Genomic DNA, 115343 nt, shown 5'->3' on the forward strand with positions numbered 1-115343 from the left:
TTCCAAATCATGTCCAATTGATTTAAGATACTTAGTATCAGGTAAAGTTTCATGTTTCTCAATATAGCCAACACAAATATAAGCCTTCATAAACCTCTCAAATCCTTGTGATAAGAGTTGAAGGGGAAGAAAGTAAAAATCATTATCAAGATTTATGTTTTGTAGTTCTCCAAATCCTAATCTTATTAATTTATTTGCTATCTCAAATTCTTCAATTAATAATGCAATTTTTTGTATCTCAATTTTTGCCATATCCCAATACTTTCACATCTAAACATGTTATCTATCCTTGTAATTCAAAAGATTTTACAAAATTAAATATTCTCCCAAATATTCCTATCTATTCAGATAAATAATAAATAAGTCCATTACCTACTATTAGTACAGACACATCTTCCCTACATCTTCCTTCCAATGTAGCACCCCAATAAACCAAACAGGAAACCCAAGCAACTCCACTCAGCTGCCCACTCCAAAGCTTTCCCCTATCCTCATCCCTACATCTCAAATATTTACTACCTTTGCCGCCAATTGTAAATCATAAAACGAAACGTCATGAGTAAATATCCATTTATGCTGATTATGTGCCTGTTTATTGCACAATCTGCTTTTGCGCAATCATATTCCAAATACTTTCGCCTGGAAAATCAGGATACCGTCAACTTTACTTTTACTGTAAGGAAACCTGATATTAAGGCAATAGACTGTTATCCTCAACAAATTACTCAAATATCGAAAAACGGAGATAACTACGAAATATCACTCACCACTATCAACCCCTACCTGGATGGAAGCAAACTGGCTAAAATGAAAGAAGCCAAGTATGATAAATCACGGGAATACGACAGAGAGATCGCTAGATTTTTGCAATCTACTCCGTTGATAGATGCAGAAAATGAACACGTTAGACAAATTGCCGATACACTGTTCAAAGACGATACACAAACCTTTGTTATAATAGAGAAAGCCCTTAAATTTGTCTATACCTATCTGTCACCTTCTGACTCCATTGCCAAACAGATCGATGCAGGGATTTGCAGAACCGTAGATGTCAATACAGTTATCCAGACAAGAAAAGGTACTTGTAGCGAATATACCAATTTATTTACCGCATTGATGCGCTATATGAATATACCGACCCGTTTTGCTGTAGGATATTTTTATATTCCCGAATATAAAGCCGAAAGCACCCATGCCTGGCCCGAATGCTATATAGAAGGTGCCGGTTGGTGTTCTGTCGATCCGACTTTTCCTTCATATATCTCCCCTCATTTTGGTATGGTCAGGATGCGTTACGGAATAGATTACGAAGATTGCGACATCAGAACCCTAAATTATGACATCGAGCCGATCGAGTTTACAAAGAAATAACCCCATGACGACAGAAGATAAAATAAAGTATTTTGAAAATAGGGAAGATTGGAGAAAGTGGTTGACAGACAACTTTGAAACCAAAGACGAAATTTGGTTTGTCTTCCCTTGTAAGTCGTCAGGCAAAAAAAGTATTACATACAACGACGCTGTTGAAGAAGCCCTTTGTTTCGAATGGATTGACAGTACGATAAAAGCGCTTGATAAAGAACATAAAATTCAACGTTTCACGCCTAGAAATCCTAAAAGTACATACTCGCAAGCCAACAAAGAAAGACTTAAATGGCTATTGGAAAATAAAATGATACACCCAAAATTTGAAGACAAAATACGAAATGTTCTGTCTGACCCTTTTATTTTCCCAAACGATATAATTGACAGACTAAAAGAAGATAAAATAGTATGGAATAACTATCAACATTTTTCCGATCCATATAAACGTATCCGAATCGCATACGTTGAAGCAGCAAGAAAACGACCAGAAGAATTTGAAAAGCGATTAAACAACTTTATCAATAAAACGAGAGAGAATAAAATAATAACCGGATTCGGTGGCATCGGAAAATACTATAACACTTAACAAACATCCGAGTTTTACAGAACTTTATTCAATACACCCCACAAAATTCTACCAGCGTCATCTTACCGATCAACACTAACGCCTCTTCATAGGCAATCTCATCCTTGCCGATATGTCCAGCAAGTGTACCGACCTTGCCGCAAATCTGAAAACAGATCAGGACAGACATTGCAATATGATTTATAGAGGTTTGTGCAGTCCGTTCAACGACTTCTGTTAAGTGAAGCATCCGGATAAACAAGACAGGATACCGGAGCGGACAGCGGAGACAGGACATGACGGTTCTTTGTTGTATGAAATCGATGTATGACTGACGGTCATGGATGATTACTTCCCGGATGAATTTTTGGTGCTTTTTAGGTAAGGTAGACCATATCGTGAAGGCTAACTTATAAATCTTTTCACGTAAATGGTTGCGACCTTCTTTCGACATTTTGTCGAGGCTTCGGTTAAAAACTCTCACATCGGGCACCTTACCACTAGGGAATAATGCTTCTAATTTGTTCAGCTTCTTCATGGTATATTCTGATAGGCATTGAATAATTAATAGGGAAAATCACATAACAGATGTATTGGGAAACAGATTTAAAATCCATCAGATTAAAAATCTGCACCCCAAATACAATCTATTTTCAGGGATTCAACTCTTCGAGTAAATACTTTCCGGGTTTAAACTTAACACTTGTACGTGCCGGGATCATATAAGAAACACCCGTTCGGGGATTTCGCCCCTCCCGCTCATTTTGCTTCCAGGGCATGAAACTGCCAAACCCCTGCAACACAACAGAAGTATTCTGTTTGATCGCTTCCGTCAATACTACCTGAAAGGTATTTACAAATTTACGCGACTGTTCTTGCGTGACATGCATCTGTACAGCCAATTCGTTTACTAAATCTGCTTTGTTCATAATCTGTTATATATATATTATTTTTTAATTTTAAAGACCGATCACTTGACTTCACGGACACAGCGAACATACCGTGAATAAGCAGCGTTACCGTTATCAAACGTACCTCTGACAATGTTTATCATGCATCGGGCATAAGATTTAGTTGAATATACCGAGCTACTCCAATACATATAATCCTCAAATGCACCATCAAAAGCATTAGAGTCGTTTTTATACTTATTTCTAATTGCATACAATTCTATTAAAGTAGGTATCCGCCAACCATCCTTTTTTTTCGTACAGTATACTGTTGCATTAGTATTGTAACCATAATAAGCCTGAGTCGTATCCACCTCAATAATATAGGTTTCTTCCAGAGTGTAATTTTGGGAGTTCCCTTTATAATCAACATATTCCGCCGATGACACATTTCCTTGATCATAAGCAAAGGGAAGATAACCAACATCTGGTACTTCAGTCTTCTCATAAAAAGGTCGATCTGCAACAAAAGCATCTACCAGATTTTGATCAATCACAGCAGTATTTTTTATACCTTTTTCTTGTTTTACTGTAACCGTTTTTGAATGGTTTCCCCCTGTCACAGCGATAATAAACCTTGCAGAACGAGCTTCACCCCCAATATTAGCCTCTGCATTAAACGTCAAAGTTTGATCACTCCCTATCGCTACAGAATTTTCAATATCTGATGATATTGCAATACTACTACCATCCTCACGAGTCACAGTCCACGGTAAACCTTCTGTTCCATCCACAGTTACAAAATCGGCACTCTCCGTATTCGGCAAATCTATCTCACCTTTAGATACAGTAAAAGTTGAACCAGACTGCTTAATAGCCACATCCTTTGTTATATTTCCGGCTTTTACCGATATATTACCGGTATTCTCTGTGCTATTCAAATTGAGTTCGCTCGTTTTATATCCAAAATCCTGTTCGTTACCATCGGTAGTACCGGAAGTTGTACCCGTCAATACCAACCAATCAGGTGAGGTTACAGAATATAATAATCCGGGAGTCCCCTTAAATGTTAATGTGCCGCTGGCATCTGCTGTAGCTGCCAATGTGATCGGATCACCGGAAGCAGTCAACTCTGAAGCTTTTTGAGTTACTTTGATATCCTTCGTCAAGCCGGCATCTGTTCCGCTGACCGCATTACCGACCTTTACAGTGATTGCCCCCTCACGAGTAGAGGCATTCGGATTTACAGCAGCATCAAAAGTAATCTTCTGGGCTGTACCGGTTGTTGGAGTTCCTGAAGTCCCACCCGTTAATGAAATCCAGTCGTCGGTTGTTACACTGGCCGCCCAGTCTAAACCGGCGGTTGCCGTAAACGAGGACTCGCCACTTCCTCCTTTGGCTGCTATATCGCTCAGCGTAGAACCCGTTACAGTAGCTCCCGACTGTTCTACGGTTATTTCCTGTTTCAGATTAGTATAAGCAGGATCACCCACGGATGCCCCAGCTTTCACTATTATCTTTCCGCTGCGCACCTGGGACGATGGATTGACAGCCGTTGCTTTTACTTTCAGCATTTGTTCACCGCCCGGAGCCTCACTACCCGATATAGCCGAATTAGAGACAGCCCAATCCAGCCAGCCGTCACCGTTTAAAGCAGCCAGCCATTGCAAGCCTTCAGTTGCAGTAAAAGTCGATTCCCCCTCCGAATCCGTCACTGCCGCCAACAAAATATCCTTTCCTTTTGTCAGGGTCGAACCGCTTTGAATGATTGTTATTTCCTGATCCTCTCCATTTACATCTATCTTAAAAGAGACTGATCTCTCTTCCGCTTTCGGATTGGCCTCCACAGCCTTAAAGACGACATTGGCAGGCCCCTGATGTGTTATGGTTGCCCCCGGCTTGATCTCACTGCTGTCCAGCAAGGCTGACAACCAGAAAGGCATATCGAATACCCACTGCTGTCCCGGACGGGCCGTGATCTGTATCTCTTTTTCACCGCCTTTCTTAGCGGGCATTCTGGTCGGATCTACCTCGATAGGAGGTATCTCACCGACAGTAATACGTTCGTCGGAAACGTCTATACCTATCAAAGTCACATTCATGGTATAGTGGGAATTGCGTACGATATCATAATTGTTCTTGTCGCTACCGGGATAAAACCGGAACGTAACATCTTTATACGATACTCCACCCTGCACAGCCTCTCCGGTCAGTTCGATACAGGTTGCATTCGTCACCCCCGTTCCAATCTTCTTTTTTTCAGCATCGACAGCATCAGCCCCGCTGACAGTACCCGCCATATTCTCAGGCAAATACCAGTAAACAGTCGCACCGGAACCACTCGCCGTACCCGTATGTGTGGTATAACCGATACCATCCGTTGTCAACTGCGCTTTAGGAACTTCAATCTGCGACAGGGTCGGTGCGTTCTTTAAAACGACGGAAGCCGGTTCAAATGTAAAATCACTACCTACCGAATAGGTAAACGTGATCTTGGCAATGAGACGGGTCAGTTCCACCGTAATATCTTTTATACCTTCAGCCTGAACCACGCCCTCCCATTTCCCCATCATCTTACATAAGTTATTATCCGGCAATCCCTCAGCGGTTGAAGCATAAGCCAATGTATGCTTTTTTAAAGTCGTTTCATCGGCTATCGCACCCAGATCACCGGCATTCGACACGAAATAAACACGGCTCTTACTGCCATCCTGGCTCTGTTTCAGTTTCAGGTTGAGAGTAGTACCGGTCATAGAAGGAAGATACTCATTCAGTAAACGCTTACCCGTCACCGCATCGTACTGTCCGACCCACAGGCTGGCTATCTGATTTTCCTGCACTTCCGATAACGGAGCAACAGCTTTGGTTTGTACCGAGTCCCTTGCTCCTACAGCCAGCGTATCCGAGTCGATCGTGCCGTCAGGTGTAAAAGTAATGCTACGGGTAACGGGAGTCCGGGTAGCCAACACATTCAGGTTAAAGCTGGCATCTACTTCTGCCAATGTATGCGGAGTAATTCCCCCTTCTTCTACTTCCGTCCGTGTACAACCGCCTGCAACCAACAGAAACAACAATACAAACAACCTTATTTTACTTACTCGTTTCATTGTATTTCGATTATATATATTCGTCTACTATCTCCCTCCGACATTACCATTTCCAGTCCACATTATTTCCTTCCACGTCACAACCGTTACAGTCGTACCGATCCCTTCATTGATATCGGGATCAGGATAAGGGGTGTCGGGACTTCCCACATTATCGTCTGTGAAAACGACTGCATTCCAGTCCAGCACCTTCATCAGCAAGCTACTTTCGTTATTCTTCACCTCAAGGGTAAAAATATAGCGTTTGCCTTCATCAAAAGTGATATTCTTGTCGATAGTCGCTTTCAGGGTTGCCGTTTCATCGTTCCTCACCACTTCAATCTCTACCTCGAAAGGCTGGCTGTCTTTGGGAAGGATAACTCCTTTCGTCTTGTTCAGCCCCGAATTGTCCGGATCGGATTCCGGTTCCACCGGTTCGAACTCCCCTTCAACGAATGCGACCTGTGCATCCGTCCCGCTACCGCCTCCCGTAGGAAGGATACCTGTATCGCTGCCCGCTATCAGATCGGCTCCCGAAGAGGATATCTTTTTTATCACCAGCCCCGTTCCGTACAGTTTCTCAAAAGAGGAGGCATTGTCGGGGGAAGGGGCAACATTGAATACCAACATCGCACATTTCCGCCGGAAAGTTCCGAGCGTAACCTGTTGTGAATCTTTCGTCACCGCCACCCCGCGAACAAAGCCTGTCATCACATCTTCCTTATGGGGGACACCTGTTATCTTATAATAGCCATCCTCCCCTTTTTGTAGCGGACGAGCCGGAGAAACGGCATAGAAATCGTAAACGCCTCCCCGTACGATCAACCCCTTGCCCTCTCCTTCCACCCGCTTTCCTTCGGAATCTACCAAGCAGGGTGACAAAGAACCGTCCGCTTTTACCACATAGGTGGCCTCAAACGTAGGTGCCTCCGTAGAGAAGGAAGCCTCTTGCAGTTCACCGCCTACCTTACCGGTAAGCCACGCCCCGACACGTACGGTCGTCCCTACAGGTAAAAGGGTCGGTGACGGAGAAACAGTTTCCCCCGCACGGGTCAGGAGCTCCGGAACACCCAGGTCTGGCTTACCGAAACTGACCGCCACCAGCCGCGCTGTATCCGGCATCTCCTCTACCGGACCGGCTGTGCAACCGGCCAGTAATCCTATCAGATATATCAAATACCGTTTCATCATTATAATGCTTTTATATAGTAACTGATAGTTCCTTTATTCCATCGGAATATCATACTCCCCGCCATCATTCCAGCCTGCCACCCGGATATCTGTCAATTCAATCCCCTGCGCCTGCATGCGGATATTATAGATATAATTATATCCCTTCTCCCACTTGGCCGTAAATGTGCCCGGATCAGTTCCGCTACTCCCGGACGGCTTCATCGCAAAGACACGGCCGTCATGCAGCGTCAGTTCCAATGTGGCACTCACATCTGTCACCGGAATAACCAACCCGAAAGCCTGGACAGGCGTTTGACCGATTTCATCCGCTGTCTGTACACTTCCGATACCGCGCATATCCCCATCTGCCGTAAACATCAGTTGATCGACTGCCGTCAGCGTACCTTCCAAACCGCCTGTCGAAAGGTTCAGTTTGGCGGAGGTAGACTTTTTAAATCCTCCGCTACTTTTCAGTACTACCTTCTTTATCAGGCAACCGTCAAAAGCCTCTCCCTCCTCCGATACGCGGAAGCTCACCTTTGCCAGCGCATGTTGCATCAGAAGCGACACCTCCGGATGCCAACGGTCTACCTGCCCTGTCGCCTTACAGTAGAGATAATCATCCTGATCGGTTTCCCATTGAACATCGGTCGTAGCATCCACCGGATTACCACCGTCATTAAAGTAGAACTTCTGCTTATCCAGCACCTTGACACCACTCATCAACGGTACTTTCGGAGTTCCCGAAAGCGACACACTTTTCTCGGACGGAGTATAACCATAGACTGTCCCTTTCTCCGTATACAGGCAAAGGGGATCCTCTCCTTCCGCCAACTCCCAAGCCGGTACGGCAGCAACGGCATTGTAAGTAAACGACTGGCTTTTGATGCCGCTCGCATAGAAACCCACTGTACCGCTACTACTCTCTTTGGTGACGCATACGCCTACGGATGTGAGCGGATTAGGGTTAGGTTCCTTATCGCCGGGACCTCCCGTTACAACGCTTCTCGATTCCACCTCCAACGACAAGCCCAGGCTCTTTATACTCAGAGGAACACCCTCTTCCGCATCACCGCCACCGGGCCCGGGCGGAACAATTTCCGCCTCGGTACAAGCTGCACACAGCAATAGAAACACAGTCGGTAATAGGTATAAGAACTTTTTCATGGGCTGTACTTTTTATGGAGTTATTATAATGGGATTTCGTCCTGTTCGTTATCGACCCAGGCTTCTACCGCTACATCCACAACAGTCAGCTTGTTACGACCAGCCGAGAACGTATAGATATAATTGTTACCAGCTTCCCAGGTGTTTCCCTGCAGAGTGATCGGATAAACGACTGCTGTATTTGAACCTTCCTGCAACGTGATTTCCACATCTATCTCATTATCGTCGAAAGTCGCTATCGGGTAAATTACCGCACTGACTGTCCGGGATACATTCTTTCCGTTTATCGAAGAGGTAGAAGTTCCTGTTGAAATAAAAGCATGTTCACCTTCTGTTCCTTCCTCGTCTATCTGTCTCATCAATATATAGTTTGTTACCGTACGGGACATACCGGTAGTAGTCGATGTTCCTGTGATCGCTCCGTCTGTCAATGCCATCATTCCATCTCCTGTCTTAAACTGATTTGAACCGCCGGTATGATTTTTAACTTCGAATTTGGTGAAGTTCACGTCCTTATCGCTCAGATGTCCCCCATCATACACACGAAACGAAATCATTGCCATAGCATGTTTCATATCCAAATTGATCTTATAACCCGGATTATTTTCGTTTGTATTATCCGGATCTGCATCCGGCGCAACGGGAGTCTGTCCACTGGCACGTCCGTTATTGACATTACGGCCCGCCTCTCCGGCAAAATACAGGTAGTCTTTTTCTGTTGAGAGTGAAAGGTTAACCAGATCGGCCTTAGCTGTCGCCGCCCATGCATTGGTTTTCCAATATTTTTTTGCATTGTTTGCTGTGGCATCGATTTCACCGCTAGCGAGAACTTTTACCGGAATTTTAAGGTCGGATTCTCTGCTTATAGATAGTGAAATACTTGAATTATAGGGATAATAAGCATACACCTTGCCGACCTCTTTTGTCAGATAATAAGGAACTTCTTTTGTTGATTCATAAGTATCTTTCTTTTCCTTAATCGAAATCCAGTTCTTTCCTGTATCATCACCCATATACCAGACATGGTGACCTGTATATTCTGTTCCGTCGGGCATGTACCAGCCGGTTGCTCCGCTGTTTGTTACCAATACACCCAATCCCGGAGCATAATCAGAACTGGTGAATTGTTTTACAGGATAAGTGATTGTTTCACCGCTTACTACCGATTTCGTTGCTGCTTTGGTTCCCGCATCCACTTTCAGGTTGGGAGTGATACCTAAAGATACCTGACCGTCGTTACCCGGTTCAGGGTCTATTCCTGTTTCTGTCTCCGAGCAGCTTGTCGCTGTCAGAAGGGCTATCAACATAACCCACATTGTCTTAGTTGTTTTCATTTTCCTTTGTTTTAAAGTGTTTCTATTTAATATTTTATATCGGCATATCATCCTGTTCATGATCCGTCCAGGCTTCCACACCGACAGATGTGGTCTGTATCTGGCTTTTATCTGTAAAGAAGAGGGTTACGACATGGCTTTTACCTGTCTGGAAACCGTCTTCGATATGGAAAGAGACTTCCGAAACTGTTTCATCTTCAGTTCCCCTGCCGTCTTTCGTCGTTGTTATCCGAAGGTGCAACGGGTGTTCTACTGTTCCGTCCACCGGAGAAACCGGGAGCAAGAGATATCCTTGCGGTTCGGGAAGATCTTCGCCGGCTGTTACCTCCGGGACCGGCAAGTTTGTTATATCCTGTACCGGGATATTTTTTATTCCATCATCTGACGATATATCATCCAAATGGGGAATCTCCTGTTCCAGATCCAGTTCCTGACGTGCATGTACGTCTACCGCTTCAATCATTTTTATTATTCCCCACCCATCAGCACGGTCACTGTAACAAACCAAACGCACCTGTGTCAGTAAATGATGGAACGTACAGGTTTGTATCGGGGCATACCCACTACCCGTCAGGATTCCCGTTGACATAATATCGGTTGTACCATCCACTATAAAGGTCACTTTGCCCGTTCCTGCAACGACTCCCGACTCACCCTTTACCGGACAATAGCCGTGCAGGCGGATATGACGACCATCCTCCGGGTATGACTGGGACTCGACAAACACGATCGGACGGTTCCCCTTACCTCCTGTTCGTACCGCCTCATATCTGTTCCACATGCCATAACTTTCTGTCGAAACGATCGTTTCATCCTGCCGGGCAAAGCAAACCTCTAAATCCTTTTCATAGCCGGAGCCAATCACTCCGCGCGTTGATTGTCCGATCGCCCCTTCCAGGCAGACCGCAGTTTCCGGGACTGGCTCCGGAGTAGGATTGCTGTCTGAACAGGCGGTGAGACCCGGAAGGATAGCGATGGATATGAATGCTGTTACTATGAAGTTGTTCATGACTTTACGGTTACTTTCCGGGAGTTATTATTGTACTGCCATTATTACCCGGTTGCCATTCGGCGATACCGGTTTCTACCGCTATTTTACCATCCTCCGTAAAGGTGAGTGTGATAAGGTGGGAATAACCCGCTTTCACACCTTCGCTGATATTGGAGACGGTAACATCCAATATTTTAGGACTCCCGTCATAAGTTCCTTTCACCTCTAAACCGATAGGTAAATCTTCTGTTCCCAGATTGACTGTTGGGTAAAGCAACAGATAGCCGGTCGAAGGTTTTTCAGCATCCGGGGCAGAAACTGTAGAAGGACAGTTTTTAACCGTTAGCGTTTGGTTGGCTGTTCCTGTTGCCGTCAGTTGAGCACCCTTGGTTTTATCGAGTGATAGTTTCAATCCCGTTGCTACATTCTTTACTTTGATGGAAGTTATCGCCGTCCATTTATCTATCGCTCCTGCAGAACCTGTACACCTGAACTGCAATTGGGTTAACAGATGGCTGAAGGTGAAAGTCTCGAACTTATTCACCAGCGAACCGGTCTGAACTCCTGTTGCCATTATATCCTCCTCACCCGTGATAGTGTAAGTGACACTGACCGGGTTAGTAGTTCCGCTGTTCAACGTCTTGCGGGGATAGTAACCGATCAGGACAGACTCACCATCTTCCGTCAAATAGGTTTGCTCCGGTTCAAATGTAAGAACCGTGTTACCTGTACCTCCTGTACGGACTGCATCGATAGATGGGGTATTCCACACCGAACCTGTGGTACCCGGGTTATCCAGGCGGGCGAACGAGACTTCCAGGTCATTCACATAACCGCCGCTGATCACTGCACGGGTAGCCTCCGCTATTCCCGCATTCACTTCTATTGCTTGCGCCGTTCCATCCGTTACCGGCTCTTCCGTATTGGTACAACCGCCTAAGAAAGTAGTTCCCAACAGACTCATGATCAATAATTTTCCTGTTTTCATTTTATACCAGTGTTTTATATTGTTATTAAGGAGTAACTACACCCGAACCGTCACTGCCCGGTTTCCAGTCCGTCAGCGTAATCGTCAAACCACTTATTTCATCATAGCGGACAACCAGGTCTAGTATCACATGTGTCGTGACAGTTGCAGTGAATGCATCTTTCACCTCTTCCGTTATATCCGTAGATGAAGCAACCTCGCTCCCATCCGCCAGCGTCATCATCAAACTAAGGTCGACAGATTCTTTGCCTTCCTCTTCTTCCTCACCCGGGGATAAACCGAACAGACTCAGCGAAGAGGCATACACACCCGGACTGACCTCTTCCGGTTCAAACGTCATAAAAGCAGGCGTATCGAACAGCGGCTTGCCGGAAGGTATATGAACCCGTGAAGAAACACCGGTCAACCTTCCCGACAAGACCGCAGGAACGACATCATCCTTATCTCCTCCTGTGACCTTTATATTCATTTCCAATGTACGGACAAGGTTTGCAGGAGTTAATTCTTTCGCTACCGTTTCACCCCCGACTACCTCGATCTGTTCCAGACCTGTGCCGTACAAGCTACCCGGACAGGCAATCTGTACGGAACTTGATTTTAACGAAGAAAGTTGTTGTGCTCTGCCGCAGGCTTCCTCATACCCCTTCTCCATTTCAAGCGTGACACCTGTACAACCTGTATTACAGACTGCAACCCGGTAACGCCCCAAAGGCAACGTGCCCTCATATCCCGAAGCATCCCCCGTACGCATTAGCGGACTTTCTGAATCTTCCGGATAGAAATACCAGGTCATATTATCCGGGCAACTATTGTCTGACCTTCGAAGCAGCAAACGTACTTTTCCGTTCTTTTCCCAATCCTCGTCAGTCATACGGTAGGCACAGGACGATACCGCCATAATCCATGCGGCACTGATCAGCCAAACGGCTACCTGTATCATTACATATCTTTTATTTCTTTTATCTCTTTCCATAAAATACCTCCTATCTGATTTGAAAACGATATGATAAGCTGATCTTTAAACCGACCATAAACCCCGTCGATGCAAAACGGGTTTCCAGATAATTACGGTTATCAAGCGGATCATACCGGTATTTCTTTCCACTGAAAACGGAGCGGTAACCGGCACAGACACGCATACCTACTCCAAAACCACCGACCAGAGAGAAGCGATAACCCATCGACAGTCCTGCCGACCAGAAACAACCTGTCCGCCCGTACAGCATATCTTCCGACAGGTCGATCGCGCTTCCACGCACATCAAAATCTCCGTATTCGGCAAACAAGCCGGTATTCAATCCGGTAAATCTCCCTAAAGAAGATAGCCAGATAGTAGGTTCGAGAGATATTTCGGACACAGCCCAACAGTCACGCGTCTTGTCTTTATAGGCAAAGTCGGAATATATGCCGGACAAAGCAACCGACCAACGACCGGAGAAACAACACTCCACTTCCAGGTTCGGCATGAATGCACCCGTTTCTATTTTGGTATCACCGGTTCCTAAACGGATCGATGGGACTACACCGCACCAGGAAAGAAGGTTCGTTTTCACAGCCAGATATACAGGGCTTTGCTTCACCGGAGTTTCTTCCATCCTCACAGATTCGGTTGACCGTTTTTGTCCCTCGGGAATAACTTCTTTGCCGACTGTATTTTTCTGTTTTGTCACCACCCGCACTGTTTCCCTGGTTGTTACGGTAGTGGCTAAAGCAATGTCCGGCTCTTCTGTCCGTTTACTATGATGTACCGTATCTGTTACAGAAGCCAAATGGTAATCTTCCAGTTCCGTACGATCGAAAAGGGGATCGTCAATACGGTACACTTCACGGTCATAACCTCCTGTCTCACCACGACGGTACAGGTCTACATAAGGAACTGCACCATATTCACCGATGGCGGCCGCTACCGCTACCGGATAACGGCTTTCACTGTAATGGATCGAGATATTTGCAAACCAAGGAAGTGGTTTATATACCTTATAGACATGTACCTGATCGCGATAGTTTCCGCTACGGTCGATATAAAAGGCAACACAATCATGAGGAATATCGAAACGGGTTTTCAGGTAGGCACGGATACGACCCGCACGCAATGAGGCTTCGTTCACAACCTCTTTATCTTCGTATTCATAGGCATTCACATGCGAGACGATCAAAAGGTGGCAATCGCCTTTCAGGATTTGGTCGCGGGATGCGTCGAGTAAACCGCCCATCCGTTCCAGTTGATAAGCGTTGTCTCCGTAGTCGGCAAGGAACAGGTCATTATCCTGGCGGAAAGAGAAAAGGAACGATTCTGCCTTATAATAGGTCGTAGTCTGGGCATCCGCTCCTATCCCCAAAAGGAAGTTGAGCAGTAACAGGAAGATTGTTCTTACCTGTATTTTCCGGTGTGGACCTTTTATCCTATACATATTAATATATAATACCAGTTTGTTCAATATTGAACAGTGACTATGATTATCAATAACTCTCTGCAAATGTTCACCTTATTTATATAATAAGGGTAGAGGGTGAAAAAAGCCCTTTCCCGAAGAACCTCCTTAGGGAGTTTTTAGGGTAAAAAATGAAGGATTGATGTCTTTTTGAGTCTTTTTGGAGGAAGAAACGGAACTGTGGAAATAGCAGTTTTCTCTTAACAGATTAAAAAACGATAGCAGTCCCAGCCCGTCTTATGCCACCTTGTAATGAAAATCATATTCTATGGCTAAAAAATAGGTTAACTTGTGAAATTTAGTAAAATAAATATGCTTTTTTTAAGAAAACACCCTACACTCCTTGTTTTTTCATTTTTTTCTTCTTACGTTTGCCACGTACTTCATTACAATTCAGGATTTTTCTTATTTATAAGACACTGATTGTAAGATAGAAAGAGGATGTTCTCCCTTATTATATAAATAAGGTTTACCCCACCCGCAAATAGCAGCCGATCGTCTCAGAAACCTGCCTATTTGCTTTGGCAACTTCCGATACGTCAAACTCCTTTAAATAGATACGGGTTGTCCTTTCCGACGTATGTCCCAGTGCCTGGCTAATCACACCGATAGGTACATGCAGGTGATACGCCTCCGAAGCCCAGGCATGACGGAACGAATAGGTCGTCAACGTCTCCGGTAAATCCAGCATCACACTGATATCTTTCAGGTACCGGTTTTCCGTTGCCAGACAGGCTTTATACTGTTCGTGGGTCATATCTTCCGACAATACCGGAAAAAGATAGTGCCGCTCTGCACTGCGGTAGCGGTCGATAAGCATCTGCATCTCCGCCGACACTTCCATTCGGATCAGCACCCCCGTCTTCTGACGACGGTATTCCAGCACCGTACCGTTCTCCACCAGGTTCTCGCCTGTCAGATGCACGATATCCACAAAAGGGATACCGCAAGCAAGGAAAGTAAACAGTGCCAGATCGGCTGCCAGTTGCTTGGCCGGTTCCTTTTTCAGATCGAGCGAAGCGATCTTCTTTATCACTTCCACCGGCACAGCCCGTTTACGTGTCTCCTCCCGTTTCAGCCTCAGCCCGGCAAAAGGTGATCTCTCCTGCCGTCCCTTGCCGAACGGCAAAGCACGGTTATACATCGCCCGAAGGCAACTAAGGTAGCTGTTCACCGTATTGACACGCAACCCTTTCCTCTGCAGCCACAACTGGAAGTCCTGCACGAGTTCCGCCGTCACATCCTTATGTGCCGGCCCCACATCTGTGATAAAGCATTCGAAATGGTTCCGCACAGCTCTATACAGATCGGCGGTACTCTCATCTCCCCGCCTACGTTTATCCTGTTCCTGCGTCGCCATCAGCCCGCAAAAATCTTTTCTCTTCATAACTCTTCCTCCATTCATTTTCAGATTGATCAAAAAGATAAAGATAAACATTCCCCCCTTTCAAAATGTTCGTTTTTCACCTCCCCGGCTAACAGCACTCCCCACTCAAATCCTTGTTCCATAGGAACAAACCTACCTCACCGCCCCGTTTCCCTCCCTTCATCCCCGTTCTTTCCGGAGATCATTGCAATGATTCTCCCCCATCATCACAATCTCCCCACGAAGTCATCACAATGACTCCGCACACTCATCACAATGAAGGGGGGTAATCATTGTGATGAAAAATTTAACACTGCTAAATATCGGGGAATTTCCTTCGGGGTTGTACTCTGAAGCCGAGTTGATAGGACTTTTATAAAGCCAGATACTCTTTTGAATGATTCGTTTTCATTTGACAGATTGCAGCAGGTTTGATCTTATCTCTGTCACCTGTTCTAAAAACATTGCAATGATTGCATTTCCACCAACCCAAACATCTCCGCCAAAAAGAAAATCCCCTCAATCCGTCATCACTAAACTCCGGATCAAGGGGATAAATGCTTTTGAATAGTCCTTCGCCTTGGTAGATGCCAAAGAAAAGGTATATGAATTAACAGAATGTCAATTCGTCAATATCGGGTGGAATACTGAACCCAAGTATTGTAATATTCATAATTGAATGATTTAACGATCTATTATTACTTTTCTATAGTCTCCGTCGCTTTTCTTCTGAAAGCCATTTCTCAGTAATACCTTTATAGAAATGATATTTTCCTCCACTGGATCTGCTGCAATTTCTTTGCCTCCGATTTCAACAAGTTTTTCCTCCAACATCTGAATAATCCTTTTGCCAAGACCTTTATTCAAATATTCCTCCTCACCGATCAGATAACCAATTTCAAATGTATGATTTTCCTCTACTACATCTCCATACAGTGCATTAAAATCATGCCCGTCTTCTTCCAAATCTTTCAAGAAAAAGCAATCAGTATAAAGACAATACCCAATCCTCTGATCCTCATGGCAAACAATAAAGTGCTTTAAGAAATCATATTTCCCGTCTCTTTCCCTTATCTCATCCAGCCAATCCTCTTTATCACCAAACCATTTCCATATATACTCCTTATCCAACCATTTATTAAAATATGGAATATCTTCATCCATCAGAGGTTTTAATACAAGTTCTTTCTTATTTATCATGAATTTTTCGTTATAGTATTTTATTTGATAACATCCATTCCTTTGCACTCAAACAAAAGCCATTCAGTCCTAGCTGGCATCAAAATATGAAAGCTCCTTACAAACTTAAAAGCCATTTCCATACAGGAAGGACTTCAATTGTTTTTCCGCCCATCTCTATCGTCCGTTCCGTATCGCGGGTAATAATCAATAGTTTCTTACATTCTAAGACTTCGGTAATTTTCAGCAAGGCTTTTACTTCCCGGTCAAATGTTCCATCGCTATTGTCAAGATTGTAACAAACTTGAATAACTGTGTAATCATCAGGAATGTAGAAGTCTACCTCAATACTTTGATTATAAAAATAAACAGCATCATTTCGCCCGTATTTACGCAATAAATTCACGGCTACCATATTCTCCAATAAAGAAGTATTCCCATCCAATAAAAAAAGATTCAGAATACCGTTATCCGTGAAATAATACTTAGGTGAAGTTTCTTTATCGACCAATTTCCCAGCAATATTTTGTATAGGATTAATAAGCCATGCATCTCTAGCGTATTCCATGTAGTTTATAACTGTCTGCGTTCCAACCTTTGCTCCGGTAGATGATACAATATTTGCAATCCGGGTAAATGACAAAGGTTGCTTGACGCTTTCGGCCAGTTTCTTGAACATGATACGTAAAGCGAATGTGTTATCTACCGTATGACGGGCTGCTATATCTCCCAGATAGATTTTTTGATAAACACTGGTCAGATAATCCCGTTTAACCAATAAATCAGCTCCTTCCGGGAATCCGCCAAAATAGAAATAGTCATTGAATTTTCGCAATACTTCGGCTTTGCCTTCCGTTGATAACAGGTGATTGGAAGTAACAGAAACATCGTTTGCTGTCAAAAACTCTTTGAAAGAATACGGATAAACATCAATAGGAATATAACGTCCACCTAAAGTTGTCTGAATGTCCTGGCTTAACATTTTAGCATTACTTCCCGTAATGTAAACTCGATGTTTCGTATCAGCCATACGACGAGCAAATTTTTCCCATCCGGAAACGTTTTGTACCTCATCTAAAAACAAAAGAGGTTTCTTTCCATACATTTCTAAATGAACTTCCAATAACAGATTTAAATCTTCTGCTTTCATTCCGGTAAGACGTTCATCTTCAAAATTGATATAAAGCATTTCATCCCACTGTACACCTTGTGCTAGTAGTTGCTGCATCCGTTGATATAACAGGTAAGACTTTCCCGCTCGCCGAATACCCACAAAAACATAATTTCCAAACTCCTCAAAAGTGAAACTTCGTGGAATCACCTTATATTTGGGGACTTCCACTTGATTGTCTGCGATAACCGTTTTCAGAATATTTTTATCCATATCTTTCTATATTTATTCTCCAAACAATACAAATATAGTCCATTTTTATTTTATACACAAAACAAAAATACACATTTATCGTTTTGCAGACAAAACAAAAATACACATTTATCGTTTTGCAGACAAAACAAAAATCATTCTACCCTAAAGTTTGTATGTCTAAAAAATAATACAATACAGTGCAGGAATCCAAAGAAACCTGCACCATATAAATAAAAATCAGGAATCAGCTTTGCGCTTCTTCACTTCTTCCACGAGCTTTGTAAAAGATTTATCCCTTTTACGTTTCTCATGTTCGGAGGCGGAGAAATGCCAGGCTTCCCGCTTTAGTTTCAGATAGCTTTCATACACTTTTGTATCTAACAGGCCCTTGTCGACCGCTTCCAGCACAGCACAACCAGGTTCATTGGTATGTGTACAATCCTTGAAGCGACACGATTCTGCATAGTTGGAAATTTCCAACATTTCAGCAAGTGAATCAGGATTATCTACAGCCAATCCAAATTCACGGATCCCCGGAGTGTCTATTAAAACACCTGAACCGTCCATCAAGACCATCTCCCGGCAGGTGGAAGTATGCCTTCCTTTTCCTGTGGACTGGCTTATATCCGATGTCAGCAGCACTGATCTTTCACAAAGTGCATTAACAAGAGAACTCTTCCCCACACCCGACGAACCGACAAACACCACTGTTTCGCCTTCCGATATGGATTCCCTTAATCGGGAAACTGTCTCAGGATGATGGATACTGGTGAAAAACACCGGCATCCTGCTAGCAAGATGTTTGATCGCCTCTTCTACCACCTGTCTATCAAAAGACAGATCGGATTTATTGAGTATCAATACAGGATCGATATTTTCTTCCAGTATCTGAACCATGAAACGTTCGACCCTGCGGATATTGAAATTATCATCGAGGCTCTGCACAATAAACGCCTTATCCACATACGATGCAATCGCCTGTTTCTCGGCTACTGTCCCACTTTTCTTACGGTACAATGTCCGTTCACGGGGCAGCATATCGACTATAATCCCTTTACTGTCATCGAAAGGTTGAAACAGGACCCAATCGCCCGTACAGGGCAACTCAAAGTCAGATCTTCCATACATCATATTTCCCGTCAACTCGCATTGAAACAATCCGTTTTCGGAAATAACTTCATAACAGGTGCGATGCACGACGGCTATCCGTCCGTGAGATAACGTATTATATGCCGATTCTTGTTTCAGTTGGTTCAACCTGTCATTCCAACCATACATATCCAAGCAGATCATAGCGTTATCTTTTTAGCGATATAAAACACATAGCCGTAGAATCCTTTGTGCTTACGGTATAATTCCTCTTCATGATGTGACATCGCGACAAGTTCTTCGGCAGTTTTATTTCCCGGATATTTGGCTAGAAACTTTTCCCGTGCTTTAACCAAAGGCGCAAAATAATGCTCTGTCCAGCAAGTTTCAGGCAAAACAAAGGAAGCGACAGGAAGATACCCTGCCTTTTGTATCAGAGCTACCTGATTGGGAATGGTATCTATTTCCGGATAAGCCTCCATCCAAAAATCATGGATCTCTGCGGGACGTTCTTCGGTAAACCATGTGCTTTCGGAAACAGCGATATATCCTCCTGTTTTCAGATATTTACGCCATTCGTTTAATCCACGTTCAAAGCCGATATTATAAATGGCTCCTTCCGACCAGATCAGGTCTAATTCACCTTCTCCAAAAGGAAGGTTATCCATTGAACCGACGATTCCTTCCACTCTATCCTGAAGATTCAGTTTCCTGGCATTGTCGTTGAACCGGTCGATGAATCCCGGAAAAAAGTCGAGACCTGTAATATGTCCCGGAGCATGCTGCGCCAATGTCACTGTCTGCCCGCCTGTACCACAACCCAAATCGGCAATAAGAGACCGGTCGGTCAGGTTGTCTATAAAGCTCAATGCTTTAAGGGTCACTTCGGGACTTCCGGGTCCCTGACGTTCCGTGTTTAAAAAATATTCGCAGATTAAATTAAAATCGAATTCGTGAATTGTTTTATTTTCGTTACTCATTTTCTTTATGTATATAGCATACCCGTGAAAGCATAACAATGCCGTCATCATTGTACACTGGTTAAAATTGAATTAATACAATAGAAATTACACCCGAGCAGAATTACCCGAGAATAAACGAAAGGACAACCTGTACAAGGAATACAGATTGTTTACTACACCAAATCCGATTTAAATAGGTTGTTTAACATGTGGCAAAGGTACATAATATTTTGTATTATGCTAATTATATATGCAGAAACTCCACCACAAACACAGTCCCTTCACCCGGATAAGAATGAACGTAGATATTTCCTTTGTGGAGGAAAACGATCTTTTGAACCAACGCCATCCCTATTCCATTGCCGACAGCATAGTTACGGTTACTGCCACGGTGAAAAGCGGTAAAGAGATGTTCCATATCCTCTGCGGGGATTCCAATGCCTGAATCGGAAAAGCGGAGGATGGATTTTTCTTCATAGAAAGATATCTGCACCGAGGAAGTTTTATCGTCGGAGAATTTACAGTTATTCTCCATCAGGTTGACAAAGGCAGTTTTCAATAGATAAGCATTCCCGGAAACGGTGATCATAGCATCGTCGTCAGTCTCTTCTTCAAAAAGCAGATTGACCTTATACTCCTTATTGGCTTTTAAAACCAGTTCGCGGGCATCGAGCAACAGCTCATCCAGGCGTACCTCTTCCATACAGATCTGCTCCGGCTGATAACTGGCACGAGCCAGATTAAGTAAGCCCTCAGATAATTTCACAACCTTATCCGCATCCGTCAAAGCCTCTTCCACCGCTTTCCGATAGGCTTCACCGGAACGCTCCTTGAGAAGCGTAACCTCCAGACCACCGATCAAGGCAGCCATAGGCGTACGAAGTTCGTGGGAGACATTACTGACAAACATTTTCTGCGCATCAAACGACTGCTCCAACCGGTCGAGCGTATGGTTGAAGGTCACAGCCAACTCTCCCAACTCGTCTTTTTCGTCCGCTACCGGAACTCTTTCGTCCAGATTGGATGCCGTTATCTTCTCCACCTTCCTGACGATATTCGAGACGGGCGACAAAGCACTTCGCGACAGAAAATACCCCACAACAGCCAGTACCGCAAGCCCGACACCCCATAATATCAACAGGATATTCCGTAAAGCATCGAGCTTCGCATAGCCATAACCGTCAAATGCAGCAGCCGTGATAACATAGTCTTTCCCCTCAAACGGATACAAAAGTCCGACCACCTGATAATCTCCTTCAAAGAATTCGATGGATTTCTTTTCGACAATACGCCGAATCATTTCCGGAGTTTCTTTCACCCGATCTATCTCTTTGGCATCATGATAGAGTAGATTGAAATCCGGTTCGTAGACAGCCACCTCCACCTCATCAATAAACTCCCGGTTATTCATGTAAATGGATTGCATGGTAACGGCATCGACCTTATGTTGCAGGAATAGATTAGCTTTCGTAATCCCCTCCTTTTTCAGGTCACGATAGAAAACACTTTTCCGGTTACTTTCCGACAAGAACCAGATCATGCCCATCAGGAACAGGAAGACAGTAGCTGTGACTGCCGTATAACGGATCGTCAGTTTAGTCCTGATTTTCATCGGTACGCAGTATAAAACCCATACCTGGCTTAGTATGGATCAGTTTAACAGGAAAATCACGGTCGACTTTCTTTCGGAGATAATTGATATAGACATCGATAAAATTAGTCCCCGTATCGAAATGAGTGTTCCAAACCTTATCGGCTATCTCCGCACGCGACAGGACACGTTCCGGATTCTCCATCATATAAGCCAGCAAATTAAACTCTTTAGGTGTCAGTTTTATCTCACGTCCATCGCGAAAGACAGACTTACCGGACAGATCGATACGAAGATCGGCATAGTTTAACTCCTGGGGTTGTGCAGTTTGCGAAGCGACAACTTTTCTTTTCAGCAGCACCCTGATACGGGCATCCAGTTCGCGGAAATCGAAAGGTTTGACCATATAATCGTCTGCCCCGGCATCGAAGCCGTCCAGCTTGTCGTCGGTTGTACCCAAAGCTGTAAGCATCAGAACGGGGATATCCGGATTCAGTTGCCGCACCTCTTTCGTCAGCTCAAAGCCATTCATCTTCGGTAGGATAATATCAGAGATCACCAGATCGAACCCCGAAGCCCGAAAAAGACGCAACCCCATCTCCCCGTCAAAAGCCACCGATACCTGATAGCCGGAATCTTCCAGACCGACCTTCAGGAGCTCCGCTACACGCTGTTCATCTTCTACTACCAGTATTCTTGTCATGGGAAAAGGCTTTTACAAATTACAGTGAATGATATCTGCAAATATAATCATTAATTATAAATCAGGCATCACCCCTCTCAGGTATGCATCTATCCCATACAAAGATGAAAACATTATTCTTCCGACAAACTGAACTCCTTATTAGAAAATAATTCGGCCAATCCCGATATCTGCTTCAAACGCAATATTTCATCTTTATCCATTCCTATATTACGTTGTATCCAGGCATCGGACATACCACATTTGGAAAGTTCGGAGACTATATGACTCATCAACTCGATATTATGGGTGCCGCGTGCCCTGTTATGGCGAATCGTCGATGCCATTCTATTGGACAGATCTTTTTCTATGACAGTAACGGGAAGCATTCCGTGTTCACGTTCATATATACGTTTCGACGTTTTCATGACCATATAACGGTGATAACCGTCAACCAATTCATACATATCTTTCTCCGGTACGTAATAGCATACGCAAGGTGAGGTGAAGCCATCTTCCCAGATGGAGACTTCCAGTAATTGCATTTCCGGGGGAGCAACCACATTGGGGTTATAGCTGTTAGCCATTACTTTTTCAACCGGAACAGGTCTTACTTTGTAGACAGGGCTAGTATATTCCTCCATATAATTCAGAGTTATAAAGTTGTAAAATATTTTCCTTTTGCTTTCTCTCATGAATATTCAATGAGAATCCCATATATTTACAATAGTAATCGTTTTTCAGAATACAGATACAAACCCGTTTATAGGTCGGCAGTTCCTTAAATTCCGGAATATCGATATCATCCAGATATTCCATACGGACCGGTTTCTTTTTTGTCTTATAATTCGTGCTGTCTTCCACCCGGATAGGGATCCCGATCTGTTGCAGTTTCTCGATCGTTTCCTCTGCAAGGCATCCTCCTTTATCCCGCCAGAATTTTATGCTGACAGACAACTTCTGTAAATAACCGTTACGCGTCTTATCTGGCAATGTTTTTAACAGGAATTCCATATAAGACTTCCAGGTCATTCCTTTAGGCAACTTGACCGATTGCCATCCCAAAGCGGAAGTGCCGCCATATAATCCGGCAAAACCGACACCGTTGACCCGTCCGATCATCTTTCCCCACATATCGGGATCTATCGCCCGGTATAGTTTCAGGCTAGCCAGCGCCTGGGAAATAAAAGGACTTGCTACCCGCTGTTTTTCAAGAGGCACTCCGGCTTGATAATACAGGTCGTACAAATGATTATAATCCCATTGAAACTTACCGTTGGCAATCCATATATCTTTCGTTTTCCAATCAAAGATAGGATAAGCGTTATAGACACGAGGCATTACCTGATGAACCCATTTCAAACGCCGATAGGTCTGTACCTTACTTTTTATATGGATAGCCCTCCATCTGTTGAAGCTCTCCTGAGTACGTATCCCGATCAAACAGCAAGTTCTTCCAGCCTGCTTTTTCTCATGCAGCCATCCTGCAAACAACAACTGAAACTGATAATCCCACATATCTTCATTATAGAATGGAAAATCTTCAGCTTTCAAAGAGTTTTCAGGCATTTTGTTTACCCAGATATTTTGCTGTAGCTTATCCCAGGGACGCCAATAGTTCTGGAACATCGAGGTACAGGTCGGTACTTTGAAGGGAACACAAACTCTATATATTTCCAAAATATCCGCATTAGAAGCCAGTGTCCGGTCTACATAAGATGTCGTTTCCTGGTACTGCACCTCATAATCCATATGAAATACACCCAGTTTTCGCTTCAACCGGTGTTCACGTATATAGTCGATACACAAATTCAACAGCACACCGCTGTCTTTACCACCGGAAAAGGACACATATATATTATCGAAGTCGGAAAATATCTTATCCAACCGCGCTTGTACTGCTTCGTAAACATTTATCTTTTCTCTCATCATCGCATCTATATTCCATTTTAATATATAGTTTCCACTTTTGAGTTACAAAAAAATGATTTGAAGCAAAAATATCTTCATGCCGGGTATGAACGACGGCCCGTATGATTGAAGTGCTTTTGAAATGCTCCAGAACAGCATCGATCAGGGATGACATCGTTTTATTGTCCTCTCCTCTCACATAATAGTTATTGATAACTACGCAGGTACTTTTGATCTCAACAGGTATAAAGCCTGTAACCATGTCTCCTTCAATGGCGACGAACCATAAATAGTGTTTAGAAGTTTTGAATGGGTAATTATTATTTTGCCGCAGCACACTACAGTTCATCACCAGTGGAGCGACCAGTTCGTATAGCCTCGGGGCAATTCCGGATAATACTTCTATACTCATATTCCAAAGAGACTAGGACAACAAAAATCTTTTGAAATACAAAATTAAACAAAATACTGTTCCAGGTTCATTATTTGCAAATGTTTTAACTTTAAATAGCGAGCTTCACCCTTTAATTTTCAAAAGTAGCAGAAAATAAAACATATTATCATCCCAACAAGATACGTCACAAAAAGTTTGTCATTCGGGACAACAAGATCATCCTACCTTTTGTTATTCAATTAGAAAAACGAAAGATCATGAGAAAAGCATTGAATATTATTATCCCTATCCTGATTTGTTTCCTGGTAGGACTTTCCGCCAGTTATTTTCAAGCTGACGCAATAAAGAACTGGTATCCGACTCTTATAAAACCGGTATTAACTCCTCCAAACATCACCTTTCCTATTGCCTGGAGTATTATTTATCTATGTATGGGATTATCTATCGGATCAATGATCAATTCAGGGAGTGAACGAACAAGGTTTTTCATTAAAGCTTTTATCTTCCAACTTTTCTTCAATTTCACATGGAGCATCGGTTTCTTCTATTTTCAGAATCCGCTTATCGGCTTCCTGAATATCATATTGCTCGATATCTTCGTGATTAATTACACCTTAAAAAGTTATCCTGTCAACAAAGTTAGTTCACTACTCTTCATTCCCTATCTAATATGGCTACTGTTTGCAACTTATTTGAATGGGTATATTTTGATGTATAATTGATTAGCAAGAACCCAGATAAAAGGACCCTTATTTATATTGTTCTTCGATCAACTTCTTCAAAGTCTCTTTACTTGGCAATATAGTCTGATATTTACTTGCAAAAATTTGATTATTTTCTTTTGGAAGAGTAATTTCGACCATCGCATCACTTTTATCAGCACACAAAAGAATGCCAATAGTAGGACTTTCATCTTCTAATTTGACAAAACGATCATAATAATTGACATACATCTGCATTTGTCCCAAATCCTGATGTTTCAGCATTCCTCGTTTTAGGTCAATTAAAACAAAAGCGCGAAGTAAACGATTATAAAAGACAAGATCCACCCGGAAATGTTGTTCATCAAAAGTGAAACGAACTTGCCTTCCAACAAAAGTAAAACCTTTTCCCAATTCCAACAAAAATATTTGCAAATTATCAATAAGTCGTTGTTCCAATTCACTTTCATTATATTGGGGAAGTTCCGGTAATCCAATAAACTCTAAAACATACGGATCTTTTATAACATCTTGCGGATTCTCTATAAGTTGTCCTTTCTCAGACAAGGATTGCACGGCCTCTTTATCACGACTCAAAACCAAACGTTCATAAAGAGAAGAATCATATTGCCGCTCTAGTTCACGCAGGCTCCAATTATTATTTATTGCTTCTATTTCATAGAAATTACGTTCTTCCGGATTAGTTATACGCATTAGTTTTAGATAATGAGACCAACTAAGTGAAAAATTAAACTCATGAGTTACAATCTGATTATTTTCAGATTTTCTAGACAGTGTCTGGAAAATTCGAGAAGAGTACATCTTGTAAAGTTGTCTCATATTTGCAAGGTTCTGTGGAGAAAATCCTTTTCCAAATCTGGCTGTCAGATGAATAGATAGATTTTCTAATAGTTTTTTACCATATTCAGCTCTTTCCTCTCCGTTCTGCTCTTCTTCTACGATCACTCTTCCTATCTCAAAATAGGTATAGACCATAGTCGTATTAACAGCAGAAACCACCCGCTTACGAGCTTCCGTTATCAATGCTTCTATGCGTTCAACCAATGAATTATTACCTGAAAGCTCTTGAATAAAATAAGTGTCGGTTTTCATGCTAAGATTTTTTAATTAAATATATATTACCCTATCAATCCAAATTATAAAGTTTCAACTTATTATACAACGTTTTCCGATCGATTCCCAATAGTTGGGCGGCACGGGTTTTATTGTTGCCGGATTCCTGGAGGGCACGTTTGATCAATTCGCTTTCGTGAGCTTCGTCTTTCAAGAGGATGCGGGTGTCTTTTGCAGGGGCATCCGTTAGTTCTTCAGGAAGTTCATGACGCGTAATATAACGTCCTGTGGCCAGAAGTGTTGCATATTTGATGACATTCTTCATCTGACGCAGGTTTCCCGGCCATGAATAAGACTGGAAAAGTCGGATCGTCTCGTTATCGAAACCGATAATATCTTTCTGTAATTCCGCATTTGCCTGGTCAAGGAAATTATTAGCAAAAAGCAATAAGTCCTCTTTACGTTCTTTCAGGTCCGGAATACGAACCGTAAATTCGTTGATACGGTGATAAAGGTCTTCGCGAAAATCACCTTTCTCTATTGCAGTACGCAGATTCTCATTCGTTGCCGAAATTAACCGTACATTAATAGCTATTTCATCGTTCGTTCCAATCGGTTTTATTTTACGCTCCTGCAGGGCACGAAGCAACTGTACTTGTACCTCATAAGTCAGGTTACCTATTTCATCCAGAAAAATCGTACCGCCTTGTGCCGCCACAAATGCACCGGTTTTATTATCTATCGCCCCGGTAAACGAACCTTTCACATGGCCGAAAAACTCGGATGCAGCCAAATCTTTCGGGATAGCACCGCAATCTACAGCGATAAACGGCGCTTTACTACGGTTACTCTGCTCGTGAATACGACGGGCAATATATTCTTTTCCAGTACCACTCGCCCCCGTTATCAACACGGACATATCCGTCGGAGCCACCAGACGAACATGGTCGAATAACTGTCGGGCAGCAGGACTTTGACCTTCAATATAAGTATTACTCTCCAATGATTTTGCAGCCGGACGATGTTCTGCCGGTACCGTTTTTATCAATTCACGTATCTTTCCCAATAATTCTTCCGGATTCAACGGTTTGGCTATATAGTCAGAAGCACCCAGCTTGATTGCCTGAACAGCCGTTTGTATTTCTGCATAGCTTGTCATCATGATCAGCGGCAAAGAGGTCTGTTTCTCTTTTACCCATTTCAACAGATCGATCCCGTCGCCATCCGGTAAACGCAAATCGGACAGGATAAGATCGTAACCTCCGTTTTCTATCTGACGCTTTGCATCTGAAACAGAGCTAAATGTTTTTACTTCGAAGCCCTTTTTACCCAACCAGGTCTTTAGCATCAAAGAAAAAGTTATATCATCTTCTACTATAAGAATCGACGGCATACATTATTAGATTAAAACCTCTGACAAAGATATATATTTTAACGGAAAATCAGGAACAAATCCAAGTCGCTTTACGCCATGCTCCTTCGAACGGCCCCTGTTTATGATTCTTTAACCACCAATGACAGAAGCCTAACTGAAGGATGAACAACAACACTCCTACTCCGAAACTGGCAGTGACACCCAGGTATTTATACAATCCCAGACCATAACCGAAATAGATAAACGAACCTATGATCGACTGGCTCAGATAATTAGTCAAGCTCATCTTTCCATAAGGAACTAATCCATATAAAATTTTATGGGAAGTTGCCTGTTGCCACAGAAAAACAAAGACAGAAACCAGAACACACATGAATGAAAAGTTACGGAAAGAGGATACAATCGTATTCATCGGAGTAAGCATGCTCCTGTTCGTCAATAAATCCGGCAACGACAAAGACAAATAATACAGAGGGATGAAACAAATAAGACCGATCAAAAAGGTTCGTTGCCAAAAAGTACGGTGTTCCGCAAGATTCACAAACAACTGTTTACGTCCGATCAACATACCCAACATGAACAAAGATGCAGTCTGGAAAAAGCGTCCGTAGCTCCAGCCCCATAGAATGCTGAACAGTTGGCCATCCCATAAATTCGATTTGACCATCTCCCAAAAATCAGGCTGGCTGAGGAATGGATACATTTTTCTGTGATGCACCAGCCATTGCTCGGCCGAAGCCATATAATCAGGATGCAGCATTGCATAAAAGAATTTACCCCATTCCACAGGCTGAAGCATCAGGATAACGGCAACAATTAATACAGCACGATCACTCCAGCGGCAAACAAGAATGAGTACGACACCGATTATTGCATAAAGGACAAGTATATCTCCCGGAAAGAAAGCCCCGTTGAAGCAACCTATAACAAACAATAAACAGAGCCGCCACAGAAAACGCAAACGGAAATCCTTGCCTTTCCTGGCCTGGTTATTATACTGAATAAAAAAGCTGAACCCGAACAATAAAGAGAAGATCGCATAGGCCTTCCCTCCAAAAAGGAAAAACAGTGTGTCCCAGACTCCTTTATCCAGGCTTTTCATAAAATCAGAAGTGACTTCCGGAAATTCGTAGAAATTAAAATGTTCGATATTATGTAAAAACATAATCGCCATAACGGCGAATCCTCTTAATGCGTCAACAACTTCAATGCGTGGTGACTTGAGTGGCATTTCGTGCTCCATGGTAAAATAGGTCTTTTTTAATATTGGGCACGAATTTAACAAATAAACCTAACCAAACAAAAAAAGCATCCCCAACAGATGCCTTTTTTGTTTCGCAGACTTAAATAGAATACTCAGAAATAATCTTTCTTTGTTTTAAACGGCTTAAATGTAGAAACGTCCACTTACGATTCTGTAAATATGAATGCGAATACCGTGCCAGAATCCGTAAAAGGTCTTCGTCTATTTCATAAACTCTTATAACTTAACAGAAAAGAGAGATAAAATGTTTTAGCTAACAAAAATATAACAAGGAAGACACTGGGGAACATAATACACAATTGGGGATTTTTTCTACAAACCTGTTCCACAAAAAGGCTGTTATCAACTAACAACTGCCGACTAGGCTCGCTGCCTGATCAATAATCTTTTTCACTTCGGCAATTACCTCTGAAAGCAACGATTTCCATTCTTCTTCAGGCAATGTGGCAGCATTCTTCTCTATAGTTCGTAGCTTTTCAACCAGAGATGTTACACCCAGCATTGTGAACAAGGGAACCATTTTATGAGATGTTTTTGCAGATAGTTCCCGATCGTTATCACGTAAAGAGTCTTCAAGCAGAGCATTACTCTTACCTGTTTCTTCAATAAATGTTTTCAGGATAGATACGGAAGCATCCCTGTCTTCACCGGCAAAAGCCGTCAGCGAATCAAAGTTGAAATCGGAAGTTACCACCAATTCCGTCGACAACAGTTTATTCAATAAAGAAATTAACTGGCGGGCAGTAAAAGGCTTATTCAGAAAACCGGTAAAACCGGATTCCAGATAATGGTCATGCTCATTCTCCACACTGGCGGAAAGTGCAATAACCGGGATCGAATCACTACCCGGAATGCCGGATTTACGTATGCTTTCCAACAACTGATAACCATCCATTCCCGGCATCTGAATGTCCGTAATGACAGCATCGAAAGCGGTGTTCTGCAATAAAGAAACTACCGAGAGCGGATCGGTACAACAAGTTACTTCCACATGATTCTGCCGCAGATATTCTTCTGTAAGAGCCAACTGTAGCGGATCATCATCGACCAGCAGGCAATAAACTTCACGCCCGGCAAAAGACGGTCCGGACGGCTCCACCGCAATTTCTTCCTCCAGTGCAGGAAGAACCTGAACATCGGCCACAGTAAGCGGCAACTCGATGGTAAAGTCGCAACCCTGTCCGACTACACTCTTCAATGAAAGTTCTCCTCCCATCAATGCCGTCATCTTCCGGGTGATAGATAAGCCCAATCCAAACCCTTCGGCTTTTTCAGTGGCAGAAAGACGGGTAAATTCTCCGAATATACGTTCCTGCTCTTCGGGAGGGATTCCCGGACCGGAATCACTTACCAGCACATTCAGCCGAGCACTGTTATCTGTTAAAGCAGTGATGGATATCACCATGACAACCCGTCCCTCACGTGTAAACTTAAGGGCATTCGACAACAAATTACCCACCACCTGGCGGATACGGATCGGATCTCCGATATATAACTTATCCGTCCCTTCTTCTTTCAGATTCAAGACAAATGTAAGATCCTTCGATTCGGCAATCGGCCGGAAACTGGTAAATATCTCATTGAACAAGGCCGACACGCTGAATGGAACTCGCTGTATCTCCATTTTCCCCGATTCAAGCCGGTGAAAATCCAGCAGGTCATTGACCAGTGACAAGATATGACTGGAAGAACCGGACATATTTTCCAGATAATACTGCTGCCGTTCGTCCGGATGCCTTTTCAGCAAAAGATCTATATATCCGATGATGGAAGAGAGCGGAGCCCTGATATCATGGCTGATCGTCAACATCATCTTTTCCCGGCTATGCAACAGGTCTTCGGCATACTGCTTCGCCTTCTCCAATTGCATTCTGTAATATTTACTTTTCGAGACATCACGGGTGATCATAAAGATAAAGATGATCACAATAATGACAGAGACGACGGCAATACCGGCAATCAGCAAAGATGTTTCACGCAAAATCAACTGTTTGTTCTGCATACGTTCCAGCGAAGCGTTCACCTCTTCTTCTTCGATATCACGTAATATCTGGTTGATCTTACGGGTAACTATACTATTATTATACCTCAGATTGGCAGCGCGTTCCAGTAACTGATCCGCCAACAGTTTACGTTGTCCCGCAACACTATCCTGCAGGCTTTTCAGCACACTGGCAATCGTATCCGAAGGATTATAAGCGTTCACCAGGGTATCCGTCACGATCTGGCGGGTTGTATTGACGATAATACTCGTATCTTCACGGCTGGGAGAGAAAGCATCTGCCAGACGGCGGAAAAAACCGCGCGGCTTCTTTTGGGAAAAGATGGTATCCTGCTTGACTACCACATGTTCTTTTATCTCCTTTTGCTCGATGAATGTATCCTGTTCGGCTATCACCTTTTCGATATTGATCGTATAAAGATGTTCCGTATTCGTTTCTTTCCAGGTTTCCAGCAAACGTCGGGTATTCAACCGTTTCTGCCTTAACAGCATATCGATCGTATCGATCTTCAATAATTGAACTGAGTCGGTGATCAGGACACGCAGTGAATCCATATTGCTGTGAGCCTTATTCAATGTCCGGTTAAAGTGATTTACATCATTCTGAGGCATACCGACCAACTGCCCCAATGCCTCACTTTCATAAAGCAGTGATAACGTATTTGTTACAAGGTAAACTTTCTGGCGGGCTTTTCCGTCCGGTTCTTCTTCACCGGCCACCTGTTCGATGATCCGATAGATATATACGACAGAGCAGATCGCTATTGCAATCAACAACAAATATCCCAGAATAACCTTAAGGGTAATATGTCCACTTTGTTCTGCCATAAAACAAAGGTAGAAGTTTATCTCAAAAAATCAATCCTTGTCGTAAACAATTCCCCATTTGTCCAACATATCGAAGTCGGTTTTCTTCAGTCCGACTTTCCAGAAAGGTACGGGATCATCATGATCTCCAAGGTACATACGATCACGGACCGTAAAAGACGGATTGGACACCGCCAATGTAGAATCGGAAACATCCGTATGTATTCCGGCAAGATCCAGCACTGTATGGAACACGCTGTTCGTGCTGACCGGCAGAGCCTGATGTGCTTCTGCCATCTGATATTTTTCCGGATAAGCTTCGCGGTATGTATCCGAGAACCAGATCACATAGGGTATATGCAACTGATAATAAGTAGGGATCGGAGATGCATGCAGATAACGCGCACGGGCATCATCGAAAATATCTTCACCATGGTCGCTCAGATAAAGCATGGAAGCACAGGCATTCGTTTTTGCCAGCATACCGGCAATTTCGCTCAGTACGTAATCTGTATAAAGGATTGAATTATCATAAGCATTGCGCAATTCCTTTTTATAGGAGGCACGAATTCCTTCCGCTTTATCCGGCTTAAACAGAGAAAAATCTTTCGGATAACGTTCGTGATAATTAAAATGCGATCCGTAAGTATGAATCACAAAAAACAGGTTTCCTTCTGTCTTATCCAGTTCTTTTTGCAGATAAGGGAGCAATTCTCCGTCATGTAGCGAAGTAAGATAAGCTGATTTCGGTTTGAATGTACTCATATCGATGAAAGCATCCGCCTCTCGGTAAAACGAACCGATCATCGAAGTACTCAGATTTTGATTGGCTATCACCACCGTATGAAAACCGGCTTCCCTAAAAGCGGTAACGATACTTTTTTCATCATATATCACTCCGTAATTTTCCGCACTGGCTGCCGACAGAATGATGGGGACACTCTTATGCGTATTATTGGATTGTGTCACCACATCGGTAAAATGAACCAGTCCATCCAGTTTTTCCATCCGGGGAGTCGTTTCACGCTCATAGCCATACAAGCTCCATTCCATAGCACGTGAAGTCTCTCCGACTACCAGCACATAAATTTCACGCTTCCCGCTGGCCTGTTCCGGCTTCATTGCATTGAATCTGAAATCAGCGGATGTGATATGATAGTTGCTGTTTTTCTCCGCTTTATTGATCGCGAAGTAAAGATTATAAAGGGCATTTCCCGGATAAAAATCATCTTTCAGAGAGACCTGATGTCCCTGGATCGGAGCCAACAAACAAAGAATAATCCCCAAAATGAAAACACCAAAACTCCGTATGGCCCATTTCTTACGGAAAGGCCCTGTCAATTTCGCTTTCATCCGGACAGACCAGGTAGCCAGCAATAAAGTCGGCAACGTATAAAAGAAAAAGACACCTATAATCACCAGAAAGATATTTCCAAGCAATTCACTGGCTTCGGAGGCTGTCGAGCTGGTCAGATTCAGGAACATATCCACAGCAATGACCGATTCGCCGAAAAGGTGAAGCAGCACCAATTGCCCTCCGTCCAGTATGACTTTCGGCAACAGACACCAGACTATGATTCCCGGCTTACGTGCCAGTAAAAGGAGGCCGACCCAAAAAGCATAAGGTAATATCAAAGAAGCAATCCCAACTGTGACAGGCAACGGTTCCGTAAAGAACAAGACACAATTAGGAACAATAAACAGCAACGCAAACAGGAACAGTAAATGTTCCTGGGATGTGAACCAATCCCTCAACTTTATAAAATAACTCATCGATATACCGTAATATTCCTAAAAAAACAACTATTCTTTTCTCTTCTCCCGCATTCATTTACGGGCGAACTGCAAAAGTAGGTGTTATTCAGCATATACTCATACTCAGCACATACAAAAAAAGTTATTTCATGATTATTAAAAATGCAAGTCCTTTTGATTAAGAACTTGCATTCTGCTATTTATGACAAATAAACATTACTGAACAGTAACCTCATCCAGGAAGAACCAGGCCGGATAACCTACTCCATAATGCCAGGACGGACAGGTTTTAACACCTTCAATCTCCACTTTTATATAGCGGGCCGTTACAGGAGAAGGAACATCGCACTTGACTCCTACAAATTTCACCTGTACGGAACGGTCTTCCTCCAGGCTCTTTTCGCCGAACGGCTGCCAGGTCTTATTATCTGAAGAGATAGAATAAGTTACTTTTCGGGGAAGTAATATCCATGCCCCCAGCTGGTGAAGGAAGTCACTTTCAACCGAACGGACAGGCATGTCTTTTCCCAGATCGAGAATAAAGGAACCATCGATTCCCTCCCATCCTATCCAGCTTTCCACGAAAGTGGTTCCACCGAACAGTTCATCGGTCAGGGCTGCCTCACCTAAAGTTTTATATTTACCGGACGGTTCCTGCAACCAGATAATCTTCGCACCCTTTGCCAGGTTCTTTGCCTTGCCGGGCAGATAACGCTCAGTATATAGTTTACAATATTCAGCCGGCGGATTGTTTCGTTCATTCAGGGTCGGAATATTGAACTCGCACGTACGTTCTTCAAACAGAGCCAGATTGGCTTTTACCTCTTCCAGGTCGTGATTTCCTTCAGCACGTGCTATTTCCAGTCCGGCATATTGCAACGGCAAACGCGATAACCGTACCCGTTTCAACAGAACGGGATCATCAGCAACCGCTTGCTCTGCCTGGTCGAACAATTCGTTATAACGCTTACGGCAATTCGTATTCAGCATACCATCCTTATGCGTAACCGGAGAATCATAGATCCAGAGACGTTGTTTACTGGCGAGCAAACCGCCTTCCAATAGTTTCTCATATTGATAGATATAGGGAGATGCTGCCCCATAATAACCATCCATAAATGCCCGCATCAGTGAATCGGCATTCTGATAAGGGTTCCACATCAGCTTACTGACCATATAAGCGCGCATCTCCGGGAAATCTCCGCCCTTCGATCCTCCGATCTGCGAAAAATGCATGGTAGCATGGTGATCTTTAAATAACTGAATATTCTTTTGCAGAATCGGGAAATTCGGGAAAGGGGAAACGTAATTATCAAAATTGATTCCGTAATCCCATACAAATATATTATTACTGATAGCAGACCAGCCTTCCATCGCTTTCATAAAATCCTGCCCGGAAGCATTGTCTGTTAACGGCACTTCGCGATCACAGTCAATATCACAAAGCATGATGTTGACATTCGGCAGCGGCTTGACATGTTTGGGCGGATGCATGGTATATAAATAAGCCAACGTCGAAAATTCCTTATCCGGAAAACGGGCCGCCAGTTTATTCAGGAAATGGATCAGACTACCGGACGGACCTCCCTCCTGTTCATCGAGTGCCTTACATGACGGACAACTGCAATTGGTAAAATTACCATCGTTCTGGCTGACGGAGATCATATTCTTTCCGGGATTGGCCTTAAAGATCGAATCGATCTTCTGCGCAGCCATCTCGAATACTTCCGGGTTGGTCAGACACCACTGGCTGGCTTTCCCGGGGCGGCGTTCGCCATTGATGAACGAATAATATTCGGGATGCGATTCTCCATATACGTCCGAAGGAAGAATACGATCGAACGTATGCACCCACATTCCTCCGGCAAAGACTTCGGATGGTTCTTCAAAACGGAACCATAATTTATAGACAGGGTCTTCCCGCAAGGCATAGCACTGGCTTTGGCGGTAACGGAAGGCTGGATTCTCCGCACGGTCCAGCTCCGGAATAACCACAGTAGAACATTTCTCCAACCTATAAGCATCTGCACTATAATAGGCTACTCCGAGATAATCTTCCAGCAAAGTTACGGCTCCATAGATATTCCCTTTATCGCCGCCACTGCTGATATAAACAATTCCATTATCTGTTTTCAGGCGAAATCCGTCTTCAGTCAGACCGGAGGTATCTTTTCCTCCAATCACGATATCTCCTTTACGGGGGGATTTATCCGTCAGTACAGGCAAAGAAGCTCCGCTTATCCGTTGCACAAAATCCTGCAGAAGAAGTGCCGCCTGATTATCTACGGAATTATCCTTTTCTATCAGAATACGGGATGCAGGTTTACCCTCTTTCACTACAGTCACCTGGGCTTGCAGGCAGGTGGCTACAGATAAAAGGAATGCAGTACATAGGTTTAGTGTTCTCATGTTCATAAGTGTTTAGTAGCTGTTTTTACAGCTTTTGTATGATTCCTATAAATTCTTCATTCGTTATATCCAGTTCCGGCTCTTTGTAATTCACATAATCTTCAAAATAATCACTGGCGATATCGGCAACGATCTCTTTCCCTTCCAGACCATAGGAAGAAACCAAATCTTCCACCTTACTTCTTATCTGCCGGATCACCTGCAAACGATCTTCATATCGATCCGGTTTTTCCATATCTGTAACATGTTCATTACGGGCAATCAGATATACGACTGTGTAAAATTTATCTACATTACCAAACACTGGGATAAACAACGCTTTTTTATCTTCCGGCAGAGCAGCCAGAAATTCTTGTATCTTAGTCATAATTCTCTTTCAATTAAATTCTGTAGGACAAATCTACACAAAATATCCCTGACTCACGAAAACACACCGACACATTTTTGAGAATCCGTAAATTAGGTAAATATATCCTTGATTCTGGTACAAAGCCGCTTGTTGTAATCCGGTAATTTTGTAATGTGAAATTAATAGAGAATGACATTACCTAATTAAACATTAAAAGTATGGCAAGAAATTCATTCCGGAAACTACGTATTATAATGGTCGCATGCTTTTGCATCATGGGAAGCTTATTCGTTGCAAGCTCCACTAAAAATGTTGTTACAACGACAGACATATCCGAAGCGACAAGTACTCATTTAAAAACTGATATAACAATGAACGAAAATCAGAATTTAACGCAGGTGTGGGACAAAGTGTTCCCACAAAGCGACAAGGTTGATCACAGTAAAGTGACCTTCCGTAACCGCTACGGTATTACGCTCGTAGCAGATTTGTATATACCTAAGAATGTCACCGGCAAACTGGCTGCCATCGCTGTCTCCGGTCCGTTCGGTGCCGTAAAGGAACAGTCGTCGGGCCTCTATGCCCAGACACTTGCCGAGCGCGGATTCCTGACTATTGCATTCGATCCTTCGTATACGGGCGAGAGTAGCGGTGAACCCCGATATGTAGCATCACCTGACATCAATACAGAGGATTTCAGTGCAGCAGTCGATTACCTCTCGACGCGCGATGACGTCGATCCCGAACGTATCGGTATCCTCGGTATTTGTGGTTGGGGTGGCATGGCACTCAACGCAGCAGCTATCGACACCCGCATCAAGGCAACGGTAACTTCGACGATGTACGACATGAGCCGCGTCAATGCCAACGGCTATTTCGACTCGATGGATGCCAATGCCCGTTACGAACTCCGGAAACAACTCAACGCCCAGCGGACGGAGGATGCGAAGAACGGTACGTATGCGCTTGCCGGTGGTGTAGTCGATCCGCTGCCTTCCGATGCTCCGCAATTCGTGAAAGACTATTATGACTATTACAAGACCGAACGCGGTTACCATCCCCGTTCACTCAACTCGAATAATGGTTGGAACAAGACCTCGTCCTTGCCGTTCATCAACATGCCGCTGCTCTCTTATAGCGACGAGATCCGTAGTGCCGTACTCGTAATGCACGGAGAGAAAGCTCACTCCCGCTATTTCAGTGAAGATGCTTTCAAAAAACTAAAAGGAGATAATAAGGAGCTGATGATTATCCCGGGAGCGAACCACGTAGATTTATACGATCGGATGGACGTAATACCTTTTGATAAGTTGGAAATATTTTTCAATAAGAATCTATCCAACTGAACCACGGATGAAAAAATCTATTAACTTTAGGGCCTATAAACGAATTAAAATCTGATATTCCGACTAAAATTAACGCATTATGATTAAAAGAGAGAAAAGTATTGAACTGCTGAACAGAGCAGTAGCTGATGAAATGACAGCAGTCAACCAGTACATGTATTTCCACTTCCGTCTGGATGATATGGGATATGACTTGTTATCAAGCCTTTTCAAACGTACTGCCATTACTGAAATGATGCACGTAGAACGCCTTGCCGAACGTATCCTGTTTCTGAAAGGTGAAGTAGAAATGAAATGCTCCGGCCCGGTAGAAAAAATCCACGATGTAAAAGCAATGCTCGAAAAAGCGGCAGAAATGGAAACCGGAAGTGTAGACGATTACAATGCATGGGCTAACGAATGTGCCCAACATGCAGATTCTGCTACCAAGAAGGTATTTGAAGGTTTGGTTATCGAAGAAGAAGGTCATCTCGACCAGTTCGAAACAGAAATCGAAAACATGGAAAACTTCGGTGCAAACTATCTGGCATTACAATCTATCGAACGTAGTAAAATTATTTCTTCGGGTGGCACTCCGGCAGAATAATATAAAAAGTTGTTATAAAAGACCACTATATACAGTGGTCTTTTATAACAACAATCTTTTCAAAAATATTGAACATCAATTTATTATCATTCTAACGGTCTCAACTAGCCTCAACGGAGCTAATGTAGTATCGACTTGTCTTAAAAACCATTTTTCATTGTACGTCAATTGTTCCCCAAGTTGTAACACGGTATATGGTCCATGATTTTCCAATTCTATATAAGTCCCTTCCTTCTGAGCAAAAATCTCAATCTCACCTTGACCCGGAGAAAGTTCCGTAATTGATATATCTGGATATTTTTTGATAAATAACAAGTTATCTATCAAATGGGCCAGCCATCCTTCTTTAGCTGTAGAAAATAACTTTTGAGGTTCCGGAACAGAGTCTTTGTTAAAATGATACCAAAGTATGTCATCATTAACAAATACCCCTTTCAAAGAAGATGCTGGTAAATCCGTATTTTTATCAATAGGGAAAAAACTAACTCCGCCTTTTGTACGACAAACATCCCATGCCGCCACTTTTTTCTCTTCTCGCGAAATATTAAAAATAGAATATGCAATCCTTACAGAAGAATCTCTCATATCAATACTGAATTTTTTCTGAAAACGAAAACCACTGACAGTATCAGGTTTACTATCCAATACTAAAGTATCCTGATCCATCCTAACGACATAAGACTCTGTATCTAATACTGGATATGGAGGCCATCCCCAATCACGCTGGGGAGACGGCCAAAGAGTCGAACCATAATTCAACTGATGCACTGAAGCAGGACTCAGTATTTCTCTTCCATTATAAGTATAAGAAAGTATACGTCCACCTTCGCTGGATGAAACAGAAAACGTATTGTTCCCTACAGATAATGTATGTACTCCTTCATTATTGTATTTGGTCATGGAAGGTGGAACACTACCCATCGAAATACCAAATGTAGAAGAAGGACGAGGCCCCATTACAAACACCAACGTTCCTCCCGCCATGATATCCTGATGACGGAGATACAACTTATTATAATCCATCCCATTTAACGAGGCTGATTGAATATAAATATTTTCCGAAGTTAAATTCTTGACTTGCACTTCAAAAGGCTTGTTGCCGACATTCAAAGTGGCCTGATCGATCATTGGTTTACCAAAAACATATAATCCTTCCGCCGGATTAACAGGATAAAAACCTAAAGCACTAAAAACATACCAGGCAGACATCTGCCCACAATCCTCATTACCACAAAGTCCATCAGGCAAGGTTGTATAAAGTGTAGTCATAATCTCATGTAGCTTTTCCTGACTTTTCCAAGGCACTCCTGCATAATTATATAAATAAGCAACCTGATGGCTTGGTTCGTTACCATGAACATACTGTCCTATAAAACCAGAAATATCTAAAGGGACATCTTCTCCTGAGACATTTGAGTGCAAACTAAATAAGGAATCCAAAGCATTAATAAATTCATTATCCGAACCAAATAAATTTATCAATCCCTGAACATCATGGGGAACAAAAAAAGAATATTGCCAAGAGTTTCCTTCCACCCAATCACATTCGCCATACGAAGAATAGAAAGGATCAAAAGGACGGCGTGGTTTCCCTATAGAAGAAACACCATTCATCAATTTATATTCTTTATCAAAATAGACGGAATAAGATGCCGCTCTTTTCATAAAATAAGCAAAATCATCCGTTTTCCCCAGTTCTTTAGCTAATTGTGCAATGCACCAGTCATCATAACAATATTCTAAAGCAGTTGCTACTGATTTATTATATTTATCATAAGGGATATAGCCATACTCTTTCAGATATTTCACACCAAAATCATTTTGCATAGCCGACGTGACCATTGCTTGATATGCTTTTTCCACGTCATACCCACGAATACCCTTAAAATAAGCATCAACAATAACAGGAATAGCATGATAGCCAATCATACAATTGGTTTCACTTGCCCATAAAGGCCAAACCGGCAATAAACCGTACTCATCATACTGACGAAGCATAGAATTTATGATATCATTAACCGTATTCGGAGCTATAAGAGTAAACAAAGGATTAGCAGACCGGAAAGTATCCCATAAAGACATTACTGTATAATTATTAGAACCATCTGTTTTATGAACCTTTTTATCGAAACCCCAATAATCATTATTGACATCAGAAAACAGATAGGGGGCCAATAAGGAATGATACAAAGCTGTATAAAATTTTTTCATCTCTGCCCTATCAGCTTTCACTGCGATTTTTGATAATTCTTTTTCCCAGCTATCACAAGCCCGTTTATGAACACCATCAAAATCCCAACCGGGGATTTCCGTATCCAGATTCCGTAATGCATTCTCGATACTTACCGCAGAAAGACCAACCTTAACAAAGATGACTTCTCCTTTTTCCGTATCATAATTAATCAACGCTTTTAGATTTTTCCCTACCGCCTGCTTCAAACCACCAGAGACGACCTGATCGTCTATAACCAGATTACAAGATTTAAAAGGTTTTGAAAAACGAGCAACAAAAAACAACTGCTGGTTACTCCAGTATTTCTCACCTGGTTCACCCCAACCTTTCGACAAACGCTTCCCTGCCAATGTCTGATCATCCACGATCTGCAAAGAAGTCTCTTTTACACTATCTGTCGAATAATGATGAAACAGATCCAATAAAATATGCGCATCATCCGTTGCCGGATAAGTATATTTATGGAAACCACAACGAGGAGAGACAGTGAGTTCCACCATAATATCATAATCCAGTAGTTTCACTTTATAATATCCAGGCGACGCAGACTCCTCTTGATGAGAGAAACGGGAACGGTATCCGGTATCTGGATTTTCGCGTGTTCCGGGTACCACATTAACCGCTCCAACAGTCGGCATCAGTAAAACATCCATCAAATCACTACGTCCTGTACCGGATAAATGCGTATGGCTAAAACCGATTATAGAGCTATCTGTATAATGATAACCAGAACACCAGTCCCATCCTTCTAAATGCGTATCAGGACTTAATTGAACCATTCCAAAAGGAACAGCTGCACCAGGAAATGTATGTCCGTGTCCATCTGTCCCAATAAAAGGGTCAACATAACTTAGAAATTCACTATTCTCAATGTTCGTTACTTTACCTGAGCTACATGCTATCAACAGAGTGAACAATATAAAAATAGAATAATAGTATTTCATAAACAATTAGTTATATTAAAAAGATCTCTGTTCAATTCCAAAATATGTTTGGCAAGACAAAGCTACATTCTATTAAATTCATAATCTTCTATTTAGCAAATGAAAACTCCAATTCATTTGCCCAATGTTCTTTCCAATCTGGATGAAAAGCACGACTGTTTTTCTTGGAAACACTTCGTTTACGTGCCAGTTCCATACAAGCTCCGCGAGCACCATCATCATTTACCCGACAGGAGAATTTTATCTTTTCTCCGTTATCCAACGATTTTTTAACATCCGGTATTTCACTCCATGGAATAGCACATTCCGTATATAATGTATTACCTTCACGACGTGTTACTAATTTTCCATCCTTCACCGCACCATCATAAGGTGATTTAGGTTGGCGAGGATAGAAATGTTTACGGGGCATTCCCGGAACCAACATACGCCATATCTCAAAGCCTCCTCCATATTCGGGTGCTACAGTATTCAAGGCATATTCATAATCTGTACATTTATAACCTACGTAGCGAGGTATCGTTCCCTTTGGATGTGACTCCATTCCATCTTCACCAATTGGCAAAACATTGAATGCTATCAAAATATTATCGGTAGGTTTATCCATAGAGGCATCAGGCAATACGGGGTCTTTCCGGTATGAAAAACGACGAACACCTTCCGGCCATTTCAGTTCAACAAGATCATCATAATCAACGGTTTCGCAAGAAACTCCAACTGGTAATTCCGGAGTAAATCCAACCAGATAATAACCGTTTTGACCATAGATAGATTTCCAGTTTCCTAATGTATCAAAGTCTTTTTTTACCATAGTAGCAGCAGTTTTCCCCGTAACGTTCTGTCCAGCTACATCAAAAAACAGACCGCCGAGTTTAACTGTATACCACCAACCTTCTGCTGTGCAACGAATTCTTACTTTCCCAGATAGATCCAATATCAAATAAGTACCATCCCAGACTTTAGGAATACGTTGAGTCATCAACTCTTTTCCTGTTTCCTGATCGTACACAACAACCTCGATATTATATTGGTCTATATCCGGAAAATAGAGAGCTGTACGAATAAATTTATCAGCTGGTAAATCCAAATCCACACCTATGGAACGGGTTGTTTCCGTATTTTCAATATAATTCATGATACGGGATTGACCATCCGGAGCTTGAAGAGCTCTTTGGTCTCCGTTATCAGCACTCTGCTTCCTCTCCTCGGAGTGCATAGCCCAAACTGTTTGCATACGAGCCACATCCGGATAAAAGAAATCATCGTCATTACGAGTTTCAAAACGATAAGTCCCTTTATTGGGTGTTTGATCTGCTACTTTTGCCGCAAAATAAAAATATTGATCATCGTAAGCTAAATAAGCTGTGGCCATACCATCTGCATTCGTTTCAAACTCCTTGAACGGATACCAGGCTGCTTCTGTCAACGAAACACTTGCACTGGAAGAACCTTTTATGGTTTGGGGAATCACATTTGCCCAATCGTCTAATTTTCCATCTACTTGAATAGTTTTTCTAGAAATGTAGTTAACATGCATATCTTCCCAATGTGCAGCTACCCCATCCTTGCCTCCATCAAAATAGACATCCAATGGATATGTATTATCTGCAGTTGCTTCTCCTCCGGCTATATTTACAGAAATAGTCCTTGTCTCATTAGGTCCTAATGAGACTTTTTCCGGATAATTCAGTTGTAAATTTCCTAATTTCACTTGGAGTCTACCACTAACTTTCCTATTCAATATATTCGTCAGAACAAGATCCATTGATGAATGATCCGATACCGGTACAGTCATATCCTTTGCCATTATTTCCAAAGGTTCATATCCCTCAATACGAGCATTTTTCAACGCATACAAAAGCTGTGAAAATGAGCCTTTACGACCATCAGTTCGCATATAATACCCCCTATAGTTAAGTGGAATTTCATACTTGCCATGATGAGGTTGTATCACATTCCCGTAAAAATCATATAAGATAAAAGAAGATTGTGCGTTCAAAATAAGACTTCCATCTTCCATTGCTTTATAACTGTTTAGGGCATCTTCTGCCTTAGCACGTTCTACCGAGCCTTGCGGCATAGTTACTATTTTTTTCCGGAGTGCAATCTTTTCCGCAATTTCCTTCTGGCTTCTTACATTACGGAACAAGATGTTTTCCGCACCGAAAGCTTCCCCCAAATCTCCGGTAATAACAACAGTCCCGTCATCTACATTTTTTTCATACCCATCGAAAACCATTACCCAAGGTAATCCGTTCTTAAATAATAATTCTTTAAAGTCTCTCTCTCCGATCAGAGCCTGTACAGCCCCCATGGCAGCTGCTGGTGACCAAGAACTATGAATGGATGGTATTATCTCCACTCCGTTCGTCGTACGAACTTCCATATTCGGAACTGTATTATGAGGATCGCCAGAATACATATATCCGCCATAAATTCCCATCGAACGATCATATCCTGCAGAACGATTGGCTGCCACAACCAGCCCTATACGGTCATCCGTATTTCCAACCCAACTTTCAGTATCCCAAATCAAAACCCTTCCTTTATGATCTTTACGGTTATTCCATTCGGGATATAGAACCGGGGATTCCATTCCCTGATAATGAATAGACAAAAAATCAAAAAACGGTAACATATCCATTGTTCCGTCACTGAACAATTTATCCCAAGCATTAGAATTCGAGTCACAGCCACCTATCAATACGTCCACTCCCTCCTTACGTGCTTCCATTACACCTTCGGCCATCGCTTTATAGATTTCACGATAACGTAGCATGTCGGCCTGCCAACCGGAAATAGAAATACCCTCCCAGGGTTCGTTCCAAAGGGAAACTGCTGTAACCGGCCCATTCGGCCATCCATGTTTCAGACACAATTCTTTTACATATTTCTTAAAATCTTCATCCAGTGAAGGAAGCCAGGAATAATCCTGTTTTGTCCGTTTATAAACTCCATTTTCATCCAGAAAAGAACGCTGAGTACCCAGAGGTGTCTGTGACTGTCCTTCACCAAACATCAATAGGACAGTTATATTATTGTCTTTATAACGTTTCATCTCTGCATCCATCCGACGCATTTCATTTTGATAATTACTCATAGTAGTCGGACAGTAAGATGCTCCGTATCGGATAGCTTGTACACCAATCCTGCTTAAAAAATCGACACCCAAATCATCCAATGATTGTTTCGGATACTGCATCTTGACAGGTGATGGTTTCATACTACGTACAAAACTGGTAGCCAAACGCCTACCATATTTTCCTAAATCGAACACAATAGCATAACCTCCGAAGATATCCGGAATTTCCGGTAAAATTTCCATATCAATATATCCATTCGGAGATATTTTGACAGGAGTAGAAATCGTCTGAAGCTCTTCAATCTTATACATCTCCGGTAACCAAATATCATTAGGTACACCCCTTGCTCCATAATGTATCACATATATAGATGCATTTACATCAATAAAGTCTTCCGTATTACTTATCAATTGAAAAGTAAATTTCACTTTTTCTCCTGGCCAGAATACATTAGCTGGAGCACTTGAATAAATAGTTTTGATATCATAATCGTAATGCCGTAGACCATTTTTTACTCCCATGACATTTTCATATCCAATCCACTCATAAGGTTCTTTCATTTGTGCATGCAATAAGCAGGAGAACACACATAAAAATACCAATAACAAATATCGCCTTTTCATATCTTCATTTTTTATTTAAACTGTTTAATATCCGATCCTTTTATATCTCCAGAATCTTTTACAACCAAAGGTTTAACATTCTGAACTAACTTACATTCCACATTCGTCAGCGTTGTAGCCATTACATTATCAAGAAAAAAAGCCGGGCGAACTTCGGAACCATTATATGACAACTTTACATTTTCACATATCAGTTGTTTTACATTCCGAATAAACCATCCCCAACAAGGTAATATGCGTGAATCTACATGCGGTTGTCCAACTTCAATATTATGCAGCGACGGATCGTCATGTCCTTCATATTCAATCGAGATATCACACAACCGAACTCGTTCGAAAGTACCACCTTTCCAACTCTCCACTGAGGATGCAGATTTTGTTATACGAGTCGCTTTTATTCGTTCTACTTCTATCGTACCACACTCATTGTCCTCATTCAAGATAAACATGAAAGGATTATCCAGATTATCTATTGTCAAATCGTGAATAGAAACATTGTCGACTCTTCTCGGAGCATTTCCCCATCCTCCTGGCTGTAATAAAACAGCAGATAGCATATTGGTTCGTTTATGTTCCTTTGAGGTTCGATGAGGAAACACTCCCGGTCCTTTAAATGTACAGTGAGTTATTCTTAGACCAGTTGCCGGCATAATCATGCGAATACCATTACAAGAAGAGTTAATATAACAATCGGTTATTGTCATATTTTCCCAGTAACCTCCGGCTATCGCGTCGTCACCGGTATAAAATTCAGAATTACGTATCAAAATATTTTTACCTCCGCGAATATGTATACCGTCCCATCCTTCCTTAATCGTAAGATGCTGAAAAGTTGCATTTTCTATTTCATAGGCCATAAAAGCATAATTTGCAGCATGAATAACTGTGATACCAGATAATGTTATATTCCGCGACTCTCCGAGCAAAATAGTGTGAGGTCCCCTCATGTTTTCCTCTCCATCCGGATCAAAAACATGGTCGCCATCAATTACTCCTTCACCAGAAATAGAAACATCTTCAACTCCAACCCCTAATATCAAAGCTCGGTTCCAGTTATATTTATCTGCATTATCATATTTCTCCATCTCTTTGGCCGGTATATAAGGAGCATAGTCTTCTAATTCCGAAACACCTTTAATAACAGCCTCCTTTTCAAGAAAAAGTGACACATGATCCTGGAGACGGATCGTTCCGGTCAAAAAAACACCGGATGGTACAACAACCGTTCCTCCTCCTTGTTCGGAGCAATACCGAATAGCTTGATCGAATGCATGTGTATTCAATGTTTTTCCATTTCCCTTTGCACCGTAATCCCGCACATTAACTCTTAAATCGGCAGATGACGCAATAGCCCGTACTGCCCCATGAAGCAAAACCAGACAAATGAATAACTTTATTATAATCTTTACATTCATGACTATGATCTTTATATTGTATAAGTATAGACCTGATTCTTCGAAGCTCGTATTTCTTTCATTCGAGAACTTTTACCGGAAAGAATTGTCTTTACAACCGAACTTTTAGGTAGATGATGGTGAAAATCGCTAAAAGCCCATAAAACATATGTATTATCTTTATGATACAGCACACCTGCCTCATTTTCCAGTATTTCGCGATCATATAAATAAGGTTCTACTTCATTATATGCTTTAAAGAAATCGAATGTCGGAAACTCATCGTCTTTACCTCTGACCGGAACAAGCTTTTCTTTATCAACATCCCAAAAGACGAACCAGGACATTCTGTAAGCCAACCCTTTAAATAAAACATCAAGAGGATCAAAACCCAAATTCCGTATCTCCTGTGGTTCAAATGTTGCGATACAATCCGTCCAAATATACATACAATCGAGCCTCATCTTTACTCCCGGACCACTGCGATGGACACCAAACACACCAATATCTTCCCCTGTATAATGATACCCCATTTCCTGCATATCACGTATCATGCTGATATGGGCCGGATACTGGGAAAAAATGCCCTTCACTGGCTCTTTTTTGGGGCGATAATATCCTAAATTATCTAACTGGTCCAATGTGGCACCACCTTTACGAACAGCATTCATATTTTGAACATGATGAAATTTATTACTCGTCATATTGAATGAACTATCCAGAAAAATCCCCCGGATACCGATATCATCATGTAGTTTTTTCCAGCATTTCATCCAATAAGCATAAATATCAGGATCACGCATATTCAATGCACAAAAACGTGGTGTATAATGATCTGCCTCTATCGCATTAGAAGCATTTCTTATCCAAGGCATTTGTGCTTTCTGCACAACCTCCATCACCGAACCCTCGACCGGAAGACGTCTCAGACGATCAGTTGGTTTTTCTTCCGCATAACTAAACATCTCTGCTAAAGAAGAAATAGCAGTATTTCCCCACATCTCGACCGTCACACCTGCATCATTTGCCTTTTTACATAATTGACGCATATTATCTTCACCTACAGTATCAGCTATTTTATAATCGATATTACAACACATATTAGAGACTCCATATACATTCATCGTATTCTGACATTCATTAGGCAAAAAAACAGTTTTCAATTCGGCAGCAATAAATGCAGGCATTGCCCGATTTATATACTTATCCATATCTGGTATCTGCCATTCTTCAATCACACCATAGGTAGTCACACGTTCCCGTTTCAATCCAGCATTTTCATGCAAAATATCATAAATAACATCTTTGGCTGCTTCATATATATTAGCCGCTTGAACTTCGGTTAATTCTCCTGGTAACCACAACACTTCAACCGGAGATGTTTTCAGTTCATGCCCTAAATCTGCACAATGTTCATGATAATGAACTAACTCCGACTTTCCTTCCTCTTTTTCAAACAAAGAATTAATATGTTTAACCTCATTAGGCCAGGTAAGCAATGTTCCTTTTGAAGAGGTTGTGAAAGTGAAGCCCTGTAATGTTGTTTGCAAAGGATGAAACTGGAAAATATTAGGATTCTCAATACCCGGTAAATACCATTCGGAAGAATAGAAATCTTTATTTGTTCCAAATTTAACCTTAGAAGGAACTACGCCACTACGCATCCAGAATTCATTTCCTATCACATCACCCCCTATTTCCCAAGTTCCTCTATCCAGAATTCGATAGATAGGAAGTGTACTACTATTATACACATACTGATAAGTAAATCCCTGCCACGTTTTATTCCCGATTTCACGTGTCAAAGGTTTCAATATGAGTTTAAGTGTGGTGTCCTTTGCCGGTTGCGGACCTTCTGTCCAATCCGATAAATTCCGTCTGTTACGCACCGTATGAAGCATCCATTCCATAAGACCGTCATTTATTTGATCTGCCGAAAATATCAGTTCTATAGAATCATCCGTTATTTTCTGATCAACCAAACGATAATTCAGTAAACGAATTCCATCAGGTGTCGTAATCTCTACAAACATAGGTCTTCTTGGACTTCTAAGTTCAATCCCTCCTATGCTAATACTTCCCAACCCTAAAAATTCGTCTCCGATCATTATCGTTTCAATCATTACATCGTTCTTCAATATTGATCGAGTTGTTTTTCTGGTTCTATTCTCTCCGGTCGTTAGTACAGAGGGAACTGCCAACAAACCTAATGCAGCAGTAGTAGATTGTTTTAAAAAGGTTCTTCTTGTCTTCATCTGTATAAACTTATTATTTGCTATTTATAAATATGGAATTTCACTTTTCTTATGGAAGGAGTCGTCATTCTAATAGACAATTCATCCCCATTCATCCGACGTTCAGAATGCCACACACCATCGTCAAAAGAGCCTTCTTCATGTAATAAGAACTCAATCTGCATATCAGATTTTTCAGAAACCGGATAGAAAGACAGTTGCATACCAAATCCACAAATAAAAAACTCATCTTTATCCGTTTGCAAAATCAAACCACCAGATTCAGATCGATATTCATTTTCATTACGTTGCTGATTATAACGCACTTGTATCCGATAATTCCCTAGTTGACAAATTTCTTCTTCCCGACCAGTGTACAATAAACCGATATTCCGATCTTTGCCACAATGCTGACTAAAGAAGGGTAAAAAACCCTTTAATGATTGATACGAACGTGCCACAACAGCAGCTGTTTCCGAGTTAAAACCATCTATTGCAAAAGGAGCAAAACACATAGCATTCCTACCCAAAGCATAATAAACATAAGCTGCCTGTCGCACAGACGGTGCTAACTCTGGCAAAAACAAAGGATTCCCTTGTTGTGTATATTGATCACAAACTTTTTTAAAATCATCCAAATAAACATCCGCCCCATACAAATCTATCGAAGGAGCACCTGCACGCCATACATCAAACATTTTTGAAACCGGACCACCACTGGGATAATTAGGAACCAAATCCTTCGAAAAACTGCCATCCAACCAAGCATTCACATACATAGGTATGGCATATTCCGCTTTACCAGCCAGAATTATGTCTTCTACATATTGAGAAACATACCAAGCAGAAAAGACTTCATCCGCACCATAACCAAAAACTTCACGCCATGTTCCTGTTAATTTATTTCCTGTAAGCTGAAGCATATTTTTCATTTCAGATGTAAGATTCAGTTTGTTTTGCTTCAGATATTCTATTAAAGTAACCGGTACTTGTTCTTTAAATGCAGCTTCAGCGATATTACTCCGATCCCTGGATGTACCTAACAAGCCTGTCTCATTTTCCACTTGCATCATCAATACAGTCTGTTCCTTTGCATCATACTCTCGTATATATCGCATCAACTCCGCAAAAGCTTTAGCATCAGCCTTTCTGGTATTTTCTCCAAAAGCAGATAAAGCACCAGAATTGATTCCATTTTTAATTTGCATTCTCGGAAAGCGCTTAATATTAGTCTTGACCCATTCTGGAGCATACGTCGACCACGTATTTTTCCAAGTACCAAACCAAATCAAAATCAGTTTCATGTCATTTTCCCGAGCTTGGTCTATAATACCCTTTACCAATGCATAATCATATTCTCCTTCACGAGGCTCAAACAGCTCCCAAGAAACTGTTGCTATGACTGAATTTAAATAACGTTCTTTCAAATCTTTCATTCGCGGAGATAAATATCTTAGATTGGAAGCTGTAGAATTATGTAGTTCCCCACTTAGAAAGATAAAAGGTTTTTCATCGACAATCAATTGTTTGACTCCTTCCCGATTCACGGTGATATAAGGTAATTTTTGTGCATCCACACAAAAGGTTGTAACAATTAAAACTACAGTTACAAGACTAAATACTCTGTTTTTTTTCATGGTCGTAAAGAATTAAAAAATAAAACAATGCCCTCATGAGAAAAGCCACAACCTCTCCCACGAATAATAATTTATTATATTTCAATCTATTATATTAGATAAATCACAAATATTATTCTTCCAGAACAATATCCAATATACCTCCACGCACTAAATCGGAGTGATTTATAGTAAAGCCTGCATATCTCTCTCCATCCAACTTCATATTTTTAATATATGATTTTTCACAAGCATTTACTCCCGCATTTATCGTAAAAAACTTCCCTGAATAATAGCTTTCTTGTAATCGAATTTTCACCTTATCAAAAATCGGAGCCGTTAACTGATAGACTGGTTTAGCTGGACAATCCGGATAAAATCCTAGCATCGAAAAAACCAACCAGGCAGACATGGTTCCACAATCATCATTATCCGTTATACCATTCTGATCGTCACCAAAATAAGTATCTATACAATGTCGCGTCCAATATTGGGTTCGCTTTTCCTCCCCTTTTACATAATTAAATAAATACGGGTATGAGATATCTGGTTCATTTCCCATATTATAATAACCTTTTTCAAAACATTCAGCCAACTTATTAATAAAAGCTTTTTCTCCTCCATTCAACTGTATAAGTTCCGACATATCAAAGGGTACAAAAAAATTATAATGCCAAGAACACCCTTCCACAAATCCTGGTTGACTATGCCATGCCGGAACACCCGGATTTGGGTCAAAATCAACCAACCATCGTCCATCTTTATATTTAGGTCTCATAAATCCAACTAACGAATCATAATAGTTCCGATAATAACCAGCACGCTTCATAAAAAGCAAATAATCGGAATCTTTACCAACTATTTTAGCCATGCTTGCTAATGCATAATCTGCCATACAATATTCCAAACCAGTAGAAACACTTCCCCAAACAGAGGCTTCGTTATCTTTCTTCCCGTCCGGTTCGGGTATATAGCCTAACTCTAAAAACTTCTTATAGCCAGGACGAACAATATCTGCATCCATTCTTCCGGTATCAGCATTTTCTAACATAGCCTGATAAGCTATTTCAATATCAAAATCGCATATACCACGCACATAAGAATCAACAAGAACCGGAATGGCCGGATCACCAACCATTACATTCGTCTCCATACTACACAATTCCCATTTTGGAAGACGACCTCCTTCCCGATACATATCTATCAATGAATTAACCATATCTGATTGACGTTCTGGATACACTAACGAAAGCAATGGATGTACTGTACGATATGTATCCCACAATGAGAACAAAGTATATCTGCTTCGGTTTCCTGAATTTCTGATCTCACCGGAAAGATAAGCTGGATATTCACCATTAATATCATTCAGGATATTCGGATGAATTAACACATGATAAAGTGCTGTATAAAACATACGTTTATATTTTTCTGTACCTCCCTCCAGGCTGATACGGGACAATTCTGTATCCCAACTTCCAATGGCATTTTTACGGACAGTATCAAACTGAAAGCCAGACTGTTCCGTATCCAGATTCAAACGCGCATTGTCTATACTAACATATGAAACGCCAACCTGAATTTCAACATGTTCTCCATCTTTCATATTATATGTAAAGTAAGCCCCTACGTCATCTCCTTCTGTTTCGATTGTTTGCAGGCCACATAATTCCTTATTATTCCAAAGACCTGATTTCTGAGGTTGCTTATTTACCCTTGCTACAAAATAAACAGTACTCTCCATTCCATTTCCACAGAAATTCCCTATCTTCTTATATCCTTCAATCTCTGTTGAAGAAACAATTTTAACAAATGCTCCCGAAACAGTTGATACAGACATACCGGCATTAAACAAGATATGTCCTTCACCCCCAGAAAAAGTAAAACGTTCAATTCCGCTTCTGAGGGTTGCAGAAGCTTCCGCCCTAATCCCATACTCCGGTAATGAAAGAGCATAATAACCAGGATGTGCAACCTCTTCTGAATATCTACATACATAATTGGCCGGAGTAATTTTTAACTCTCCAGAAATAGGCATTACAACAAACGTTCCCAAATCTGGACAACCGACACCACTCATATTCGTGTGGGTAAACCCCGAAAAGAAAGGATCCCCATAAAAATATGTGTAAGGTTTGTGTTCACTAAATGCAGGGTCATCAAACGGATCATACGAATTGAAAGGACTTACCGAAACCATTCCGAAAGGGCACATTGCACCGGGATGTGTATGGCCACCATTGGAGGTTCCAATAAAAGGATTCACGTAATCGGTAGGAGATTCATCAGCCCTCACTACAAAAGAGGCCAATAAAAATAGCCCTATAAAACAGTTATACCATCTCATTTTCTTCACATCAGTCTATTAATTCCTTATTTATTTCTTTGATATTTTCTTTCGGTTGATCATTTTTACAAAAGAACCAATTTCCAAGAACCAAAAAATCTATTTCCGTACTCATAAAACAGGTATAAGCATCTTCCGGAGTACAAACAATCGGTTCGCCACGCACATTAAAACTTGTATTGACCAAAACACTACATCCTGTCAGTTCTTTAAAGGCTTTTAGCAAAGCATAATAACGAAAATTTGACAACTCCGTCACCGTTTGTACACGCCCCGTAAAATCCACATGTGTTATCGCTTGTAATACAGAACGATGATAATATAGTTTTTCAAAATAAGAGAAATCATTATAATCATCCGGAACCGCAAGCCTATATTCAGGTTTAATTTCAGCAACCAACAACATATAGGGAGAAGGTACATCCAATTCAAAATACCGGGCAACATCCTCTTCCAATACAGTAGGGGCAAAAGGACGAAAACTTTCACGGTATTTAATTTTCAGATTCAACTTTTTCTGCATATCCGTATTACGTGGATCCGCCAGGATAGAACGATTGCCTAATGCTCTGGGACCAAACTCCATACATCCTTGAAACCATCCTACAATAAAGCCTTTATCCAACAAAACAGCTGTTTTATCATATAAAGCCACATCGTCAAGCCTCTTGGCTACCGCTCCAGCTTTCCGTATCATATTCCGGATATCTTTATCCGAAAAAGAAGGACCTAAATATGCACCAGACATTCCATCTGGTTTTTCACACGTACGTTTTTCCTGAAGATAAATATGCCACACAGCAAAAGCTGCTCCGATTGCTCCACCTGCATCTCCGGCAGCCGGCTGAATATAGTAATTTTCAAATAATCCACTTCTTTGAATTTTCCCATTTGCCACACAGTTCAAGGCAACGCCACCAGCCATTACCAAATTTTCACATCCGCTTAGTTGCTTGGCAGTGGCTACAAGTTTCAGTAAAATTTCTTCCGTAACCTGTTGAATAGCATAAGCCATATCCATATATTCCTGTGTAAGTTCGCCTTCCGGCTTTCGCGGAGGCAAGCCAAACAATTTCGTCCATTTCCGGTTGTTCGTCATTTTTAAACCCGTGGCATAATCAAAATAGTCCATATTTAAAAGAAAAGAACCGTCTTCCCGAATATCCACCAAAAAATCTTTTATCAAAGAAATATATTGCAACGTTCTTTCTGACAACATACCATAAGGAGCCAACCCCATTAATTTATATTCGCCACTATTTACACGGAACCCGCAATAATAGGTGAAAGCAGAATACAATAACCCCAAAGAATGAGGAAATTGAAGTTCCCGTAATAACGTTATAGTTTCTTTATTACCCCGACAAATCGTAGTAGTAGCCCATTCTCCAACTCCATCCACTGTCAGAACAACAGCTTCCTCATAAGGCGACGGATAAAATGCGCTTGCCGCATGCGATAAATGATGTTCTGGAAAAAGAATTTTTGAACAAATACCGAATGTTTCTAACTCTTTCTTCAGGATTCGTTTCATATATAGTTTATCCTTAATCCATACCGGAATCGCTTTGACAAAACTTTGTAAACCTTTCGGAGCAAAAGCATGATATGTCTCCAACAATCGTTCAAATTTTATAAAAGGCTTCTCGTAAAAAGCGACATACGAAATATCCTTACCATCCAAACCAGCCTCCTGCAAAACATAAGCAATAGCATGTTTCGGAAAAGACGAATCATGTTTCTTTCGTGTGAAACGCTCCTCCTGTGCAGCTGCTACAATACAGCCATCTATTAATAAAATCGCTGCACTGTCATGATAATATGCCGATATACCTATGATTGCCTTCATTTTCAAAATATTGAATAGATAAAAGGAGCCAAAGCCGAACCTTGGGTCAATACGATCAGCAAGCTAAAGAGAAGAAGAATTAATATTAATGGTATCAACCAATACTTCTTCCTCGTTCTCAAAAAACATAAAAATTCTTTTAGAAAATCCATATCTCTATATTTTTATTACTTTGACAATCAAATACTAAAACTGTTTTTCCACATCTTCTGCTTTATATATCTTACCTTTCACGACAAACACACTGCCTGCTCCTTTTTTAAAACTACGCAAACGTAAAGTATCTTCAAAAAACAATTTACGCAACAAAGCCATAGGTGTTACTATCAAATAAAAGATCAAAGCCAGTATAATTACTGAAAAAAAACGCTCTGCCTGCTGAGCTATGCCAAACCACAACCAAGAGAGCGGCACATAGATAACTGGAACCAAAGCCGTAACCAACAGAGTTAAGACTGCCATTTTATACCATAACGTCTCTCCCGACACTAATCCAACAATCAATAAGACCAACCCCAGGACCAGTCCTACATCTGTATTTTGTTTCCGACTTATCATATATTTCCATATTTTGCAGCAGCATCTCTGTTCCCTATCTTTGAATAAAGGGAAAATATCTCCTGCTTTAGTTTTACATTACCCGGCTCTTCAACCAATCTATTTTTATAAAATACTATTTTCTGAGCAATCTCTTTCATCGGTCTAAAATCAATTTTTTCACTTTCAGCAATCAAAATATCAAGATAAGGCAATGCCTTCTCCGGCATATCTGATTTCATGTAAAGTATAGCCAACTGGCGAACCATTGCCGGATCCTTTTTCAACTTATATGCACGGGTTGCATACCGGATACCTTTATTATATTCTTTTGCATCTATACACAAATTTACAGTTTGTTCATACACTACATATTCATAAGGATATTCCAAAATAAATGCCTCCCCGACTTTAATTGCATGATATAAGTCTTTTCTCGCTACAAATTCTTTTAGCAATTTATACATAGCAGCTTCCCATTTTATCGTATTAACTGCTAAACCTCCAGCTAAAGCCTCTTCCAACGACTTCTCTTTCTTATCATCAGGAGCGATTGGTTCATTAAAAGGCCACCCTTCTTTCAGCAGCAAAGTTGCATATTCCCCACACAAAGAGTCTACAACAGTCAGCGGTAATTCTTTGAACTCCGCTTCTACATTGGTCTGTTTATCATTATTTGCATATAAAAAAGAAGACTGTTTAAAACTCTCGACTAATGCTTCTGAAATCAGGAAATGACCTTTCAAATTAGGATGCAAATGTTCCAACATCAACTCTTTGCCGATAATCGAATCCAGAGCATACCCTTCAAACATCCTTTCTACATCCACAAACACAACATTTTTATATTTATAAGCCAAACGCTCCGTTATTTCATTTATTTCTTTCGGTGCTCTAAAACGTAGAGCATCCAATTCTTTTGCCCGGATATACATTTCCCGCGCTCGTTCTTTATTCTTTTTTTCATAAGCAAGATCGGCCTGTTCAAAACAAAAGGAAGCATTCAAAGAATCCGGTCCTTCCATACTGATAAAAGGTTCTTGGTCTTTTAAATTACAAACTGTATTAGTTAAAAACACACGTATTCCGGCTTTTTCATATTTTGTTAAAGTCTCATCTAAATTCTTTTCATATTGCTTTACACCAGCCTTGTACAAATCAGAACCCAATGGAATCTCCTGCTTCTTAACCATCCTCTCCATTAAGGTATGATCATAATCAGTCTTGTTTGCATCAGGTGATAAAACAGATATCATTTTTGACAACAATTGTCCTATTTTCGTTTTCCTCAATTCTATGCCTAATCGCGCAATAATAATGTTACTACCGAAAGTTCCGGTCGAACCAATACCCAAAGCTCCGTAATATTCATTATGTCCAGCATTGATAATAACAGCATCCGGATGCTGTGCGATGATCTCATCGGCAAAATCATAAATGGCATATGAATTCAACGCCGTCATCGAAAGATTGATCAATTCCAGGTTAATATCCGAAAAATCCTGATGTAAGCGATAATCCAACATACGTGGAAAAGCAGCATTATGAAAATAAGGAAATCCTACTGCTGTTGATTCTCCTTGTACAAAAATACGAATCAAATTATCCGGCTTTTGCTTTAAAAACAATTCCGTATTTCCATTGGTCGCATTTTTTTCCTTCAAAAAGTAACGTAATGAGACCTTATCATTCAAATGCAACAAATAAGGTTGCCTCTTATCTATTACAAAAAGAGAAAGATCGTGCCCAAAGTTAATTACATGTAATGCACCTTCCAATAACAATATAAGAAGTACAGGCAATAAAGCAGCTACTATTTTAAAAACACGATCTTTCTTCATCTTTTTTTATTAAAAAACAAACTTATGATTTATTTCCATGCAGGACTCTGTACAATCGCAGCATTTGCATCCAACTCTTTCTGCGGTATCGGATAATACAAATCTCTGGCATCATAACGGGGCATTCCTGATAATGTTACCGAATACCATTCTTTTATTTCTTTATCCAATCTTTTCCAACGGCAGACATCTACCCAATGTTGAACACCTTCTCCACAAAATTCTTTGAAACGTTCTTCTACCAAATCGTTAAATAGCTGATCACCGCTTGATTTAAGATCAATATCCGAAGGCGAATCTATCGGCAAATCATAGGCACGACGCCTAACTTTATTTAAATATTCACGAGCTGTAGCTTCATCTCCATTTTTCAGACTTGCTTCCGCATACATCTGATACACGTCCGCCAAACGCATCAAGTACATATTTATTCCACATGTTAATTGACTTGAAGCTGCGCTCTTTTTCAAATATTGGTATTTTCGAACTGCCCAACCTCTATAATCATCATTTTTTCTATCAAGGATATACTTACATGTAACAGTTTGAACATCATTCATAATAACTGGTGTACCCGGTTCCAAAGCAACAACGTTTAAACGAGGATCAGCTCCGAAGCGATCAATATTCGCATCATTAAAACATAAGTTAGACCAAGCAGAAGCAGCAGGTTTACCTTCTTCATTTTCATAACATAAGGCTATCAATGAAATATGCATCGATCCTTCTGCACCACTCCAGTTACCCCAACCTGTAGAAGAAGAACCTTCCTTGAAATTCAATTCCAAAATAGATTCATCATTAAATTTGGACTGATCGTCATTAAACATTTTTTCATACTCTGCATAATCGACCAAGCGTTTGCCACTCTTATCAATCACCTCTTTTAAATCCTTCGCTGCTTGAACGTAATTACCAACATACAATTCAGCCTGTCCTTTAAAACTACGACATGTCCATTTTGTAGGACGAGGTTTATCTGCTCGTTCAGACCACGTATCAGGCAGCAAACTCTCTGCCTCCGCGTAATCTTTCAATATCTGATCGTACACCTCATTTACTGTACTACGACCTAAATTAACCTGATCTATAGCTGTAGCTGTACGAACCCGTAAAGGGATACCCAATTTATCTCCATCGCCGTTACATGGAAAACCTTCTCCCCAATACTGAACCAAATGTTGATGGGCCCAACCACGCCAGAACAAACCCTCACCAATGATTTGAGATAAGCGGGCTTCAATTTCCGGAGAACGTTCTCCTTTATAATTCTGAGCTTCTTCAATTACTGTATTTGCAGCATTCACCGTTTTATATAAACCATCCCATAATAACAGAATATTTTCATTATCTGTGGATACTTCATGCAAAACCTGCTGATTCCAAACTTGGTCAGCCGACCAAGCCATATCCACAGTATGGTCACAAATAAAGGAATGTTTCCCCATCATATAAAAACCATACATGTGCATTGAGTTCGGCTGAGCATATAATGCATTTACAATCAACTCCATATCATCTATGGTCTTAGGAAAATATTCCGGAGACAAAGCTGATGGGTTCGATAATTCCAAAAAGCTATCAGAGCAACTGCTGAATGATACAGCACAAGCTACCATTAATGAATAGATTATCTTTTTCATAAATACTTTTCTTCTAAATTATAAATTCAAACTAATGCCAAATGTTACATTGCGTGTCACCGGTTCACGAAGCGGTGTATAATTATTACGCGTTAACTGATATCCGCCCATTTCCGGATCATCCCCTTTAAAATTGGTTATAGTCCACAAATTCGATCCATTAACAAATACTTCAGCTCCGGACAAACCCACTTTTGCCAACAATGTCTTCGGTAAAGAATATCCAAAATGTAACTTTTTCAGTTTAAAATAACGAACATCATCAACAAAGTAGGTTGAAAATTTTCTGAAATTTCCATTTGGATCATCCAACGTCACACGAGGATTCTCTGCTCCTCTATTATCCGGAGTCCATGCTTTAAATACATCATAAGTAGTGTTTTGATCACCACTGAATGTATTATACATCGTTCTTCCCTGATTATTAATAGAGAACTCACTTGTTCCTGACCATGCCATCGACAAATTAAAACCTTTCCAAGAGAAATTCGTATTTAACCCGTAAATAAATTCAGGCCACGGATTACCGATAATTTTACGGTCTTCATTTGTAATTCGGCCATCACCATCCAAATCCACATATTTGAAATCACCCGGAGCCGTACCGGCAGTCTGATAATAACCACCTTCTGCCTTTGCATTCAAAGCATCGATTTCGCTCTGTTCCTGAAATATTTTTTCGACAACGAAACCATACATTTGCCCCATTGGAGAACCATTTTCTGTCAAATAGTTTGCATCAGCATAACCTGTATTGAACCACAATTGAGGATTCAATTCATCACTTAGTTTTTCTACCTTATTCTTATTTTGTGAGAATGTTAAACTGATATCATAATTAAACTCTTTCACATTATCACGCCATTGTAACATCAAATCCCAACCTTTATTAGAAATCTCACCTAAATTTGCTGAAAAGTTCAAGTCAGGTACACCAACTGAATAAGCTACTGGTATTTTATATAACATATCTGTTGTTTTCTTATTATAATATTCAAGAGACACATTCAAACGATTGTTGAACAAACCTAAATCCAAGCCGACATCACCTTGCGCCACTTTTTCACACTGAATGCCACGATTAGCCATATATTTATACCAAAAACCTCTTACTACACTCTGATCATCCCAGGAATAATATAAGTTATCGTTTACAAAAGCTGATTCATACATGAACTTCGCAATATTGTTACTACCTATCTTACCCCAACCGCCACGTAATTTCAACAGGGAAATAGCAGGCACATTATCTGCTATAAACGCTTCCCTATGCAAATTCCAGCCAACTGAAAATGAAGGAAATACAGCATATCTATTATCAGGTCCAAATGTATCATACCCATCACGTCGAACCGTTGCTTCCAACATATATTTATTATCGTAAGCATAATTAAAACGAGCAAACTGCGAAATGCTTCTACTCTGTTCTTCCTTACCTGTAATATCCATATTTCCCGTACCCAAAGAAATATCTTTCGGATCTGTCACAGAGAATCCCATTTTAAAACCTCCAGATGAATTTTTCAACCATTTGTAAGCTTCATAACCCGCCATTATCTTAAAATCATGCTTTTCCCAGAAAGTCTTGCCATAAGTCAATGTATAGAACATTCGTAAATTCTGTTCAGAAGCAAAATCTTTTTGTAGTTTGGATTCCTGGGTCAACGGACCTACATGCCAATAATCATAATTTGTATTCTTTGCCTGAGAGCTAAAAGATCCGGTAAAATAAGCCTGAAAATCTAAACCATCAATAATATTCCAGTCAAAATTCAACTGAACAGAACCACCATATCCTTTTTTATTATTATGAATAGTCATTTCATTCGCGAATGGATTCCCCCCCTGATATCCATCAGGTTGAGTACCCCAGCCACCACCTTCTTTATTACTTGGATCATAAACTGGCATTGTAGGTATCTGGCGAGGCTGCAAAATTCTATTTCCCGGTTCAAAATCACTATTCATGCTTACGCTTGTTATTTGAGAGAATTTAAAACGATCGCTGAATTTAGTTTCTGTTGCAACACGAAATGATGCCCCTTCATTTTTATTTTTATCAGGCATCATAGTATATTCGCCATGATAATAACTACCGGACATATTATAGGTTGTTTTTTCACCGCCACCTGTCAATTGTAAATAATAGTTATGCCCAAAAGATGTGTCAAACAATAAATCATTCCAGTCAGTATCGGGTAAAGACTCTGGATGATCCCAGGAACCATCCGCAGGTTCAGCAAAACCGAACTTACGCTTTGCTGCAATAAAATCAGCCGTATTCAACATATCCGGCAATCCCATTGGCATGGTAAAACCAAATTCTGCACGGGCATTCACTCTCAACTTTCCTTTAGTACCTTTTTTGGTAGTAACCAAAATCACACCGGCTCCGGCTTGTGCTCCATAGATAGCCGTAGAGGATGCATCCTTCAATACCTGGATTGTCTCAATATCCTCGATATCAGGGGCACCACCAGGCATACCATCCACAATCCATAACGGATTCATATCATTAATAGATGCCTGACCACGAATTATTATACGTCCTTTAGTTACATCGACACCGGAAACACGCCCTGACAAAATATCTGTAACCCCCATACCTTTATTCTTAAACTCTTCAGGTTTAACCGAAACTACAGCCCCTGTGATATTTGACTTTTTCTGAGAACCATAACCAACAACGACTACTTCATCCAGCGTCTTATTATCTTCTATAATAATAATATCGTAAGCTGTTTTTCCTGCTACTACTTTGACCTCTTTTTCCAAATATCCGATATAAGATATTTTCAAAAGAGAACCTACAGGCGCAGAAATCTCAAATCGTCCGCTCATATCGCTAACCGTACCATTAGTTGTCCCTATAACAAATATGTTAGCTCCAATGACAGGATCACCATTTACATCAGTGACAATTCCTGAAATTTTCCCGACAACCTGCTGCTCTATCGCATCTTTAGTATATAAAGCAATATGCCGATCTGTAATTTTATATCCCAATGCATTATTACTAAATAGGACCTCTAGTACATCATTAATAGACTGATCTTTGAATTTGACAGATACTCTTTTATTCAGGTTAACATCATTGACATTATATACGAACGTAAAATCCGTTCTTTTTTCTATCTCTTTAATCACCTGAGAAATAGTACCATTTTTCACATCAAGAGTGAGTCTTGCTGTTTGAGAGTAAGAAGTTGCCATTGCCCCCCATATACTCATGAAGAAAAATAGAATAGTGAATCTCATAATAATAGTTGATTTTTTTACATTCTCACAGGGTATACAAATTCCCCTTAAGTACTTTTTGAGATAAAAAAGTACTCTTATTAAATGATTATTCATACATTTGTAATGCTAAAAGGTTATTACTCGGTAGTTAGTAGCTACCGTTGAATTAAAAACATTTAGTTTTAAATTGGGAATGTTAGTAGCGTTCCCAATTTTTTATCAAAATCATGTTGAATCCATAATATGCCTGCTTTTAAGGTTAAACATCTTTATTTATTTGTGATATAAATTTCTCCTTTGACTTTTTGATATTTATATTTAGCAGAGACCTGAAGTATAGATAATATTTCATCCAATGTTTCATGATGAAAAAACTGAGCAGTAAACTTTTTCTTGGCAAGCATATCACTTTCGATATGAATAGAGACATCAAAAGCTCGGCTCAAAGTTCTCATAACCTCCTCCAACGTATTATTTTCAAAATGAAAAACACCATTCACCCACGCAGAATATAAAGCTCCACTTACTTTTTGAACCTTCACTTCTCCATCTGTTCTGTTATATAAAACCTGTTCATTAGGTGATAATATAACATCAGCCTTTCCCGTGTTATTATTGTCGGCAAAAACTGCAACCGTTCCATCCAACAGTGTGGTTTCAATTATATCTGTCTTCGAATCAGAATGTATATTAAAAACCGTTCCCAGAACTTCCACCTTCATTCCATCCATTACTACAATAAAAGGTTTTTCTTTATCTTTAGTTATAGAAAATAAAGCCTCCCCGGTAAACTCAACTTCCCGGTTTTGACTCGTAAACACTTGTGGATAACGAATACTGGCATTACTATTCAGCCATACAACAGAACTATCAGGTAGTACAACTCTGGTTTTTGAACCGGATATCGATTTTACCTCCAGATAAGACATCTGAGATACGTTCTTCTCGCTGGAAGATATTATAAATAAAGAAGAAACGATCAACAAAGCCAAAGAAGCTGCAATCGAAAGATATTTCCATACAGAAGAAACTCCGATAGTTCTGCTTCTACCACATTTGATCCTATAGCAAACCTTATCAAATAGGGTATTTGGATCAGAAACGATCGGAACAAAATGAACTCGTTCAATATATTTCTGCAATTTCTCATCTCCAATTATATCATCATGCTTTTTCATTCTATACATTCGTTTCTAATAAAGATGATATTTTGGGGCCTCCCCCCTAATAGTAAAACCTACTTTTTTTATTATTTTTTTCATCATGCAGACACAGACGTCTCAAAAAGAGGTTCAAACTATTATATATCAATAGTTTAAAGCATACATTTTCTAGGTTTAATTCTATCGTTTCAAATTTACTTACCATGTAAAGCATAAACATTTAAATATCTATCCAACCTATTCATCATTAATATTCAACACCTAAAATCACTACAATTAAAATAAAATAACCATAAAAAAAAATCTAAGTCCCTTTATTTTCTTCATTCAACTTTCACTTTTTATTCTACCTTTGCGAGACAAAATAGTAAGAGATAAGTAATGAGTGACAATATAGAAGATAAAAACCTGATCAAAAAAATTTCACAAGGAGATGAAGGGGCTTTTCGTGCTCTTTTCGATCAATATTATCAAAGCTTACTCAGTCTTTCATTCTATTTTTTAAAATCCAGGGAACTTGCAGAAGAAGTGGTAGCTGATGTTTTTTACGCTATTTGGTTAAAAAAAGAATCACTGAACAAAGTAAACGATATTAAGAACTACCTTTATATTTCTACTAAGAACCAAGCGTTGTTGTATATTAGAAAATCTCCATTTATTGACAAACAACCTATTGATTTATATACGATTAATATTGCATCAGAAGAGTCTGATCCGGAAACAAAGTTACTGGACAAAGAATATCAAAAAATAATTCAAGAGGCAATTTTATCTCTTCCCGAAAAATGCAGAGAAGTGTTCCGGCTTTTCCTATCTGAAAAGTTGAAACATAAAGAAATAGCACAAATACTCAACATTTCAGAAAAAACAGTAGAAGCACATATCACAACTGCTTATAAACGAATTGCTTCATATGTAAATAAAGAATATAGTAAAGAGAAAAACATCAACAAAATGTTAAGCATTTTTTTCTAAACAAATATTTACGAACCATTTATTGCGGTATTTACAACACAACCACAAACAGACTTTTTATAAAACAATAGACAAAATATCCGCAAAGCGCCATCTTCACCACCACACTGAGCAGGAATCCGATAAACGCTCCTATTCCGGCTTTAAAAGCATCTATAGACTTTTTACCTCCAAACAATTCGCCTATCACTGCACCGGCAAACGGTCCAAACAATATACCCCAGGGAGGAAAAATGAATATCCCCGCAATCGTCCCTATCACACAACCCCAGTTGCCCCATTTACTTCCTCCGCCATACTTTGTACCAAGTACCGGGGTCAGATAATCCAGCAACTGTACTACCACGACTAAAACTCCCCATATAACCAGTTGAGTAACGGAGAACTGCACTTTATCCGTAAAATGAAGCAGCCAAAGTCCCAGATAAGACAAAGGCGGTCCCGGCAGAACGGGTAAAAAACAACCCGCCAACCCGACCAGCAGGCAAATAGCCCCTAATATGATCAAAAAGATATCCATCTCTTCCCGCTAAAACTGTTCCAGAATCTGAATCCGTTTCTCTATCGGCGGATGCGTTGCAAACAAACCGCTCATTCCACTCAATGCACTCTCAGCTTGCTTTCCCGGGTGCTGGATGAATAACTGGGCGACATCGTCACGTTCGACAGCCTCGATATCGGGATCTGCTGAAATCTTCCGTAACGCACTTGCTAAAGCTAACGGATTCTTTGTCATCTCCGCCGATCCGGCATCCGCCAGATATTCCCTTTTCCGGGAGATGGCAAAACGCATCAGTATGGAAAAGAAATAACCGACCGCTGCCACCAACAAAACCAGTAGCATCAGCAGAACGGCTCCGTTCTTTTCATCTCTCCTTCTTGAAAAAGAAGAATAATAAGCCGAACGCATAGCCAGCTGCGCCACCATCGCGAAGATGCCGACAAACACAATCGATATGATAAGCAGCCGGACATCATGATTACGGATATGCGACAGTTCGTGAGCGATCACTGCTTCCAGCTCCTGATCATCCAACTTATCGATGATTCCCCGCGAAAGTGTCACCGTATAGCTCCTCTCATTGATTCCACTGGCAAAAGCATTCAGAGAATCATCGTCTATCACATTGATTTTCGGCATCGTCATACCCTGACTCATACAGAGGTTCTCTACCAGATTATACACCCGTTTGTTTTCCATACGGCTCAAAGGCCTGGAGCCGGTCGCTGAATTGATAATACTCGTATTGGCAAAATAAGCAATCAGAAACCAAATCAGCACACCACCCAGCACATACGGTGCGATCTGTACGAAAAAGCCCATAGCCAACTGCATCTGTGTAACCTCCCCCGGCATCCGATAGTCTCCTCCGCCACCGCCGAGAAGCATCACATACAGATAACAAAAAAGCAACACCAGCACACAGACCAGCACCGGAAAAAGACAAAGCAAGAGCAGCGAACGAAAATTATTCCTGCTCTGCTGTGTTTGTATACCAACGTATTGCATACTTAGAATTCAATTTTGGGAGCTTCTTCCAAAGTGGCCCGCTGTGCGCCCAGATCGAACATGATCTCCTTACGGAATCCAAACATTCCGGCGATCAGATTGGACGGGAATGTCTCCACTGCATTATTCAACTCTTTAGTAGCCGAATTGAAATAACGTCTTACAGCAGACAATTTATTTTCCAGATCGGCAATTTCTTCCTGCAACTGAAGGAAGTTCTGATTTGCTTTCAGGTCGGGATAAGCCTCCAAAGTGATCTTCAACCCTGCCAATGCAGATGACAACGCATTTTCCGCCTTGATCTTTTCGTCAATCGTATGAGCGCTCATCGCACCGTTACGCGCATTGATCACCCGTTCAAGCGTATCTTTTTCATGGGCAGCATATCCTTTAACCGTTGCAACCAACTGAGGGATCAGATCGTGCCGTTGCTTGAGCTGCACATCTATATCCGCAAAAGCATTTTCACGGTTGTTCCGCAGCTTGACCAGCGAATTATACAACGAGATTATCCACAACGCCAGCACGACAATTACTACAATAGAAACTATTAGTACCATTTTCTTTCTTTATTATATAAGTTAGAATCTGCCCAAAGATATAAAAAGTATTTTGTAGTCATGATTCTTCGCCCGATATTTGTAATTCAATACAACTATTTCAGTATCATTTGCGCATCCGCAAAATAGTTTCATCCCAAATACAACCAGGCTGGTACGCTGCTATTACAGGAAGCTAAACAGATGATCATTTAATCAAGATTTAATATCAAACTCCTCTTTTTTCCCGACAGATTTTAATACCTTTGAAGCCACATAAAAATAAAAGTTGGAGATGATACAAAAAGAACTGATCGACGACCTGCAACTCAAATGGGGTCGTATACAACAGGCAATGCAAGCACAGCATGCAGATGCCTGCCTGCTGAGTGTAGATGTAAACCTGTATTATACAACCGGACGGATTTTCAGCGGATATTTCTATCTGCCTGCAGAAGGAGCACCCTGGTTCTTCGTCAAACGTCCGAACGGCCTGACCGACGATCATATCGAATATATCCGCAAACCCGAACAAATAGCCGAGATATTCGCCGCCCGCGGTATCCCGATGCCGGAAAAACTGTTACTGGAAGCCGACGAGTTGACATACAACGATTATATCCGCCTGCAATCCATATTCAACCCGAAAGAAACAGGTAATGCAACCGCCTTGATGAGAACCCTGCGCGAGATCAAAACACCGTGGGAAATCTCGCAGTTCCGTATCTCAGCCGAAAAACATGCCAAGACATACTCGGAAATTACCGAATGTTTCCGTCCGGGAATGACCGACCTCGAATTTCAGTATGAAATAGAAAAACGCATGCGTCAGAACGGTTCGATCGGAATCTTCCGTGCATTCGGAGCTAACATGGATATCTTTATGGGAAGTATCCTGGCAGGTGAAAATGCAGAAGCTCCCTCTCCTTTCGACTTTGCCCTGGGAGGCAACGGCATGGACGCATCCTGCCCGCTCGGAGCTAACGGCACAATCCTGAAAGACGGGACAGCCATCATGGTAGATATGGCAGGTAATTATACACCGTATATGACCGACATGACCCGCGTATTTTCTGTCGGTAAACTGACGGAAGATGCTTATCGTGCGCACCAGACCTCATTAACGATACAAAATGAAATAGAAAATGTCGTCCGTCCGGGTGTCGTCTGTTCGGAATTATATAACATTGCTGCCGGTATCGCAGAGAAAGAAGGATTTGCCGGAAACTTCATGGGAACCAAACAGCAGGCTAAATTCGTCGGACACGGTATCGGTATCCAGATCAACGAGCTTCCGGTGCTGACTCCCCGTTCCAAAGAAGAGCTGCAACCGAATATGGTATTTGCCCTCGAACCTAAATTCGTCATTCCGGGCGTAGGAGCCGTCGGTATCGAGAACAGTTTCCTGGTTACCGAAACAGGTATCGAGAAACTGACTCATTTCGTAGAAGAGATCATTCAATTACATTAATTAATAAACAATAAAAGCACATGAAAAAGACGATTACTTTTCTGCTTCTACTGGCATTCATCTTTATGCCGGCAAAAGCTGCAGATGTAGAAAATGTAAAACCGGTCAAGAACGTTATTCTTCTGATACCGGACGGAACTTCACTGGCTACCGTTTCTATGGCACGCTGGTTGCAATGGTATACCAACCCGGACAAACCCAACCTGAATCTGGACCCGTACCTGTGCGGTACCGTACGTACACACTCTTCGAACGCTCCGATCGGTGACTCCGCTCCGACTACTTCCTGTTATATGACAGGCTATCCGAGCCGTACCGGTTATGTCTCTACTTATCCGGAAAATGACGGTGACAACGATATCTATCCGACCGATCCCGAACGTGCTTTCCAGCCACTTACAACTGTGTTGGAAGCCGCAAAAATAACACAGGGCAAATCGACCGGCCTTGTTTTCACCTGTGAATTTCCTCATGCTACACCGGCAGACTGTTCCGCCCATAGCTACAACCGTGGCAAATATGAATGGATCGCTCCACAGATGGCTCATAACGATCTGAATGTAGTGATCGGTGGTGGTGTTTCCCTCCTTCCGGAAGAAAGTGAGGCCTACCTGAAAGGTAACGGATACGGCGTATTCAAAAACGACATCAACGGTATGCGCAACTATAACGGCGACAATATGTGGGCTTTATTCGCAGACCGCGAAATGGCTTACGACATCGACCGTGACCCGGCTCAACAACCGGACCTAGAAGAGATGACCCGCATCGCTATCCAGAAACTATCCAAAAACCCGGAAGGTTTCTTCCTGATGGTAGAAGGCAGTAAAGTAGACTGGGCCGCTCACGCAAACGACCCTGTCGGCATGGCTACAGACATGTTGGCTTACGACCGTGCCTGCGGTGCCGCACTCGAATTTGCCCGCCAGAACGGTGAAACAGCCGTTATCATGGTTCCGGATCACGGAAACAGCGGCATCAGTATCGGTAGTTCCAGATGTCCGGGTTACGACAAACTTAGCAAAGACCAGTTATTCCACCAGTTCTCACAGTATAAACTGACGGCTGAAGGTTTCGCAAAAAAAATAAACAGCGAACCAAATTCGGAAGTACAGAACATCTTCCGTAAATACGCAGGATTAGAACTGACAGCCGAAGAACTGGATGCTTTGAACCATTGTAAAGACTATAAAAACAGTCCGATCCCAGAAGCCGAACGCAAAACTGAAGGCAAAGGTTCACTGTATAGCGGTTCGCTGACCTCTTTCATGTCGAAACTGCTTACCTCAAAAACCTGTTTCGGATTTACCACCGGCGGTCATACCGGCGAAGATGTCTTCCTGGCAGCCTATCATCCCGACAAGGCCAGCCTGCCGATCGGTATGCATACCAATATCGAACTGAACGCCTACCTGTGTGCTTTGTTCGGCATGGACCGCGATAAGCTGGATGAACTTACGGCAGAGAACTTCGCCCCTCACACAGAAGTATTCGAAGACTACCAATGTGAGATTATCCCCGCTAAAGATGAGAAAGGTTCTCCTTCATTAATCGTAAAGAATAAGAAGAAACAGATCAACATCACACCGTTCAGCAATATCGTTACAATCGGTAAGAAAGGACAGGAAGAAGTCCGGCTGAATTCAGTCGTTGTCTATGTAGATAAGAACAATACATTCTATCTCCCGACGAAGCTGGCAGATTATCTGAAATAAATATAAAGCGGAGACTATTCGGTCTCCGCTTTTTTTATACTTTTGCAAGAAAGACAGATTATACACAAAATGAAAAGTAAAAGTTTAGTTTCTATCGATCAATGTTCCAAAGAGGACATTCTTCGTATTCTGGATAACGCCAGGAAGTTTGAGGAAAACCCGAACCGAAAGGTGCTGGAAGGCAAAGTTGCTGCCACCCTGTTTTTTGAACCCTCTACACGCACGCGATTAAGCTTCGAAACAGCTGTCAACCGCCTGGGCGGACGAGTGATCGGATTTCAGGATGCCTCTACGACCAGTTCTTCCAAAGGGGAAACACTGAAAGATACGATCCTGATGGTCAGCAATTATGTCGACCTGATCATTATGAGACACCATCTGGAAGGTGCAGCACGCTATGCTTCGGAAGTAACCGATATTCCAATCATCAACGCAGGAGACGGAGCAAACCAGCATCCCTCGCAAACCATGCTCGACCTGTATTCGATCCAAAAGACACAAGGAAAACTGACCGACCTGAATATCACAATGGTGGGCGACCTGAAATATGGCCGTACGGTACATTCGCTGATCGTCGGCATGTCGCACTTCAATCCTACTTTTCATTTCGTGGCTCCGGACGAACTTCGCATGCCGGACGAATACAAGAATTTCTGCGACGAACACGGCATCAAATATTACGAGCATACCACTTTCGACGAAGAGGTGATCAACCAATCCGATATCCTTTACATGACCCGCGTACAGCGCGAACGCTTTACCGACCTGGAAGAATACGAACGGGTAAAGAATGTGTATATCCTGCGTAACAAAATGTTGGAAGGAAGCCGCGAAAATCTCCGTATCCTCCACCCGCTGCCCCGCGTAAACGAGATCGCTTACGATGTGGATGATAATCCGAAAGCCTACTATATCCAGCAGGCACGCAACGGATTATTTGCCCGTCAGGCTATTATTTGTGAAGTTCTAAATATTTCAGTTGACAAGTGACAGTTGACAATTGACAGATAATAAATAACTGTCAACTGTCACTTGTCAACTGTCAACTTCTAAATAAACAAAGTTATGTCAGTAGAAAAGAAAAGAGAATTGCAGGTTGCCGCCCTGGAGAACGGAACTGCTATCGACCATATTCCTCCCAGCCAGTTATTTAAAGTCGCCAAATTGTTGGGACTTGAAAATATGGACAACACGATCACGATCGGCAACAATTTCCAAAGCAAGAAGATGGGTTGTAAAGGCGTGATCAAAATATCCGATAAGTTCTTCGAAGAAGATGAGATCAACCGTATCGCACTGATCGCTCCGAAAGTGATTCTGAACATTATCCGCGACTATGAGGTTGTAGAGAAAAAAACGGTTACTTTGCCGGACGAACTGGTCGGACTGGTTAAATGTAACAATCCGAAATGTATCACCAATAATGAACCGATGCCGAGCCGTTTCGAAGTGATCGACAAAGAGAAAGGCACGATCAAATGTCATTATTGCGAACGCAAGATAAATAAAGAAGACATTATTATTAAATAAGTTTGTATGAAGCAAGACTGGAAGCCCGGTACCATGATCTATCCTTTACCGGCCGTAATGGTTAGTTGTGGTAGCGAACCTTCAGAATATAATATTATAACAGTGGCGTGGGTCGGTACGATTTGTACCAATCCACCCATGTGTTATATATCCGTACGTCCGGAACGCCATTCGTATCCGATCCTAAAAAAGAATATGGAATTTGTGATCAACCTGACCACGCGCGAGTTGGCTTATGCCACCGACTGGTGCGGCGTTAATTCAGGAAAAGATCATCATAAGTTTGAAGAAATGGGACTGACGCCGGGTAAAGCAACATTGGTGAATTGCCCCACCATCGAAGAAGCACCGCTTTGCATCGAATGCCGGGTAAAAGAAGTGGTTGCACTGGGTAGCCACGATATGTTCATCGCCGATGTTCTCAATGTCCAGGCGGATGATAAATATCTGGATCCGCAAACAGGTGCATTCGATATGCAACGGGCAGACCTGCTGGCTTATTCGCACGGTAAATATTATGGATTAGGTGAGTTTGTAGGTAAATTCGGCTGGTCCGTAAAAAAGAAAAAATAAGCATATGAAAAAGATTCTCCTTCTATTGCCGCTGTTCCTCCTTTGCATTTCAGTCCATGCACAGAAGTTCATATATATTGAGGATAAAGCTTTCAACTTTGGTGCAAAGGTGGGAGTCAATTCTACATTCCCGATCATTAACTCATTGACAATAGACGGTGTCGAAGCCGAAAATATCCGTCTGCAATATAAAGTCGGTTATCAGGCTTCTTTCTTTTGCAGGATCAATATCGACCGCTTCTTTATCCAACCGGACTTGACATGGTCGCGCAAGCAAGGAGATGTTCTTTTTTCATTGCCGCAAACTACCGAATCAGACCAGGCAGCCGGAAGTATTTCGGAAACAGACCGGCTCCAACTAAAAACGACTTCACTGGAAATGCCTGTCATGATCGGTTATTATCTTGTAAAGGAAGGTCCTTATGCCCTCAGCCTGATGGTGGGACCCAAAGTGAAATACAACTACAAGTCACGTTATACGACCCATTTCTCTGAAGTCACCAACGAATACATCAATAACAGTACACCGTTCGGACTGGGCATCGCCACAGGGCTGGGCGTGAGTATCTGGCGTCTGTTTTTCGAATTCACTTACGAATTCGGGCTTAACAAGGTTGAGTCCGATTTTAAGGACAAATCCTCGTTAACCCCGATAGAAAGAAATATCTCGATAGACAAGCGGACCAATATGATGAGCTTCTCGCTCGGTTTCCTGTTCTGATCCGTTTGATTTTTCTCCGTCTATTTTCCGCATATATCCTTGAAAGGACACCAGGCACAGGCTTTTTCCGTCGTCGTCTGCACGAACGGAGTTTCCTGTCCGAATATCTCATCCAGACAACGGCGCAGTTCCGCTTCAAAGTCGGCCGAATAGACAGAGAAATCCGTTACCGGCTCTGTTTTCATCCGCTCCACGCGCCGGCTCACAGCTGCATCGAACGAATCGGAAAAGAGCGTACGCATATAATAAATTCCCGGCTGAAGGGTCTTTCCTGCAGGCACGTCGCCCAGCATCCACGAGTACATGAAAACCTGCATCACGGCTTTGGCACGGTCTTTATCTTCTTTATCGAACAGACTCTCTATAGAAGTAAATACCGAAGTCCCACTCCCACTCTTATAATCGATGATGCGGACCGTATCACGCACCTCATCGATCCGGTCGATAAAACCTTTCAACTGGATTTCCGTCCGACCGTCACCCAGGGTAAACAGGCGGTTGATCTTCCGCTCCGATTCGATATAACGGAAAGGTGTCAGTTTACTGTCACGCTCCAGTATCTTTTCCACATATTTCCGGATCATCTCACCGATCAGAAAGTTCTGCCCCGTCAAAGGACGTACGACATCCGACATGAAAAAGATCTCCGCAAATGCCCGTGCAATAGCACCGGTCAGGACAGGTGTATCTTTCTTAATCGCCTTCAGTAAATCGGCTGTTACCATCTTTCCGCAAAGAGGCATGTACAACTCTTCCATCACTTTGTGCAAGATACTTCCGAACACATTGCTCTCGATCGTTTCACTGACCTCCTCTTCCTCCTGTATACCTTCGACCACCGAAAAATAGAACTTCAGCGGACAATCCAAATAGGTATTGACCGCACTGGCAGAAATGGCCCTGTGCCCTCCTTTATGGAAAGCCTCCAACCGTTGCATCACTTCGTCCGTTTTCCGGACCTGCAAAGCCGGGGTTTTCGCGGACGAGACATTATAGACGACCAGTTTGTTCTGCAACGGCTCTTCATAATGGTAGTGCAGCTGATGGACAAAACGGCTGACTTCGCCTGTCTGCAAACCATTACTGCGGGTATCGTAGAGCAGGCTGACATGGCTCGCCCGATAAATCAGACGATAAAAATGGTAAGCCCATACACTGTCCTGATGCTCATAAGTGGGCAGGCCGAAACCTCTTCGCAAGTTATAAGGGATAAACGAGTTGGCCGCTTTCCTGAGTGGGAATATACCCTCATTCATGGAAAGGATGATCAGCCGGTCGAAATCCAGTGCACGGGTTTCAAGAACTCCCATGATCTGCAGACCGGACAACGGTTCGCCCCGGAAAGGGATAGTTATCGTATCGGTCACCCGTTTGAGCAAGCGGAAATAGGTGTCGATCTTCATCTCGATCCCGGCATCCTGCATGATCTCTTTCATACGGTTGACGGTCGTGAAGTAATGGAAGATAAATTCCTGCTCCAGGTCGTTGGTGCGCTGGGTGGCATCTTCTTCCTCTTCACCGGAGGATGATAAAGCGTGCATCACCTTATTCAGTTCCTGCAGGACATTGATCAGGTAATCGGAAAAGGTATTGACATCTGTTACCGGCAGGAAGAGGACGGACAAAAGAGGCGTCTTTCCCAGATCGGCGGCAGAAATATATATCTTGTTGTTTTCCGCAATATCTTTCACCAGGGCATTGACCGTTTCCGGACCGGTCGAACTGATATACCGATGGTTCAGGATAGGCAGCACGTCACGGAAATAGAAAACCGGCTGACGATCTACATAACGTACATTTTTCTGCAATGCCAGGATATACTCCATCAAAGAAGCGACTGGCGTACCTGCCAACGGATACCCCATCGTCACATTGATACGGCGTATCTGTTCGGGAATGGCATTCAGTACCGGAATAAGCAAATGTTCATCAGGTAGGATAACGGCTGTACGCAACGCTTCCTCGGGCGACATTTCATCCTCCTTGCAAAGTTCGTTCAGCAATGTGTACACCTGTTTTGCCTGACCGATACCGGAAGGAATACCGATCACCTCAATCTGCGTTTCCGTTTTTTCCTCCGGAGGAAGCGGATACTGCGACGGGAAGTTTTTAAGATTCCGTTCGACAAAATAGGACGCTTTATTATCCCGGTCCGTCACTTTATCCGAAGCATAATCCCAATAAAAATCAGCGATTCCCCGTTTCTGCAACTGCATCAGGAAACGTTCCTCCGCGACAGACAAGGCATTCAGACCGACAAAGACCACCTTCAGATAAGGCAGGTCACAACAGTCATCCTGCTCCATCTGTTCAACGACTTCACGGAAGATCATACCTTCATAGCCTCTTCCCTCCGCCACCAACGCTTCACGCAGATCGGTGTACAACGTATACAGAATTTTCCAGACAGCCAGAAATTCTTCCTGGTTCGGAGAATCTCCCTTCGGATAGAAAGACGACCAGAATGTACGGATTGCCGCTATCTGATCTTCATCCAGGAAACTGAAATCGTTCTCTATCTCCCGCAGGTCCGTCACATTCGTAAACAACATGCGGGCATCTGCCATATATTTATCGACATCATCAAAGTCGTTCAACAGCATTTCCCCCCAATAGAGGAACTCGTCAAAGGTTTCCATCGAGCCGCTATGCCGGATATAGATATCGTACAGCATGAACAGCATATTGATCTTATCTGCCGCCTGTTTGCCGCTCAACTGCACAAACAGGTCGTTGATGGTCAGGATCGTCGGAGAGAAAAGCGGCTTGTCCGCCACCTCCGAAAGATATTTTTGAAAGAACAGGCCTGTTCGCCGGTTAGGGAAAACAAATGCCAGCTTACTGACCTCCGCTCCGTATTGCTGATAAAACAAAGAGGCTACCTGGTATAAGAATGGTGTCATATCGATTCAATCCTTTCCAGTTCCTCTGATGTAAAACTAATATTATTCAACGCCTTCAAATTATCCAGTAACTGTTCTACCGAACTGGCTCCGACAAGGACGCTAGTCACACGATCGTCTTTCAGCAACCATGCCAACGCCATTTCAGCCAACGTCTGCCCGCGTTCCATAGCCAACTCGTTCAAGCGGCGTATCTTGTTTATTTTTTCCTCTGTCACCTGCTCACGCTGCAAATGTCCTGTCGACCTGGCAGCTCTTGAGTTTTCCGGTATTCCGTGCAGATATTTGTTGGTCAGCATCCCCTGTGCCAAAGGAGAAAAAGCAATCATGCCTACGCCTTCTTTCTTCAATAAAGGTAACAAATCAGGTTCCGTCCAACGGTCGAACATGGAATAACGTGCCTGATGGATCAGGCAAGGAACACGATATTCTCTTAATACGGCCAGTGCCTTTTCCGTCTGTTCGGCATTATAGTTTGAAATGCCCACATACAATGCTTTCCCCTGGCGGACAATATCCGCCAAAGCCCCCATTGTTTCCTCTATCGGTGTTTCCGGATCAGGACGGTGGGAATAGAAGATATCCACATAATCGAGTCCCATCCGTTTCAAACTCTGATCGAGACTGGCTATCAAATACTTCCGGCTACCCCAATTCCCATACGGACCGGGCCACATATCGTAACCGGCTTTTGTCGAAATAAGCAGCTCATCCCGATAAGCTCCCAGTCCTTTCTTCAGAATCCTGCCGAAATTTTCTTCTGCAGAACCGTAGACTGGCCCGTAATTATTCGCCAGGTCAAAATGGGTAATCCCGTTATCGAAAGCCGTATGGGCAATCTTGATAAAGTTATTGAAAACATCCACACTGCCGAAGTTATGCCATAACCCCAGAGAAATAGCTGGCAATAAGATACCGCTGCGTCCACAACGACGATACGTCATCTCCGCGTATCTGTTTTCATTTGGTGTATATATACTTTCCATGGTGCATTTTATTTCTTACAAATGTATATAAAAATTGCATATCGGACACAGTCTTTTTTTAGTGTCGAACATAGTTTTGCACAAATCAACTATCATACCATCATATTTTCGGCATACCGATTGAATTTCATGCAACACAAACATGATAGTTACCCAAAACAACTATCATGCAACGATCATAAACTGTCATTCAACTATCATTTTGGCCCTTTTCATCGAAAAATAAGGTATCCAAAAGCATTACAAAACAGGCTATTTTGCACAGAACATACTCTTTTTTTCAGCAATACTACGTCTTATTTAGCAGAAAACAAGCAGAAATCTTCTCCAAGTCTCCCATCTGAATGCCATTTACACCCCCATCTGAACGATGCTAAGACCCGGGTCTTGAAGGTGTCGAGACCCGGGTCTCAATAATATTTAGTAAGTATGTCATTGAAAATAAGAAGTATACTTCGTGAAAACAAACAGGTATTTTTATGATAGTATGACAGTACAATTTCATACTATCATACATACTATCACAGAGTAAATAGCATGAATTTCAATGTATTCAAAACATAGAATGATAGTATGACAGTTACTTTTTCAATCTACTAGTTATAAAAGATCACCACAAAATAATCATCTTCTTTGCTTCCGTTGCTTCTTTAGAATTATCAGTACTTACCGCTGCGCGATAAATATAAACACCCGGACGCACATGAGTTCCCGAATTATTTCTCAAATCCCAGTCTATCGTATAGTCTTTGAACAGTTCGGAAGAACCTGTCTCTTCATGCTTCCAATGCAGACGACCTGTCATGTCGTAGACCATGATACCTACTTTCATCCGGGATTCCGGACGGTTGTGCGTAATATGAAATTCGACATTTCCCCTCGCAGGTGTAGGAGTTGCGATCACATTGGTGATGAAAGGTTTTAGACCTTCAACAACATTAAAACTAAATGTATAAGTAGCCGAATTATTCATGATATCCCAAATTTTGAATTCTGCATGATGTAACCCCGGAGTTAAAACCGGAATACCGAATTTCACCATACCTTCCCCATCACTACCTATTATATTTTCATAATAGCTATTGAGAATATAACTACTATTCGGATTATTATCTATAGACAATGTAATACCATGCCCTATACTACTCTCTGTTATATTGATTCCACTTTCATCCCACACTTTTGCATAGAAATAAGGAGTAGAATTCACATCACCACCATCAATAAAAGTAGTATCGTTCAAAAAGAGTGACCGTATTTCCGGAGGCATATTATCATCTTTCGGATTATCCGAAGTCCCAAAAACAGAGAATTTCTTAAACGAGCCGCTTGCATCCCTTTTACTTTCACTTTCATAGGCATACATAGTTATTTTTCCGTTTTTACCAACTTTGTAAGATATGTCTTTAGGTACAAAAAAAGATATCTTGAACCTTCCGTTCCGTACAGAGTCACTGCCTAAAAAAATCGTATTGATATAATCTTTATATCTGATTTTAGGAACAGAATCCCGATATAGAGGTTTCCCATCTTTTTCACCATACTTAAATGAAATTTTATTATTACCCATAGTTTCTTTTTCATCAAGTGCGTCAAACACCCGGACGTTCAAAACTCCATTAAAATCCGACAGTAAATCATCAGAGGCAGTGCAGACAATTCCTTCCAACTCTACTTTATCCTGTGACTTAAACTCAAAAGAACTATCAGCCACGTCTTTTCCATTGATCGTACTTAACCTGAGCCGATATTTAGGGTAAGATAACTTCAATGCCGGGTCACCGATCAGACTGAAACCGAGCTTGCGAAGTGATGGTTTCTGCTTAGTACTAAAAAAAATATCTCCTAGCGCCTTTCTCTCATTATCCGATCCAAACAGTTCCTTAACCAAATTTTCATTGATATTCTTATTGTCTCTAGAAAAAGCTACACGGGTAGTTGTAAACAAAGCAATTCCTCCGCTTACTTTATTCAGGAAAACATCTTCTCCGGCTGAAGTAGCAACCTGATCAAACGGACAGAAATCGCAGGATGCAGTGATCCATATCGGTAAATACCTATAAGTGGATTGAATAATATCGCTTTGAGTAATCACAGCCTCCTCGCTTAATGATTTAGCACTACCATGTCCGGTATAATTCAACATGAAGCATCCTTCTTTTAATGTCTTCTGGATAAGCGGGGGAATATCCGGATAGGAACTTTTACCTGACCGGTCCTTTTTAAAAGCATCAAAAAGTATCTTGGTTGAAACATATTCAGCATGATTCTCTTCTAATGTGTCAGCCAATTCATCCGCATACTTTTGATGGTAAGTAGCATATTGATCAGCGTTACTTCCATCATCACCTATAAAGCAAACCTTATTCTTCCAGTCGCCAACGGGAGCATTCATATAAGAGATCACTTTATTCACAGCATTCCGGGCTTCAGTGATTGTCCGGACCGGAAAGCGTCCTATTCCGATATCTATTATGTCATTACTAATATTCACGCCTTCATTATCATCCAGTAGTCCAAAATAATCATCAACCACATACGAAGTATCATCTAATGATTCATTTGTCTGATAAGTCAACAACATATTATTTTTCATACCTGAAGGAAAAAGTTTCCATTCACTGGAAACAAACCGGTTATCATAGGCTCCATCTCCAAAAAGTAATAAATATTTAGGTGCGTTCGACTGTTCATTTTTGCTTCGGTCATAAAACATTTTCATCAGACGTCTGTAAGCTGTAGCATCCGGCGTTCCGCTGGAAAACTCATTATAGATTTCTTCTGGGGTAACAACCAGGATATTCTCCAATTGATCATGCTCTTCGTGTGCTTGTTTCAATCTTTCCGCTTCACTCTTAAAGGCAGATGGAGAAATGATCACCATATCTGCCTGTCGTAAAGCATGTAAATTTTGCTCTGCTACCTTTTGGCTATTATTCGCACTGATAACAGGAACAGAGTTGTCCAGCCTGAAAACCACAAACTCTCTCAACCGATCCTCTTTAGGAATAACAAATGAGAAATTGCTTTCATTCAACACTCCTTCAATTATCCGAGGATTTAAAGCATCAGTCACATCAAGTACAATCGTATTCGCATCAGCATTCTTTATTGTAAAACATGATTTATTTCCTATCGATGAGAGAGTTCGGAAGAACGTCGGTTGACCATAGACTTGCAAAGACCTCTGCAACTGTATATAGATATAATCCAGATAAGCCGTATTATTTCCTTTCTCTGAATAATCAACTTTGACGGAAAAACTATTTTCTTTTCTACCTTTCCAAATTCCATAGGCTTCTGCCGACCGGGCTTTTATATATTCATAAAGATCCAAATTAGGCGATACACCATTGATATAACTCTTCACAACCTCTTCCCCATTAATTGAAAGAACAAAATTTTTTGCATCGTTTGTTTTAGCTATTAAACGACAGTCAACAAAAGCATCTGTATCCAATATACCTTCTACCTTTTCAAAAGGAATAGAAACAGTGGAATACAGCGATTCACCAAAAAGTTCACGCCCGGACTTATTAACCGAAACCAAATCTTTCTCATGCAAAAGATAATCATCAAAATAGTCAAATTCTATAGTAGCATCTTTCGTTTCAGATGGGACAATATCCATTTCTTTTACCTCTGAAGAAGTGGTAAGAAAATAATATCCGTAAAGGGAATAGGGATTATTGGTATGTACAAATTTATTTCTTTTACTGTCTTTTCTATAGCTCACTTCTTTATATTCCCATTTCGTCGTTCCTCTTCCATAAAAAAGTATATAATTATCCTTTCTCAATACCGGAACAGCAGGCAAATCATCCACATAGGGTTTGGTAAAATCTTCCTCCAACGGCCAACCGCCATAGCCATAGACTGCGACTTTTGAAGGATCGTCGAAACCCATATTCTTCAATTCGGAATAAGTCAGTTTATATATTCCGTCTTTTTCGATCTGTATTTTCACCCAGTGTCCTTTGCTTAATACAGAATTGTCCGCATAGCGTCCACTTGCTTCCAATGAAAAAGAAAGGCAGAAACAAAGTAGGAATGCAATACTTGTTATTGCTGAGAATCTTTTTTCGTGTAGCTTCATATTTTCAACTATTCAATGATCTTTTAACGCTTTCTGTTTTGATTTATTATAAAAGAGCTGGAGAATCAAAAAATAAGTTCACTAACTTTGTTGAAATTGAAAATGACTTAAACAAACAGATCAGATGAAGAAAACATTATCGAATAACCTGTTGACTATTCAGGTGTCACCACATGGAGCCGAACTCAGCAGCATCGTTGCCAACGCGACCGGTAAAGAATTTTTATGGCAGGCAGATCCGGCTTTCTGGAAACGCCATTCACCCGTTTTATTCCCTATCGTGGGCAGTGTGTGGAATAACGAATACCGCCATAACGGAAAGACATACAAACTATCGCAACACGGTTTTGCACGGGACCGGGAGTTTGAACTAATAAAGGAAACTGATACGGAATTGCGTTTCCGGCTACAAGAAAACGAAGAAACATTGCAGATATATCCTTTCCCGTTCTGCCTGGAGATCGGTTATAAACTGGCCGGTAACCAGATCGAAGTTTTATGGTACGTAAAAAATACCGGAAACGAAGAACTTCATTTCCAGATCGGGGCACATCCGGCTTTCTATTTTCCGGACTACGACAAAGAAGATCAGAAAAGAGGTTTCTTTGCCTTTGATAAAACACAGGGATTGACATACAAACTGGTCGAGGAGAAAGGATGCATCGGAGAGAAAGAATATCCGCTTGTACTTGACAAAGAAGGATTGTTACCACTGGATACACACACTTTCGACAAAGATGCGTTAGTCATTGAAAACAACCAGATCAACCGGGTCGACTTATTGAAACAGGACGGAAGCACCTCACTCTCCGTATATTTCACGGCACCGGTTGTCGGCCTTTGGTCGCCTCCTGCTAAAAATGCGCCTTTTGTTTGCATCGAACCGTGGTACGGACGCTGTGACCGGGTCAATTATACGGGAGAATATAAGGATAAAGACTGGATGCAACATTTGGAGCCGGGAGAAGTGTTTGAGGCTTCCTATTTTATCGAAATTTATTAATTACTTTTGGCTTGATCCAAAAGTAATCAAAAGATCAAGGCTGCACCTGCCTCGCTACTCCGCATCCTGCGTTCGCTGTCGCCTCCGAAACTCGCTACGCTCAAACAGCGGATGCTCCAGGCGCTCACTCCGGCTGCTGCGCTTAACGCTCGTCAGCTGAGGCCTTTCATAGAACGCAAAGCGTTCTCTTGTGATTGCCGATACTGCTTGTTAAAACAGAAAGCACCTGTTATAATATATAGGTGTCGATATCGGCGATCCTAAGAGGAAGCAGAACTTCCTTGGAAAGGCCTCAGCGGGTGAGCGTCCGCGAAGGGGAAAGACGAAGCGGTTAAAAAAATCCGTTGTTTGAGCGTAGCGAGTTTCGGATTTTTGAGCGTAGTCTTTCACCGTAGCAGCGAAGCCGGTGCAGCCTTGATCTTTTGGTTACTTTTCTATCAAGAGAAAAGTAACTCTACTTTAAGCCTCTATTCTTCAGCAGCGGTTCCGTATTCGGTTCCTTGCCACGGAAGTTTTTATACATATCCATTGCATCATCGATACCGCCCGGAGTAAGAACATACTGGCGGAATTTCTGAGCTACGTCTTGATTGAAAAGATCACCGCTTTCCTTATAAGCCTGATAAGCATCGGCATCCAATACTTCCGCCCAGATATAACTATAATAACCGGCCGTATATCCGCCACCCATCGTATGATTGAAATAAGTCGTACGATAACGGGAAGGAATCTGTTTCAACAAGCCACGGTCACCCAGGACAGCCTCTTCAAACTTCATCACATCGGCACCTTCATGTACTTCTTTCAATACATGGAAATCCATATCCAGCAAAGAAGCAGCCAGATATTCGGTCGTTGCAAAACCCTGTCCGTATTTACCGCTCTTATCCAGTTTCTCGATCAGTCCGGCAGGAATCACTTCATTTGTTTCGTAATGTCTTGCATATTCTTTCAGCAACTCCGGTTCAAACACCCAATGTTCCATAACCTGTGATGGCAGTTCCACGAAATCGCGGGGAACACCCGATACGCCATAATAATGCACGTCCTTAAACAGGTTATGCAGGCCATGACCGAACTCATGGAATAATGTTTCCGCCTCGTCTGCACTCAGCAAAGCAGGTTGTCCGGGAGCCGGTTGGGAAAAATTACATACAATCGTAACAACCGGACCGAGACGTTTGCCATCTTTGTAAGTTTGCGAACGATATGTTCCACACCAAGCTCCGCCACGTTTGCTGGCACGAGGGAAGAAATCCATATACAGAACCCCCAGATGCGTACCGTCTTTATCCTTACATTCGAAAGCCTGAGCATCCGAATGAGGTAACGGTATATCTTTGATCGGAGTAAATGTTATACCATATAACTTGTTAGCCAAAAGGAAAGCGCCGTCACGCACATTTTCAAGCTTCAGATAAGGACGGACCTGATTCTCGTCCAGATCGAACTTAGCCTTTTTAGCTTTCTCGAAATAATAACGCCAGTCCCAACCTTCCGCTTCAAAATTGCCGCCTTCTTTCTTGATCTCAGTATTGATATCAGCCAGTTCGTCTTTAGCTTTAGCCAGTGCAGGTTTCCATATCTCATCCAAAAGAGCATATACCTGTTCCGGCGTTTTTGCCATACGATCTTCCAACACAAAAGAAGCGTAGTTGTCATAACCCATCAGTTTGGCTTTTTCCAGACGGAGAGTGATCAATTTAAGTACAACGTCTTTGTTGTCGGCATCATTACCATTGTTTCCTCGGTTGATATAACCTTTGAAAATCTTTTCACGCAACGCACGGTTGTCGGCATATTGCAGGAAAGGCATCACACTCGGATTATGCAACGTGAAAAGCCATTTGCCTTCCAGACCAGCCGAACGGGCAGCTACTTCAGCATTCATGATCAGACTCTCCGGTAATCCGGCAAGGTCGTCCTTATTATCTACAATTAATTGGAAAGCATTCGTTTCTTTCAGCATATTTTGTCCGAAAGTCAACTGAAGCATGGATATTTCGCTATTCAGTTCACGCAAACGGGCCTGTTGTTCTGCATCCAGGTTTGCTCCGCCACGGACAAAACTTTTATAGGTTTCTTCCAGTAATTTCTTCTGTTCTTTATTGAGATTCATCGATTCCTGATTCTCATACACCGTTTTTACACGGGCAAACAAATCCGGATTCATACGAATATCATCACTGTTCTTTGAAAGTAACGGAGATAATTCACGGCTCAATGCCTGCATCTCATCATTTGTATTCGCACTGTTGAGCCCGTAGAAAATTGCACTTACCTTACGCAGCAGATCACCACTCTGGTCGAGTGCGACAATCGTATTTTCAAAATCGGGAGCAGCTTTCTGTTTTACAATCTCTTCTACTTCCTTTTGCTGTAGAGCGATACCTTCTTTAAAAGCAGGCATATAATCATCCAGTTCGATCTTATCGAAAGGAGGAACACCGAACGGAGTTTTGAACTCAGTTAAAAGAGGGTTTTCTGTCATGGTTTCTGTTTTATTTCCTGACGAACCACAGGCTGTCAAGACAGCGGCTAATCCGGCAGCCATAATTGTTTTCTTCATTATGTTTTGTTTAAGTTACTAATTTGCACAAAGATAGAAAAAAGTTGACAGTTGACAAGACAGATGACAGTTGACAGGTGACAGTTGACAGATAAACTTTACGCTTATATATTGTCTCCTATCATTTGCCAACTGTCAATAATAAATTTAGCCAGTCAACCTAACCGTAACTGTCAACTGTCACTTGTCAACTGTCAACTGTCTTGTCAACTATTTCAGTCCCCTGTTTTTCAGCAACGGCTCGATGCTCGGCTCCTTTCCCCGGAAATTGGTATACATATCCATAGCGTCATCGATACCACCCGGAGTAAGGACATACTGACGGAATTTTGCAGCAACTTCTTGATTAAAGATATCACCAGTTTCCTTATAAGCTTCAAAAGCATCGGCATCCAATACTTCCGCCCAGATGTAACTGTAATAACCGGCAGTATATCCTCCCTCCATCGTATGGCCGAAATAAGTTCCCCAGTAACGAGGTGCTATCTGAGTCGGCAAACCGCGACCATACATCGCTTTCCCTTCATATTTCTCAATATCCAGGTCGGCCGGAATTTCTTTCATTACATGGTAATCCATATCCAACAAAGAAGAAGCCAGATATTCTACTGTAGCAAAACCTTGTCCGTACTTACCACTCTTCACGATCTTATCTACCAGTTCCTGGGGAATAACTTCGCCCGTCTTATAATGTTTGGCATATACTTTCAATACTTCAGGTTCAAATGCCCAATGCTCATTGACCTGCGAAGGCAGTTCTACGAAATCGCGAGGGACATCGGCAACGCCATAATAATGAACATCGCCAAACAATGCGTGCAGTGCATGACCGAATTCATGGAAAACGGTTTCTGCTTCATCGGTACTCAGCAGGGCAGGTTGTCCGGCTGCCGGTTTACTGAAGTTAAAGACAGTCGTTACCACCGGAGTGATCTTTTTACCGTCTTTATAAGTCTGCGAACGATAACCGCCACACCATGCTCCGCCACTCTTGCCGGGACGGGTATAGAAGTCCATATACAGAACACCCAACGGAGAACCGTCTTTGTCCTTACATTCGAATGCATAGGCATCGGGATCTGGTTTCGGAATGTCTGTTATTTCTGTAAAGGTGATACCGTACAGTTTGTTTGCCACATAAAAGGCCCCTTCACGTACATGGTTCAGCTCCAGATACGGACGCACTTCGTTCTCGTCCAGGTCGAACTTTGCCCGACGTGCTTTATCGGCATAATAACGCCAGTCCCAGGCTTCAGCCTTGAAGTTGCCACCTTCTTTCTTTATTTCGGCATTGATGTCGGCCAATTCTTCATTTGCCTTTGCCAACGCCGGTTTCCAAAGCTGATCCAACAGTTGGTATACATTCTTTTCGTTCTTTGCCATGTTCTCTTCCAGGACGTAAGCGGCAAAGTCTTCGTAACCCAACAGTTTGGCCTTTTCGAGACGGGCGGTAACCAGTTTCTTTATTACTTCTTTGTTGTCGTTGGCATTATTGTTATTTCCCCGGCAAACATAGGCATTAAACATCTTTTCGCGCAATGCCCGGTTATCTGCATATTGCAGGAAAGGCATTACACTCGGGTTGTGAAGCGTGAAAACCCACTTGCCTTCCATCGAGTCGGCAGTAGCTGTCTCGGCGGCAGCGGCGATCAGGGTTTCAGGTAAGCCTGAGAGGTCTTCTTTGTTATCGATAACCAATTTAAAAGCATTTGTTTCTTTCAGGGTGTTCTGTCCGAAGGTCAGTTCCAGTACTGAGATCTGCTCGTTCAGTTCACGCAGTTTAGCCTGCTTGTCGGCATCGAGGTTGGCACCGCTGCGAACAAAACCTTTATAGGTTTCTTCCAGTAGCTTCTTTTGTTCCTTATCCAGGTTAAGCGAAGCCTGATTGTCGTAAACAGCTTTCACACGGGCAAAAAGGGCCGGGTTCAAACTGATATCATCAGAATGGGCAGAGAGAATAGGATACAATTCTTGCTCGAGTTCCTGTATCTCGTCGGTTGTGTTCACACTCGACTGCCCACTGAAAGCATACATAACTTTATTCAGTAACTCGCCTGCCTGGTCGAGGGCAACGATCGTATTCTCAAAGGTTGGCTTTTCCGAATTATTCACCAGGACATCGATCTCTTTCTTATGCTCCGCCATTCCCTTCTCGAAAGCCGGTTTATAATGTGCTACTTCTATTTTATCGAAAGGAGGAACACCGAACGGAGTTGTATATTCCGAGAAAAAAGGATTGGGTGCAGCATCTGCTACATCGCTTTTCTTTGAGGAGTTACAGGCTCCCAAAACTACTGCCAGACTGGCAGCCATAAGCGTTTTATTCATAACCATGATATTGTAAGAATTAATTTATGTCTACATTAATTATACGATAGGATGCACAAAGATAGGGAAGTTTTATCTTTCTTTGTTCTTTTAACATTATAATTAGAATAACCATGAATAGAATATGTGAATTGTTTGGCATCAAATATCCTATTATACAAGGCGGAATGGTTTGGTGCAGCGGATGGCGGCTTGCTTCGGCTGTAAGTAACGCCGGAGGACTGGGATTATTGGGAGCCGGCTCTATGCATCCCGAAGTATTACGCGAACATATCCGGAAATGCAAAGCGGCAACCGACAAGCCTTTCGGTGTTAATGTTCCGTTGTTGTATCCGGAAATAGATACACTGATGCAACTGATCGTGGAAGAAGGAGTAAAAATAGTCTTTACGTCTGCCGGAAGTCCGAAGAAATGGACACCTTTTCTGAAAGGGCATGGTATCACCGTCGTGCATGTGGTAAGTAGTTCCGTATTTGCCGTTAAATGCGAAGAGGCCGGTGTCGATGCTGTCGTTGCCGAAGGTTTTGAAGCCGGAGGTCATAACGGACGTGAAGAGACGACAACACTCTGCCTGATCCCTGCCGTACGCCGTGCTACCTCGCTCCCACTGATGGCCGCCGGAGGAATAGGAACCGGTGACGCAATGCTCGCCACTTTCGCCCTCGGTGCGGAAGGCGTACAGATCGGAACACGTTTTGCCCTGACAACCGAAAGTTCCGCTCACGAGAAATTCAAACAACTCTGCTTCAACCTCAACGAAGGCGATACAAAGTTACTCCTCAAGAAATTGGCTCCTACCCGGCTCGCAAAAGGTGATTTCAAAACAGCAGTGGAAGAAGCCGAAGCACAGGGTGCATCTGCAGAAGATATGCGCGCTTTACTAGGCAAAGGAAGAGCCAAAAAAGGTATGTTCGAAGGTAATCTGGAAGAAGGAGAACTGGAAATCGGACAGGTTGCCGCCTTATTCAGAAAAGAACAGACAGTTAGTGAAGTGATGGCAGAACTTGTTGCCGATTATCGTAAAGCACTTGCCGGATTGAACAACGAAGCAAATCTTTTCTAACCGAGCATCCGGTGTCCTGATAATTTCCTCGTTAGGAAATTGGAGTTTCTTGCCTGGGAAACGCCAGTTCCCTGCCGAGGAAATCACAGTTCCCCGCGCAGGAAACTACAGTTTCCTTATTAAAAAAATTTAGGAAACTGCAAGCCCCTGACTGATAACCTGTTTAGGCAAAACCGAAGAGATCACTTTATTTTCCCTTGAAAGTCTGTATTTTCGACCAGCCATTGCAGGTTAAACCGATAATGATTCCGGCTACTCAACAGATGGATAATCTGATTCGGTGTCTGTGTCGCTGCCAGATAACCGCGAGGTTCGGCATGCGTCTGATCCATATCGAAGAAACCTGTCCAGGCGCCTCCATCCATGAAACGACTTTTACCGTCTGTCAGTAACTTTTTTACGGGCCATGTTTTTCCTTCGTCAAAAGAAAGGGCAGCATACATTCCATACCCTGTATATTCCCGTCCGTTTTTATCTTTAAAGGTCATTCCGTTCAATCCGTTCTTCAGGCGGAAAGGATGGTTCGTAAAAGAGACCAGTAAAAGAGGACCTTCTTTCAACCGCATCAATACCAGGCGCTGACCGCCGTCTATCGGAGGAAACTCCGAAGCACTATATGTCCAGGTACGACCATTATCTTCCGACAGGCTCATAGGCATACGTTCCAGACCGTCTTTATCGACAATGCCGTCACCACGCCCCAAAGCCATAAGACGACCGTCTGACAGTTGTACTACACCAGCATGAATTCCGGCAATGGTTCCACCCGAAGCACCGGCTTCGAAAGTTCCGGGATTGGTCTTTCCCATATCTTCCCAGGTCAGACCGTTATCTTTACTGAGATGCAAGGCAGTACCTCCATTACTCCGGGGTGTTGCATCAGCGGCTTGTATCAGCCAACCCTCTTTCGTTTTAGAGGAGCCTGCTATTACCTGATGGCGACGGGCATGTTCCGGGGCAACAAGATGGGGGCGACTCCAGGTGGCTCCGTTATCTTTACTGGTACGCATCACCATAGCCAGTGTTTCCCAGGTCCCGGCAGCCTCCACTCCATTCATATGAATCAGTGTCCCATCATTATTCAGGAGAGACGAGCCTGTCACATTCCGGTCGGGGACTCTAAAGAATTCACGCGGTTCGCTCCATTCAGCAGTACCTTGTTTCAGACGGCTTTCCAAAATAACCATTTCCCTACCCGACTCCTCGTCACAAGTGAACCAGATTGCCAATAAATCGCCGTTATCACACCAACTGACAGCCGGACAATGGTTATGCTTATAAAACGGGACACCCGAAGAACAGTCCGGAGTTTTTACATAAACGAGAGGCTCAGCAAAGAACGGGGTTTTCAACGGAGTTCCCCAATTATATTTTTGTTGGGAAATATTTTCCTGCGAAGCAGGTTCGATAGCAGGTAAAGGCCGGGTTTGCGGCATATCAGCCTGGACAACCCGGAATCCGGTCAACCAATGTTTATCTTCCGGAATCATTGCCAGACGGTTGGCGGAGCGCAGAAATCGTTCCGGCGTACTATGGCTTCCACCACGCGTTACTTTATATAATCCGTCAGCACGCCCCACAGGGTCTGTCTGCGGAAAAGCCTCGTAAGGTCCGTACCAGTCGCAGCACCATTCCTCTACATTTCCGTGCATATCGTACAAGCCGAAAGGATTGGCCGGTGTTTTGCCGACCTTTAGATTGATAGTCGAATCAGTTCCCCATACATTCTGCTGATTTTTATGATAAACAGCATGTAGTCCGTCATCCATCCAAAAGTTCCAGTAGGAACCGGCACGACAGGCATATTCCCATTCGGCTTCAGTCGGCAGGCGATATGTTTTTCCTTCCTTTTCCGAAAGCCATTTACAGAAGGCTTCCGCTTCCCGGTAATTGACGAAGATCACAGCTTCGTCGTCTTCTTTTGAAAGACCGTATTTTCCCCGTAATTCTTTATGGGAAGGATCGAATTGTTCGTACTGGGCGTTTGTCACTTCAGTTGTTCCCATCAGGAAAGGTTTTGTGATCGTTACCGGATGGATCGGGGCTTCATCGTAGTCCTCTCCCTGTCCGTGGCTTCCCATATGGAAAGACCCTGCCGGAATCCGGGCAAATTGCATTCCCAGACTATTCGTTTCCTGTGCGTTAATAGTAAAGGCACCTAATGCTATCAGGCAGTAACATAAGATTGTAGCGTTTCTCATCATTATTCATTTTTCCATATTCCGGAATAAAGATAAATATATTATCGGAAATACAATCCGGGATATTTATCAAAAAAAATTCCTGATAATCTTTGACTACCAGGAATCTCCTTTCTATATATTCTGTTTAATCGTACCGGATTTACATTAACCCTGTGTCTCCAGATAAACGACATGAGTCTGAAGATATTCTTCCAAACCATGCTTACCGTCAGCACCACCAATACCCGATTTACGCCAACCGGCATGGAATCCCTGCATTGCCTCAAAGTTCTCACGATTGATATAAGTTTCACCGAACTTCAAGGAACGCATCAGTTTAAAGGCCATATCCAGATTCTGTGTATAGACCGAAGAGGTCAGTCCGTACTCACAGTCATTCGCCCAGGCAATAGCATCTTCCACTTCTGTAAATTCTACAATCGGGAGAACGGGACCGAATGTTTCTTCCTGGATAATATCCATCTTCTGTGTACAATTAGTCAAAAGTGTCGGTTCAAAGAAATATCCCTGGGTCCCGATACGTTTGCCGCCATAAGCCAGGATTGCACCTTGCTTAACAGCTTTCTCTACTTTTTCTTCCACTGATTTCAAGGCACCGGCATCGATCAGCGGTCCCATATCCAGGTCTGTGATCTCACTGGGGTTACCCACTTTCACCTTACCAAAGCCATCCAGTAACTTTTCAATAAAGGCATCTTTAATACTGGAATGTACATAAACACGTTCACAACAGTTACATACCTGTCCGGTATTGATAACACGGGAAGCAATGATCGACTTCACAGTCAGATCCAGATCCGCATCCGGCATAACGATAGCCGGAGCCTTTCCTCCCAATTCCAACGACACTTTTGTCACATTGGCCGAAGCAGCTTCCATGGTCTGTACACCTGCTGATACACTTCCTGTCAGGCTGACCATACCGACTTTCGGATTAGCAGCCATCTCGTGCCCGACAACCGATCCGCGACCGTTTACGATATTGAATACACCTTTAGGCACTCCCACTTCATCCACGATCTGGGCAAAGACATAAGCATTCTCCGGAGTCAACTGACTTGGTTTCAACACAATCGTATTTCCCGTCAACATAGCTGGAGCAGCCTTACGGGCAACCAGGAAGAACGGGAAGTTCCACGGTAATATACCTGTTGTCACTCCGATAGGTTTCTTAAAGACAAAGATAGTTTCATGAGGACGGTCACTGGGAATGATTTCTCCTTCATAACGGCGTGCCCAACCGGCCATATAATCGATATAATCAGCAGTAAAGTTAACTTCGACATTAGCTAATCCCTGGGTCTTACCACCTTCACGTACAATAATGTCTGTCAGTTCTTTTTCCCTGTTACGAATTCCCTGTGCTATTTTAGTAAGATACTGTGCGCGTTCTATGGAAGTCAGGCGCTCCCATGCACCTTGTGCTTTCTCTGCGGCATCGATGGCTGTACGGACATCTTCTACTGTCCCGTCAGGCATACGGGAGATAACTTCTTCTGTAGAAGGATTCAACACATTGATCCACTTTCCGGATCGATTCTCGATGAACTGCCCATCGATGTACATTTTTAAATCTTTCATGGTCTCTTTTAATTGATAATTAATACTATTGGTTTCCCTTTGTCAAGGAATCAAATATTTGTTATACATGGTATTTTAAGAAAATCTGCTATACATTCCCTGAGTAAAAAAGAACCTTGTAAAAATAAAAAATTATTTGTACAATAAAAAACAATTAGTCGGCTTTATCATCTTTTATCATGAAACTAATTTCGTGCAAATGAATGTAAACTTTTTTCGAAGAACCGAAGGCTCTCTTCTATCCAATTCTCCATATGATCGTATGCCGCCAAATGTCCCGACAGAGGATAACAAATCCATCGTTTGGGAGAACGAATTTGATTATAGGCTGCAAAATTTGTATGAGGCGGCGTTATATCATCCTGTAATCCGAACCCCATCAACACAGGACAGGTGATACGTTCCGTCAAGTTCTTCAAATCGAAATAACTCATTACCGACAAGACCTCATCCTGTGTGAGATTTTGTTTTCCGGCTTCTGCATAAACTAAGCTGGCAGGCCACGGAACTATTCGGAAATAATCCGGATAATCTGCTAAAAACGGAACTATGGGGGCAGCCGCAGTCACACGTTTATCGAGCGATGCTGCAACCAAGCATAATCCTCCCCCCTGGGAAATGCCTGTCACAAAAAGATTCTTTCCATCATATTCAGATTGTTCAAAAACAAAGTCTATACTCCGAACCGTATCCATAAATGCTCCCCGATAATAATAGCGTAACGGAGAATCAAGGCCGTAAGTCATCCATTCCCCAAACCGATTATACGGCAGGTTGAGCCCTTGTCCGCGAGGAGGAATGACCAGTACACACCATCCGGGATAATCATTTTCACCAGGAATCCAGGTGGTCGCTCCATAACCCTGATAAACGACTACGGCCGGATGTTTGCCTTTATCTGTAGGAGCAGCCCAATACCCCCGTATTGTCTCACCTTCCAAAGATTTCATTTCCACTTCATAAACCTGACGTTCTAACGTCGAGGCCTCTTTCAGAAGCGACATTTTATATTCGGGTTTCACACTTTCCAACTCAGCCAGGGTCTGTTGCCAGAACTGATCGAACCCTTCCGGTTTATCCGGTTCCGACAGGATCATCTCCGGTTCATACCCAAATGAAAATTGTCGAAGAGTATCCTTTTCCGCAAGAATCGTCACATGATAAAAGCTGGGAATAAGGTCTTTCAATTCAAATGATATATGGCTGCGAAAACCAAGACTGTCTAAAACCGGAGAATCGGTTGCAAATGTATATTTTTCTGTTTGTGAAGAAATAATTTCACCAAAATCTGTCGTTACATTTATAAGGAGAGAGCCATCAATACATTCGGGAGATGTCAGTGTCAGGGAAAAATGAGGAAGGTGCTTTTGATCAAATATCCAATTTCTGTCCACCGCAATATCCAACTGTAAAGGTGAGGGAACTGTCTGAGCGAGAACAACCGATACCGGAGAAAACAGGTAACCGATAAAAAGCAGAAAAGAAAAAAAGATATCTCGTTTCATTCGACAAATGATAAATAGTATTTATGATCAATAAATATCTATGAAAACAAGTTTCGTATCGAGAAGAGATAGGAGAGCAGAATTTATATATTCTGCCCTCCCACTGCGGAACCATTTCATTGAAACTTTATTACTTCTCTCTTAAAAGAATAACAGAATTAATCGGCAACGTATAGAAGAACTCATTTCCTCCTTTCATAACCCGTTTTTCCGGTGAGATTTGCTTATCTCCTTTCGGCAAAGCATTCTGAGCATATTTATAAACTTCATATGTTCCTTTCGCACCGACATACTTATTACTGATTTTTATCTTTTTCTCCTGAGCTGTACCGTTCGCAAATATATACACCCATTTCCCATCTTTATTTTTTATTGCAGTACCCACATAAAATTCATCTGGGGTCGATATCGGATAAACTTCTGCTCCGGGACGAATAAAACGAGTCAGCAGGGAATAGGCAAAATATTGAGGACGAACTTCATAGTCTACCGTCATATTCTCATAACAGGTATCCTGCGCATAAGCATTCTTTACATATTTCCATAATCCTAATTGCTGCATCCCCTCGTAGCTGTCATTTTTACCATAATATTGATCTATCAAACTCCAATAACTGACACCACTTGCACCGGCATTCAATAAATTAATTGCTATACGTACCATTAACACGCCACGTTCATATAAATTAATATCCTTCTGCCTGGCAGCTCCGACACATTGATTTCCTCCGAATTCTCCGACAAAATGAGGTTTTCCTGCCGACTTGGATAATTCATAATTCTGTCTTTCCCAATCCAGAATAGTTGAATTTGGTGTTTCATACCCGAAAATATAAGTATGGGAGTTAAAAACATCCGCCACATCCGCCAACTCACGGGTACAGGCTGCCAGGTATTTATGCGTACCTATGCCTCCGTCGGAATTATCCGACAAGCTGAAATCGACCAGTTCACGTATTCCATCCTTTTTAAAACGCCGGTCCAAAGCCTTACACATTTCAATGTATTTTGCAGTAGAAGCCCTCTTCCCATTAACCAGGAACGACCAATCCGGTTCATTGACCGGAGTAATCTCTTTTATACAGGTATATTTCTTTTCTTTTATCAAATATTGGATTAGTGCCGAAAAGTTTTCACTCCATTCCTCGTTGCTTTCAGGGGCAACAACCCAATTCCCACTATTGCAGCCTGCCAGGAAATGTTTGTCGGGAGCACCCCATAATGTCAATGTCACTTCCATTTGTTGCTGCTGTGCCAAATCCAGTTCACGGTATAGTGATTGCATCTCCGGGGAGTTGAATGTAAACTTATCCCAATTTATTAAACCGGGGTCGTCATTATCATTCTCCGGTTCATACCACTGCGGCAATACCATTACACGGAGACGATGAATGTCCATATCCTTGATTCGCTTTTCTATGATATTCTTCCAATCCTTTTCTTTAGCTCCATCATTCCGGGTTACATTCTGAGAAAGGAAGTGAGGATCAAATTCTGCACCTATAGCCTGTAATACCGCATCTGTCTTCTCCCCGACAACCAGATCATGTACTGGTTCGGACAGATCACTTTGATATCTGATTATCATGCTGCTTCTAGGTTCGTTCAATGTCAGTGTCAAACCTTCGGAAAGCTCTTTTCCGGTTTTTCTTATCGAATCGCCGGTATCTTTATTGATGAGTAAATAAGTTTTATCCGGGTTCACTCCGGATAATTCAACCCTGCAATCTTTATCCGGACATTCTTTACGGCGAAAAGCAACGATATAACCACTGTCATCCGATTTGCGGTACAACTGATAAGCCAGCCATGTATTTTCAGCGGTTGTATTATCTATACCACTCAAAGGATAGTAGTCTTCCAAAAAGTAAGGACGCAATTCTTCAAACTCAGCTTGTCTGTCTCTCATATCATAAATAGAGACGCCTGCTTCCGTTATCTTCCAGTTGAACGTTACAGCAGAACTTAAACTGGAACGGCAGGTATATTTATCTACTCCCCATGCGCCGGTCCCATGCAACGGCAGATAGAAATTCAATCCGTATGTATGGCACTGATAACCATCCGGTTCTCCATAACTGTAGTCCGTCCTCCATAAAGGGGCACTTCGGGTAGTCGTTTCCAGATCCAGACGACGGCCGCCACTGGCACAATTATCGATCAGTAAATTCGGAAAACGTTCCAGCAGATAATCCCAGAAAGCATATAAACCTTCAATATATTTGATCTCGCATATACCCTGCCGTCCCGGTTCATCATTTGCTTCCCAGAAACCTGCCGGTTCGATATTAAAATCCTGCCGGTAATAATCGATGTTATTCTCTTCTATAAAATCGCCGATATATTCACTCATCCACCGGCAAGCCTTCGGATTTCCCAAATTGACGAGGCAAGCATCCGCACCAGGTCTTTCCAACATATATTCGGGATGTTCGATTGCCCAGGCAGAACCATAATAAACCCTTTCCGGCTCAAACCAAACCATAAACTTAGAGCCTACCTTATGTATCTCGTCCGCAATGGGCTTCAACCCTTCCGGAAAACGAACGGAATCGACCGTCCAGTTACCAACCGTATTTGCCCAATTCTTATTATTGGCAACATCTGCCGACTGATCATACCAACCGGCGTCGAGCCAGAAAACTTCCGGCAGGAGTTTAAATTGTTTGTACCTTTTGACCAATGCGATGGCATAATCGGCAGTCAAACAGGTATATTCATTACACGGGCTCGGATCACCATAATTAAATCCTTTACAAAACGGGTATTGAGCTGGTTTCCCATCTACTTTACGGGTATGATGCGCTAATATGAAACGACGGAATTGGTTATGTCCGATCATACGGTCATTCCCTTGCCAGAATAATAGACAGACACTCGATGTACGAATAGTTTCTTTGGGATAAAGATATGCCTTCAAACGTTCTATTCCTGATTTAAGCTGAATACTTTGTGCATCTGTGCAACGTACATCGGAGAACCAGGTTCCTGTCCATCCTATTGCAACCATCACACCCTGACCGGATGGCGATTCTATATTAAAGAAAGGAAAAGCCGTATGAGAAGAACGCCCGCCATCAGGGCGCATATACAGGTTCTCACCCGAAGTCAATTCTTTCAAACGGGGAGCAAAATCTGCTTTGGACGGAAAACTTCCATTCGCATAATGCAAACGAAAGTTGCCCGGCCGGTCATACCGGAAAACGATATCGGAAACACAGACATTCGCTATCTCAGGGGTATTTCCGGATCCGGTATTCGTAAAATGAAGTACCCATTCTACAGCTTGTGAGTCTGTAAAACCTTTTACATCACAATCAACCTTCAGACCGCTCGCAGGGTCCTGATAGGTATAGCAATATCTGACTTCATGCTGATCGTCGCTTTTCAGGGGTTTAGCCGAATATGCCCAATCTTTGATAAATTCTTTGGATGGCTTTCCTCCGTATTCGAATGAAAAAGGAGGAACAGTTCCTTGTGCAAAATGCGAGGATATCCAATGTTCCACATCGGTCGGCCGACTATCCATCGACGCAATTGTTTGCCCTATACATATATATGGATATATAATCAGGGCAACCACAAAATAAAATAATTTTTTTCTCATTTCTTTATAGTATTAACAGGTTCATATTTCAATAAAAGGGAAGAGCGAGGGTTCTCCAGCTCAAGCATCAATCCGTCAGTTAATTCCTTTCCTGACATATTGAGTACTTTACCGGTATCCATATTTGTAATTTTATATTCCTTTTTGGGAGTTACTCCCCGGAGGTTCACATTGATTCTATTCTCTCCGCACTCAGGACGCCTGAAAGCAACAATGATTCCACTGCCATCCGACGGACAGTGTAACTGATAAGCTATCCAAATATTCAGAGGGGTAATATCTCCCGTTCCTGTCAATGGATAATAATCTTCATAATAATAAGGCCGGATTTCATGGAACTCTTTCAAGCATTGTTGCATTTCCGGTATGGATGCCTGGGTATTTGTTACTTTCCAATTATAGATAAGGGCGGAACTCATGCTGGAACGGAAAGAATACTTATCCGTATTAAGGCTTCCCGTACCATGTATAGGTAAGAAAAATTCAAGTCCGTACGTCTGGTTCTGCAGTCCGTCCGTATCATAATAATGATAATAATCACTCCTCCATAAAGGTGCGCTTCTGCCCGTAGTCTCCCAATCGATTCTCCGTCCACCGCTAGCACAGTTGTCGATCAGAAGATTTGGGAAACGTTCCAACAAATAATCCCAGAAACGATACAGACCTTCTACATACCGGATCTCTTTCATGCCGATACGTCCGGGTTCATCGTTTGCTTCCCAATAATCAGCCGGTTCTATATTGCAATCTTGCCGGTAATAATCTATGCCATTCTTTTCAAGCATATCACCGATATACTTCGATAACCATTCACAAGCCTCCGGATTTCCTAAATCAAATAAAAGCCAGGTATTATCTTCCCGGTTCGGATCTCCCTGCATCGTTTTTTCAAGCATCCATTCAGGGTATTCCACGGCCCATTGGGTTCCTCTTACAACCCGTTCAGGTTCAAACCAAACCATAAATTTAGTCCCGACCTGATGTATCACATCTGCTACAGGCCGTAAACCTTCCGGAAAACGCAGGGTATCGATAGTCCAGTTTCCTGTCGTATTAGCCCACGATTTTCCATGTTCAAAATCAGACGCATCCGTATGCCAGCCCGCATCCAACCAGAACACTTCCGGTTTCAATCCAAACTGGATATATCTCTTTACCATAGCTATCGCGTAATCACTCGCAATGCAGGAATATTCCCCGCAAGGAGAAGGATCCCGGTAATTAAATCCGCTGGATAGTGGATATTCAGCCAATTTTCCATTGATCTTCCGGCTGTTATGTGCCAAAATGAAACGTCTGAACTGATTATGTCCATCCATCCGGTCTTTACTTTCCCAAAACATGAGGCTGACACTCGGAGTACGGATACTTTCATCCGGATATAAATATAAATTCATTCTTTTCATACCGGCGGCCATAGCCACTGTATTCTTATCCTTCGCAGAAATATTTGCCTGCCAGGTTCCGGTCCATCCGACACTCATAACCACTCCCTGACTTGCCGGTGACTCTATATTAAAAAACGGCAAATAATCTCCCTGGGAAGAACGTCCTCCTTCCGGACTCATTCGTTTCATTTCGCCTGTAACCAATTCTATGGAGCGGGGATGGAAATCGTATTTGGAAATATGACTGCCATCTGAATAATGAAGGTGAAAAGCCCCTTCCGCAGGATATTGTATGGATAAATCACATACATTTACATCTGTTATCTCTCGTGAATTTTCCGGACTTTTATTCGTGAAGTTCAGAACCCATTCCACGCCATGATAATCCGAATATCCTTTCACATTACATATGACTGATAATCCATTAGTCGGATTTATATATGTGAATATGTATTCGACTACATCCGGTTCGTCTACAGTCAGTTTCTCTGCCGAATACTTCCATTGTTCAATAAAGCTCTCTGACGGCTGTCCATCATAAACGAAAGAAAAAGGAGGTATTTTCCCTTCGGCAAAGTGCTCTTCGATCCATTGCTCTATACCGGGTAAGTGCTTCGACATTCTGACAGTAGTTTGCCCCACTACACTAAAACAACCTGTATATATCAGTAATAATGACAGCAATATTTTCCAACTATATGCTATACCTTTTAACTTGAATTGCCTGTTCTCCATTTTATTATAATTAAGTTACTATTCTGCAGAGTCAAAACACCTGTATTATTTCTATTCCTTATCTTTATCAGATGCTCTGTTGTACTATTTGTCCAATTATTTCATCCCTATGAAACAGTTGTTTCTCTAAGGTGAAACTATTGTTTCATTCTAATGAAACACATATTCCATTTGAAACTACAGCAATACCAGTGACCACTTTTTAATAGTGGCCACTGGTAGATCAAATCATTAATACCCCGGATTCTCCACCAAATTCGGATTAGCAGAAGTACGGCCATGCCCGATAGGCAAATAATAATTCTTTTCAGGGAAAGTCGGTGTTTGCGGTCTTCCGTCGATATCATCGACAAAATCCAAACGATACTTTCCACTGGCTGCATCATAGATATACCGTAAACCGGAATATGTACGTGTAAGAGCTGTAACGGCAGTTCTCCAACGTCTTAAGTCCCAATAACGATGGTTCTCGAAAACTAATTCTACTTTTCTTTCATGATGTATCTTTTCCCGGTCGATAGAAGTTAATTTGGCAATTCCAGCACGTTCACGAATCTGATTGACAGCGTCCAACGCATCACTGGTTCTACCCAGTTCAAACGCTGCTTCTGCATAATTCAATAAAACCTCACCGAAGCGGAAAATCAGATAATCGGTTGTCGACTCACTGAACCAGTTCATATTATTTGCCGTTGGATCAAGGTATTTCATTACACCGAACCCTGTATTAGTACAGCTAAGCTCTTTAAAACGTGTCAGCTGATCTCCGATTGCAGCAACACCCTCGTAGGAATCATAACGCCCGTCGATCAGTGTTCCATCTTTCGAAATGATGCCATTATGCATGTCTATTGTATTCTCACCCAATACACCACCTACAGCATCCGGCCATGAGGTTCCATTCGTCCAGATAGAAGCAGCGAACCGGGGATCTTTATTCCCCCATAATTCCTCCATCGTCCACAGACGGTTTTTTGCATATGCCCGGTCAATCTTACCAGGAGTGCCGTCTATATATTCGAATTCTTCCGCCATATCCAGATAAGGACCATGATAGTTACCGACACCCCAGACATTCGGACGAGGACATTCCGTCATATCCCATGACCATCTGTTCTTTCCGCCATCCGAAGCACTTGGACCGGTATGTTGCTTTACCATAATTGCTTCACAATTACCTTTTTTCAAAAATATATTCTTAAAGTTCTCCACTTTATCTGCATCCGCATTATAAAGGGCATACGGGCTTTCACTCATGATCTTCTTACTGGCATCATAACAAATCTGATAATACAGTGAAGCCTCTCCATTAGGAAAACCCAATAATCCGTCCAGTTGTACCGAACCAAATTGAGCGATGCTTCCTGCGTATAATGCAGCTCTGCTTCGAAGAGCTAATGCAGCCCATTTATTGGCACGCCCCGCATCCGTAGCAGAAGGAAGGATTTCAGATATTTCATCTGTCTCTTTCAGGATGAAGTCGTACAATTCTTTTTCCGTATTACGTTTCGGATACAATGCAGTGGAATCCGCATCGATAGACTGGACCTCAGTAATCAAAGGTACTCCTCCATAACGTTTTACCATTGCGAAATAACAAAATGCCCTTAAAAAACGAGCTTCAGCAATTCGCTCATTCACATTCGAAATAGAGGACTCAGCTGCACGCTCAATAAAGTCATTCAAATTCCGAATGGTATAATAAGCATTTCCCCACCACTGCATCTGAGTAGAGTTTACCTGAAATCCGTTATCTTTTATATCGAGCATATGAGCTTGTGCCCCGAAATTATACTTTGCCTCATCTGTAATTTCGAGCATTCTGACAGTACCTTCCATCTGCTCACTGTATCCCATAACGGTTCCCCAATCATTACCATCACGATTCATAGGCGAACTGTCATATAAACATGTCGCATCATTAATCATCACCGGCGTACAAGCATAAAGCTCTGCCAGATACATATCAAGTAATGCAGGATCATTCCATACTACAGCATCCGTATACCGATCGGTCGGAACTTTGTCCAATACATCATAACACGACGTCATTGTCGCAGCCAAAGCGACTATTGCTATATTTAATTTCGTTTTCATAATTGTACATGTTAAAAAATAAGATTACAACCTATGCTCATCGTATATTGCTGAGGATAATAAGTACCGGCTCCATAATTTTCCGGCATTTCAGGGTCAACTCCATATTTGTGCAGTGAATTTATTGTAAAAAGATTCGTTCCTGCAAAATAGATTCTCAATTTGCTGACTCTTATTTTTGACAACAATTCAGTAGGGATCTCGTATCCGAATGTCATGTTCTTCAAACGCAGATAAGTTGTATTATGGTTGTTGTGATCCGAATAGAAACCATTGGTAGACGAACCTCCCGGCCGTGCGATCAAAGCATCAGGATCGTTTGTCCTGTCATTCCACGTATTCTGATAACGGAAAGATGTTTCCGCCAGATAAGTCACAAACGTTGTGTAGCCGGATGCTCCCTGGAAAAGGGCTGACAAGTCAAAGTTTCTGTATTTCAGATTCAAATTGAATCCAAACATCCAATGAGGAGTCGCACCTTTACCTATTTCTTTCTGGTCACGCCAGTTGATCACTCCGTCGCCATTTAAATCCTTATATTTGGCATCTCCGGGACGTAAAGAAGAATTGTCGTTGTTCAAATCTTCGAAAGTGCAATTCCATGCATTTATCTCCTCCTGACTTGTGAACAATCCGTCGAAAACATATCCGTACCGGCGATCCGTATATCTTCCACTGTTCTTATATAATCTTTCCTGATCAGGATCCGTATATTCCGGCTCATCATAATAGTTCCATTTGGATCTGGAATAAGAAACATTACCTGAAATATCATATGCAACACTTCCTATATTACCTGTCGTACCGAGTCTTAATTCAAATCCTTTCGTATTGATACTATTCAGGTTTTCCGTAGGTAATGCAGCTCCGAAAGAAGATGGTAAAGAACTTGAGCGGGTTCCCGGAATTCCACTACGTTTACGGTAAAAGAACTCTGCATCCCCGTAAAGTTTACGGTTCCACAATGAATAATCGACACCGGCATTATAAATTTTCATTCTCTCCCAGGTCAGATTTATATTGGGTAATCCAGACGGTGTTAACCCTGAAATCAAATTAGAACCCAACGTATAACTCGAATCAAATGTATATCCGGTCAAATAAGCAAAATTAGCTACTGCGTCATATCCAGATTCACCATAACTTAATCGTATCTTCAGATTGTCAACAAAATTCAGTTGCTTCATAAAAGTTTCTTCTGCCATATTCCAACCTAAAGACACACTGGGAAAATATCCCCATCTATGCCCCTTGGCAAACCTTGAAGAAGCATCGGCTCTCAGAATAGTTTCTACCATATAACGATCCAGATAACTGTAATTTATTCGTCCGATCCAACTTACACGTCCCACGGCCGAGCTCGATGAATTATTCGCAGCAGTTGTGGAACTCCCGGCAAATAACTCATCCAATGCCGTTGATACAAAACCTGTACGCGAAGCGTTTAGATTTTTGCTTTTTTCATCAACTGATTCAAACATGAACAGACCAGATATGTGATGAGATTTTGCAAAAGTCTCATCATAATTCAGTGAATACTGCTGAATTAATTTTGTATTATTGGAGGCCCCCATATTCAAAGATGTCGGGTCCTGCGAATTGCGTACCAATGTATACTGATCTGTTTCCGAATTATATGTATAAAATGAAGCCTGTTTTTTAAAGGTTTTCTGATCGTACGAATCATTCCGGTAAATAATAGTTCCTTTGGCTTTTAATCCCGGAATATATTTGAAATCATACTGTAACGCTCCTTTAAACTGCGTGATATTATTTATCCGCTCTACATAACCGGCCAATTCAGAGTTCGTTGCAAAAACGGGACTACCCATCGTTACTTCAGCATAAGCCAGTTTGGAAGGATCAGGCAATTCCAAAGGATACATCGGGCTGGCCCTGTAGATCAAATCATTCCAGAAATTATTATTACTGGATATCATATCCGCACCGGATGTATAATAACGCTGTTCCTTGATATACATTAAATCCATTGTCGCTGAAAGGCGGTCCGTTATCTTTGTATCGACATTAGACTGGAAGTTATAACGGTCATAATGCCCTCCATTCTTCTTCAAAATGGTTTCCTGCGTATTATAACCAAAATAGCCATAATATTTCATCTTTTCATTACCACCGGATATAGAGACATTATGATTCTGCTGAGGAGCAAATTTCCGGATAGAAGCTGCATACCAGTCAGTATTCAAATACTTAGGATCTGTACCATCCTTATATTTCTGAATTTCTTCCTCTGTGTAAGGAGCAGTCTCTGCCGGGTTCCCCGAATATATCCATGTATCTCTGGAATATTGGGCTCTTTCAGCCGAACTACCGGACTTCATTACATTCGTCGATCCCTGAAGTGTATACGAACTGTTCACTGTGATAGTCGGTTTGGATGATTTACCACGTTTTGTCGTGATCAAAATTACTCCGTTACCGGCTCGTGCTCCATATATGGAAGCTGCACCGTCTTTCAGAATAGAAATGGACTCTATTTGATTGGCATCAATATTATTGAAACTTGTCTCCATTCCATCCACTATGATTAACGGGGCATCAAAACCACGTATATTCAAGCTGGCATCGTCAAGCCCCGGAAGACCGGAGGTCTGTTTACTAACCAAACCTGGAAGTTGTCCGGCCAACATATTACTGACATTGGCAACAGGAGCTACAGCTATTTTCTCCGTCTTTATTTGAGATACAGAACCTGTTACCGTAGCAACCCTTTGTTGTCCGTATCCGATTACCACAACTTCATCCAGTGCTTTTATATTTTCCTCTAGTGTGACAGTCAGCATTTTCCCAGGAGTTGTTTGTACCTGTTGAGTGACATAACCTATATAAGAAATATCTAACATAGCATTCTTCTTCACTGATAAAGAAAATACGCCATTTATATCTGTTATTGTGCCATTAGTAGGCGTCCCCGCTTCTACTACAGATGCACCAATAACCGGTTCACCATTCACATCAACAACCTTTCCTGAAATTGTATTCTCCTGTTGCTGACTAATTAAATTATTACTTGCCTTCTTAATGTCGGGTAGTACATCGGGCTCAGCATTCCGCGCATTAGCACATAATGAAAAAACGGCTAGTATACAAAATGCCATTACGGAATATGTATTTTTCATAATCTGTAAATAATTAAATTTAAAAGTTTATAATTCCTTTAACAAAGTATTTTCATACTTTCGAGACATACTGCTATAAAACGCTATATACTATATTCAATCACAAATATTATCTGAAGAGTTTTTTCTCCATATTTATTATCAATTTTCCATAGGCATTATTTCTAAAATTGTTAGACATATTATTACAAATCCTGACTATTTGATGTTATAAAAACGATTTTACTTTCCGGATAAGTCCTATCAAATAACACCAAACTATTACCAGTATAATTATTGCAGTAACCTGGGTATGGGTAATATCCGTTGCCATTCCGATAATAGGTGGTAATATTGCTCCCCCAAATACACCGGAAATAAGTAATGCAGACACTTCATTTGCTTTTTCAGGTACTCTCTTCAATGAAAAAGAAAACAGAATCGAAAACAAATTAGCATATCCTATTCCAAATACGGCAACACATCCCAGAATAAACCATAGATTAGTTCCTAAAGCCATTAATATCAGGCCAGCGATCGCAATCCATACACTGTAAATAAAAAATTTACCTGCTGAATATCTCATTAACAAAATACCACCGACAAAAGCACTGATTGTTCTGAAAAAGAAATAAACACTATTCCCCATCCCCGCATCTGCTAACGATAAACCACAACGTTCCATCAGATATTTAGGGAAAGTCATATTAATACTCACATCAATACCGACCAATACCAATATGCCAATAAAGAATGCCGCAAGATATTTATCCTTCAATAAATCGAATGTAACTTTAACAGAGATATTTTTCTGTTCCAGTTTTTTCTCTTTTACAGGTGTCAGTAAGAGCCAGATCAATGCTAACAAAGACATAAATGCATAAATCGGAAAAATCATTTTCCATCCTAAAAAACTTCCGACAATACCGGCTGTTAATAACGGGCCTAAGAAAGAACTGACTGCTTTAATAAATTGTCCCAGAGTAAGACTGCCTGTAAGCCGTTCACTTGTAACAACATCTGTTACCAAAGGATTTAATGAAGCTTGTAAAATGGTATTCCCTATTCCAATCAAAGCAAATGCTATTATTATTGATATAAAGCTATAATTGATCAGTGGAAAACACATCGCTAATGTCGTTATCAGAAAACTCAATAACACGGTCTTTTTCCGTCCGATTTTATTCATCAACAGACCTGTCGGTATGGATAAGATCAAAAACCACAGAAAACAAAAGAATGAAATAAGATTAACCCTGGAATCAGTCAATTCGCTAAAATCATTTTTGACATAACTTGTAGCAATTCCAATAATGTCTACGAATCCCATAATGAAGAACCCAAACATAACGGAATAAATACTGTATTTCAAATTGTCCTTTTTCATAATCTTTACTGCTTATTTAAGATTAACTAACTTTCAAAATCTCTTCTATGACCTGAATAAGAATATGAATCACCTTTATATGAATTTCCTGTATCCGGTCCGAATGCGCTGCACTTGGAGTACTGATTGCCACATCAGCTTTCTCAATCAATTCATTTTTCCCCAAAGATGTAAGAACTATCACTTTCATCCTATTTATATGTGCCTGATCTACCGCACTTATAATATTCCTGGAGTGTCCGCTTGTACTTATTGCCAGTAGCACATCTCCCTCCTTTCCCATAGCATCCACATAACGGGAAAAAATCTCATCAAATGAAAAATCATTCCCTACACAAGTCATATATGCCGGATCATTGATTGCCAATGCCGGTAAAGGACGACGATCATTCCGGAAACGACCTGTTAACTCTTCGGCAAAATGGGTAGCATCACATAAAGAACCTCCGTTTCCACAACTAATGATCTTATGTCCTGTTTGTAATGCTTCAGCACATATATCTGCAGCGTTATAAATACTTTCAACATTCGCCTCATTATTTATAAAGGTTTCCAATATGGATCGGGTTTCCCTTAAACTATCTCGAATAATCTCTTTCATAACTATTTAATCGGTTAAGTAAATACAATTGAAAGAGCTGCATAATCGCCGATGTGCTCTTCTAAAGCAGCCGGTTTAATGATACAAACACGACTTGAATTAGATAATGCTTCCCTTTTTATGATCTTTTGCACTACAGATTCCATCATTTCCCTGTTACGGGAATAAATTCCTCCTACGACTATCACTTCCGGATTTAACAGATCGATGACAATAGATAATCCTTTTCCCAAATAAATAGCAGACGTTTCATAAATACTCCGGGCTAATTCATCTCCCTTAATAGCCTCTTCTGCAACTTTTTGGGCAGTCACTTGATCCAACTCTTGTAAAGTACACCAAGGGACCTTTTCCCCTTTCTGGAGTTTTTCCGAAATAAACATCTTTGCCAACTGGGCGATGCCTCCTCCACTGGCAAAACCTTCCAGAGATCCCCTTTTTCCATAACCCACCGGTCCGAATTCTGCCATACGGATATGCCCTAGTTCACCAGCATTATCATTCGTGCCTGAATAAAGCATGCCATTCAATATTAACCCCGCTCCTAAGCCAGTTCCAAATGTAAGGAACACCATGTTCTTCGTTCCTTTTCCTGCACCGAGCTTCCATTCCGCTAATGCACAAGCATTAGCATCATTCTGAAGCGTGGCTTTTATCCCTACTCTCTTTTCTACAATAGACACAATCGGTATATTATCCCAGCCCGGTAAATTAGGAGGTGATAAAATAACTCCTTTATGGCTATCAAGAGGACCACCGCATGAAATACCTATTGCCTTCGTATTTAAAGAGGTAAGACCATGAATTTTCATTATCTCTTCAATCCCGGACAAAATAGTTTCAATAGTTTCATCCACATTTGTTGTTGCAAATCTTTTTTTATCTACAAGCATCAAATTTTCATTCTTTTGAACACCATAGATAACCGCACATTTGGTTCCGCCAATGTCTATTCCCAGCAAATTACTTTCTATCTCCATCATTTTACAGTATATAAATTAGTTTTCTGCAATAACTGCTTATATTCCTTCAGCTTAAAGGGAGGTTCACCGTATAAATAGTGATTGGTAAATTCCTGATTCCCCACTTTATAACGAATTAATAAAATACCCTGTCCCTTTTGTTCGGGTAGCGATGAGATCTGCACTCTACCATTAGCTGGTACATAGAACTTTCCTTCAAAAATTTGTTTGCCCGATGCTACATCTGTCACTTTCACATCTCCCTCGCTAGCATGGCGAGTGTCATTGACAGCAACAAGCGGATGATTACCATCTCTGGCATCATTCATAAAAATACAAACGTCTTTCTGAACATTCCTGATATAGTAATAAGCCATTTTCTTTGAATTATAATAATCCACTATCGCATCAGAAATCAAAGGCCATCCATCTCTCAAATTCCACCAGATAATCCCGGTTTTATTGAATTTATTGCCACGCCACATCTCAATAAAGTATTTCATTGCTTCTGCCTGTACAGATTGCGATGCAAAAATGAAATCTTCAAGTTTTGACGGGACTTCACCAAATAATAAACGGACCTGATTAATCATCAAATTATTCCTATCAAATGTCTTTCCCCAAACAGGAAAACGTCTGACAGACTTGGTCACCCATTCATCATTCCACTCATGATCCTTTACCCAAGGATATACACAATCTTCTGTCATCATCTTTTTCAAACTTTCCAGATTAGGACAACCATGATAGCCTATTTCACTGACAAAAGCACATTGTGCATCTATGTAGAATGGATCTTTGTAATATCCCCTCGGTCCCCAAAGATGATTTTCCGGCCAATACTTTTCATCACAACCTTTTTGATAGACAGCCTCACTGATATAAGGAGAACTGGGAAGATAAGGCCTTGTCGGATCGAACTCATAAAGAACCGAAGGAATGACCTGGCGCGTTACTACATCACGGTTCGGATCCAGATTAAAAGGTAATAAAGACCAACGCAAAGCTATATCATCTTCATTGTTACCTGACCATAAAGCAACAGACGGATGATTACGTAATTTACAGACAACTGATATCACCTCTTCTTCTATATTCCGGGTAAAGGAAGAGCGCTGTGGATAAAAAGTACATCCCATCGCAAAATCCTGCCAAATCAAAATTCCATTTTCATCGCATAAATCAAAGAAATGATGATCTTCATAAACGCTTCCTCCCCAGCATCGGATCATATTACAATTCAGATCAACCGCCATCTCTATCGCTTCATCAACCAACGAATTATCCCGGCTGTGCAAAGCATCCAACGGGACCCAATTAGTACCATGAATAAAAATACGTTCTCCGTTTACTATAAAACAAAACTTTCCTGGATCATCCGGCAAATTAATATCTGTCCTCTCCAACTGTACAGTCCTTAAACCAATACGTTTGGTATCAGTCGCCAAAACGGAACCATCTTCATCCACTAATTCCACCTTTGCTTCATACAACGCAGGTTCACCGTATCCTCTCGGCCACCATAAATCAGCATTCTTCAATTCCATTATATAACGGAATGCTGGTGAAACCACAGCGGTAGTTCCTTTATAGGCCTCTTTTCCATTTCGATTTAAAGTATATACAGCTTTCACTTTATCAAATTTCTCAAAAGGAAGTTTCAATTGAGCATCAATATACAAACGGACATTACGTTGTGCCGTATCCAAATTAGCCACCATATAATGTACATCTTTAAATCGTGCTTGTTCTAATACACGTAATTCCACATCACGCCACAGACCAGCACTGACCAACCTAGGCAATATATCCCAACCATAAGCATGAGGAGCTTTACGAATAAATGTAGATTCTTCCGATGGGAAATTACCAATACTAAAAGAGCCTAAGAAATAATTTTGCCCTTCAATAACGGAAGAACGAATAATGACTTGCAGCAGGTTATTCTCTCCTTGCTTAATTTCATTTGTTACATCAAATGAATGTTCGATCAACATATTTTCAGGCTTTCCTATACGTTTGCCATTTAACCAAATATCAGCCAGACAATCTATTCCACCAAAAAACAATTGAAGGCGTTGCCCTTTTTCTAGCTGCGGAGAAGTGAAAGATTTCGAATAGCACCATTGAAATTCTTCCCATTTGCGCAATTCATTTACATTATTCCCTATCATAGGATCATCGATTAGACCGGCAGAAAGCAAGTCTAATTCTACATTCCCGGGAACAGTGGCAGTAATAGTCTTTACTTCCATCTGTTTCATTCCGTCAGGGGACAATACCGGTTGCTCCGGTTGCTTCCAATATGACAGTTCCCACTTCCCGTTAAGAGAGATTATACCATCATCAGAACTCGCTGAAACTTCCAGGCTTATAAACGAAAGGAACACTGCAAAAATGCAAATAAGCTGTTTATTCATATTACCTCCTTTTTAATAATATTATTCACATATGAATTTTAATTGATGTTCTCCTGCTGTCAGCTCCACATTCTGTCCCTCAGCTTTTACCGTTGCAGTCGTGTTAGCCGGAACCGCAACTTTTAATAAGATTTCATTACCAGAACGTTCCCATTCAGAGCATATCAATCCTTTAATAGAATGATATTCTGCTTTGACCCAATCCAAACCTTTCACAAAATGAGGTTGAAACAGAATATGCCTGAATCCCGGAGATTTTTCATCATAGTTGATCCCTGCCAATACATTATACATCCATGCGGAAATATCTCCAAGAAATACATGATTCAGTGATGCATCTTTAAAAGTAGGCGAAAGATTCCAGGTTTCGGGTAAAGTAGTCAATCCCCTCTTTATCCAATTACCCCATGAAGGAACATCTTCCTGAATAGCCAGCTCATACGCCTGATCGGCATAACCATATTTAGCAAGCATACGTAATACGGTTTTACTTCCCAACATACCAAAATCAAGATGATTATGGTTATTTGTTATTATGCGACTCAGGTTATCTGCCACTTTCTGTTCATATTCAGCCGGTACTATTTCTAAAAACAGGGCAACTCCCTGTGCTGCCTGTGAGCCATTGGCATATAAACCTTTTTCCTTGTCAAGATAGCGGCTATTAATAAATGCTTTAAGCGAATCTGCTTTTTGTGCATAAACGGTACCGTCTTTTCCTATCAGTCGAGCAAAACGAGACATATACAAATTGTCCAAATAATAATAACAGGTTGTCGTATAATCTGTAGGGGTTTGCGTATCATAAAATACCCAGTCCCCAATGCCATAGGTTACAGTTCCATCCGAATCTTCACGCGCCGCCAAATAGGCAAGATATTTCTCGCATACAGGCCATATCGTTTCAATTGACTTTGTATCACCATAATAATTATAAATAGCCATCGGGACAATAAACATTGCGGCATCCCATACAGGTCCTATCCAATCATCATATCCCCATCCTGAACTAGGAATAATTCCCGAGATTCGTCCTTCCTCATTCTGATTATCCACGATATCATCGACCCACTTTTCATAAAAAGTGATCCCATTGAAATTTAGTAATCCCAAATCCATACAAATATGTGCATCTGCCGTCCAGCCATTCTTCTCACGTTGAGGACAATCTGTCGGAATACTCATCAAGTTAGACAGATAAGACTGATTAGTCGCTTGCCAAATTTTATTGAGAAGATCATTGGAACAACTAAATCTTCCGACAGGTGGTACCGCAGTGTGAAAGAATAAGGCTTTTAAACTTCCTTGAGTCAATTTAACAGGGCAATCAGCTTTTACTTCTACATATTGAAATCCATGGTAAGTAAAATTCGGACTCAGCACTTCGTCTCCGCCATTTAAGATATAAATATCAGTTTGAAAAGGCACATCTGGCTGAGACTTGTAATATACATCTATATTTCCTGTTTCAATATGCCCGTCAGCTTTCTGTATCTCAGCATGCCTCAATGTTATTTTCGTTCCTTTTTCTCCATTCACTGAAAGACGACAAAAACCAGTCATATTAATTCCGAAATCATATACATATATACTGTCTCCGAAATTTTTCATGGAAACTGCATCTATTTCACGTTCTACCTCAATGGCCGGCATCGTTTGAGCAACCAACAACGATGAAGGAGCCGTTACATGTCTGGCATTACTCCATGACGAATCATCAAATCCGGGTTTCTCCCACCCGTTTATTTCCAAACGAGCATCGTATATATCCCCTCCATAAATATTATTCTGGGTATACGGACCTGTTGCTGTCTTCCAGGATTCATCAGAGTTTACTATTTGAGAAGTGCCGTCAGCATATTTAATATGTAACTCGCAAATCATCCGTGCCCGGTTTCGCCAGCGTGCTTTTTCAAAATCCCATGTGGCAACTGGTGCTATTTCATTATAGAAACCATTACCCAGCACAGCAGACAAGACATTTTCCCCAGTTCCCAACAACGAAGTTACATCAAATACACTGTATAAATTCCTTTTGTCATAATGTGTATAGCCTGGATTTAACAAAGAGGCAGATACCGGACTTCCATTAATTTCCATCTTACAATAAGCAGCAGCACTCATAAATAATCTTGCCTGTATAACTTCCTTATTATTGACAACAAATGATTTTCGCAGCATAGGAGCCGGATCAAAATCTTTATCATGACCATCGGTAATCCAGTTACCCAACCATTCTTTCTGATTCATTTTAGCCGTTTCGAAGCTATCTACAGGAGATATTACTGTATTCCCGTTCTTATCAAAAGCCTTGACTTGCCAATAGTACTTAGTGTGTGATAATAATTTATCATTTCCCGTATATTTGCCGAAAGATTCCTCTGTATTTATAAGGCCTGAATTCCAATTAAACAGATCATCTCTAGTTAAACCATTCAGAGATTGCTTGTCAACATATATATATAAGCAGTATCCTTCTTGATCAAAACCAGCCTCTGAATAATAATTCCAGATAAACCGTGGATGTGGACTATCTACGCAAATAGGATTTACCGAATATTCACAATACATCCCGGTAATTTCAACCTTATTATTTTTACATGCACACAGTAAAAAGGTTCCTAATACAATAGTATAAATTCCGTATTTCATATTCATTTTCATAATAAATACTTTACTTAATCGGTTAAACAAATAAATAAAAAAATATCAATAGTATTATAGAGTTGAAATTTTACAATGCAAAACCACTGTTTCCACTTTCTTCTTCTCTTTGGACTGCTCCTGATGGCTCTCTATTGATTTCAATAAAATCCTCACAGCATTCTCTCCAATTTCATCAATAGGCATGAATGCTATATTTATTTTAGGAGCCAGTGCCCGAAAAGAAGGAATACTATGGATACAAGCTAATTCATATTTTTTCAAATCGATACCCTTGTCATAAAAATAGCGAAAAGCTTCAATAGCCAATATATGGGTCGAAAAGAAAAAGCCATCCACATCCGGTACATCATGAAATATCGTATCTAATGTCTTATCGATGTTATGCTCATAATCTACAAAAGGAACTTCTCCATAGAGTTCGGGTTCGACAGGAAAATCCATCTCCATTAAAGCCCTGGCGTAGCCTTCCCGCCTCATATTCATTGTCCGCAGATAGGAGTTCGTTGTAATTATAGCTATTTTACGAGCACCGTCCACAATCATTTTCCGCACTAATTGATAACTACTTTCCTCATTATCAATAATGACGTAATTTGTATCAATCTGTGGAAAATAACGGTCAAACAGAACTAACGGAAAAGATTCATCGACTAAAGTTTCTATTTCACTTTTTGAAACTTTCGTCGGTGCCAATATAATACCATCCACCTGTTTAGCTTTAAAAAGACGGATCAGTTTATTTTCTTTTTCAATTTTAGATTCAGAGTTACCTATCATAACCGAATAGCCTTGCTCATCTGCTTCTTTTTCTATAACACAAGCTATTTTGGAATAAAAAGAGTCTGTAATATCAGGAATAATCAAACCGATAGTTTTAGAATATCCTCTATGTAGACTTCTGGCTAACAAATTAGGTTGGTAATTCAATTCTTTAGCACACTGAAAAACTTTTTCTTGCGTGGCTAAACTTATACCCTTCTCATCACCCTTTCCAGAAAGAGTCCATGAAATCGTCGCTTTCGACAATTTCAATTTTTCTGCTATATCTTTAAGTGATGTTCTCATGATACATACCGTTTAATCGGTTAAGTGATGCAAATATATTAACTTGTTTCAAAAAACAAAGAATAGTGAAGTTAATTTTATTTAATCTGATTCATTTGTTTATAAGATAAGATTAATCCCATCTAAAAGGGCTCATAAATAAGCTCCATAAACAGAAGAAAAAAAGGTTCACATCTGAAAAGACATGAACCTTAATCTTTTAACTCTAAAGGAAGACTACAACTTATATTTATAAAGTTGTGACATCACCTTCTGATATTCATTCTGTAATTGCATATAATTCTGCATACTCTGATACAAAGTCGTTATATCGACAAAATATTCGATCATGCTAATCTGTCCGGTCTGGATTGCCTTGTTCAGCAAAGCCAAGCTATTCTGGCTCTTCAGTACCGTATTGTATTCATCCATCGAAGTTCGCAAAGCAACCGACTGATTATACAACTGGTGCAATTCGCTTTCAATAGCGGTCGTTGTACTCTCCAACTGTAAATCTGTGTAAAGAGCCTGTGCCTTTGCCTGCTTAACATTGTTCCTGTTAGAGAACAAAGGGATGCTGACTCCCACCAGGAAACCGTTAAAGCGTTCGCCACCGGAAGCTGTATTCAGACGATAGCCCAACTCAAAACCCGGCAAGCCTTTCGACTTATTGACACTTATCTGGCGACGAGCTGTCACCTGTTCACTTTTCAATGTCAATAACTGTGGATTGGAAGTGACAGCTTCCTGACAGAGTTCTTCAAAAGAGAGAATGTCTTCAACCGGAGCATACGTCGTATCGTTAAACTCGATAGCGATCCCGCCGTTCAATGTAGCCAACTCCTGCAATTTAGCGATACGGGCAGATTCATTCATACGGGCTTCCGTCTTTGCATTCAACAATTCCAGATTGATCTTGTTTGTCTCCAGAATATTGGCATCACCCGATTCCAACCGGGTAGCATACAAAGCGGCTAACTGTTCCGCGTTTTCCCGCCGCTGGTCCAACAATGCTTTTTGCTGATTCAGTAAAACCAGATCCAGACAGACTTCTTTAGCCTGCAGCAAAATCTGCTGACGGAATTCGGCCCCCTGACGATCGAAGCCGACAGCCTGCGACTTAATCAACTTACTCCGCTGAGCATACACGGTCGGGAAGTCGAATGATTGGGAAGCGACCAACTCTCCCTGCATCCCCATCCCCTCACGGTTACCGTATTGATGTACATACGATACCGACGGGTCGGCCAGGTTATTATCCAGCTTTACCTCCAGTTTCTTGGAAGCTGTAAGCTGCTTATTCGCCTGCAATTCTTTATTGTTGGCTTCGATACTGCGCAGAACCCCATCTATGGAATGTTGTCCGCTCGCAGAAAGTACGGTCGAAGCCAACAGAGTGATTACTATGAATTGTTTCATTTCTCCTTATTCATTAAAAGATAGACAATAGGAATAATAAATCCGTTCAGGAAGGTAGACGTCAGCAACCCTCCCAGGATCACAGTGGCCATCGGGCTTTGTATTTCGTTACCCGGCAGATCTCCGTTCAATGCCAGCGGGATCAAAGCCAGCGCAGAACTCAAGGCTGTCATCAGGATCGGATTCAAACGATCCAGCGAACCGTGTATCACTGCATCATATACAGAAAAACCTTCACTGCGCAACTGAGTATAGTGGCTGATCAGCAACATACCGTTTCGGGTAGCAATACCGAACAGGGAGATAAAACCGATAATAGCCGGAATACTGATCTCACCGGATGTCATCCACAAGATCAGCACACCACCGATCAACGCTAACGGCAGGTTCAACAGGATCACACCGCTCTCCTTCGCATTCTTGAATTCATTATAAAGCAACAGGAAGATTACCAGTAAAGACATCAAAGATGTCAATAACAAAGTCCGGCTGGCAGCCTGTTCGCTTTCGAACTGTCCGCCGTATTCGATATGATAACCTTCGGGCAACTGGATAGAATTCCCGATCTTGTTCTGGATATCATTTACGACACTACGCAGGTCACGTTCGGATACGTTTGCACTGATGACCAGCTTACGTTGTACATTCTCGCGGTTGATCGTATTCGGACCCGTTACGGAACGGACTTCGGCAATATAACTCAACGGTATCTTCTTCCCTCCGGCATCGATCATCAGATTACGAATATCCTCCATAGTTGCACGGCTTTCGTCGGAAGTCTTTACGGTCAGGTCGAATGTCTTTCCGTCATCATATACCTGACTGACTACTTCACCTCCTAACATGACATTAATATACTCTTCAAACTCCGGCAGAGGTATTCCATATTTAGCCATAAGTTCCCGTTTGGGAGTAATGGTCAGCTGTGGACGTTCGATCTGCTGCTCCACCTTCAAATCGACCAGGCCCGGAATACTCTGGATAGAGTTTTTGATATCATTACCGATCGTAAACAAACGGTTCAAATCGGTTCCGAACAGTTTGATCGCAATATTGGCCTCCGTTCCCGAAAGCATCGCATCGATACGGTGGGAAATAGGCTGGCCGATTTCGATATTGGCTCCGCTGATGGTTGACAGCTTCTTGCGTACATCGTTCATAACTGTTTCCCTGCTGCGATCTTTCAAGACGAACGGAGCTTCTATTTCCGATACGTTTACACCCAGGGCATGTTCATCCAGTTCGGCACGTCCTGTCTTACGAGCCACAGTCTGGATCTCCGGAACCTGCATCAACAATTCTTCCGCACGGTGTCCCATCTTATCAGACTCATCCAATGAAATCCCAGGTAAGGAACTTACATTGATAGTGAAAGATCCTTCATTGAAAGGAGGAAGGAAACTACGTCCCAACGTAAAAAATATTCCCAACGATACGACAAACAATCCTACCGTACAACCCAACACGATCGATTTATGTGCCAAAGCCACCTTCAACGCTGCGCCATACACCTTTTTCAGCTTATTGGCAACCCACGATTCTTTATCTATTCTCTTATCGGTTGCTTTACGGTTCAGCAAATAACTACACAAAACCGGTGTCAAAGTAAGTGCCACAACTGTAGAAGCGAACAAAGCGACAATAAATGCAATTCCCAGCGGAACCAGCATACGCCCTT

Annotated in this window: 78 protein-coding genes (2 of these 78 cut by a window edge); 14 read left to right on the forward strand and 64 right to left on the reverse strand. The window is 41.7% G+C overall.

The genetic code is table 11. From position 1 onward, the window contains the following. A protein-coding gene (locus tag IEY67_RS11075) for a hypothetical protein (RefSeq protein ID WP_183671505.1) crosses the window boundary here: on the reverse strand, positions 1-252 show its 5' end (the start). Its footprint begins 780 nt before the window's first position; 252 of the gene's 1032 nt are visible here — the first part of the coding sequence; it begins with the start codon at positions 250-252; its stop codon lies off the left edge, out of view. 303 nt (positions 253-555) lie between these two features. On the opposite strand from IEY67_RS11075, the gene IEY67_RS11080 reads away from it, so the two are divergent. Together IEY67_RS11080 and IEY67_RS11085 are read left to right on the forward strand one after the other, a co-directional pair. After that, positions 556-1371 carry a transglutaminase-like domain-containing protein gene (locus IEY67_RS11080; RefSeq protein WP_183671504.1) on the forward strand — a complete coding sequence of 272 codons (816 nt, stop codon included), beginning with the start codon at positions 556-558 and terminating at the stop codon, positions 1369-1371. A gap of 4 nt (positions 1372-1375) precedes the next feature. Next, the gene (locus IEY67_RS11085; protein ID WP_183671503.1) at positions 1376-1951 is read left to right on the forward strand and encodes a YdeI/OmpD-associated family protein; all 576 of its coding nucleotides are present in this window, start codon (positions 1376-1378) and stop codon (positions 1949-1951) included. A 28-nt stretch (positions 1952-1979) separates the two neighbouring features. On the opposite strand, the gene IEY67_RS11090 is transcribed toward IEY67_RS11085, so the two are convergent. The 20 genes from IEY67_RS11090 to IEY67_RS11185 all read right to left on the reverse strand — a co-directional run bounded on the left by IEY67_RS11090 (position 1980) and on the right by IEY67_RS11185 (position 24549). Continuing rightward, positions 1980-2468, reverse strand: coding sequence for a hypothetical protein (locus IEY67_RS11090; RefSeq protein WP_183671502.1), 489 nt, complete (start codon positions 2466-2468; stop codon positions 1980-1982). 115 nt (positions 2469-2583) lie between these two features. Further along, positions 2584-2859, reverse strand: a complete 276-nt coding sequence (locus IEY67_RS11095; protein WP_183671501.1) for an HU family DNA-binding protein — start codon at positions 2857-2859, stop codon at positions 2584-2586. 41 nt (positions 2860-2900) lie between these two features. Then, the gene (locus tag IEY67_RS11100; protein WP_183671500.1) at positions 2901-5927 is read right to left on the reverse strand and encodes a BACON domain-containing protein; all 3027 of its coding nucleotides are present in this window, start codon (positions 5925-5927) and stop codon (positions 2901-2903) included. A 27-nt stretch (positions 5928-5954) separates the two neighbouring features. Continuing rightward, positions 5955-7097: a BF2992 family fimbrillin-A clan protein gene (locus IEY67_RS11105; protein WP_229801033.1), complete on the reverse strand. Its 1143-nt coding sequence runs from the start codon at positions 7095-7097 to the stop codon at positions 5955-5957. A gap of 33 nt (positions 7098-7130) precedes the next feature. Further along, entirely contained in the window at positions 7131-8246 is a 1116-nt protein-coding gene (locus tag IEY67_RS11110) for a fimbrillin family protein (protein ID WP_183671499.1), read from the reverse strand. 23 nt (positions 8247-8269) lie between these two features. After that, positions 8270-9580 carry a fimbrillin family protein gene (locus IEY67_RS11115; protein ID WP_183671498.1) on the reverse strand — a complete coding sequence of 437 codons (1311 nt, stop codon included), beginning with the start codon at positions 9578-9580 and terminating at the stop codon, positions 8270-8272. Between the two features lie 34 nt (positions 9581-9614). After that, positions 9615-10589 (reverse strand): fimbrillin family protein, encoded by a 975-nt coding sequence (locus tag IEY67_RS11120; RefSeq protein ID WP_183671497.1) that lies wholly within the window; start codon positions 10587-10589, stop codon positions 9615-9617. A 10-nt stretch (positions 10590-10599) separates the two neighbouring features. Continuing rightward, positions 10600-11559: a fimbrillin family protein gene (locus IEY67_RS11125; protein ID WP_183671496.1), complete on the reverse strand. Its 960-nt coding sequence runs from the start codon at positions 11557-11559 to the stop codon at positions 10600-10602. A gap of 25 nt (positions 11560-11584) precedes the next feature. After that, positions 11585-12532 carry a DUF5119 domain-containing protein gene (locus tag IEY67_RS11130; protein ID WP_229801034.1) on the reverse strand — a complete coding sequence of 316 codons (948 nt, stop codon included), beginning with the start codon at positions 12530-12532 and terminating at the stop codon, positions 11585-11587. 10 nt (positions 12533-12542) lie between these two features. Further along, positions 12543-13970 (reverse strand): DUF3575 domain-containing protein, encoded by a 1428-nt coding sequence (locus tag IEY67_RS11135; protein WP_183671495.1) that lies wholly within the window; start codon positions 13968-13970, stop codon positions 12543-12545. A gap of 490 nt (positions 13971-14460) precedes the next feature. After that, a complete protein-coding gene (locus IEY67_RS11140) occupies positions 14461-15378 on the reverse strand; it encodes a tyrosine-type recombinase/integrase (protein ID WP_183671494.1) in 918 nt (305 codons plus the stop codon). Between the two features lie 663 nt (positions 15379-16041). Continuing rightward, positions 16042-16557, reverse strand: a complete 516-nt coding sequence (locus IEY67_RS11145) for a GNAT family N-acetyltransferase (RefSeq protein WP_183671493.1) — start codon at positions 16555-16557, stop codon at positions 16042-16044. A 97-nt stretch (positions 16558-16654) separates the two neighbouring features. Beyond that, a complete protein-coding gene (locus IEY67_RS11150; RefSeq protein WP_183671492.1) occupies positions 16655-17920 on the reverse strand; it encodes an ATP-binding protein in 1266 nt (421 codons plus the stop codon). Between the two features lie 219 nt (positions 17921-18139). Next, positions 18140-19195, reverse strand: a complete 1056-nt coding sequence (rsgA, locus tag IEY67_RS11155) for a ribosome small subunit-dependent GTPase A (RefSeq protein ID WP_183671491.1) — start codon at positions 19193-19195, stop codon at positions 18140-18142. Next, positions 19192-19971, reverse strand: a complete 780-nt coding sequence (locus IEY67_RS11160; protein WP_183671490.1) for a class I SAM-dependent methyltransferase — start codon at positions 19969-19971, stop codon at positions 19192-19194. The genes rsgA and IEY67_RS11160 overlap by 4 nt, the downstream gene beginning before the upstream one ends. A 226-nt stretch (positions 19972-20197) precedes the next feature. Next, positions 20198-21565 carry a sensor histidine kinase gene (locus IEY67_RS11165; protein WP_183671489.1) on the reverse strand — a complete coding sequence of 456 codons (1368 nt, stop codon included), beginning with the start codon at positions 21563-21565 and terminating at the stop codon, positions 20198-20200. Beyond that, positions 21549-22247, reverse strand: coding sequence for a response regulator transcription factor (locus IEY67_RS11170; protein ID WP_183671488.1), 699 nt, complete (start codon positions 22245-22247; stop codon positions 21549-21551). Before IEY67_RS11170 ends, IEY67_RS11165 begins: the two co-directional genes overlap by 17 nt. Positions 22248-22360: 113 nt before the next feature. Continuing rightward, complete coding sequence (locus IEY67_RS11175; protein ID WP_122360253.1) at positions 22361-22870, reverse strand: IbrB-like domain-containing protein; 510 nt, start codon at positions 22868-22870, stop codon at positions 22361-22363. After that, positions 22854-24158: a DUF3440 domain-containing protein gene (locus IEY67_RS11180; protein WP_183671487.1), complete on the reverse strand. Its 1305-nt coding sequence runs from the start codon at positions 24156-24158 to the stop codon at positions 22854-22856. Before IEY67_RS11180 ends, IEY67_RS11175 begins: the two co-directional genes overlap by 17 nt. After that, entirely contained in the window at positions 24106-24549 is a 444-nt protein-coding gene (locus IEY67_RS11185) for a hypothetical protein (protein WP_189086823.1), read from the reverse strand. Before IEY67_RS11185 ends, IEY67_RS11180 begins: the two co-directional genes overlap by 53 nt. Positions 24550-24788: 239 nt before the next feature. Here IEY67_RS11185 and IEY67_RS11190 point away from each other — a divergent pair, with 239 nt between their 5' ends. Continuing rightward, complete coding sequence (locus tag IEY67_RS11190) at positions 24789-25253, forward strand: TspO/MBR family protein (protein WP_122351464.1); 465 nt, start codon at positions 24789-24791, stop codon at positions 25251-25253. Positions 25254-25280: 27 nt separating this feature from the next. Here IEY67_RS11190 and IEY67_RS11195 read toward each other — a convergent pair whose 3' ends face one another. From IEY67_RS11195 to IEY67_RS11225, 7 genes are all read right to left on the reverse strand, one after another. Continuing rightward, positions 25281-26345 (reverse strand): PDDEXK nuclease domain-containing protein, encoded by a 1065-nt coding sequence (locus IEY67_RS11195; protein ID WP_183671486.1) that lies wholly within the window; start codon positions 26343-26345, stop codon positions 25281-25283. A gap of 34 nt (positions 26346-26379) precedes the next feature. Then, positions 26380-27699, reverse strand: coding sequence for a sigma-54-dependent transcriptional regulator (locus IEY67_RS11200; RefSeq protein ID WP_183671485.1), 1320 nt, complete (start codon positions 27697-27699; stop codon positions 26380-26382). Between the two features lie 49 nt (positions 27700-27748). Then, positions 27749-28924, reverse strand: a complete 1176-nt coding sequence (locus IEY67_RS11205; RefSeq protein ID WP_183671484.1) for a DUF418 domain-containing protein — start codon at positions 28922-28924, stop codon at positions 27749-27751. A 367-nt stretch (positions 28925-29291) separates the two neighbouring features. Continuing rightward, positions 29292-31775 carry an ATP-binding response regulator gene (locus IEY67_RS11210; RefSeq protein ID WP_183671483.1) on the reverse strand — a complete coding sequence of 828 codons (2484 nt, stop codon included), beginning with the start codon at positions 31773-31775 and terminating at the stop codon, positions 29292-29294. Positions 31776-31805: 30 nt separating this feature from the next. After that, positions 31806-33527 (reverse strand): phosphoethanolamine transferase family protein, encoded by a 1722-nt coding sequence (locus IEY67_RS11215; RefSeq protein WP_183671482.1) that lies wholly within the window; start codon positions 33525-33527, stop codon positions 31806-31808. 198 nt (positions 33528-33725) lie between these two features. Then, positions 33726-35918 carry a glycoside hydrolase family 20 protein gene (locus IEY67_RS11220; protein WP_183671481.1) on the reverse strand — a complete coding sequence of 731 codons (2193 nt, stop codon included), beginning with the start codon at positions 35916-35918 and terminating at the stop codon, positions 33726-33728. A 25-nt stretch (positions 35919-35943) separates the two neighbouring features. Further along, positions 35944-36285: a hypothetical protein gene (locus tag IEY67_RS11225; protein ID WP_122360261.1), complete on the reverse strand. Its 342-nt coding sequence runs from the start codon at positions 36283-36285 to the stop codon at positions 35944-35946. 200 nt (positions 36286-36485) lie between these two features. On the opposite strand from IEY67_RS11225, the gene IEY67_RS11230 reads away from it, so the two are divergent. Both IEY67_RS11230 and IEY67_RS11235 read left to right on the forward strand, forming a co-directional pair. Beyond that, positions 36486-37613: an alpha/beta hydrolase gene (locus IEY67_RS11230; RefSeq protein WP_229801035.1), complete on the forward strand. Its 1128-nt coding sequence runs from the start codon at positions 36486-36488 to the stop codon at positions 37611-37613. A 79-nt stretch (positions 37614-37692) separates the two neighbouring features. Then, the gene (locus IEY67_RS11235) at positions 37693-38199 is read left to right on the forward strand and encodes a ferritin-like domain-containing protein (RefSeq protein WP_122351471.1); all 507 of its coding nucleotides are present in this window, start codon (positions 37693-37695) and stop codon (positions 38197-38199) included. Between the two features lie 75 nt (positions 38200-38274). Here IEY67_RS11235 and IEY67_RS11240 read toward each other — a convergent pair whose 3' ends face one another. The 13 genes from IEY67_RS11240 to IEY67_RS11295 all read right to left on the reverse strand — a co-directional run bounded on the left by IEY67_RS11240 (position 38275) and on the right by IEY67_RS11295 (position 62961). Further along, a complete protein-coding gene (locus IEY67_RS11240) occupies positions 38275-41376 on the reverse strand; it encodes a GH92 family glycosyl hydrolase (RefSeq protein ID WP_183671480.1) in 3102 nt (1033 codons plus the stop codon). Between the two features lie 88 nt (positions 41377-41464). Continuing rightward, positions 41465-45082 (reverse strand): DOMON domain-containing protein, encoded by a 3618-nt coding sequence (locus tag IEY67_RS11245; protein ID WP_183671479.1) that lies wholly within the window; start codon positions 45080-45082, stop codon positions 41465-41467. Between the two features lie 11 nt (positions 45083-45093). After that, positions 45094-46497, reverse strand: coding sequence for a glycoside hydrolase family 28 protein (locus IEY67_RS11250; protein ID WP_183671478.1), 1404 nt, complete (start codon positions 46495-46497; stop codon positions 45094-45096). An 11-nt stretch (positions 46498-46508) separates the two neighbouring features. Beyond that, positions 46509-48731 carry a hypothetical protein gene (locus IEY67_RS11255; protein ID WP_183671477.1) on the reverse strand — a complete coding sequence of 741 codons (2223 nt, stop codon included), beginning with the start codon at positions 48729-48731 and terminating at the stop codon, positions 46509-46511. Between the two features lie 20 nt (positions 48732-48751). Then, entirely contained in the window at positions 48752-50347 is a 1596-nt protein-coding gene (locus IEY67_RS11260) for a GH35 family beta-galactosidase (RefSeq protein ID WP_183671476.1), read from the reverse strand. Positions 50348-50459: 112 nt separating this feature from the next. After that, positions 50460-52673 carry a GH92 family glycosyl hydrolase gene (locus tag IEY67_RS11265; RefSeq protein ID WP_221267805.1) on the reverse strand — a complete coding sequence of 738 codons (2214 nt, stop codon included), beginning with the start codon at positions 52671-52673 and terminating at the stop codon, positions 50460-50462. 10 nt (positions 52674-52683) lie between these two features. Then, positions 52684-54522 carry a carbamoyltransferase family protein gene (locus IEY67_RS11270; RefSeq protein ID WP_183671474.1) on the reverse strand — a complete coding sequence of 613 codons (1839 nt, stop codon included), beginning with the start codon at positions 54520-54522 and terminating at the stop codon, positions 52684-52686. 2 nt (positions 54523-54524) lie between these two features. Next, entirely contained in the window at positions 54525-54674 is a 150-nt protein-coding gene (locus tag IEY67_RS25425) for a DUF5989 family protein (protein WP_221267801.1), read from the reverse strand. 34 nt (positions 54675-54708) lie between these two features. After that, complete coding sequence (locus IEY67_RS11275; RefSeq protein WP_183671473.1) at positions 54709-55080, reverse strand: hypothetical protein; 372 nt, start codon at positions 55078-55080, stop codon at positions 54709-54711. Continuing rightward, the gene (locus IEY67_RS11280; RefSeq protein WP_183671472.1) at positions 55077-56900 is read right to left on the reverse strand and encodes an SGNH/GDSL hydrolase family protein; all 1824 of its coding nucleotides are present in this window, start codon (positions 56898-56900) and stop codon (positions 55077-55079) included. The genes IEY67_RS11275 and IEY67_RS11280 overlap by 4 nt, the downstream gene beginning before the upstream one ends. A 29-nt stretch (positions 56901-56929) precedes the next feature. After that, positions 56930-58543, reverse strand: coding sequence for a RagB/SusD family nutrient uptake outer membrane protein (locus IEY67_RS11285; protein ID WP_183671471.1), 1614 nt, complete (start codon positions 58541-58543; stop codon positions 56930-56932). A gap of 18 nt (positions 58544-58561) precedes the next feature. Further along, positions 58562-61897: a TonB-dependent receptor gene (locus tag IEY67_RS11290; RefSeq protein WP_183671470.1), complete on the reverse strand. Its 3336-nt coding sequence runs from the start codon at positions 61895-61897 to the stop codon at positions 58562-58564. Positions 61898-62052: 155 nt separating this feature from the next. Next, the gene (locus IEY67_RS11295; protein ID WP_183671469.1) at positions 62053-62961 is read right to left on the reverse strand and encodes a FecR family protein; all 909 of its coding nucleotides are present in this window, start codon (positions 62959-62961) and stop codon (positions 62053-62055) included. Positions 62962-63327: 366 nt separating this feature from the next. Here IEY67_RS11295 and IEY67_RS11300 point away from each other — a divergent pair, with 366 nt between their 5' ends. Next, positions 63328-63921 carry an RNA polymerase sigma factor gene (locus IEY67_RS11300; RefSeq protein WP_221267800.1) on the forward strand — a complete coding sequence of 198 codons (594 nt, stop codon included), beginning with the start codon at positions 63328-63330 and terminating at the stop codon, positions 63919-63921. Positions 63922-63952: 31 nt separating this feature from the next. Here the strand turns inward: IEY67_RS11300 and IEY67_RS11305 are convergent, their stop codons facing one another. The 3 genes from IEY67_RS11305 to IEY67_RS11315 are packed head-to-tail and all read right to left on the reverse strand — an operon-like array spanning position 63953 to position 65991. Beyond that, on the reverse strand, positions 63953-64441 hold the full coding sequence (locus IEY67_RS11305; RefSeq protein WP_183671468.1) for a DUF456 domain-containing protein: 489 nt from the start codon (positions 64439-64441) through the stop codon (positions 63953-63955). A 9-nt stretch (positions 64442-64450) separates the two neighbouring features. Further along, entirely contained in the window at positions 64451-65431 is a 981-nt protein-coding gene (locus tag IEY67_RS11310; protein WP_122360264.1) for a M48 family metallopeptidase, read from the reverse strand. A gap of 2 nt (positions 65432-65433) precedes the next feature. Next, positions 65434-65991, reverse strand: coding sequence for a LemA family protein (locus IEY67_RS11315; protein WP_122360265.1), 558 nt, complete (start codon positions 65989-65991; stop codon positions 65434-65436). A gap of 274 nt (positions 65992-66265) precedes the next feature. On the opposite strand from IEY67_RS11315, the gene IEY67_RS11320 reads away from it, so the two are divergent. From IEY67_RS11320 to IEY67_RS11345, 6 genes are all read left to right on the forward strand, one after another. Continuing rightward, positions 66266-67441, forward strand: a complete 1176-nt coding sequence (locus tag IEY67_RS11320; RefSeq protein WP_183671467.1) for a M24 family metallopeptidase — start codon at positions 66266-66268, stop codon at positions 67439-67441. 20 nt (positions 67442-67461) lie between these two features. Further along, complete coding sequence (locus IEY67_RS11325) at positions 67462-69156, forward strand: alkaline phosphatase (RefSeq protein WP_183671466.1); 1695 nt, start codon at positions 67462-67464, stop codon at positions 69154-69156. A gap of 69 nt (positions 69157-69225) precedes the next feature. Continuing rightward, positions 69226-70146 carry an aspartate carbamoyltransferase gene (pyrB, locus tag IEY67_RS11330; RefSeq protein WP_183671465.1) on the forward strand — a complete coding sequence of 307 codons (921 nt, stop codon included), beginning with the start codon at positions 69226-69228 and terminating at the stop codon, positions 70144-70146. 75 nt (positions 70147-70221) lie between these two features. Next, positions 70222-70686 (forward strand): aspartate carbamoyltransferase regulatory subunit, encoded by a 465-nt coding sequence (pyrI, locus tag IEY67_RS11335; protein WP_122351489.1) that lies wholly within the window; start codon positions 70222-70224, stop codon positions 70684-70686. Between the two features lie 6 nt (positions 70687-70692). Next, complete coding sequence (locus IEY67_RS11340; RefSeq protein ID WP_122351490.1) at positions 70693-71259, forward strand: flavin reductase family protein; 567 nt, start codon at positions 70693-70695, stop codon at positions 71257-71259. A gap of 4 nt (positions 71260-71263) precedes the next feature. After that, positions 71264-71980 (forward strand): porin family protein, encoded by a 717-nt coding sequence (locus IEY67_RS11345; protein ID WP_183671464.1) that lies wholly within the window; start codon positions 71264-71266, stop codon positions 71978-71980. A 20-nt stretch (positions 71981-72000) separates the two neighbouring features. Here the strand turns inward: IEY67_RS11345 and IEY67_RS11350 are convergent, their stop codons facing one another. From IEY67_RS11350 to porU, 3 genes are all read right to left on the reverse strand, one after another. Beyond that, complete coding sequence (locus tag IEY67_RS11350) at positions 72001-74883, reverse strand: PD-(D/E)XK nuclease family protein (RefSeq protein ID WP_183671463.1); 2883 nt, start codon at positions 74881-74883, stop codon at positions 72001-72003. Continuing rightward, positions 74880-75869 (reverse strand): L-glyceraldehyde 3-phosphate reductase, encoded by a 990-nt coding sequence (gene mgrA, locus IEY67_RS11355; RefSeq protein ID WP_183671462.1) that lies wholly within the window; start codon positions 75867-75869, stop codon positions 74880-74882. Before mgrA ends, IEY67_RS11350 begins: the two co-directional genes overlap by 4 nt. Before the next feature lie 610 nt (positions 75870-76479). After that, positions 76480-79965, reverse strand: coding sequence for a type IX secretion system sortase PorU (gene porU, locus IEY67_RS11360; RefSeq protein WP_183671461.1), 3486 nt, complete (start codon positions 79963-79965; stop codon positions 76480-76482). A 124-nt stretch (positions 79966-80089) separates the two neighbouring features. Here porU and IEY67_RS11365 point away from each other — a divergent pair, with 124 nt between their 5' ends. Continuing rightward, the gene (locus tag IEY67_RS11365; RefSeq protein WP_122351495.1) at positions 80090-80968 is read left to right on the forward strand and encodes an aldose 1-epimerase family protein; all 879 of its coding nucleotides are present in this window, start codon (positions 80090-80092) and stop codon (positions 80966-80968) included. 454 nt (positions 80969-81422) lie between these two features. Here IEY67_RS11365 and IEY67_RS11370 read toward each other — a convergent pair whose 3' ends face one another. Together IEY67_RS11370 and IEY67_RS11375 are read right to left on the reverse strand one after the other, a co-directional pair. After that, positions 81423-83537 (reverse strand): M3 family metallopeptidase, encoded by a 2115-nt coding sequence (locus IEY67_RS11370; RefSeq protein ID WP_183671460.1) that lies wholly within the window; start codon positions 83535-83537, stop codon positions 81423-81425. A 210-nt stretch (positions 83538-83747) separates the two neighbouring features. Further along, the gene (locus IEY67_RS11375) at positions 83748-85865 is read right to left on the reverse strand and encodes a M3 family metallopeptidase (RefSeq protein ID WP_183671459.1); all 2118 of its coding nucleotides are present in this window, start codon (positions 85863-85865) and stop codon (positions 83748-83750) included. 113 nt (positions 85866-85978) lie between these two features. On the opposite strand from IEY67_RS11375, the gene IEY67_RS11380 reads away from it, so the two are divergent. Next, positions 85979-86929, forward strand: a complete 951-nt coding sequence (locus IEY67_RS11380; protein ID WP_183671458.1) for an NAD(P)H-dependent flavin oxidoreductase — start codon at positions 85979-85981, stop codon at positions 86927-86929. Between the two features lie 182 nt (positions 86930-87111). Here the strand turns inward: IEY67_RS11380 and IEY67_RS11385 are convergent, their stop codons facing one another. The 15 genes from IEY67_RS11385 to IEY67_RS11455 all read right to left on the reverse strand — a co-directional run. Further along, positions 87112-89130, reverse strand: a complete 2019-nt coding sequence (locus IEY67_RS11385; protein WP_183671457.1) for an SUMF1/EgtB/PvdO family nonheme iron enzyme — start codon at positions 89128-89130, stop codon at positions 87112-87114. 147 nt (positions 89131-89277) lie between these two features. Next, positions 89278-90714, reverse strand: a complete 1437-nt coding sequence (gene aldA / locus IEY67_RS11390; protein WP_183671456.1) for an aldehyde dehydrogenase — start codon at positions 90712-90714, stop codon at positions 89278-89280. 185 nt (positions 90715-90899) lie between these two features. Then, positions 90900-92219 (reverse strand): acetylxylan esterase, encoded by a 1320-nt coding sequence (locus IEY67_RS11395; RefSeq protein WP_183671455.1) that lies wholly within the window; start codon positions 92217-92219, stop codon positions 90900-90902. Between the two features lie 130 nt (positions 92220-92349). Then, positions 92350-95826, reverse strand: a complete 3477-nt coding sequence (locus IEY67_RS11400; RefSeq protein ID WP_183671454.1) for an alpha-galactosidase — start codon at positions 95824-95826, stop codon at positions 92350-92352. Next, positions 95823-97949, reverse strand: coding sequence for a glycoside hydrolase family 36 protein (locus IEY67_RS11405; protein WP_183671453.1), 2127 nt, complete (start codon positions 97947-97949; stop codon positions 95823-95825). Before IEY67_RS11405 ends, IEY67_RS11400 begins: the two co-directional genes overlap by 4 nt. Positions 97950-98180: 231 nt before the next feature. Next, the gene (locus tag IEY67_RS11410; protein WP_183671452.1) at positions 98181-100046 is read right to left on the reverse strand and encodes a RagB/SusD family nutrient uptake outer membrane protein; all 1866 of its coding nucleotides are present in this window, start codon (positions 100044-100046) and stop codon (positions 98181-98183) included. An 11-nt stretch (positions 100047-100057) separates the two neighbouring features. After that, entirely contained in the window at positions 100058-103186 is a 3129-nt protein-coding gene (locus tag IEY67_RS11415; protein WP_122373424.1) for a SusC/RagA family TonB-linked outer membrane protein, read from the reverse strand. A 208-nt stretch (positions 103187-103394) separates the two neighbouring features. Then, positions 103395-104552, reverse strand: a complete 1158-nt coding sequence (locus tag IEY67_RS11420; RefSeq protein WP_229801037.1) for an MFS transporter — start codon at positions 104550-104552, stop codon at positions 103395-103397. Positions 104553-104574: 22 nt separating this feature from the next. Further along, a complete protein-coding gene (locus tag IEY67_RS11425; protein ID WP_183671451.1) occupies positions 104575-105153 on the reverse strand; it encodes an SIS domain-containing protein in 579 nt (192 codons plus the stop codon). 14 nt (positions 105154-105167) lie between these two features. Then, positions 105168-106127 carry an ROK family protein gene (locus IEY67_RS11430; RefSeq protein ID WP_122373502.1) on the reverse strand — a complete coding sequence of 320 codons (960 nt, stop codon included), beginning with the start codon at positions 106125-106127 and terminating at the stop codon, positions 105168-105170. 5 nt (positions 106128-106132) lie between these two features. Beyond that, positions 106133-108535: a glycoside hydrolase family 2 protein gene (locus tag IEY67_RS11435; protein WP_183671450.1), complete on the reverse strand. Its 2403-nt coding sequence runs from the start codon at positions 108533-108535 to the stop codon at positions 106133-106135. Positions 108536-108556: 21 nt separating this feature from the next. Continuing rightward, positions 108557-111199 (reverse strand): family 78 glycoside hydrolase catalytic domain, encoded by a 2643-nt coding sequence (locus IEY67_RS11440; protein WP_183671449.1) that lies wholly within the window; start codon positions 111197-111199, stop codon positions 108557-108559. A gap of 54 nt (positions 111200-111253) precedes the next feature. Next, complete coding sequence (locus tag IEY67_RS11445) at positions 111254-112267, reverse strand: LacI family DNA-binding transcriptional regulator (RefSeq protein WP_122373428.1); 1014 nt, start codon at positions 112265-112267, stop codon at positions 111254-111256. Positions 112268-112483: 216 nt separating this feature from the next. Beyond that, positions 112484-113665: a TolC family protein gene (locus IEY67_RS11450; RefSeq protein WP_183671448.1), complete on the reverse strand. Its 1182-nt coding sequence runs from the start codon at positions 113663-113665 to the stop codon at positions 112484-112486. After that, positions 113662-115343 carry the 3' portion of an efflux RND transporter permease subunit gene (locus IEY67_RS11455; protein ID WP_183671447.1) on the reverse strand. It continues 1429 nt past the right edge of the window, so the window shows 1682 of its 3111 coding nt (coding positions 1430-3111); its start codon lies beyond the right edge, outside the window; its stop codon occupies positions 113662-113664. Before IEY67_RS11455 ends, IEY67_RS11450 begins: the two co-directional genes overlap by 4 nt.

The sequence above is a fragment of the Parabacteroides faecis genome, from assembly GCF_014647375.1.
In the GTDB taxonomy this organism is placed as follows: domain Bacteria; phylum Bacteroidota; class Bacteroidia; order Bacteroidales; family Tannerellaceae; genus Parabacteroides; species Parabacteroides faecis.

Excerpts from the sequence above, each read along its gene's own strand:
- IEY67_RS11080 (WP_183671504.1), top strand. The coding sequence starts at position 556 with ATGAGTAAATATCCATTTATGCTGATTATGTGCCTGTTTATTGCACAA.
- IEY67_RS11085 (WP_183671503.1), top strand. The coding sequence starts at position 1,376 with ATGACGACAGAAGATAAAATAAAGTATTTTGAAAATAGGGAAGATTGG.
- IEY67_RS11090 (WP_183671502.1), bottom strand. The coding sequence starts at position 2,468 with ATGAAGAAGCTGAACAAATTAGAAGCATTATTCCCTAGTGGTAAGGTG.
- IEY67_RS11095 (WP_183671501.1), bottom strand. The coding sequence starts at position 2,859 with ATGAACAAAGCAGATTTAGTAAACGAATTGGCTGTACAGATGCATGTC.
- IEY67_RS11100 (WP_183671500.1), bottom strand. The coding sequence starts at position 5,927 with ATGAAACGAGTAAGTAAAATAAGGTTGTTTGTATTGTTGTTTCTGTTG.
- IEY67_RS11105 (WP_229801033.1), bottom strand. The coding sequence starts at position 7,097 with ATGATGAAACGGTATTTGATATATCTGATAGGATTACTGGCCGGTTGC.
- IEY67_RS11110 (WP_183671499.1), bottom strand. The coding sequence starts at position 8,246 with ATGAAAAAGTTCTTATACCTATTACCGACTGTGTTTCTATTGCTGTGT.
- IEY67_RS11115 (WP_183671498.1), bottom strand. The coding sequence starts at position 9,580 with ATGAAAACAACTAAGACAATGTGGGTTATGTTGATAGCCCTTCTGACA.
- IEY67_RS11120 (WP_183671497.1), bottom strand. The coding sequence starts at position 10,589 with ATGAACAACTTCATAGTAACAGCATTCATATCCATCGCTATCCTTCCG.
- IEY67_RS11125 (WP_183671496.1), bottom strand. The coding sequence starts at position 11,559 with ATGAAAACAGGAAAATTATTGATCATGAGTCTGTTGGGAACTACTTTC.
- IEY67_RS11130 (WP_229801034.1), bottom strand. The coding sequence starts at position 12,532 with ATGGAAAGAGATAAAAGAAATAAAAGATATGTAATGATACAGGTAGCC.
- IEY67_RS11135 (WP_183671495.1), bottom strand. The coding sequence starts at position 13,970 with ATGTATAGGATAAAAGGTCCACACCGGAAAATACAGGTAAGAACAATC.
- IEY67_RS11140 (WP_183671494.1), bottom strand. The coding sequence starts at position 15,378 with ATGAAGAGAAAAGATTTTTGCGGGCTGATGGCGACGCAGGAACAGGAT.
- IEY67_RS11145 (WP_183671493.1), bottom strand. The coding sequence starts at position 16,557 with ATGATAAATAAGAAAGAACTTGTATTAAAACCTCTGATGGATGAAGAT.
- IEY67_RS11150 (WP_183671492.1), bottom strand. The coding sequence starts at position 17,920 with ATGGATAAAAATATTCTGAAAACGGTTATCGCAGACAATCAAGTGGAA.
- rsgA (WP_183671491.1), bottom strand. The coding sequence starts at position 19,195 with ATGATCTGCTTGGATATGTATGGTTGGAATGACAGGTTGAACCAACTG.
- IEY67_RS11160 (WP_183671490.1), bottom strand. The coding sequence starts at position 19,971 with ATGAGTAACGAAAATAAAACAATTCACGAATTCGATTTTAATTTAATC.
- IEY67_RS11165 (WP_183671489.1), bottom strand. The coding sequence starts at position 21,565 with ATGAAAATCAGGACTAAACTGACGATCCGTTATACGGCAGTCACAGCT.
- IEY67_RS11170 (WP_183671488.1), bottom strand. The coding sequence starts at position 22,247 with ATGACAAGAATACTGGTAGTAGAAGATGAACAGCGTGTAGCGGAGCTC.
- IEY67_RS11175 (WP_122360253.1), bottom strand. The coding sequence starts at position 22,870 with ATGGAGGAATATACTAGCCCTGTCTACAAAGTAAGACCTGTTCCGGTT.
- IEY67_RS11180 (WP_183671487.1), bottom strand. The coding sequence starts at position 24,158 with ATGATGAGAGAAAAGATAAATGTTTACGAAGCAGTACAAGCGCGGTTG.
- IEY67_RS11185 (WP_189086823.1), bottom strand. The coding sequence starts at position 24,549 with ATGAGTATAGAAGTATTATCCGGAATTGCCCCGAGGCTATACGAACTG.
- IEY67_RS11190 (WP_122351464.1), top strand. The coding sequence starts at position 24,789 with ATGAGAAAAGCATTGAATATTATTATCCCTATCCTGATTTGTTTCCTG.
- IEY67_RS11195 (WP_183671486.1), bottom strand. The coding sequence starts at position 26,345 with ATGAAAACCGACACTTATTTTATTCAAGAGCTTTCAGGTAATAATTCA.
- IEY67_RS11200 (WP_183671485.1), bottom strand. The coding sequence starts at position 27,699 with ATGCCGTCGATTCTTATAGTAGAAGATGATATAACTTTTTCTTTGATG.
- IEY67_RS11205 (WP_183671484.1), bottom strand. The coding sequence starts at position 28,924 with ATGGAGCACGAAATGCCACTCAAGTCACCACGCATTGAAGTTGTTGAC.
- IEY67_RS11210 (WP_183671483.1), bottom strand. The coding sequence starts at position 31,775 with ATGGCAGAACAAAGTGGACATATTACCCTTAAGGTTATTCTGGGATAT.
- IEY67_RS11215 (WP_183671482.1), bottom strand. The coding sequence starts at position 33,527 with ATGAGTTATTTTATAAAGTTGAGGGATTGGTTCACATCCCAGGAACAT.
- IEY67_RS11220 (WP_183671481.1), bottom strand. The coding sequence starts at position 35,918 with ATGAGAACACTAAACCTATGTACTGCATTCCTTTTATCTGTAGCCACC.
- IEY67_RS11225 (WP_122360261.1), bottom strand. The coding sequence starts at position 36,285 with ATGACTAAGATACAAGAATTTCTGGCTGCTCTGCCGGAAGATAAAAAA.
- IEY67_RS11230 (WP_229801035.1), top strand. The coding sequence starts at position 36,486 with ATGGCAAGAAATTCATTCCGGAAACTACGTATTATAATGGTCGCATGC.
- IEY67_RS11235 (WP_122351471.1), top strand. The coding sequence starts at position 37,693 with ATGATTAAAAGAGAGAAAAGTATTGAACTGCTGAACAGAGCAGTAGCT.
- IEY67_RS11240 (WP_183671480.1), bottom strand. The coding sequence starts at position 41,376 with ATGAAATACTATTATTCTATTTTTATATTGTTCACTCTGTTGATAGCA.
- IEY67_RS11245 (WP_183671479.1), bottom strand. The coding sequence starts at position 45,082 with ATGAAAAGGCGATATTTGTTATTGGTATTTTTATGTGTGTTCTCCTGC.
- IEY67_RS11250 (WP_183671478.1), bottom strand. The coding sequence starts at position 46,497 with ATGAATGTAAAGATTATAATAAAGTTATTCATTTGTCTGGTTTTGCTT.
- IEY67_RS11255 (WP_183671477.1), bottom strand. The coding sequence starts at position 48,731 with ATGAAGACAAGAAGAACCTTTTTAAAACAATCTACTACTGCTGCATTA.
- IEY67_RS11260 (WP_183671476.1), bottom strand. The coding sequence starts at position 50,347 with ATGAAAAAAAACAGAGTATTTAGTCTTGTAACTGTAGTTTTAATTGTT.
- IEY67_RS11265 (WP_221267805.1), bottom strand. The coding sequence starts at position 52,673 with ATGAGATGGTATAACTGTTTTATAGGGCTATTTTTATTGGCCTCTTTT.
- IEY67_RS11270 (WP_183671474.1), bottom strand. The coding sequence starts at position 54,522 with ATGAAGGCAATCATAGGTATATCGGCATATTATCATGACAGTGCAGCG.
- IEY67_RS25425 (WP_221267801.1), bottom strand. The coding sequence starts at position 54,674 with ATGGATTTTCTAAAAGAATTTTTATGTTTTTTGAGAACGAGGAAGAAG.
- IEY67_RS11275 (WP_183671473.1), bottom strand. The coding sequence starts at position 55,080 with ATGATAAGTCGGAAACAAAATACAGATGTAGGACTGGTCCTGGGGTTG.
- IEY67_RS11280 (WP_183671472.1), bottom strand. The coding sequence starts at position 56,900 with ATGAAGAAAGATCGTGTTTTTAAAATAGTAGCTGCTTTATTGCCTGTA.
- IEY67_RS11285 (WP_183671471.1), bottom strand. The coding sequence starts at position 58,543 with ATGAAAAAGATAATCTATTCATTAATGGTAGCTTGTGCTGTATCATTC.
- IEY67_RS11290 (WP_183671470.1), bottom strand. The coding sequence starts at position 61,897 with ATGAATAATCATTTAATAAGAGTACTTTTTTATCTCAAAAAGTACTTA.
- IEY67_RS11295 (WP_183671469.1), bottom strand. The coding sequence starts at position 62,961 with ATGAAAAAGCATGATGATATAATTGGAGATGAGAAATTGCAGAAATAT.
- IEY67_RS11300 (WP_221267800.1), top strand. The coding sequence starts at position 63,328 with ATGAGTGACAATATAGAAGATAAAAACCTGATCAAAAAAATTTCACAA.
- IEY67_RS11305 (WP_183671468.1), bottom strand. The coding sequence starts at position 64,441 with ATGGATATCTTTTTGATCATATTAGGGGCTATTTGCCTGCTGGTCGGG.
- IEY67_RS11310 (WP_122360264.1), bottom strand. The coding sequence starts at position 65,431 with ATGCAATACGTTGGTATACAAACACAGCAGAGCAGGAATAATTTTCGT.
- IEY67_RS11315 (WP_122360265.1), bottom strand. The coding sequence starts at position 65,991 with ATGGTACTAATAGTTTCTATTGTAGTAATTGTCGTGCTGGCGTTGTGG.
- IEY67_RS11320 (WP_183671467.1), top strand. The coding sequence starts at position 66,266 with ATGATACAAAAAGAACTGATCGACGACCTGCAACTCAAATGGGGTCGT.
- IEY67_RS11325 (WP_183671466.1), top strand. The coding sequence starts at position 67,462 with ATGAAAAAGACGATTACTTTTCTGCTTCTACTGGCATTCATCTTTATG.
- pyrB (WP_183671465.1), top strand. The coding sequence starts at position 69,226 with ATGAAAAGTAAAAGTTTAGTTTCTATCGATCAATGTTCCAAAGAGGAC.
- pyrI (WP_122351489.1), top strand. The coding sequence starts at position 70,222 with ATGTCAGTAGAAAAGAAAAGAGAATTGCAGGTTGCCGCCCTGGAGAAC.
- IEY67_RS11340 (WP_122351490.1), top strand. The coding sequence starts at position 70,693 with ATGAAGCAAGACTGGAAGCCCGGTACCATGATCTATCCTTTACCGGCC.
- IEY67_RS11345 (WP_183671464.1), top strand. The coding sequence starts at position 71,264 with ATGAAAAAGATTCTCCTTCTATTGCCGCTGTTCCTCCTTTGCATTTCA.
- IEY67_RS11350 (WP_183671463.1), bottom strand. The coding sequence starts at position 74,883 with ATGACACCATTCTTATACCAGGTAGCCTCTTTGTTTTATCAGCAATAC.
- mgrA (WP_183671462.1), bottom strand. The coding sequence starts at position 75,869 with ATGGAAAGTATATATACACCAAATGAAAACAGATACGCGGAGATGACG.
- porU (WP_183671461.1), bottom strand. The coding sequence starts at position 79,965 with ATGAAGCTACACGAAAAAAGATTCTCAGCAATAACAAGTATTGCATTC.
- IEY67_RS11365 (WP_122351495.1), top strand. The coding sequence starts at position 80,090 with ATGAAGAAAACATTATCGAATAACCTGTTGACTATTCAGGTGTCACCA.
- IEY67_RS11370 (WP_183671460.1), bottom strand. The coding sequence starts at position 83,537 with ATGAAGAAAACAATTATGGCTGCCGGATTAGCCGCTGTCTTGACAGCC.
- IEY67_RS11375 (WP_183671459.1), bottom strand. The coding sequence starts at position 85,865 with ATGAATAAAACGCTTATGGCTGCCAGTCTGGCAGTAGTTTTGGGAGCC.
- IEY67_RS11380 (WP_183671458.1), top strand. The coding sequence starts at position 85,979 with ATGAATAGAATATGTGAATTGTTTGGCATCAAATATCCTATTATACAA.
- IEY67_RS11385 (WP_183671457.1), bottom strand. The coding sequence starts at position 89,130 with ATGAGAAACGCTACAATCTTATGTTACTGCCTGATAGCATTAGGTGCC.
- aldA (WP_183671456.1), bottom strand. The coding sequence starts at position 90,714 with ATGAAAGATTTAAAAATGTACATCGATGGGCAGTTCATCGAGAATCGA.
- IEY67_RS11395 (WP_183671455.1), bottom strand. The coding sequence starts at position 92,219 with ATGAAACGAGATATCTTTTTTTCTTTTCTGCTTTTTATCGGTTACCTG.
- IEY67_RS11400 (WP_183671454.1), bottom strand. The coding sequence starts at position 95,826 with ATGAGAAAAAAATTATTTTATTTTGTGGTTGCCCTGATTATATATCCA.
- IEY67_RS11405 (WP_183671453.1), bottom strand. The coding sequence starts at position 97,949 with ATGGAGAACAGGCAATTCAAGTTAAAAGGTATAGCATATAGTTGGAAA.
- IEY67_RS11410 (WP_183671452.1), bottom strand. The coding sequence starts at position 100,046 with ATGAAAACGAAATTAAATATAGCAATAGTCGCTTTGGCTGCGACAATG.
- IEY67_RS11415 (WP_122373424.1), bottom strand. The coding sequence starts at position 103,186 with ATGAAAAATACATATTCCGTAATGGCATTTTGTATACTAGCCGTTTTT.
- IEY67_RS11420 (WP_229801037.1), bottom strand. The coding sequence starts at position 104,552 with ATGAAAAAGGACAATTTGAAATACAGTATTTATTCCGTTATGTTTGGG.
- IEY67_RS11425 (WP_183671451.1), bottom strand. The coding sequence starts at position 105,153 with ATGAAAGAGATTATTCGAGATAGTTTAAGGGAAACCCGATCCATATTG.
- IEY67_RS11435 (WP_183671450.1), bottom strand. The coding sequence starts at position 108,535 with ATGAATAAACAGCTTATTTGCATTTTTGCAGTGTTCCTTTCGTTTATA.
- IEY67_RS11440 (WP_183671449.1), bottom strand. The coding sequence starts at position 111,199 with ATGAAAATGAATATGAAATACGGAATTTATACTATTGTATTAGGAACC.
- IEY67_RS11445 (WP_122373428.1), bottom strand. The coding sequence starts at position 112,267 with ATGAGAACATCACTTAAAGATATAGCAGAAAAATTGAAATTGTCGAAA.
- IEY67_RS11450 (WP_183671448.1), bottom strand. The coding sequence starts at position 113,665 with ATGAAACAATTCATAGTAATCACTCTGTTGGCTTCGACCGTACTTTCT.